The 115,343-nt window shown below is 58.2% G+C and carries 88 protein-coding genes, 4 tRNA genes, 3 pseudogenes and 2 riboswitches (1 of these 97 running past the window's edge); of the genes and pseudogenes, 56 read left to right on the top strand and 39 right to left on the bottom strand.

Annotated elements, in window-relative coordinates; genetic code table 11:
• From VRY85_RS12135 to gcvP, 7 genes are all read left to right on the top strand, one after another.
• A partial coding sequence (locus tag VRY85_RS12135) for a translocation/assembly module TamB domain-containing protein (RefSeq protein WP_414598864.1) occupies positions 1 to 2,036 on the top strand: 2,036 nt, incomplete at its 5' end.
• A 56-nt stretch (positions 2,037 to 2,092) separates the two neighbouring features.
• On the top strand, positions 2,093 to 2,656 hold the full coding sequence (gene dcd, locus VRY85_RS12140; RefSeq protein ID WP_414598865.1) for a dCTP deaminase: 564 nt from the start codon (positions 2,093 to 2,095) through the stop codon (positions 2,654 to 2,656).
• 13 nt (positions 2,657 to 2,669) lie between these two features.
• Positions 2,670 to 4,940, top strand: coding sequence for an Orn/Lys/Arg decarboxylase N-terminal domain-containing protein (locus tag VRY85_RS12145; RefSeq protein ID WP_414598866.1), 2,271 nt, complete (start codon positions 2,670 to 2,672; stop codon positions 4,938 to 4,940).
• Positions 4,941 to 4,990: 50 nt separating this feature from the next.
• Positions 4,991 to 6,253 carry an NAD(P)/FAD-dependent oxidoreductase gene (locus tag VRY85_RS12150; protein ID WP_414598974.1) on the top strand — a complete coding sequence of 421 codons (1,263 nt, stop codon included), beginning with the start codon at positions 4,991 to 4,993 and terminating at the stop codon, positions 6,251 to 6,253.
• Between the two features lie 60 nt (positions 6,254 to 6,313).
• Positions 6,314 to 6,402, top strand: a riboswitch (glycine riboswitch).
• A 15-nt stretch (positions 6,403 to 6,417) separates the two neighbouring features.
• Positions 6,418 to 6,532: riboswitch (glycine riboswitch) on the top strand.
• 59 nt (positions 6,533 to 6,591) lie between these two features.
• Positions 6,592 to 7,686, top strand: a complete 1,095-nt coding sequence (gene gcvT / locus VRY85_RS12155; protein WP_414598867.1) for a glycine cleavage system aminomethyltransferase GcvT — start codon at positions 6,592 to 6,594, stop codon at positions 7,684 to 7,686.
• A 91-nt stretch (positions 7,687 to 7,777) separates the two neighbouring features.
• A complete protein-coding gene (gcvH, locus tag VRY85_RS12160) occupies positions 7,778 to 8,149 on the top strand; it encodes a glycine cleavage system protein GcvH (protein ID WP_414598868.1) in 372 nt (123 codons plus the stop codon).
• 3 nt (positions 8,150 to 8,152) lie between these two features.
• The gene (gcvP, locus tag VRY85_RS12165) at positions 8,153 to 11,020 is read left to right on the top strand and encodes an aminomethyl-transferring glycine dehydrogenase (protein WP_414598869.1); all 2,868 of its coding nucleotides are present in this window, start codon (positions 8,153 to 8,155) and stop codon (positions 11,018 to 11,020) included.
• A 71-nt stretch (positions 11,021 to 11,091) separates the two neighbouring features.
• On the opposite strand, the gene VRY85_RS12170 is transcribed toward gcvP, so the two are convergent.
• Genes VRY85_RS12170 through VRY85_RS12180 form a run of 3 tightly spaced genes read right to left on the bottom strand, consistent with a single transcriptional unit; the run spans position 11,092 to position 12,869 of the window.
• Positions 11,092 to 11,583: a dihydrofolate reductase gene (locus VRY85_RS12170; protein WP_414598870.1), complete on the bottom strand. Its 492-nt coding sequence runs from the start codon at positions 11,581 to 11,583 to the stop codon at positions 11,092 to 11,094.
• A 51-nt stretch (positions 11,584 to 11,634) separates the two neighbouring features.
• Positions 11,635 to 12,429, bottom strand: a complete 795-nt coding sequence (locus VRY85_RS12175) for a thymidylate synthase (protein ID WP_414598871.1) — start codon at positions 12,427 to 12,429, stop codon at positions 11,635 to 11,637.
• 17 nt (positions 12,430 to 12,446) lie between these two features.
• Entirely contained in the window at positions 12,447 to 12,869 is a 423-nt protein-coding gene (locus VRY85_RS12180; protein ID WP_414598872.1) for an OsmC family protein, read from the bottom strand.
• Between the two features lie 147 nt (positions 12,870 to 13,016).
• Between VRY85_RS12180 and coq7 the strand changes: the two genes are divergently transcribed.
• On the top strand, positions 13,017 to 13,709 hold the full coding sequence (coq7, locus tag VRY85_RS12185; RefSeq protein ID WP_414598873.1) for a 2-polyprenyl-3-methyl-6-methoxy-1,4-benzoquinone monooxygenase: 693 nt from the start codon (positions 13,017 to 13,019) through the stop codon (positions 13,707 to 13,709).
• Between the two features lie 510 nt (positions 13,710 to 14,219).
• On the opposite strand, the gene VRY85_RS12190 is transcribed toward coq7, so the two are convergent.
• Positions 14,220 to 16,757 carry an EAL domain-containing protein gene (locus VRY85_RS12190; RefSeq protein WP_414598874.1) on the bottom strand — a complete coding sequence of 846 codons (2,538 nt, stop codon included), beginning with the start codon at positions 16,755 to 16,757 and terminating at the stop codon, positions 14,220 to 14,222.
• A gap of 584 nt (positions 16,758 to 17,341) precedes the next feature.
• Between VRY85_RS12190 and VRY85_RS12195 the strand changes: the two genes are divergently transcribed.
• The 8 genes and pseudogenes from VRY85_RS12195 (at position 17,342) to VRY85_RS12230 (ending at position 27,116) form a co-directional block, all read left to right on the top strand.
• A complete protein-coding gene (locus VRY85_RS12195; RefSeq protein WP_414598975.1) occupies positions 17,342 to 18,439 on the top strand; it encodes an MraY family glycosyltransferase in 1,098 nt (365 codons plus the stop codon).
• Between the two features lie 91 nt (positions 18,440 to 18,530).
• Complete coding sequence (gene tviB / locus VRY85_RS12200; RefSeq protein ID WP_414598875.1) at positions 18,531 to 19,805, top strand: Vi polysaccharide biosynthesis UDP-N-acetylglucosamine C-6 dehydrogenase TviB; 1,275 nt, start codon at positions 18,531 to 18,533, stop codon at positions 19,803 to 19,805.
• A gap of 23 nt (positions 19,806 to 19,828) precedes the next feature.
• Positions 19,829 to 20,866 (top strand): SDR family oxidoreductase, encoded by a 1,038-nt coding sequence (locus tag VRY85_RS12205; RefSeq protein WP_414598876.1) that lies wholly within the window; start codon positions 19,829 to 19,831, stop codon positions 20,864 to 20,866.
• A 9-nt stretch (positions 20,867 to 20,875) separates the two neighbouring features.
• Complete coding sequence (gene murJ, locus VRY85_RS12210; protein WP_414598877.1) at positions 20,876 to 22,225, top strand: murein biosynthesis integral membrane protein MurJ; 1,350 nt, start codon at positions 20,876 to 20,878, stop codon at positions 22,223 to 22,225.
• Positions 22,226 to 22,238: 13 nt separating this feature from the next.
• A complete protein-coding gene (locus VRY85_RS12215) occupies positions 22,239 to 23,369 on the top strand; it encodes a glycosyltransferase family 4 protein (protein WP_414598878.1) in 1,131 nt (376 codons plus the stop codon).
• A gap of 28 nt (positions 23,370 to 23,397) precedes the next feature.
• A complete protein-coding gene (locus VRY85_RS12220) occupies positions 23,398 to 24,510 on the top strand; it encodes a glycosyltransferase family 4 protein (protein ID WP_414598879.1) in 1,113 nt (370 codons plus the stop codon).
• Positions 24,511 to 24,545: 35 nt separating this feature from the next.
• A pseudogene (locus tag VRY85_RS12225) lies at positions 24,546 to 25,541 on the top strand (glycosyltransferase family 4 protein); the annotation flags it as partial.
• Between the two features lie 432 nt (positions 25,542 to 25,973).
• A complete protein-coding gene (locus VRY85_RS12230; RefSeq protein WP_414598976.1) occupies positions 25,974 to 27,116 on the top strand; it encodes a glycosyltransferase family 4 protein in 1,143 nt (380 codons plus the stop codon).
• Between the two features lie 72 nt (positions 27,117 to 27,188).
• On the opposite strand, the gene VRY85_RS12235 is transcribed toward VRY85_RS12230, so the two are convergent.
• Complete coding sequence (locus VRY85_RS12235) at positions 27,189 to 28,580, bottom strand: phosphomannomutase/phosphoglucomutase (protein ID WP_414598880.1); 1,392 nt, start codon at positions 28,578 to 28,580, stop codon at positions 27,189 to 27,191.
• Positions 28,581 to 28,806: 226 nt separating this feature from the next.
• On the opposite strand from VRY85_RS12235, the gene VRY85_RS12240 reads away from it, so the two are divergent.
• Entirely contained in the window at positions 28,807 to 30,216 is a 1,410-nt protein-coding gene (locus VRY85_RS12240) for an FAD-binding oxidoreductase (RefSeq protein ID WP_414598881.1), read from the top strand.
• A gap of 55 nt (positions 30,217 to 30,271) precedes the next feature.
• Here VRY85_RS12240 and mutM read toward each other — a convergent pair whose 3' ends face one another.
• Positions 30,272 to 31,099: a bifunctional DNA-formamidopyrimidine glycosylase/DNA-(apurinic or apyrimidinic site) lyase gene (gene mutM / locus VRY85_RS12245; protein ID WP_414598882.1), complete on the bottom strand. Its 828-nt coding sequence runs from the start codon at positions 31,097 to 31,099 to the stop codon at positions 30,272 to 30,274.
• 85 nt (positions 31,100 to 31,184) lie between these two features.
• On the opposite strand from mutM, the gene VRY85_RS12250 reads away from it, so the two are divergent.
• From VRY85_RS12250 to VRY85_RS12285, 8 genes are all read left to right on the top strand, one after another.
• A complete protein-coding gene (locus VRY85_RS12250; RefSeq protein ID WP_414598883.1) occupies positions 31,185 to 32,975 on the top strand; it encodes a tetratricopeptide repeat protein in 1,791 nt (596 codons plus the stop codon).
• A gap of 14 nt (positions 32,976 to 32,989) precedes the next feature.
• Complete coding sequence (locus VRY85_RS12255; RefSeq protein WP_414598884.1) at positions 32,990 to 33,670, top strand: outer membrane lipoprotein LolB; 681 nt, start codon at positions 32,990 to 32,992, stop codon at positions 33,668 to 33,670.
• A gap of 8 nt (positions 33,671 to 33,678) precedes the next feature.
• The gene (ispE, locus tag VRY85_RS12260) at positions 33,679 to 34,671 is read left to right on the top strand and encodes a 4-(cytidine 5'-diphospho)-2-C-methyl-D-erythritol kinase (RefSeq protein WP_414598885.1); all 993 of its coding nucleotides are present in this window, start codon (positions 33,679 to 33,681) and stop codon (positions 34,669 to 34,671) included.
• A 10-nt stretch (positions 34,672 to 34,681) separates the two neighbouring features.
• Positions 34,682 to 34,758, top strand: a tRNA-Gln gene (locus VRY85_RS12265).
• A 108-nt stretch (positions 34,759 to 34,866) separates the two neighbouring features.
• A complete protein-coding gene (locus VRY85_RS12270) occupies positions 34,867 to 35,817 on the top strand; it encodes a ribose-phosphate pyrophosphokinase (RefSeq protein WP_414598886.1) in 951 nt (316 codons plus the stop codon).
• A 106-nt stretch (positions 35,818 to 35,923) separates the two neighbouring features.
• Positions 35,924 to 36,544, top strand: coding sequence for a 50S ribosomal protein L25/general stress protein Ctc (locus VRY85_RS12275; RefSeq protein ID WP_414598887.1), 621 nt, complete (start codon positions 35,924 to 35,926; stop codon positions 36,542 to 36,544).
• A gap of 123 nt (positions 36,545 to 36,667) precedes the next feature.
• Positions 36,668 to 37,270, top strand: coding sequence for an aminoacyl-tRNA hydrolase (gene pth / locus VRY85_RS12280; protein WP_414598888.1), 603 nt, complete (start codon positions 36,668 to 36,670; stop codon positions 37,268 to 37,270).
• Positions 37,263 to 38,021: a type II CAAX prenyl endopeptidase Rce1 family protein gene (locus VRY85_RS12285; protein WP_414598889.1), complete on the top strand. Its 759-nt coding sequence runs from the start codon at positions 37,263 to 37,265 to the stop codon at positions 38,019 to 38,021. Before pth ends, VRY85_RS12285 begins: the two co-directional genes overlap by 8 nt.
• Positions 38,022 to 38,028: 7 nt before the next feature.
• Here the strand turns inward: VRY85_RS12285 and VRY85_RS12290 are convergent, their stop codons facing one another.
• Both VRY85_RS12290 and VRY85_RS12295 read right to left on the bottom strand, forming a co-directional pair.
• Positions 38,029 to 39,390 (bottom strand): amidase, encoded by a 1,362-nt coding sequence (locus tag VRY85_RS12290; RefSeq protein WP_414598890.1) that lies wholly within the window; start codon positions 39,388 to 39,390, stop codon positions 38,029 to 38,031.
• Between the two features lie 109 nt (positions 39,391 to 39,499).
• Positions 39,500 to 40,342 carry a polysaccharide deacetylase family protein gene (locus VRY85_RS12295; RefSeq protein WP_414598891.1) on the bottom strand — a complete coding sequence of 281 codons (843 nt, stop codon included), beginning with the start codon at positions 40,340 to 40,342 and terminating at the stop codon, positions 39,500 to 39,502.
• Positions 40,343 to 40,546: 204 nt separating this feature from the next.
• On the opposite strand from VRY85_RS12295, the gene ychF reads away from it, so the two are divergent.
• The 19 genes and pseudogenes from ychF (at position 40,547) to VRY85_RS12390 (ending at position 69,885) form a co-directional block, all read left to right on the top strand.
• Complete coding sequence (gene ychF, locus VRY85_RS12300) at positions 40,547 to 41,638, top strand: redox-regulated ATPase YchF (protein ID WP_414598892.1); 1,092 nt, start codon at positions 40,547 to 40,549, stop codon at positions 41,636 to 41,638.
• A 23-nt stretch (positions 41,639 to 41,661) separates the two neighbouring features.
• A pseudogene (locus VRY85_RS12305) lies at positions 41,662 to 42,192 on the top strand (tyrosine-type recombinase/integrase); the annotation flags it as partial.
• A 320-nt stretch (positions 42,193 to 42,512) separates the two neighbouring features.
• Positions 42,513 to 42,701 (top strand): hypothetical protein, encoded by a 189-nt coding sequence (locus tag VRY85_RS12310; RefSeq protein WP_414598893.1) that lies wholly within the window; start codon positions 42,513 to 42,515, stop codon positions 42,699 to 42,701.
• A 153-nt stretch (positions 42,702 to 42,854) separates the two neighbouring features.
• Positions 42,855 to 43,955: a Fic family protein gene (locus tag VRY85_RS12315; protein WP_414598894.1), complete on the top strand. Its 1,101-nt coding sequence runs from the start codon at positions 42,855 to 42,857 to the stop codon at positions 43,953 to 43,955.
• 9 nt (positions 43,956 to 43,964) lie between these two features.
• A complete protein-coding gene (locus tag VRY85_RS12320) occupies positions 43,965 to 49,241 on the top strand; it encodes a DEAD/DEAH box helicase (RefSeq protein ID WP_414598895.1) in 5,277 nt (1,758 codons plus the stop codon).
• 6 nt (positions 49,242 to 49,247) lie between these two features.
• Entirely contained in the window at positions 49,248 to 52,034 is a 2,787-nt protein-coding gene (locus tag VRY85_RS12325; RefSeq protein ID WP_414598896.1) for a helicase-related protein, read from the top strand.
• Positions 52,034 to 52,720 carry an RNA-binding domain-containing protein gene (locus VRY85_RS12330; RefSeq protein WP_414598897.1) on the top strand — a complete coding sequence of 229 codons (687 nt, stop codon included), beginning with the start codon at positions 52,034 to 52,036 and terminating at the stop codon, positions 52,718 to 52,720. The genes VRY85_RS12325 and VRY85_RS12330 overlap by 1 nt, the downstream gene beginning before the upstream one ends.
• Position 52,721: 1 nt before the next feature.
• On the top strand, positions 52,722 to 56,786 hold the full coding sequence (locus VRY85_RS12335; protein ID WP_414598898.1) for an Eco57I restriction-modification methylase domain-containing protein: 4,065 nt from the start codon (positions 52,722 to 52,724) through the stop codon (positions 56,784 to 56,786).
• A 5-nt stretch (positions 56,787 to 56,791) separates the two neighbouring features.
• On the top strand, positions 56,792 to 57,799 hold the full coding sequence (locus VRY85_RS12340; protein ID WP_414598899.1) for a nucleoid-associated protein: 1,008 nt from the start codon (positions 56,792 to 56,794) through the stop codon (positions 57,797 to 57,799).
• Positions 57,792 to 58,709 carry a hypothetical protein gene (locus tag VRY85_RS12345; protein ID WP_414598900.1) on the top strand — a complete coding sequence of 306 codons (918 nt, stop codon included), beginning with the start codon at positions 57,792 to 57,794 and terminating at the stop codon, positions 58,707 to 58,709. The genes VRY85_RS12340 and VRY85_RS12345 overlap by 8 nt, the downstream gene beginning before the upstream one ends.
• 1 nt (position 58,710) lies before the next feature.
• The gene (locus VRY85_RS12350) at positions 58,711 to 59,832 is read left to right on the top strand and encodes a hypothetical protein (RefSeq protein ID WP_414598901.1); all 1,122 of its coding nucleotides are present in this window, start codon (positions 58,711 to 58,713) and stop codon (positions 59,830 to 59,832) included.
• A 60-nt stretch (positions 59,833 to 59,892) separates the two neighbouring features.
• Positions 59,893 to 60,660, top strand: coding sequence for an HNH endonuclease (locus tag VRY85_RS12355; RefSeq protein ID WP_414598902.1), 768 nt, complete (start codon positions 59,893 to 59,895; stop codon positions 60,658 to 60,660).
• A gap of 13 nt (positions 60,661 to 60,673) precedes the next feature.
• On the top strand, positions 60,674 to 62,389 hold the full coding sequence (locus VRY85_RS12360) for a DUF262 domain-containing protein (RefSeq protein WP_414598903.1): 1,716 nt from the start codon (positions 60,674 to 60,676) through the stop codon (positions 62,387 to 62,389).
• A 95-nt stretch (positions 62,390 to 62,484) separates the two neighbouring features.
• Positions 62,485 to 63,744, top strand: coding sequence for a hypothetical protein (locus VRY85_RS12365; protein ID WP_414598904.1), 1,260 nt, complete (start codon positions 62,485 to 62,487; stop codon positions 63,742 to 63,744).
• Entirely contained in the window at positions 63,741 to 64,355 is a 615-nt protein-coding gene (locus tag VRY85_RS12370; protein WP_414598905.1) for a condensin complex protein MksE, read from the top strand. The genes VRY85_RS12365 and VRY85_RS12370 overlap by 4 nt, the downstream gene beginning before the upstream one ends.
• On the top strand, positions 64,355 to 67,108 hold the full coding sequence (locus tag VRY85_RS12375; protein ID WP_414598906.1) for a hypothetical protein: 2,754 nt from the start codon (positions 64,355 to 64,357) through the stop codon (positions 67,106 to 67,108). The genes VRY85_RS12370 and VRY85_RS12375 overlap by 1 nt, the downstream gene beginning before the upstream one ends.
• A 2-nt stretch (positions 67,109 to 67,110) precedes the next feature.
• Positions 67,111 to 67,974, top strand: a complete 864-nt coding sequence (locus VRY85_RS12380; protein WP_414598907.1) for a hypothetical protein — start codon at positions 67,111 to 67,113, stop codon at positions 67,972 to 67,974.
• A 379-nt stretch (positions 67,975 to 68,353) separates the two neighbouring features.
• Positions 68,354 to 68,665 carry a helix-turn-helix domain-containing protein gene (locus VRY85_RS12385; protein WP_414598908.1) on the top strand — a complete coding sequence of 104 codons (312 nt, stop codon included), beginning with the start codon at positions 68,354 to 68,356 and terminating at the stop codon, positions 68,663 to 68,665.
• Positions 68,662 to 69,885, top strand: a complete 1,224-nt coding sequence (locus VRY85_RS12390) for a type II toxin-antitoxin system HipA family toxin (protein WP_414598909.1) — start codon at positions 68,662 to 68,664, stop codon at positions 69,883 to 69,885. Before VRY85_RS12385 ends, VRY85_RS12390 begins: the two co-directional genes overlap by 4 nt.
• A gap of 238 nt (positions 69,886 to 70,123) precedes the next feature.
• On the opposite strand, the gene VRY85_RS12395 is transcribed toward VRY85_RS12390, so the two are convergent.
• The 4 genes from VRY85_RS12395 to VRY85_RS12410 form a co-directional block, all read right to left on the bottom strand.
• Entirely contained in the window at positions 70,124 to 71,359 is a 1,236-nt protein-coding gene (locus VRY85_RS12395) for an MFS transporter (RefSeq protein WP_414598910.1), read from the bottom strand.
• 69 nt (positions 71,360 to 71,428) lie between these two features.
• The gene (locus tag VRY85_RS12400) at positions 71,429 to 72,169 is read right to left on the bottom strand and encodes an enoyl-CoA hydratase-related protein (protein WP_414598911.1); all 741 of its coding nucleotides are present in this window, start codon (positions 72,167 to 72,169) and stop codon (positions 71,429 to 71,431) included.
• The gene (locus VRY85_RS12405; protein ID WP_414598912.1) at positions 72,169 to 73,155 is read right to left on the bottom strand and encodes an NAD(P)H-dependent flavin oxidoreductase; all 987 of its coding nucleotides are present in this window, start codon (positions 73,153 to 73,155) and stop codon (positions 72,169 to 72,171) included. The genes VRY85_RS12400 and VRY85_RS12405 overlap by 1 nt, the downstream gene beginning before the upstream one ends.
• A gap of 79 nt (positions 73,156 to 73,234) precedes the next feature.
• The gene (locus tag VRY85_RS12410; protein ID WP_414598913.1) at positions 73,235 to 74,497 is read right to left on the bottom strand and encodes an MFS transporter; all 1,263 of its coding nucleotides are present in this window, start codon (positions 74,495 to 74,497) and stop codon (positions 73,235 to 73,237) included.
• A 258-nt stretch (positions 74,498 to 74,755) separates the two neighbouring features.
• Between VRY85_RS12410 and VRY85_RS12415 the strand changes: the two genes are divergently transcribed.
• Complete coding sequence (locus VRY85_RS12415; protein ID WP_414598914.1) at positions 74,756 to 76,210, top strand: NAD-dependent succinate-semialdehyde dehydrogenase; 1,455 nt, start codon at positions 74,756 to 74,758, stop codon at positions 76,208 to 76,210.
• A 73-nt stretch (positions 76,211 to 76,283) separates the two neighbouring features.
• On the opposite strand, the gene VRY85_RS12420 is transcribed toward VRY85_RS12415, so the two are convergent.
• Both VRY85_RS12420 and VRY85_RS12425 read right to left on the bottom strand, forming a co-directional pair.
• Positions 76,284 to 77,534, bottom strand: a complete 1,251-nt coding sequence (locus tag VRY85_RS12420) for a CaiB/BaiF CoA transferase family protein (protein WP_414598915.1) — start codon at positions 77,532 to 77,534, stop codon at positions 76,284 to 76,286.
• 154 nt (positions 77,535 to 77,688) lie between these two features.
• On the bottom strand, positions 77,689 to 78,618 hold the full coding sequence (locus VRY85_RS12425; RefSeq protein WP_414598977.1) for a tripartite tricarboxylate transporter substrate binding protein: 930 nt from the start codon (positions 78,616 to 78,618) through the stop codon (positions 77,689 to 77,691).
• 226 nt (positions 78,619 to 78,844) lie between these two features.
• On the opposite strand from VRY85_RS12425, the gene VRY85_RS12430 reads away from it, so the two are divergent.
• Positions 78,845 to 79,816 (top strand): LysR family transcriptional regulator, encoded by a 972-nt coding sequence (locus VRY85_RS12430; protein ID WP_414598916.1) that lies wholly within the window; start codon positions 78,845 to 78,847, stop codon positions 79,814 to 79,816.
• A 24-nt stretch (positions 79,817 to 79,840) separates the two neighbouring features.
• On the opposite strand, the gene VRY85_RS12435 is transcribed toward VRY85_RS12430, so the two are convergent.
• Genes VRY85_RS12435 through VRY85_RS12445 form a run of 3 tightly spaced genes read right to left on the bottom strand, consistent with a single transcriptional unit; the run spans position 79,841 to position 82,489 of the window.
• The gene (locus tag VRY85_RS12435) at positions 79,841 to 80,530 is read right to left on the bottom strand and encodes an RNA ligase family protein (RefSeq protein WP_414598917.1); all 690 of its coding nucleotides are present in this window, start codon (positions 80,528 to 80,530) and stop codon (positions 79,841 to 79,843) included.
• Positions 80,523 to 81,083 (bottom strand): hypothetical protein, encoded by a 561-nt coding sequence (locus VRY85_RS12440; protein WP_414598918.1) that lies wholly within the window; start codon positions 81,081 to 81,083, stop codon positions 80,523 to 80,525. Before VRY85_RS12440 ends, VRY85_RS12435 begins: the two co-directional genes overlap by 8 nt.
• Positions 81,080 to 82,489 carry a DUF3696 domain-containing protein gene (locus VRY85_RS12445; RefSeq protein ID WP_414598919.1) on the bottom strand — a complete coding sequence of 470 codons (1,410 nt, stop codon included), beginning with the start codon at positions 82,487 to 82,489 and terminating at the stop codon, positions 81,080 to 81,082. Before VRY85_RS12445 ends, VRY85_RS12440 begins: the two co-directional genes overlap by 4 nt.
• Positions 82,490 to 82,697: 208 nt before the next feature.
• Here VRY85_RS12445 and serA point away from each other — a divergent pair, with 208 nt between their 5' ends.
• Entirely contained in the window at positions 82,698 to 83,897 is a 1,200-nt protein-coding gene (serA, locus tag VRY85_RS12450) for a phosphoglycerate dehydrogenase (RefSeq protein ID WP_414598920.1), read from the top strand.
• Here the strand turns inward: serA and VRY85_RS12455 are convergent.
• From VRY85_RS12455 to VRY85_RS12465, 3 genes are all read right to left on the bottom strand, one after another.
• On the bottom strand, positions 83,804 to 84,304 hold the full coding sequence (locus VRY85_RS12455; protein WP_414598921.1) for an RrF2 family transcriptional regulator: 501 nt from the start codon (positions 84,302 to 84,304) through the stop codon (positions 83,804 to 83,806). The genes serA and VRY85_RS12455 overlap by 94 nt on opposite strands.
• Before the next feature lie 76 nt (positions 84,305 to 84,380).
• Positions 84,381 to 85,628 carry an NnrS family protein gene (locus VRY85_RS12460; protein WP_414598922.1) on the bottom strand — a complete coding sequence of 416 codons (1,248 nt, stop codon included), beginning with the start codon at positions 85,626 to 85,628 and terminating at the stop codon, positions 84,381 to 84,383.
• On the bottom strand, positions 85,625 to 86,026 hold the full coding sequence (locus VRY85_RS12465) for a group III truncated hemoglobin (RefSeq protein WP_414598923.1): 402 nt from the start codon (positions 86,024 to 86,026) through the stop codon (positions 85,625 to 85,627). Before VRY85_RS12465 ends, VRY85_RS12460 begins: the two co-directional genes overlap by 4 nt.
• A 178-nt stretch (positions 86,027 to 86,204) precedes the next feature.
• Between VRY85_RS12465 and VRY85_RS12470 the strand changes: the two genes are divergently transcribed.
• A complete protein-coding gene (locus VRY85_RS12470) occupies positions 86,205 to 87,905 on the top strand; it encodes an ArnT family glycosyltransferase (protein ID WP_414598924.1) in 1,701 nt (566 codons plus the stop codon).
• Here the strand turns inward: VRY85_RS12470 and VRY85_RS12475 are convergent, their stop codons facing one another.
• Positions 87,906 to 88,493 carry an N-acetyltransferase family protein gene (locus VRY85_RS12475; RefSeq protein WP_414598925.1) on the bottom strand — a complete coding sequence of 196 codons (588 nt, stop codon included), beginning with the start codon at positions 88,491 to 88,493 and terminating at the stop codon, positions 87,906 to 87,908. It abuts the gene before it with no gap.
• Positions 88,494 to 88,533: 40 nt separating this feature from the next.
• On the opposite strand from VRY85_RS12475, the gene VRY85_RS12480 reads away from it, so the two are divergent.
• From VRY85_RS12480 to VRY85_RS12495, 4 genes and pseudogenes are all read left to right on the top strand, one after another.
• The gene (locus VRY85_RS12480; protein ID WP_414598926.1) at positions 88,534 to 88,875 is read left to right on the top strand and encodes a TIGR01244 family sulfur transferase; all 342 of its coding nucleotides are present in this window, start codon (positions 88,534 to 88,536) and stop codon (positions 88,873 to 88,875) included.
• A gap of 144 nt (positions 88,876 to 89,019) precedes the next feature.
• Entirely contained in the window at positions 89,020 to 89,481 is a 462-nt protein-coding gene (locus tag VRY85_RS12485) for a universal stress protein (protein WP_414598927.1), read from the top strand.
• A gap of 71 nt (positions 89,482 to 89,552) precedes the next feature.
• Positions 89,553 to 90,056 (top strand): peroxiredoxin, encoded by a 504-nt coding sequence (locus tag VRY85_RS12490; RefSeq protein ID WP_414598928.1) that lies wholly within the window; start codon positions 89,553 to 89,555, stop codon positions 90,054 to 90,056.
• A 24-nt stretch (positions 90,057 to 90,080) separates the two neighbouring features.
• Positions 90,081 to 91,430: pseudogene (locus VRY85_RS12495) on the top strand (MFS transporter); the annotation flags it as partial.
• A gap of 458 nt (positions 91,431 to 91,888) precedes the next feature.
• Here VRY85_RS12495 and VRY85_RS12500 read toward each other — a convergent pair.
• The 4 genes from VRY85_RS12500 to VRY85_RS12515 all read right to left on the bottom strand — a co-directional run bounded on the left by VRY85_RS12500 (position 91,889) and on the right by VRY85_RS12515 (position 95,813).
• Positions 91,889 to 92,749 carry an EamA/RhaT family transporter gene (locus VRY85_RS12500; protein WP_414598929.1) on the bottom strand — a complete coding sequence of 287 codons (861 nt, stop codon included), beginning with the start codon at positions 92,747 to 92,749 and terminating at the stop codon, positions 91,889 to 91,891.
• 316 nt (positions 92,750 to 93,065) lie between these two features.
• Positions 93,066 to 94,277, bottom strand: a complete 1,212-nt coding sequence (locus tag VRY85_RS12505) for a CaiB/BaiF CoA transferase family protein (RefSeq protein ID WP_414598930.1) — start codon at positions 94,275 to 94,277, stop codon at positions 93,066 to 93,068.
• A 17-nt stretch (positions 94,278 to 94,294) separates the two neighbouring features.
• Positions 94,295 to 94,756, bottom strand: coding sequence for a MaoC family dehydratase (locus VRY85_RS12510; protein WP_414598931.1), 462 nt, complete (start codon positions 94,754 to 94,756; stop codon positions 94,295 to 94,297).
• Positions 94,757 to 94,844: 88 nt separating this feature from the next.
• A complete protein-coding gene (locus VRY85_RS12515; RefSeq protein ID WP_414598932.1) occupies positions 94,845 to 95,813 on the bottom strand; it encodes a tripartite tricarboxylate transporter substrate binding protein in 969 nt (322 codons plus the stop codon).
• Positions 95,814 to 96,040: 227 nt separating this feature from the next.
• Here VRY85_RS12515 and VRY85_RS12520 point away from each other — a divergent pair, with 227 nt between their 5' ends.
• Positions 96,041 to 97,006, top strand: a complete 966-nt coding sequence (locus tag VRY85_RS12520) for a LysR family transcriptional regulator (RefSeq protein WP_414598933.1) — start codon at positions 96,041 to 96,043, stop codon at positions 97,004 to 97,006.
• Positions 97,007 to 97,056: 50 nt separating this feature from the next.
• Positions 97,057 to 97,377: a zinc-binding dehydrogenase gene (locus VRY85_RS12525; protein ID WP_414598934.1), complete on the top strand. Its 321-nt coding sequence runs from the start codon at positions 97,057 to 97,059 to the stop codon at positions 97,375 to 97,377.
• 43 nt (positions 97,378 to 97,420) lie between these two features.
• On the opposite strand, the gene VRY85_RS12530 is transcribed toward VRY85_RS12525, so the two are convergent.
• The 4 genes from VRY85_RS12530 to VRY85_RS12545 form a co-directional block, all read right to left on the bottom strand.
• Complete coding sequence (locus VRY85_RS12530) at positions 97,421 to 98,335, bottom strand: AEC family transporter (protein WP_414598935.1); 915 nt, start codon at positions 98,333 to 98,335, stop codon at positions 97,421 to 97,423.
• A gap of 251 nt (positions 98,336 to 98,586) precedes the next feature.
• A tRNA-Asp gene (locus VRY85_RS12535) sits at positions 98,587 to 98,663 on the bottom strand.
• A 19-nt stretch (positions 98,664 to 98,682) separates the two neighbouring features.
• Positions 98,683 to 98,758 (bottom strand) — tRNA-Glu (locus tag VRY85_RS12540).
• A 78-nt stretch (positions 98,759 to 98,836) separates the two neighbouring features.
• Positions 98,837 to 98,912, bottom strand: a tRNA-Ala gene (locus VRY85_RS12545).
• A gap of 228 nt (positions 98,913 to 99,140) precedes the next feature.
• Here VRY85_RS12545 and VRY85_RS12550 point away from each other — a divergent pair.
• Entirely contained in the window at positions 99,141 to 102,101 is a 2,961-nt protein-coding gene (locus tag VRY85_RS12550) for an EAL domain-containing protein (RefSeq protein WP_414598936.1), read from the top strand.
• Here the strand turns inward: VRY85_RS12550 and lnt are convergent.
• The 10 genes from lnt to queA all read right to left on the bottom strand — a co-directional run bounded on the left by lnt (position 101,999) and on the right by queA (position 113,536).
• The gene (gene lnt / locus VRY85_RS12555; protein WP_414598937.1) at positions 101,999 to 103,636 is read right to left on the bottom strand and encodes an apolipoprotein N-acyltransferase; all 1,638 of its coding nucleotides are present in this window, start codon (positions 103,634 to 103,636) and stop codon (positions 101,999 to 102,001) included. The genes VRY85_RS12550 and lnt overlap by 103 nt on opposite strands.
• Before the next feature lie 114 nt (positions 103,637 to 103,750).
• The gene (locus VRY85_RS12560; RefSeq protein WP_414598938.1) at positions 103,751 to 104,638 is read right to left on the bottom strand and encodes an HlyC/CorC family transporter; all 888 of its coding nucleotides are present in this window, start codon (positions 104,636 to 104,638) and stop codon (positions 103,751 to 103,753) included.
• A gap of 36 nt (positions 104,639 to 104,674) precedes the next feature.
• Complete coding sequence (gene ybeY, locus VRY85_RS12565) at positions 104,675 to 105,238, bottom strand: rRNA maturation RNase YbeY (protein ID WP_414598939.1); 564 nt, start codon at positions 105,236 to 105,238, stop codon at positions 104,675 to 104,677.
• Positions 105,228 to 106,247, bottom strand: a complete 1,020-nt coding sequence (locus VRY85_RS12570) for a PhoH family protein (RefSeq protein ID WP_414598940.1) — start codon at positions 106,245 to 106,247, stop codon at positions 105,228 to 105,230. The genes ybeY and VRY85_RS12570 overlap by 11 nt, the downstream gene beginning before the upstream one ends.
• Positions 106,244 to 107,821: a tRNA (N6-isopentenyl adenosine(37)-C2)-methylthiotransferase MiaB gene (gene miaB / locus VRY85_RS12575; RefSeq protein ID WP_414598941.1), complete on the bottom strand. Its 1,578-nt coding sequence runs from the start codon at positions 107,819 to 107,821 to the stop codon at positions 106,244 to 106,246. The genes VRY85_RS12570 and miaB overlap by 4 nt, the downstream gene beginning before the upstream one ends.
• 165 nt (positions 107,822 to 107,986) lie before the next feature.
• On the bottom strand, positions 107,987 to 108,922 hold the full coding sequence (gene secF / locus VRY85_RS12580) for a protein translocase subunit SecF (RefSeq protein ID WP_414598942.1): 936 nt from the start codon (positions 108,920 to 108,922) through the stop codon (positions 107,987 to 107,989).
• 50 nt (positions 108,923 to 108,972) lie between these two features.
• Positions 108,973 to 110,844 carry a protein translocase subunit SecD gene (secD, locus tag VRY85_RS12585; RefSeq protein ID WP_414598943.1) on the bottom strand — a complete coding sequence of 624 codons (1,872 nt, stop codon included), beginning with the start codon at positions 110,842 to 110,844 and terminating at the stop codon, positions 108,973 to 108,975.
• Positions 110,845 to 110,912: 68 nt separating this feature from the next.
• Positions 110,913 to 111,254 carry a preprotein translocase subunit YajC gene (yajC, locus tag VRY85_RS12590; protein ID WP_414598944.1) on the bottom strand — a complete coding sequence of 114 codons (342 nt, stop codon included), beginning with the start codon at positions 111,252 to 111,254 and terminating at the stop codon, positions 110,913 to 110,915.
• A 99-nt stretch (positions 111,255 to 111,353) separates the two neighbouring features.
• Positions 111,354 to 112,490, bottom strand: a complete 1,137-nt coding sequence (gene tgt / locus VRY85_RS12595; RefSeq protein ID WP_414598945.1) for a tRNA guanosine(34) transglycosylase Tgt — start codon at positions 112,488 to 112,490, stop codon at positions 111,354 to 111,356.
• Complete coding sequence (queA, locus tag VRY85_RS12600; protein WP_414598946.1) at positions 112,487 to 113,536, bottom strand: tRNA preQ1(34) S-adenosylmethionine ribosyltransferase-isomerase QueA; 1,050 nt, start codon at positions 113,534 to 113,536, stop codon at positions 112,487 to 112,489. The genes tgt and queA overlap by 4 nt, the downstream gene beginning before the upstream one ends.
• Before the next feature lie 330 nt (positions 113,537 to 113,866).
• Here queA and dacB point away from each other — a divergent pair, with 330 nt between their 5' ends.
• Positions 113,867 to 115,343, top strand: partial view of a D-alanyl-D-alanine carboxypeptidase/D-alanyl-D-alanine-endopeptidase gene (dacB, locus tag VRY85_RS12605; RefSeq protein ID WP_414598978.1) — the 5' portion only. The gene runs 23 nt beyond the window's last position; only the first 1,477 of its 1,500 coding nucleotides appear in the window; it begins with the start codon at positions 113,867 to 113,869; its stop codon lies off the right edge, out of view.

A 115,343-nucleotide genomic window follows, 5' to 3' on the forward strand; every position in this document is an offset into this window, starting at 1 on the left:
AGCCCGAAGGCTGGCGGGGGCGGGTTTCCACGTTGGAGGTCGACCATGCGCACCTGAGCGCCCGACTGGGTTCGCCTCTGGAGCTTCGTTTTGCTCCACGAGCGGTGGCCCCCGATTGGCAATGGGTGGCAGGCGCGACTCAACTACAGCTGAGCGTGAACCAACTTCCAATGCTGCGTGTGCAGCACGGGGGCTCAAAGGGCGGGTCTGGGCGCTGGGAGACACAGGGCAATATTGAGCGTTTTATCGTGTCGCCACAGGTGCTCGAACAAATTGGCGTGGATTTTGACATCGCAGCGTTGCAGAAAAACGAGCGTGGCGGCGTCAAAGTGCGTGGAGCCCGCTCGGCCGATGATTGGCAAATGGAGTTGGCCTTGGACTGGAGCCTGGCGTTTGACGGGGCCCATCAAGGAAAAGTGAGTCTGCGAAGGCTGGCAGGCGACCTCATGGTGCCCGGCGACATGCCTTTCCCGCTTGAGCTTGAGAACCTGGCATTGGATCTGGCTCTGGCCCGTACCGCTGTGGCAACCAGTCGGCTGAATGCCGACTTGGCAATCAGCACGCGCAAAATGGGGGAGGTCAATGCTAAGGCGACCACGCTGGTGCATGCCTCGCCTGGTGGCGGCATCACTCTCAATCCCGCCGACGTAAAGAGTGTCACCATTGATGCGGCAGTGTCAGACCTGGGTTGGACCAGCCTGTTGTTAGGCGACGCACTTGAGCTGGGTGGTGCTGTGCAGGCGCAGGTAAAACTAGACAGCAGGCCCGATGGCAGTTGGGCCACTGCGGGAGCCATAAATGGCCGGCAGCTTCGCGTGGTCATGATCGACCAGGGGGTTCGATTGCTGGATGGAACCTTGAACGCCCGCTTGGATAACGACCGTCTGGTGCTGGAACGGCTGGAGTTTCCGGCGCGGTTACGGGCAGAACCCAAGGAATGGCGTACCTCAGAATGGGTGAACACCAACCCGGATGCCAAGGGCGGCTCGTTGGTTGTGACGGGTGAATGGAAGCTGTTTGAATCAGGCGGTGCGGTGGATGTCGAGCTATACCGCTTCCCGATTTTGCAGCGAGCTGACCGCTACGCCATGATGACGGGCAATATTCACTTGGATGTGGCGCTGCCTGACATGGCCATTACCGGCAAGCTCAATGCTGACGCAGGTTGGTTCGACCTGGATATGTTGGGGGGCATTCCCACTGTCGATAGCGATGTGGTGGTCATACGCCCGGGCGAAGAACAGGAAGTCAGCGTGCCCTTGGGCATTACGTTGGATCTCGAAGTCGATCTGGGGCCACGGTTTTATCTCACCGGTTATGGTTTGAACTCCGGTCTGGTGGGCAATATGCGCGTGCTGATGAAGGAAGGCAAGCTGACCGGGATTGGCGCCTTACGAACGCGCGGCGGGGCCATTGAGGCTTATGGCCAGCGCCTGCAATTGCGTCGGGGGGCTATTACGTTTCAAGGCGATATCACTCGCCCCGTGCTTGATATCGAAGCCCTGCGAACCGGGCTGGCTGTGGAGGCCGGCGTGCGCGTGTCGGGCACCGCTCGTAGCCCGCGCATCGGGCTGGTTTCCTACCCCGCCGTCAGTGAGATTGAAAAACTGTCTTGGCTGTTGCTGGGGCATGGGCCTGACGAAAGCGGGGGAGATATGGCGCTGCTATTCTCCGTGGGTACCTCCTTCCTGAGCGATGGTGAACCCTTTTATCGGCGCTTCGGAATCGACGAGGTCAGCTTGCGATCGGGCGAATTGGCTAGCGTGGCCAGCGTGTTGCCGGTGGAAAGCGTGGTCAGCGGTCTGGATACCGGCACCAGTGATATTGAACGTCGTTTCGTCAATATTAGTAAGCGGCTTTCCAATGGCGTGACGCTCATCATCCGGCAGGCGCTGTCGGACACCGGAACCGTGGCGCGAGCCAGTTATCGCCTGCGCAGGGGGCTGACGGCTGAAGCCAGCGTAGGCACAATCAATGGCTTGGCGCTGGTGTACCGTTGGTTTTCACGCGAAAGAAAGCCGGAAACCACAGAATGAAGTAATGCTGCAGCCTCAAGAGGCTAAAATGCATGCCATTTTCAAAGGTTGAGGCCATGAGCATAAAAAGTGATCGCTGGATCCGGCGTGCCGCAGCTGACGGCATGATTGAACCATTCGAGCCCGGCCAGGTGCGTTCCGTTAATGGCGAACGCATCGTTAGCTATGGCACAAGCAGCTACGGTTATGATGTCCGTTGCGCCAATGAGTTCAAGATTTTCACCAACATCAATTCGACCATCGTCGACCCCAAGGCCTTTGACGAAAAATCATTCGTCGATTTCCAGGGCGATGTGTGCATTATTCCCCCGAACTCCTTTGCGTTGGCGCGCACGGTCGAATACTTTCGCATTCCGCGCAGCGTTTTGACTGTCTGCCTGGGCAAGAGCACGTATGCCCGTTGCGGAATCATTGTTAACGTGACCCCTCTGGAACCCGAATGGGAAGGGCATGTCACGCTGGAGTTCTCCAACACCACGCCTCTGCCGGCCAAGATTTACGCCGGCGAAGGGTGTGCCCAGATGCTCTTCTTTGAAAGCGATGAAGTGTGCGAGACTTCCTATCGCGATCGCCAGGGCAAATATCAGGGTCAGCTTGGGGTCACCCTCCCTCGCACCTAGCAGGAGCTACGGAATGAAATTCCGCTTTCCCATCGTCATCATTGACGAAGACTATCGTTCCGAGAACGCATCCGGTTTTGGTATCCGTGCGCTGGCTGCCGCCATTGAGGCGGAAGGCGTAGAAGTGCTGGGCGTGACCAGTTATGGTGACCTGACCTCGTTCGCGCAGCAGCAAAGCCGCGCCAGTGCGTTCATTCTTTCCATCGACGACGAAGAATTCGACGTTGATTCCCCTGAAGATGTCGCCAAGGCCATCAAGAACTTGCGCGCCTTCATTGGTGAACTGCGTTTTCGCAACGATGAAATTCCAATCTACCTGTACGGTGAGACGCGGACATCGCAGCATATCCCTAACGATATCTTGCGGGAACTGCACGGTTTCATTCACATGTTTGAGGACACGCCGGAATTCGTGGCGCGTCACATCATTCGCGAAGCGCGTGCCTACCTCGACAGCCTGGCGCCGCCCTTTTTCCGTGAGCTGCTGAATTATGCAGCCGACGGGTCGTATTCCTGGCATTGCCCAGGGCATTCCGGTGGGGTAGCGTTTTTGAAGAGCCCCGTCGGGCAGATGTTCCACCAGTTCTTCGGTGAAAACATGTTGCGCGCCGACGTCTGCAATGCAGTGGACGAACTGGGCCAGTTGCTGGACCACACCGGCCCGATTGCCGAGTCGGAGCTCAATGCGGCGCGTATTTTCCACGCAGACCATTGCTTTTTCGTGACCAATGGTACATCTACGTCGAACAAAATTGTCTGGCACGCTAATGTGGCCAACGACGACGTAGTGGTGGTGGATCGCAACTGCCACAAGTCCATTTTGCATGCCATCACCATGACGGGGGCGATTCCGGTGTTCCTGCGCCCGACGCGCAACCACTTGGGCATCATCGGGCCCATTCCCCTCGAAGAGTTCGAGCCGGAAAACATCCAGCGCAAGATCGAAGCCAACCCCTTTGCGCGCCATGCCAAGGATAAGCGTCCACGCATCATGACGTTGACGCAAAGCACGTACGATGGCGTGATCTACAACGTAGAAACTATCAAGAGCAAACTGGAAGGCTATATCGATACCCTGCATTTCGATGAAGCCTGGCTGCCGCATGCCGCGTTTCACGAGTTCTATAAAGACATGCATGCCATTGGCGAAGGGCGTCCGCGCAGCAAAGATGCCATGGTGTTTGCGACACACTCGACGCACAAGCTGCTGGCAGGCCTTTCACAGGCCTCGCAGATTACCGTACAGGATTCCCAAACACGTAAGCTGGATCGCAACGTGTTTAACGAAGCCTACTTGATGCACACGTCAACGTCGCCGCAGTACGCCATTATTGCGTCCTGCGACGTTGCAGCCGCCATGATGGAGCCCCCGGGTGGGACGGCCTTGGTGGAAGAAAGCATTTCTGAAGCCATGGATTTCCGTCGTGCCATGCGCAAGGTGGAATCCGAATATGGCCGCAATGACTGGTGGTTCAAGGTGTGGGGGCCAAACCGTCTGCCGGCTGATGACATTGGCCATCGCGAAGACTGGTTACTGGTATCGGGCGACGAATGGCACGGGTTTGGCGATCTAGCCGATGGCTTCAATATGCTCGACCCCATCAAGGCCACGATTGTGACGCCGGGGCTGGATATTTCCGGTACGTTTGCAGACTCCGGAATTCCTGCTGCACTGGTATCCAAGTTTTTGGCTGAGCATGGTGTGGTCATTGAAAAAACCGGCCTATATTCCTTCTTCATCCTGTTCACCATCGGCATTACCAAGGGCCGCTGGAATACGCTGGTCACTGCCTTGCAGCAGTTCAAGGACGACTACGATCGCAACCAGCCTATGTGGCGTATCTTGCCGGACTTCTGCAAACAGCATCCCATATACGAGCGGATGGGCTTGCGTGACCTATGCCAGAAAATTCATCAGGCGTATAAAAAATACGACCTCGCCCGGCTGACGACAGAGGTTTACCTGAGCGATATGATTCCGGCCATGAAGCCGTCTGACGCCTACGCAAAGATGGCGCACCGGGATTCTGAGCGGGTCTCCATTGACGAACTCGAAGGCCGTGTTACCGGGGTATTGCTCACGCCATACCCGCCGGGTATTCCTTTGCTGATTCCCGGTGAACGGTTTAACCAGCGCATCGTGAATTACCTGCAATTCGCGCGCGAATTCAACGCTAATTTCCCGGGTTTTGAAACCTATGTACACGGCTTGGGAACGGATACCGACTCCGACGGTAATCTGCGCTATTACGTGGACTGCATCAAAGAAAGCGCTATCACGTGAGCAGGCGGGCAAGTTTCGATGTCGCCATCATTGGAGCAGGCGCGGCCGGCATGATGGCGGCTGCGGTGGCAGGGCAGCGCGGGCTCAAAGTGGTGCTTATCGACCACGCCCGCAAACTGGCTGAAAAGATCCGTATTTCGGGCGGCGGGCGCTGCAACTTCACCAATATTGGAGCCACACCGGCTCAGTTCGTTTCGCGCAACCCTCACTTTTGCCGCTCAGCGTTGGCCGGCTACGGCCCGCGCGATTTTCTTGATCTGGTCGAGCGCCACGGCATACGCTGGCACGAAAAGCATCGGGGCCAGCTTTTTTGCGATGAATCTTCAGAACAGATCATCGACATGCTGCGTGCCGAATGTGAAGACGCAGGCGTGGTCTGGCGCATGCCCTGCAGTGTGGAAAGTGTCGAGCAGGCTGAGCACGGTTTTCGCTTGCAAACTTCCTCTGGGGGCATAGAAGCGCGGCAATTGGTCTTGGCCACCGGAGGCATGGCGATTCCGCAGCTGGGCGCCACCGATTTTGCCTTGCGTATTGCCCGCCAGTTCGGCTTGAAAGTGGTGGAGCCGCGGCCGGCGCTTGTTCCGCTGGTGTTTGATGCCGCACAGTGGGCCAAGTTCGCCGAATTAAGTGGGGTGGCGTTGGAGGTCGTGGTGCGGAATGCGCCCGGTAGTAGCCATTCACCGTCGCAGGCGTCTGGTCGAACCGCTCAGCCCTCGTCGCCTAAGCGTCCTGGGGGGGGAGGGAAAGGCGTGCGCCAGGGTGGCAAGGGCGGCACACCGGTTGTGCCGTTTTTGGAAGACCTGCTGTTTACCCATAGGGGGTTATCCGGGCCGGCGATTTTGCAAATCTCCACGTTTTGGAATCCGGGTGAGGTCATCGAAATTGATTTGGCGCCAGACACCGACCTTGCCGAAGCCTTGCTTGCCGCCAAGCAAGGCAGCCGACAACAACTCACAACGGCTCTGTCAGGGCTATGGCCCCGTCGATTGGCGGAGCAATGGCTGGCGCAGGCGGGCGGGGGGTTAGCGCAAGCGCGGCTCGCCGATGTGCCGGACCGCCAACTGCAGGCATTAGCCGACGGCATCCACCGCTGGCAATTGACGCCAACTGGCACAGCAGGCTATCGCAAGGCCGAGGCCATGCGTGGTGGTGTGGACACCGATGAACTCGATCAGCGCAGCATGCAGGCCCGCAAAGTCGACGGCCTGTATTTCATTGGCGAGGCAGTGGATGTCACCGGCTGGTTAGGCGGCTATAACTTTCAGTGGGCCTGGTCGTCAGCCGTGGCTTGTGGGCGCGCTTTGCTGGTATGACCTGTAAGATCTGAACTGTACGCTGTCGCGACTATCGGTTATTCTTCAGCCTTGCTGTCATTGCAGAGAGTGGGAGAGAGCTGCTTTAAGCGGCCACCGAAGGCGCAAACGCCCATAATCGCTCAGGTATCCCGTACCACTCCTGCATTGCCCCACGCTGGGCAAGGCGGCGCTCTGGAGAGACTCGCCGGTGGCATTGCGCCCACGCAGCGGGCGCCGAAGGTGAACACTCGTATTGTGTGCGGGTCAACTCTCAGGCAAAAGGACAGAAGGGCGGTTTGGCTGCTTAACAGCCGGGCCGTCCGTTTTTATATGCCTCTTATCCGGAGTTTTCGTCCATGACTGCTGTCTTGAAACAAACCCCCTTGTTCAATGCCCATGTCGCCGCAGGTGCGCGCATGGTGGATTTCGGCGGCTGGAATATGCCGGTCGCCTATGGTTCCCAAATCGAAGAGCATCATGCTGTGCGCCAAGCCGCCGGCATGTTCGATGTCTCCCACATGCTGAATGTGGACATCCGGGGGCCTCATTCCAAAGCATTTTTGCGACGCCTGCTGGCCAACGACGTCGAGCGCCTGTCGGTACCCGGCAAGGCGCTTTATTCTTGCATGCTGAATGAGCGGGGCGGCGTGATCGACGACCTTATCGTTTACTTTTTCAGCCCCGAATCCTGGCGCCTGGTCGTGAATGCGGGCACGGCGGAAACCGACCTCGAATGGATACAAGCCGTTGCTCAGCGTGAAGGCTTCGATGTCAGCATCATCGCTCAGCGTGAACTGTCCATGCTGGCGGTGCAAGGGCCGGAAGCCCGCGAACGCGTCTGGCAGGTCAGGCCGCAATGGCGCGCCTCAACTGAATCCTTGGTTCCCTTTACCGGTGCCCTGCTGGAAGGTGACGTCATGGTGGCTCGTACCGGGTATACCGGTGAAGACGGTTTTGAAATCGTCGTGCCCGCGAGCGCCGTCGAGGCACTCTGGAATGATCTGGTCGCCGCCGGTGTACGGCCTTGCGGCTTGGGTGCCCGCGATACGCTGCGGCTGGAGGCCGGCATGAATCTCTACGGCAACGAAATGAACCAGGACGTCAACCCGCTTATTGCTGCATTGGGCTGGACCGTGTCTTTCAAGGATGCCGAGCGCAACTTTATCGGCCGCGACGCTATCGAAGGCTTCACTCCGCAAGAAGGGATGGTCGGCCTTAAGCTGAATGAGCGTGGCGTAATGCGCACTGGTATGAAAGTGCGTACCGCTCAAGGCGAGGGTGTGGTCACCAGTGGCACCATGTCGCCCACCATGGGCGTGTCCATTGGCATGGCGCGTGTGCCTGTCGGCGCCCAAGCCGGGGAACAGGCCGAAGTTGAAATCCGTGGTAAATGGGTGGCAGCCAGCATTGTTTCCATGCCTTTTGTGCGTCAAGGAAAAGTGCTGGTCTGAGTCGGGTAATTGACTTCCGTTTTACAAACTGTAGTCCAGCTGTTCGTTTAATAACTCAACCGAAATTCAAATTTTTCTCAAGAGGTGTGACATGAGTCTTCCTACCGATCGCAAGTATGCAGCTTCTCATGAATGGGCGCGTCTCGAAGGCGACGTGGTGGTGGTTGGCATTACCGATAACGCACAAGAGCAACTGGGCGACCTGGTATTCGTGGGCGACGTCAATGTCGGCGCTGCACTGCAAGCCGGAGAGGTAGCCGGAGTCGTGGAGTCCGTTAAGGCTGCTTCCGATATTTACGCACCGGTTGCCGGCGAAGTGGTGGCGTTCAATGAAGCACTGAACGACCAGCCCGACCTGATCAACCAGGCGGCGCACGACACCTGGATTTTCAAGCTTAAGCCCGAAAACCCTGCCGATCTCGATAACCTGCTCGATGCCGCTGGCTACGAGGCAACGCTCTGAACCATGTATTCCAATCTCGATCCCAATACTGAGTTCCAGGGCCGTCATATCGGCCCGGTCGCAGACGAACGGGCGCGCATGCTTGAAACCATCGGCGCGTCTTCGCTGTCTGAACTGATTCACGACATCGTTCCGGCCAGCATTCTTGATGAATCCCCTCTTGAGGTCCCCGGCCCGTTTTCAGAGCATGATGCACTGGCACGGCTGAAGGAGATTGCGGGGCGCAACGAAATCTACCGCAACTATATCGGCCAGGGGTACTACGGCACGCACGTGCCCAACGTGATTCTGCGTAACATTCTGGAGAATCCTGCCTGGTACACCGCCTACACGCCCTATCAGCCGGAAATCTCGCAAGGCCGGTTGGAAGCGCTGTTGAACTTCCAGACCATGGTGGCCGACCTCACCGGGCTTGATATCGCCAACGCGTCATTGCTGGACGAAGGAACGGCGGCCGCTGAAGCCATGACGCTTGCGCGGCGGGGTTCGCGCTCCAAGTCCAATGTGTTTTTCGCGTCTGAGCACTGCCATCCACAAACACTGGAAGTGTTGCGCACCCGAGCCGAGCCCATGGGCCTGGAGCTGGTCATTGGTGATGAGTCGCAAGGCTTGCCCGAATGCTTTGGTGTGCTGCTGCAATACCCGCAAACGCTGGGTTCTGTCCAGGATTACCGTGCGTTGGTTGAAGCCGCTCATGCTCAAGGCGCTTTGGTTGCGGTCGCAACCGATCTACTCGCCTTGTCTGTGCTGACGCCTCCGGGTGAGTGGGGCGCTGATATCGCCGTGGGAACCGCGCAACGCTTTGGCGTGCCGCTAGGGTTTGGCGGCCCGCACGCGGGTTTTATGGCCTGTCGCGATGCGTATAAGCGCAATATGCCGGGGCGCCTTGTTGGCGTGTCGCGCGATGCGCAAGGGGCGCCCGCCCTTCGTTTGGCGTTGCAGACCCGCGAGCAGCATATCCGCCGTGAAAAAGCTACGTCCAATATTTGTACGGCTCAAGTGTTGCTGGCCGTCATGGCAGCCATGTATGCCGTTTGGCATGGGCCGCAAGGCTTGCAGCGCATTGCTCAACGCGTGGCCGGCCACACTGGCCGCTTGAACGCAGCCCTAGGCAGCCTGGGCTTGAAAGTGCGTAATGACAGCTATTTCGATACGCTGTGTATTGAAACGGGCGAGCATACCCAAGCCATTCTGGATGCCGCCCGCGAGGCGCGCATCAACCTGCGCGTGGTGGATGACAGCACGCTGGCGGTATCGCTGGATGAAACCGTGATGCTGAAAGACGTGCATGCGCTGGTGAATGTGTTCGCAAGAGCACTGGGCAAAGAGGCGGTTAGCGCTGAGACCCTTGAAGCCGACGCGGGCGACGGCCTGCCTGCAGCGTTGCTGCGTAGCAGCGAACCCCTGCCGCATCCCATCTTCTCGCGTATCCGTTCTGAAACCGACATGCTGCGCTATCTGCGTGGCTTGGCCGACAAGGATCTCGCCCTCGATCGCACCATGATTCCGTTGGGCTCCTGCACCATGAAGCTCAACGCCACGGCCGAAATGATCCCCATCACCTGGCCTGAATTTACGCAGATCCACCCCTTCGCGCCGGCAGACCAGACGCAGGGTTATAAACAGTTGGTGGAAGAGCTCTCCGCTGCGCTGTGCGCCATCACTGGCTACGACGCTATCAGCCTGCAGCCCAATTCGGGCGCTCAGGGTGAATATGCCGGCTTGCTGGCTATCCGCGCCTATCATCGTGCCAATGGTCAGCATCAGCGGGATATCTGTCTGATTCCGGCTTCGGCTCACGGCACCAACCCCGCTTCGGCGCAAATGGCAGGCATGGAAGTCGTGGTGGTGGCGTCCGATGACAACGGCAACGTCGATGTTGAAGACTTGCAGCGCCGAATCGATGAAGTGGGAGATCGCCTCGCCGCGTTGATGATTACCTACCCGTCCACCCATGGTGTGTTCGAGCTGGCTATCACTGACATCTGCGAACGCGTCCACGCAGCAGGCGGCCAGGTTTACCTGGACGGCGCCAACATGAATGCCATGGTGGGCTTGGCTAAACCCGGCAAGTTCGGCTCCGACGTGTCTCACCTGAACCTGCACAAAACCTTCTGCATTCCCCATGGCGGCGGTGGCCCGGGCGTCGGTCCGGTTGCGGTGCGTTCGCACCTGGCGCCCTACCTGCCTGGTGTGGTGGGTGCGGATGGAAAACTGGCTGCTGATGCTCCGGTGGGGCCGGTATCGGCAGCGCCGTTTGGGTCGGCCAGCATTCTGCCCATTTCCTACATGTATGTGGTCATGATGGGGGCGCAGGGCCTGAAAGATGCGTCAGAAACCGCCATTCTCAGCGCCAACTACATTGCTGCCCGTCTGCGCGACCACTACCCAGTGTTGTACGCAGGGCCTAAGGGCTATGTGGCGCACGAGTGCATTCTGGATATCCGTCCCATCAAAGACGCCTGCGGTATTAGCAACGAAGACATCGCCAAGCGTTTGGTCGATTTCGGCTTCCACGCTCCAACCATGAGCTTCCCTGTGCCAGGTACGCTGATGGTGGAACCCACGGAATCCGAAAGCATCGAAGAACTCGACCGCTTCTGCGATGCCATGATCGCCATCCGCCAGGAAATCGCCGCCATTGAGCGTGGCGAGAAAGACGCGGATGATAACGTGTTGCGTAATGCACCCCATACAGCGCAAATGCTGTTGGTGGACAACTGGCATCACGACTACACCCGTGAAGAGGCCGCCTATCCCGTCGCCAGCCTGCGTACCGCCAAATACTGGCCACCCGTAGCGCGCGTCGACAACGCCTGGGGCGACCGCAACCTAGTGTGCAGCTGCCCGCCAATGGAAGCCTATATGTAAAAAAAGGGTCTGTCCCGGTTTCAGCTGTTTGTCAGCAAAGAAACCGAAAGAAACCGGGACAGACCCCGATTTTATTTGCGGCGCAAGGTGACGTAGTCGTATTCCAAGCCGTTTTCTTCAGGCTGGGGCAGTCGTTCGATTTCTTCCCATTCTTGTGCGAGCAGTTCTGGAAACCAGGTGTCGCCTTCAATGTCGGCGTGGATTTCCGTGGCGATGATTTCGTCCACGACTGGCAGGGCTTCACGAAAGAGTTGTTCACCGCCGATGATGCAAGCGCGTGGCGCGTTAGAGCAAGCGCGCAGGGCGTCTTCCAAGTTGGTGCACAGCGTAGCACCTTCGGCTTGGTAGGCAGGGTTGCGGCTAATGACGACATTCAGCCGGCCGGGTAGGGGGCGCCCCAGCGATTCCCAGGTCTTGCGGCCCATAATGATGGGGCATCCCATTGTGGCCCGCTTGAAGTGGGCCAGATCGCTCGGTAGACGCCACGGTAGGTCGTTATCACGACCTATCACGCGGTTGCGCGCATAGGCTACGACAATCTGTAAGAGAGGGCGGGCGTCCATAGTGAGTGGTTCCTGTTTTCCAATGGGGGCGTCGGCGGGCGCGGTGGTGTTTTAGACGGCTACTGGCGCCTTGATGTGCGGATGGTGCTGATAGTCGAGAATCTCAAAATCCTCAAACTCATATTCGAACAAAGACGCCGGGCGACGCTTGATATTCAGGCGCGGGTAGGGGTAAGGCTCGCGTGACAGTTGCAGCTCCACCTGTTCGAAGTGGTTGCTGTAAATGTGGCAGTCACCGCCCGTCCAGATGAAGTCGCCCACATCGAGGTCGCATTGCTGGGCCACCATGTGGGTCAGCAGCGCGTAGCTGGCGATATTGAAGGGCACGCCTAGGAAGATATCGGCGCTGCGTTGATACAGCTGACACGACAAGCGACCATTGGCGACATAGAACTGAAAAAAGGCATGGCAGGGGGGCAGTGCCATATTTGCAATTTCGCTGACATTCCAGGCGGACACAATTAAGCGCCGTGAGTCAGGATTAGAGCGAATTTGCTCTAGTAGTTGCGAGATCTGGTCGATGTGGCGCCCGTCAGGTGTGGGCCATGAGCGCCACTGTACGCCATAGACAGGCCCTAGCTCGCCCTGGGCGTCCGCCCATTCGTCCCAGATTGAGACGCCCCGTTCCTGCAGCCAGCGAACGTTGGAGTCGCCACGCAGAAACCAGAGCAATTCGATGATGATGGAGCGCAGATGCAGTTTTTTGGTCGTGACCAGCGGAAAACCTTGCTGCAGGTCAAAGCGCATCTGGTGACCAAATACCGAGCGTGTTCCCGTGCCGGTGCGGTCATTCTTGTGATCGCCATGTTCGTACACATGGCGCATCAGGTTTTCGTACTGTTGCATGATGAACCGATAGCCGTTCAGGCTTCTACCATATTGATGGAATAAGTGATTTCTGCCGTACGCCCCAGCATTGCGGAAGCAGAACAGTATTTTTCATGGGAAAGCTGGACGGCGCGCTCTACAGCGGCCTGCGGCAGATTCTTTCCGGTAACGGTGAACGTGAAATGAATGCGAGTGAAGACCTTGGGGTCGGTCTCAGCACGGTCTGCATCCAGCGCTACCTGACAACCCGTGACCTCATGACGCCCGCGCCGCAGGATGAGCACGACATCGTAGGCCGCGCAGCCGCCTGCGCCGGCCAGCAACATTTCCATGGGACGCGGGGCCAGGTTGTTGCCGCCTCCTTCGGGAGCACCGTCCATGGCGGCCACGTGGCCGCTGCCAGTGCGTGCAACGAAGAGCATGCCTTCAGGGCCGCCCCAGTCAATGGTGCATTGCATATCTTTGTTCCTGATAGGTGGACTGAAGGGTAATGATAATACGCGAGTGCTGACCGGGCGGAAAACGCCGGGTCGGGGTGTGGGATCTCCGCTGTTTTCCAGTCTATGGGAAAATACAGGGTCTAAGGATCAACTTCGAGGTGAAAAATGGTCGCAGAGAGCAGCAATCTCAGTCATTCCGGCTTCACTCGCCGTAGCAACCCATTGGAAGACATTCTGACGGAAGTCGGGCGGGCGTTGCAAGTGCTGGATGGTTCCGCGCAGGCGGGTCGCCCCAATCCTGCTGGGCCCAAGCCCTTGAATGCGGTGGAGGAGCAAGACGCTCTGTCTCCTGCTGAGCAACAGCACGCCGCAGGTCTGATGCGTATTAACCACGTGGGCGAGATCTGCGCTCAGGCGCTATACCGGGGCCAAGCCATGTTTTGCCGCGATGCAGCAATTCGTGATGTGCTTTATGAAGCAGCGGCAGAAGAGGTGGACCATTTGGTGTGGTGCAACGAAAGGCTGCAAGAATTGAACAGCCGTCCCAGCATACTGAACCCTTTGTGGTATTTGGGTTCATTCTCACTGGGCGCCGTAGCCAGTCGTGCAGGCATTCCCTACAACCTGGGCTTCATGGCCGAAACCGAGAGGCAAGTCGAGCAGCATCTGGACAGCCATCTGGAACAGCTCCCCCCTCAGGACGAGCGTTCCCGCGCCATTGTGGAGCAAATGCGCATTGATGAAATTGAGCACCGGACCACTGCGGAAACGCATGGCGCCGTGCCGCTGCCAGCGCCGATCAAACTTGGAATGCGCCTGATGTCGAAGGTTATGACCACGATCGCGTATAGGATTTAGGCGGTGAATCAGATGACACTAGCGTTTTCCCTAGGTTGGTGTTAATATTCACTTAACTCAGGGTTATCGCTAGTTGCACTGCTTGCCCTTTGTGCAGAAACACCACATCAGAAACATTTGGAAACAGAAAAATGTGGCACCGCAACAAAAATATCTTGCATTGCACAAAAAACAGCGATAAACTTCAGTTATCGGATGTCGCAACGTGGTTAACCCTAACCACGCGGTCTCGAGCAGAAATGCTCTCGTAGCCCGACATGCCACGGTTGTCTCCTCCACCCTCCTCCTTTGGTGGATTTTGCCCGAGATCTCACGATCTCGGGCTTTTTTTTATCGAAACGCTGCTCTGGTGCTCAGCGTAACAAGGCGAGCTGTATGGCAACGCTGTTTGCTTGGTGCAGTTATGGTGGGCAAATATGGGGGATGATTCAAAAAGAGGCCCGGGTACGCTCTCCCGGCTGCGTTAGCGCTTAGATGTCGCTACATTGCGAAACGCTTCACCAGCACTTTTCAAGATGGCTGGCTGTAGGCCTCCAGCCATTCACTGAATTGGTCGGCGGCGACCGGCCTTGAATATAAATAGCCTTGACCGAAGTCGCAGCCGGCCGCTAGTAGTAGGTCGTGCTGCTCAGGGGTTTCGATTCCTTCAGCGACCACTTTCAGGCCTAATTCGTGAGACATGTTAATGATTGCGTTGCATAAGACCATGTTCTCTGGGCTTTCCGCCAGGTTGCGCACAAAGCTTTGATCGATCTTGATGATATCGATGTCGACGCGGCGTAAATAGGATAGTGATGAGTAGCCGGTGCCAAAGTCATCCAAAGCGATCTGAAAGCCGGCGCGCCTGAGTGTGCGGATTTTTTCGTATATGTCTTCATCGCTTTCCAGCAGCAGCCTTTCCGTGATTTCAAGCGTTATGGCTGAATTCGGCAGGTCGAGGTTCTGAAGGGTTTGTATCCAGGTTTCAGGGTCCAGGCCGCTCTGCTGAAACTGTGCAGGCGAGACGTTGATGCTGACACCCGCCCAATGTTCCATATTGTCACGCCACAGCGCGGCCTGCTTGGCTGCTTGTTGAAAGATGCTGTCGCCTAATGGAATGATCAGGCCGGAATCTTCGGCGAGTGGGATGAAATCCCCGGGAGGGATCAGGCCCAGCGTTGGGTGTTGCCAGCGAATCAGGGCTTCGGCCTTGATGATGTTGCCGGTTTGCAGATCAATAATGGGCTGGTAGTGAAGAATGAACTGTTGTGTATCCAAGCCGGCCTGAAAGTCGCGTAAGAGATCGTGACGTAATTGCACCGAATCGCGCAGAGTCCGGGAGAACAGGCAGTATTGATTCCGACCTCTTTCTTTAGCGGCGTACATGGCAAAATCCACATACTTCAAGAGGTCCGTTGCGTTGTCTGCATCATCAGGGTAGAAGGCCACGCCCATGCTGCAGGAAATGCGAATATCGCTAACCGCCAGGCTGTAGGGCTTGGAGACTGACCCAAGGATTTTCTCGCATATCGGGTGAATGTCGTCGTGCGACTTCAGGTCCTGAATGATCATGACGAATTCGTCGCCGCCCAAGCGGGCGACTTGGTCTGAGCGCCGGCAGCAGTCGCTGATACGCTGGGCGACCTGCTTCAGGAGCGCATCGCCTTCGTCATGGCCAAACGTGTCGTTGACCTCCTTGAAAAGATCCAGATCAAGAAACATCAGGGCGAACGGGAAGCCACTGCGTTTTGACTGCTCAATGCTGGCGTGCAGGTTCTCATGGAACATCAGGCGGTTAGGCAGCTGGGTCAGGTGGTCGAAATGGGCTTGCCGCCAGATCAATGCTTCTTGTGTGCGCTGCTCGGTGACATTGGAAAATAGCCCGATACGGCAATCCACCGTGCCATCATCATTGAAGCAGCTGTTAATCATCAGGTGGCTGATGAATTCTTCGCCCGATTTATGCTTATTCCAGATGTCGCCATGCCACTGTCCCGTTGTGCTCAGACGCTCCCAGAATGAGCGGAAAAATTCCTTGGAGTGACGCCCGGAACTAAGCTTGTTCATCCGGTGACCGACGACTTCCGCTGCGGTGTAGCCGGTAATGGTGCTGAAGGCGGGATTGATATCCTGAATGAAGCCGTCGGCGTCAGTGATGACCACGCCATCGCTGATGTGCTGATACACCAGAACTGCCCGCCGCAGCCCGGCTCTGGCCTTCTTCAAGGTATTTTGCTTCACCTTCAGGTCGCGAAGCAGGTTTTCGATATGAGCCGCGGATTTATTCAACACCCTGCTTAAAGACCCGAACTCGTCACTTGAATTCATGTGCAGGCGCGCATCGTAGTTTCCGGCTGCAAGCTCATTGCCTAGCTGCATCACTTGCTTGATGGGGTTCAGCACCTTGCACACAATGATGGCCCATGCCAGCAGCAGCATCAGGACATTAGCAATGAACAAGCCGTAGACCTGGTTTTTGACGGACGCCTGCATGTTGTCCGACTGTTGAATAAGGCTGTTAATCAGCGCTTCGATATCTTCCAGCAGAACGGTGCTGGTCGCGATAATGGCCAGGGTGGCGGCTTGGTCGTGAGCCACGCTGCCAGCATTTGCTTCAAGCGGGGATCTGTTCGGCTTCATTGCTGCCAGCGTCTGCCTGTATGCGTCCCAGGATACTTCTATTTTTTCGAGGTGTTGCTGTGAGGTCGTGGCGATGGCCGGTATGGCCAGGTCGAAGGCTTTTCCGCCGCCTTTGAGGGCTGTGATCGCAGCCTGGAAATTGGTTTCCAGTTGTTCGTAAAGAGTGTGGGTGTTCCAGTCTTCGCTTGGTGGAAGATTGCGCTCGGCCACGTGCATCAACCCAATACGCTGGCTCAGCATGCGCATCTTTCCTGCAATGTTGATGGTGGCGGCGATGGTGTCGGACTGGCGCAGTAAAGAATGGATGACGACAATATTTCCAACTGCGACCACGCTGGCGATAATGAACCCGATTACAAATTTCCGACGCAGGGTCTTGAGTGAGAATAGCCTTTCCAGCCAGCGCAGAACGAATGTCAGAAAGGGCATAGTGGCAGGTTATAGGACCATAAATGGCGATTTCGCGGGCAGGCAGAGTGTGTGCCGGTTGGGCGCATTCTGCATGTAGAATGCGCATCGCAGCTTTTTATGGTGTATCTATTTGCGCGATACCCGCCTGCCTGCAGGACAGGGAGGCTGCCAACTGTAGGCCGTAAGCCTCGTGCACTTCCTTAACTCATATCAATATTAAATCAATTTGAAATCAATTTGAAATCAATTGTTGTTGTGTGCAAGACCTATTGCGTTCGTTAATTGATTGTGGTAATAGGCGGCGAAAGAGTAGTTGACAGCCCAGCGTGACAGGGGCGGTTGATCTTTTCCCTATGCCCGTTCCCACAGCGTTTCACCGCAAGTTATATTCTTGTTGCACTTGTTTCGTGCCCGCCTGTCGCATTGTTACAAAAACATTGGATAATACCGGGTGAAGCGCTGAACAAGTCATCGGCTTAGGGCATCTACCTAAAGATAGACCTGTTCAGCGTTTTTCATATTTTTATCTGGATGGAGACTTTGTGACTTCGCCTCAATTCTGGGGTTCGTTTACCTGGCTCTACATTTGTGTTGTGGCCTTCATGGTCGGGGGGCTTATCGTTGCCTCCGAGCGCTGGCATGGTGTGTTCACCGGCGACTCCGACATGAAAAAACCGCAGGCTATGCACGCCCGCGCTGCACCACGCGTGGGCGGGTTGGCCGTCGTGGCGGGCAGCCTGGCAGGTTTGCTGGTGCTGGGGCCTAGCAATATGACGCTCACATGGTTGTGGCCGGTTCTCTTTATTGCCGCCATGCCTGTATTCGTAGCGGGCCTGCTTGAAGACATTACTAAGGACGTCGGCTCAGGCAAACGCCTGATGGCGGCCTTTATCTCCGCCGCGATAGCCTGGTGGTTTTTAGGGGGCGTTTCGCGGGTAGGCATTGGCTGGGCTGACTGGATGCTTTCCTATTGGCCGGTTTCTTTAGTGTTTACCATGGTGGCGGTGGGCGGCTGTACGCATGCCCTGAACATTGTCGATGGCATGAATGGACTGGCGGGCATGATAGCCACGCTGATGGCTCTCTCGCTAGCGCTGGTGGCGCTGCAAGTTCAGGATATTCCTATTTTTCTTATTGCCGCTGCGCTGGCTTCGGCTACGCTAGGCTTCCTCGTGTGGAATTTTCCTTTTGGGCGGGTGTTCCTGGGCGACGGCGGGGCCTATTTTCTGGGCTTCATGCTGGCCGAGCTGGCCGTGCAGTTGGTGGTTCGTAACCCCAGTGTTTCGCCCTTCTATGCGTTGGCCGTCCTGTTTTATCCCGTATTTGAAACCATGTTCTCGATCTGGAGACGGCGCTTCAAGCGCGGTGTGCCGGTTGACCAGCCCGATGCTCTGCATTTGCATCAGCTTGTTTTCCGGCGTTTGGTGCGGGTGACATTCACGCGAGATAGCCGTCATGCCGTTCCCGCCTTATGTAATGCGATGACTTCCCCTTATCTGTGGGTGTTGGCGCTGATCGGCTTGGTGCCGGCTACGATCTGGTGGGATAACACCTGGATACTCTGCGGCAGTATCGCGGTGTTCTGCTGGGTGTATATATGGCTGTATTCACGATTGGTATCGTGGCGTCGGCCCACATGGTTGCTGCTGCCCTCGTTGGGGCGGGGAGAGCGCCGTCGCGATGCGAATAAGCAGCGCTGAGCCCAGGCGCGGCATAAGGATGAACATATACGCCCGGGTTCGGGCATGTTTTTTTTAGATTAGATTGCGCTCATATAAAGGGAGAAAAACCGTGCGAATCGAAGACGTAAAACTAGCGGTGGTCGGTCTGGGCTACGTTGGGCTCCCGTTGGCTGTGGAATTCGGCAAGAAGAGGCCGGTGCTGGGTTTCGATATCAATAAGCGCCGCATTGAGGCGCTCAAGAACGGGCACGACCACACGCTTGAGGTTGACGATGACGACTTGGCGGCGGCTAAACATCTTCGCTATTCGGCAGACGCAGAGTCTTTGGCCGAAGCAAATGTGTTTATTGTGACGGTGCCCACGCCGATTGATCAGTACAAGCAGCCCGATCTCACGCCGCTGATCCGCGCCAGCGAGACCATCGGGCGGGTGCTCAAGCGCGGCGACATTGTGATTTATGAATCCACTGTGTATCCCGGGGCAACAGAGGAAGTCTGCGTGCCAGTGTTGGAAAGCGTGTCAGGCCTGCGCTTTAACGAGGATTTCTACGCCGGCTACAGCCCGGAACGTATCAACCCGGGAGATAAACAGCATCGGGTGACGAATATCCTCAAAGTCACGTCGGGTTCTACGCCCGAAATTGCAGATCTCATCGATGACATCTACGCTGACATCATCACCGCAGGTACACATAAAGCACCGTCTATCCGTGTTGCTGAAGCGGCCAAGGTGATCGAGAACACGCAACGCGACGTCAATATCGCTCTCATCAACGAACTGGCTCTGATCTTCAATAAACTGGGCATTGACACCCAGGCCGTACTGGAGGCAGCGGGCACGAAGTGGAACTTCCTGCCCTTCCGGCCCGGCTTGGTGGGGGGGCACTGCATTGGCGTGGATCCTTATTACCTGACGCACAAGGCGCAAAGCATCGGCTACCACCCAGAAATCATCCTGGCCGGTCGGCGCCTGAACGACAGCATGGGCGGTTATGTGGTCTCGCAACTGATCAAGGCCATGACCAAGCGGCGTATTCAGGTGCAAGGCTCGCGTGTGTTGGTCATGGGGTTGGCATTCAAGGAAAACTGCCCTGACTTACGCAACACCCGCATTGTCGATATTGTGAAAGAACTGGGCGAATACAACATCGAGGTCGATGTTTACGATCCTTGGGTCGACAAGGAAGAGGCCATGCATGAATATGGCATACAGCCTATTGCCGAACTGCAAGAGGGCGCTTACGACGGCATTGTGCTGGCCGTGGCGCACCAGCAGTTCGTAGAAATGGGTGCCGAAAAAATCCGGGCGCTGGGCAAGCCCGAGCATGTGCTTTACGACCTGAAGTATGTGTTGACGGCCGATGCCGCTGATCTGCGCCTGTAAACCAAAGAAGGAACCGTTTCATCATGACCCCATCTGCAAGCGTCGCGTTTAACGATGTCATGGCGCAACTGCGAGAGCAGCCGCGCCGCTGGCTGGTGACAGGGTGTGCCGGCTTCATCGGCTCCAATTTGCTGGAGGCCTTGCTGGCGGCTGGTCAGGACGTCGTCGGCTTGGACAACTTCGCAACCGGGCACCAGCACAATCTGGATGAAGTAGCGGCGAATGTCGGCGCTCAAGCGTGGGCGCGCTTTCGCTTCATCGAAGGCGATATCCGCGACATGGATACCTGCCGCGCAGCGACCGAAGGCGTGGATCACGTGTTGCATCAGGCGGCGCTGGGTTCCGTGCCGCGCTCGCTGGAAGACCCTGTCACGACTAACGAAGTGAATATCGGCGGCTTCCTCAAGATGCTGGTAGCAGCGCGGGATGCCCGCGTGCGTTCGTTCGTGTACGCCGCTTCAAGCTCGACCTATGGCGACCACCCAGGCCTGCCCAAGGTTGAGGATCGCATCGGCAAGCCGCTGTCTCCTTATGCAGTGACAAAGTACGTTGATGAACTCTACGCCGATGTTTTCACCCGGGCGTATGGCATGCCCAGCGTCGGTCTGCGCTACTTCAATGTGTTCGGCCGCCGCCAGGATCCGGAAGGGGCGTATGCAGCGGTGATTCCGCGTTGGATTGCCGCCATGATTCGCAATCAGGAAGTCATCATCAACGGTGATGGTGAAACCAGCCGCGATTTCTGCTACATCGACAATGTTATCCAGGCCAACTTGCTGGCTGCGCTGGCGGGGCCGGAGGGCATGAATCAGGTCTATAACGTGGCCTATGGCGGGCGCACCACCCTGAACCAGCTGTTCGCGTATCTGTCTCAATTCCTTAACGAATTGGGCATCGTCTACGAACGTTCTCCTCGTCACGGTGATTTTCGTGCCGGCGATGTGCGACATTCCCAAGCTGATATCGGCAAGGCGGAATCGCTGTTGGGTTATGCGCCGCAATACGACGTACAGCAAGGGCTGAAAGAAGCCATGCCCTGGTACGCACAGTTTCTGCGTTGAGCACCGCCATTGAAACACCTTAAAGCTCGTTACGCGGGCCTGCATTCGGATCACCGCCGCATCTTCTCAGGCGCCTTCCGGGTTGCGGTTTTCCTGCTATTGGGCAAGGCCGCCGGCGCTTTCAAAGAAATGGCCGTCGCCTACCGCTACGGTGTTAGCGAAGTCGTAGACGCTTATCAGTTCACCATGACTCTGGCGAATTGGCTGCCGGTTACCCTGGTGGGTGCGCTGTCTGTGGTGCTGATCCCTGTTCTGGTGCGCTCCCGCGATGATGATGCGGCAACGCGCCGGCGCTTTCTGGCTGAGTTGCACGGCTGGGTTGTGCTGTTGGGAGTGGGGCTGGCCGGCCTTATTTACATCGCATGGCCCTGGGTGCTGGAATGGGCCGGAGCCGGGCTGGATGCCGAAACGCGACGCATGAGTTCACAACTGACTCTGGCTTTCGCACCAGCTGCGCTGCTTACCCTGATCTCCGGCCTGAGCGCTGCGCGGTTGCGTGCCCGGGAACGCTACATCAACACCTTGCTGGACAGCGTCCCCGCCGTCGTCATTCTGATATGGGTGCTGCTGGCAGTGACCGCACCGGATGTTGGCCCGCTGCTATGGGGCACGTTGGTTGGCTATGCCATACAGTCGGTCTGGCTTTTGCGGCTGGCCAATCGGGCAGACGGAGGCTGGGGGCGTCTACGGCTGGGTTTCAACGCCCACTATTGGCCTGACTTGGTAAAAGCGGCAGGAGTCATGTTGGTCGGTCAGATTGCCATGAGTTTTGTCGGCCCGATTGACCAATACACTGCTGCCAATTTGGGGGCCAATGCCAACGCCACGCTCGGCTATGCCGCGCGGTTGCTGTCTTTGTTGCTGGGGCTGGGTGCTGCCTCGGTCGGTCGGGCCGCGCTGCCGGTTCTGGCGGATGTCCAGCGTCGCGGCGACGCCTCGCGGGCGCGCCAACTGGCATTGAAATGGTCGGTGCTGATGGCCTTGGCGGGTGCGGTTGTGATGGCGGTTGGCTGGCTGCTTGCACCCTGGATGGTCAGCCTGTTATTTGAGCGAGGGGCATTTTCTGCGCAGGACACCCAGAGGGTGGCAGAAGTGATGCGCTGGGGGCTGCTGCAGCTGCCTTTCTATTTCGGCGTACTGGTGCTGGTGCAACTGCTGGCGAGCCAGAACCGTTATCGCATCATGGCGGCTATCGCCATCGCCAACTTTCTGTTGAAGGCGGCAATGAATTATGTGCTGGCGCCTGTCATGGGGGTCAGCGGCATCATGCTGGCTACCAGCTTGATGTATGCCTTGTCTTATCTCTGTTACGCAGCCGCGGCCTTGCGTCGCCCGGCCATAACAGCCGTCCCGGCATGATTGCTTTGCAGGTATGAAATTGAATTACCCGGTTAAACAAGCTCATTTGATGATTGTGATTCACTCCCTTGCAGGTGGGGGGGCAGAACGCGTAGCGGTAGAAATGTGCGATTACTGGCTGAGTCAAGGTTGTCGCGTCACATTGGTGACGCAAAGCAGCGCTGATACGGATGCTTATCCGGTTCCCGAAGGTGTAGACAGACGGGCCCTGGGGTTGGCGGGAGATAGTTCTGGCTCCGTGGTCGCCCTGTGGGCCAACATGCGTCGAGTGGCGGCGTTGCGCCGTCTGATCGTTAAGTTGAAACCGCAAGTGGTGTTGGGAATGATGACTAGGGGGTCAGTACTTGCCGTGCTGGCCGCGCAGCGCCTGCCTTGCCGGGTGATAGCCAGCGAGCACACGCACCCACCCGTGCAGCGTTTGCCTTCTATCTGGCAGAAGTTGCGCCGCTGGGCCTACCCCCGCGCACACGCCGTCGTGGCACTGACATCCGGCACAGCGGCATGGTTGGAAGAGCATGTGCCCGGCTCCAAAGTCACGGTCATCCCCAATTCGGTGCGCTGGCCTTTGGAAAGCAGCGAACCGGTGGTGGCGCCGCCTGAGCGAGCCGGCCGCTTCCGCCTCCTGGCGGTGGGCCGCTTGCATCGGCTCAAGGGGTTCGATGTTCTACTGCGAGCCTTTTCCCAACTGACTGAATACTTTCCGAACTGGGATCTCGTTATTCTTGGAGAGGGCGCCGAACGTGAAGTCTTGCAACAGCAAATTGAAGAACTTAATCTGGCGGGTCGGGTGAGTATGCCGGGCCGGGTGGGTAATCTGGCAGATTGGTACCGGGAATCGGATCTCTATGTGCTTAGTTCACGGGCGGAGGGGCTGTCTAACACGCTGATTGAAGCCATGGCAAGCGGTTTGCCTGTTGTAGCCTTCGATTGCGACACTGGGCCGCGCGAAATTATCCGCCCCGACATCGATGGCGTCCTGGTCAGGCAAGTGGAAGACGCCGACGCTCTGGCAGCGCATTTGGCTCATCTCATGACCAGGCCGGAAGAGCGCGAAGCCTTGGCCCGGCGGGCAATTGATGTGCGCGATCGTTTCTGCGTTGCGCGCGTGATGACGCTGTGGAACCAGTTGTTCGGGTTTCGTTGATTCGGTTGAAAACCAGAGGGCGGCCGTCATGCACATACTTTTTTTTGTCAGCTCCATGCATGCGGGAGGCGCTGAGCGGGTGGCGGCGACGCTTTGCAAAGGGTGGGTGGAGCAAGGTCATCAGGTGACTCTGGTGCCCACTTACACGGGCAAGGGTACGTTGTTCTACGAGCTTGACCCGCGTGTCCGGCTCGTATGGCTGGCGGATCACCTTGGCCGTGCGCGCCGTACACCGCTGGCGCCTTTGGCAAAATTGCGGGCCTTGCGCAGGTTAGCCAAGGAAGCCCGCCCGGATGTCATTGTGTCGTTTCTGACCAATGTGAATGTTATGACGCTGATGGCGACTTGGGGGCTGGATGTGCCGGTCGTCGTGTGCGAACGTACCAACCCCGCGCTTAGCGTGCGGGCCACACCCGCGCTGCGGCGGCTGCGACGCTGGCTTTACCCCCGTGCCGCCATGGTAACGGTGCAAGCGGATGCCAGCCGGGCGCCGATGCAGCAGCAAGTCCCCGCCATGCGACGCTTGGCAGTGATACCCAACCCCCTACCGCCAGACATACCATCGCCCCGCTCATGGGGGGCAGAAGCGTCCGGGCGACGCCTGCGTCTTGTCGCCATGGGACGTTTCGTGCCATCAAAGCGCTTCGCTGGGCTGATTGCAATATTCGAGCGGCTGGCGGGGCGCTTTCCGGACTGGGAGCTGGTTATCTGGGGTGACGGCCCATTGCGGGCAGAGCTGGCAGCACATGTCGCCCGGGCCGGGCTGGAACAACGTGTGTTGCTGCCAGGGCGCACGTCCACCCCCTGGCAGGAATTGCTGGCTTCCGACCTGTTTGTGCTGACGTCGGAAGTAGAGGGGTTTCCCAATGCTTTACTTGAAGCCATGGCATTGGGTTTGCCTTGCGTAAGCGTCGACTGCCCCAGCGGCCCCAAGGAAATCACTCGCGGCGGGCAGGACGCGCGTCTCGTGCCACTGTACGACGACGCTGCCCTGGAAGCTGCTTTGGCTGACCTGATGAACGACCCTCAAGAAAGAGAGCGCTTGGGGCTGGCCGCCTCACAAAGCGTGCGCCGGCGCTACGGGCTGGAACAGGTGCTTGAGCATTGGGATTCCCTGTTCAAAGAAGTAATGGATACATAAAGGATAGTCGTATATTGGCTGCTGAGAAAACCACCATGCATGTTGTTCATATTATTTCCGGGCTGGGTCAGGGCGGCGCTGAAACCGTGCTGTACCGACTGGTGACTGCTCCGGGCCAGCAGGCGAACCATACTGTCATTTCCCTGGGCGATGAAGGCGTGTTCGGTCAACGCTTGCGCGATCGGGGCATTGAGGTTCACGCGCTCGGGATGAAGGGTTCGCCTCTTGCTGCGCCACAGGCCTTGTGGCGTTTGTTTCGCTTGCTCAAGCAACTGAATCCCGATGTGGTGCAGACATGGATGTACCACGCCGACCTGTTGGGCGGCCTGGTGGCACGTGCAGCGGGTGTACGTGCTTTGGCCTGGGGTATCCGCAATTCAGGTGCGGATCTGAATCACGGCAGCCGCAGCGCCCGTGCCGTGGCCTGGTTGTGCGCCCGCTTGTCACACTGGGTGCCAGGCGTCATTGTTGCCTGCGCGGAAGAAGCGGCAAAACGCCACAAGCAATGGGGCTACGATGCCGACCGCATGCTGGTGATTCCCAATGGTTATGACATGGCGGCCTGGCAGCCCGACGCACAGGCCAGGGCTGAGCTGCGGAAGGAATGGGGCTTGAATGCAACGACCCCTCTCATAGGCAGTGTGGCTCGTTGGAATCCGCTTAAAGACCACGCCAACTTGCTGGAGGCATTTTCTCTCAGCTTGCAACGCCAGCCGGCCTTGCGCTGTGTCTTGGCGGGGCCGGGTATGGAAGTGAGTAACGCAGGGTTAATGGCCCTGTTGCGCCAGCATGGCGTCGAGGACAAGGTGTTGCTGTTAGGCCCCCGCGACGACGTACCGCGCGTTCTCGCTGCGCTGGATATTTACGTGCTGTCCAGTCGCGCAGAAGGTTTTCCCAATGTGGTGGTGGAAGCCATGGCCACCGGCTTGCCGTGCGTGGTGACGGACGTCGGCGACGCCGCGCGCATTGTGGGCAACTGCGGCTGGGTGGTGCCCGCACGCAATGCCGTGGCGCTAGCAGGGGTTATTAACGGGGCGATTGCTCTGTGGGCTTCAAGCGAAGGGAGCGTTGAATATCAGTCGCGTTCCCGTCAGGGGCGGCAGCGGGTTGAACAGGCTTTTGGTCTGGAAGTCATGCGCAAGCGTTACCAGGCCGTGTGGTCAAGATTGGCGACGGATTATCCGTCGCGTGGCCATCGCCGTCATGGCTCAGCGGCACCGCAAGGACGCAGGGCGGCGGCGCCTCAGGCCGACGGCGTGACAACCGCCCGACCGCGTTCGGAAGGCTATATTCCCGCATCGGCCATGGGGGGTGAACCTCTGGAAGCGTCAGCAGGCCGGGCGGCAGAGGGCTCAGGCTTGTCTCCCGGCTCAACGCGGACTTCTTCGCAGATGCCAGGGCACAGCAGCGCTTACGCCGGATCACAGCAAGCGCAGGCAACTTCCGTTCCTCCCGTTTCGCGTCTGCTTTTTTTGGTGAACAACCCGGCGTTTTTCCTATCCCACCGTTTGCCTATCGCGCAAGCGGCGCGGGACGCGGGTTACGAGGTTCACGTGGCCACCATGGATGGCCCGTCTGTGCCGCTGATTCTGGAACAGGGTTTTATCCATCATGTGGTGCCCATGTCGCGCAGTGGTAGCAAGCCCTTGGAAGAGCTAGGCAGTTTGGTGGCTTTCTGGCGTTTGTTCCGCCGCCTCAGGCCCGACTTGATTCACGCGGTGACGATCAAGCCTGTGCTGTATGGCGGCATTGCCGCGCGTCTGGCGGGAGTACCGGCTTATGTAGCAGCCGTGTCGGGGCTGGGCTTTATCTTCACGAGGCGGGAGGGAGGCTTCGACCCCTTGCGGCTGGCTGCAACCTTGCTTTACAAGCTGGCGCTTGGCCATCGCAACAGCCGGGTGATCTTCCAGAATGTCAGTGACCGCCAAGAGTTGCGGAATGCCGGGGCGGTGCAGCCCGGCCAAGCCGTCATTGTTAGAGGCTCAGGCGTGGATCTGGCGGTGTATGCACCAAAGCGGGAACCCGAAGGCGCGCCCATTGCCATCATGGCGGCTCGTTTATTGACGGATAAAGGTGTGCGCGAATTTGTGGAAGCCGCCCGTATTACCGCAGGGCATGCAAGTGGACTGCGCTGGGTACTGGTGGGGGCGCCCGACTTAGGCAATCCGGCCAGCATCACGGAGGCTGAGTTCCAGCAATGGCAAGAAGAAGGGGCCGTGATCTGCATGGGCGAACGCGACGACATCGCCGAGCTTTACCAGAACGCGCATATTGTGGTGCTGCCTTCCTACCGTGAGGGTTTGCCGCGCTCCCTGGTGGAAGCCGCCGCCTGCGGTCGGGCTGTGGTGACCACCGATGTGCCGGGCTGCCGTGACGCTATTCAGCCCGATGTCACAGGCCTGCTGGTGCCGGTGCGCGATGCGCGGGCCCTGGCTGATGCCGTGGTGCAGCTGGCCGTTGATGCGCCGCGCCGCCAAGCCATGGGCGCCGCCGGTCGCAAATTAGCTGAAGACGCGTTCGATATTGAAAGGGTGGTGGAAGCGCATTTGCGGATTTATGCGCAATTGCTGGATGATGCACCCCATGCAGAGTCTATAACGGGCTGAGCCGCTAAGGTCCGCTGAATGGCAGGACAGCCGTTCAGCGGCTTCAATGCTGGTGGAGCCGCTCGTTCGAGCTCAGAACGGCAGTGTGATATCCGGCTTCAGCGCTGTCAGCGCTTGGCGGAATTCGTTCTTGATACGCTCCAGCGCGGCGTCGGTTTCCGCTTCAAAGCGCAGCACAACAACCGGTGTGGTGTTGGAGGGCCGCGCCAGACCAAAGCCGTCGGCGTATTCGGCGCGTACACCGTCGATGGTGATGAGCTCTGACGCGCTGGGGAAACGGCCTTGTTTTTGCAGGGTGGCGATCAGGGCGTGCGGCTCACCTTCCTGCATTTCGATTTTGAGTTCAGGCGTGGAAATATCCTGCGGCAGCGCTTCCAGCACTGCGCCCGGGTCGTCATGCGCCGACAGAATCTCCAGCAGGCGCGCACCGGTATAAAGGCCGTCGTCAAACCCGAACCAGCGTTCCTTGAAAAAGATGTGGCCGCTCATCTCTCCCGCCAGCGGTGCGCCGGTTTCGGCCAGTTGGGCTTTGATCAGCGAATGCCCCGTCTGCCCCATAAGAGGCTTGCCGCCGGCGGCTTTTACCGCCCGGGCCACGTGGCGGCTGCATTTGACGTCGAAAATGATGGTGGCGCCCGGCTGGCGAGCCAGCACGTCTTGCGCATACAGAATCAACTGGCGATCCGGCCAGATGATTTCGCCGGACTTGGTTACAACGCCTACGCGGTCGGCATCGCCGTCGAAGGCCAGGCCCAGCTCGCAATCAGTGGATTGCACGTGGCGGATGAGGTCCTGCAGGTTGGCCGGGTCGGCCGGGTCCGGGTGGTGGTTGGGGAAATGGCCATCCACATCGCAATACAAAGTATCGACCTTGCAGCCGATTGCGGTGAATAGTTGTTCGGCCAGCACGCCACCCACCCCATTGCCGCAGTCCACCGCGATATGCATGGGCCGCTTCAGTTTGAGATCGCCCACAATGCGTTCGATGTACTCGGGTTTGACATCCTTTGCGTGGCGCACACCCGGCGTAGCGGCAGCAGGTGCAGTCTCCTGGAGTTGCTGCATGAGTGCCTGCAAAGCCTGGATATCCTGCCCATACAGGGTGCGGCCTGCCAGCATCATTTTGAAGCCGTTGTAATCAGGCGGGTTGTGGCTGCCGGTAATCGCCACGCCGGAGCCGCTGCCGTAGACATGAGCGGCGAAGTACACCAGCGGCGTAGGCACCATGCCGATATCCATCGTGTCAACGCCTTCTGAGTTGGCGCCCTCGTGCAATGCATCAGCAAGGTCGGGACTGCTCAGCCGACCGTCATAGCCAATTACGAGGTGGCTCACGCCCTGTTCGCGGGCTTGGATGGCCAGGGCGCGACCGAGCAGGCGAGCAAAGTCGGGGTTGAGTTGTGCAGGCACTATGCCGCGAATATCGTAGGCTTTGAAAGCGGCGGAAGGCAAAGAAGATGTCACGATAGGAATCCTGTTCAATCGGGGCGTTAATGCGGCATGTAGCGTAGGTCTGCGCAGCGCGAGGCGCGCAGGCGGCGCGGCCATAATATCGTGATGGTGAAAACGATACCAGTGTCTGCTGGGCGGAAGCGCTTGTCAGAACACGGGTGGCGCTTGAGCATCGGCCCTGAGGCAAGGGCTAGAATCATGGAAGCTGAACCCTTTTCACTATAAGCAGGAAACCTATATGAATCGCCTTGAAGAGTTGGCCCGGTTGCTGGGTGCGCAACATGTGTTGACCGGAGATGATGCAGCACCTTATTTGGTTGACTGGCGAGGGCGCTACAGTGGCAATGCCTTTGGCGTGGTCAAACCAGGCTCAACCCAAGAGCTTGCTGCAGTAGTGAAATGGTGTGTGGCAAACCAGGTTCCCATGGTGCCGCAGGGTGGCAATACCGGCTTGTGCGGCGGTGCGACGCCAGACACTTCCGGTGAGGCTTTGCTCGTTTCCATGGCTCGCATGAATGCAGTGCGTCAGATTGATACCGACAACGACACCATGGTGGTGGAGGCGGGCTGCATTTTGCAGCAAGTGCAGCAAGCGGCGCAGGATGCCGGTCGCCTGTTTCCCTTAAGCCTGGCAGCCGAAGGCAGCTGCACGATTGGCGGCAACCTGGCTACCAATGCGGGCGGCACCCAAGTCTTACGTTATGGCAATGCCCGCGATCTCGTACTGGGCCTGGAAGTGGTGACGGCGGATGGCGAAATCTGGGATGGTTTGCGCGGCTTGCGCAAGGACAACACGGGCTACGACCTGCGTAATTTGTACATTGGTAGCGAGGGGACGCTGGGTTTTATTACCGCAGCCAGTCTCAAGCTTTACCCCTTGCCCGTAGCGCAATGTACGGCGCTGCTGGCGTTGGAATCTATACACAATGCCGTGGCTGTGTTGTCCGTGGCCCGTAAGGGCTTTGCTGCGGCGCTTACAGGTTTTGAACTAATCGCCGCCAACTGCCTGCAGGGCGTAGTGCGTTGCTTCCCGGAGCAGCGTCTGCCGTTTGAGGGAGCCTCCGCTGGCGCGCCATGGTTTGCCTTGCTTGAGCTTTCTGATAGCGAAAGCGAAGCGCATGCTCGGGAACGATTTGAAGCTGTGGTGGGCGATTGCCTGGAACAGGGTTTGATTATCGACGCCGTTATTGCCGAGAACGTGGCACAAAGTCAGGCGTTGTGGCATCTGCGTGAAAGCATTCCCTTGGCGGAAAAAGCATTCGGCAAGAGTGTGAAGCACGATGTTTCGGTGCCTGTCTCAAACATAGCGGAGTTTGTGGAAACCACTAATGCCATTCTTCAGGTTAACTTCCCAGGCGTAGAACATGTCATCTTTGGCCATCTCGGCGATGGCAATCTGCATTACAACGTGGCGCCCGGCACTGCATTTACGGAAGAAGCACTGTTGGAGCGACAGAGCGATATCCATGCGTTGGTGCACGATCGTGTGCACGCGTATCATGGGTCGATCAGTGCTGAGCACGGGGTCGGTCAACTTAAGCGTGATTATTTGCCTCGCTACAAAAGCGATGTCGAAATGAGCTTGATGCGGCGCATTAAGGCGGCACTCGACCCTGCCGGCCTTATGAACCCAGGCAAGCTGCTTTAACGCGAACCTACGACCATCGCTTGCGTCGTGTCTGCGCGGCGTAAAGCCGAGAGCCTTACCGGCGCTGACAGCGCGGGCAAAAATACGTGGCGCGCTGCCCTTGCACGATGCGCTTTATGGGCGTGGAACATTGCCCGCATGGCTGGCCGCCTTTTTCGTATACCGCTGCGTGCAGGGTGAAGTATGCGCCAGGCTCTCCTGTTGCGTTCACGTAGTCGCGCAATGTGCTGCCGCCCGAATCAAGTGCTTGGCTCAAGGTTTCCTTGATCGCCTCGGCCAACATCGCGCAGCGTTTACGCGACAACTTTCCTGCAGGCAGGCGCGGGTTGATGCCGGCCTTGAACAAGGCTTCCGAGGCATAAATATTGCCTACTCCCACCACAGCATTACCAGCCAGTAAAGCCTGTTTGACAGCCAGTTGGCGACCCGCAAAGGCTTGCGACAGTACATTGCCGTCGAAAGCGGGGTCTAAAGGTTCGACGCCCAGCTTAGCCAACAATGGGTGGGATATGACCGGGCCGTCCTCAGCGGGATGCCAGAGGATGGCGCCAAAGCGGCGTGGGTCGTGCAGTAGAAAACGAGCGTCGGAAAACAGCCATTCAGCATGATCATGTTTGCGGCGGGGTTCGTCCAGCGGCACCCGGCGCAGCGAACCCGACATGCCCAGATGAATGAGCTGGGTGCCGTGGTCAAAATGGATCAGCAAGTACTTGCCGCGCCGCCCGCAGCTGCGAATCACCCGCCCGCTGATTGTCGCGGGCAAGTCGGCAGGTACCGGCCAGCGCATGCGACTATCGTGAATGGTGAACGATTCGAGCTTGCGGTCTGTCATAATAGGCGCAATGCCTCGACGCGTGGTTTCAACTTCGGGCAGTTCAGGCATGATGGAGCACTTAGATGTTTACAATGACCATGCGATTTTGCCATTCGAGGGCCACGTCCAGATGCAAAAGCCTGGGGCGTATTTGATGAAACAGATTTTTATCGTGTTGTTCGCAGCGGTGGTTGGCATGTCTGCGCAGCCAGCATGGTCGCAAGCAAGGGCCCAGCTCCTGATAGGAGATGCTCCCGAACTCGACTCTAACGAGCAGATTCAGTTGCGTCCAGGCGAGCTGCCAAGTGTCAGGCTTACGGCCGATATTCTCTATCGTATCTTGGTGGCGGAGTTTTCCGCGCAGCGGGCCTCGTTCGGCCAGGCCTCTGAGCTGATGTATGGCCTAGCTCGCGAGACCTCCGACCCCCGCATGGCTAAACGAGCATTTCAGTTCGCCATGGCCGCGCGCGATCTCCCCGCCGCATTGCGTGCGGCAAAACAGTGGGTGTTGGTTTCACCGAACGACCCTGATGCCGTCGCGTCTTCGCTGGCACTGTCTGCTTCGAGCGGGCAGACTATCGGGCTGGCAGGCAATCTGCGTCAACGTATTGAGGACGCTGACAACAAAGAGCGCGCCGTTGCGGAAGCTGCCTCCATCATTTCCAAAATGAATGACAAGCGGGTGGCCTACGATGTGCTTCAACAGGCCTTGCCCGAATCTGTGTTGCATATCCCTCTGGCGCAACTTGCCCTGGCTGATGCCGCCTGGGATGCCGAGGAGTTCTCGCAGGCCCTGGAGGCCGCCAAGGCGGCGCTCGAGCTAGCGCCTGATTCGGAAATGGCGGCCCAGCGCGTGCTGGAATATGGTCTAAAAGTTGATCCGCGTGCGGCTATACGCGAAACCCAGGTGTACGTTGAACAACACCCCGACATGCGGCGTTTGCGCCTGCTGTTAATCAACCGTCTGGTGCTGCGCCATGAGTTTGACGATGCCCTGGATCAGGTTCGGGCTATGCGCAGTCGCGCCCCGGAGGACTTCGATCTGCTTTACACCGAGGCCGAGGTGAATATCCGGGCAACGCGCTATGAAGATGCCAAAGCGCTGCTGAATGAATACATTGCGGTGCAGGAACAACGCGCCAGTGCGCTGCCAGACAAAGCCACCACCGCCAGTGGTGACGAATCCGACGCGCGACTGTTGTTGGTGCAAATTGCTGAAAAACAGGGCGATATGGCCGAGGCGATCCGCCAGTTGGATCTCATCGACGAGCCATCTGTTTACTTTCAGGCGCAGATACACAAGGCGGTGCTGGTTTCCCGCCAGGGCGATATCGAAGGTGCGCGGCGCGTCTTGCAGGGCCTGGAGCCACAAGATGATAACGAACGCAGCGTGCAGGCGCTGACTCTGGCCTCCATCTACCGCGACTCCGGCCGCAGCACGCAAGCCATTGAGCTGTTGGAGCAAGCCGACGCCGATTTGCCCGACACGCCTGAAATCAAATACGACCTGGCCATGTTGTACGAACGCCAGGGGCGGTATGACGACTTCGAGCGGCTGATGCGGCGCATCATCGAGCTGACCCCGCATAACGCCAATGCATACAACTCTCTGGGCTATACCTTTGTCGACCGCAACGTCAATCTCGACGAAGCAGAAGAGCTGTTGGAGCAGGCGCTGGAGCTGGAGCCGGACAATCCTTACATTCTCGATAGCGTGGGCTGGCTGTTGTATCGCACTGGCGACTACGAAGGCGCGGTGGAATACCTGCGCCGCTCATGGCACCAACTGCCTTCTGGCGAAGTCGCTGCGCATCTGGGCGAAGTCCTGTGGGTGTTGCAACGCAAGGACGAGGCCCGCGATGTCTGGAAAGAAGGGTTGGAACAAGAGCCAGATAATGAAGTGCTGCAAGACACCCTCAAGCGTTTCGGCGTTCAACTCGATTAATTCATCTGTACCGTATGGCCATTTTTTCAACGCCTGTTTTGAGTGGGGCCGGTGTCCATCCGGGCCGACGTCGTGTGTTAGGTCTGATTACGGCCGGTGTGGTCGGGGTTGTGCTGGTGGGTTGCGCCGGGCCTGCCCGCATTCCCGGGGATGGCCAGGCGTTTGAGCGTACCGGGCGTTTCGCCGTCAATGTTACAGAACCAGGAGTCGCTCCCGAGGCCGTTCAAGGCGGTTTTGCCTGGCGTGATGGTGGTCGAGTCCTACGGCTTGATCTCACCAACCCACTGGGCAGCACGCTGGCGCGCATTACCGTCCAGCCGTCCGGCGCCGTTCTGGAACACTCTGACGGCAGTATTGAAACAGCCGCCGATGCAGATGCCTTGCTGTCGCAAGTCGTAGGCGTTGCCATGCCTGTAGCTAATTTGCGGCACTGGCTGCAAGGGCGTACTGGTGCGGGGAAGGTTGAGGCGCTGCAGCAAGATTCGCAAGGCCGGCCCGAGTCATTCACCCAAGAAGGCTGGCGGCTGCGGCTGTCACGCTACGACGCTCTGGGCCCCGGTTTGCTGCGGCTCGACCGTCGCGATGGCGGCCGACAGATTTCCGTGCGTCTGGCGATAGACCACGAGCCTGCACCTAAGCTTGGCGCAGAAACTTCGGCCGATACGCCCGGAGCTCTTCCTCAACAGGCTGACTGAGGCGCTACATGGCTTTATACGATGTGCCGGCGCCCGCCAAATTGAATCTATTCCTGCATGTCACAGGGCGACGTTCCGATGGCTATCATGAATTGCAAACGGTGTTTCGCTTCATTGATCTTTGCGACACGCTGGATTTTGATTTGCGCCGTGATGGTGAAATAAGACGGGAAGGCGAATCTCTGCCGGGCTTGTTACCTGAACAGGATCTCGTGATCCGAGCGGCGCGTGCTTTACAGCAGGCAACAGGCACTAAGCTGGGCGCACAGGTGCGTTACACCAAACGGATTCCTTCCGGCGCGGGGTTGGGAGGGGGCTCCAGCGATGCGGCCACAACACTGATTGCCCTGAACCGACTTTGGAAGACCGGCCTGGATCGTGAGGCTTTGCTTCAGTTGGCGCGCCCTCTGGGCGCGGATGTGCCGGTTTTCGTGTTCGGCCGGGCCGCTTTTGCAGAAGGTACAGGCGATATTCTTACGGAAGTGGCGGTGCCCGAGCGCGCATACTTGATCGTGCAGCCAGAAGGCGCAGTGCCGACTGCGCGGGTTTTTTCCTCGCCCGATTTGACAAGAGATACAGAGCCTGTAATAATTTCGTTCTTTGCTGATTGGCAAACAAATCAAACGCAAGAAAAACACCAGGGTTCGGGTGGCTTACTGGAAAGCGAGCTTTCAGGAAACCTGTTTTTTGGGCGAAACGATTTGCAGCCGGTCGTTCTTAAGCAATATGAAGCCATTCGGCAGTTGGCCGAAGCCTTGCAAAAACAAGGGTTTCATGCAAGAATGACGGGTTCGGGAAGTTGTTTTTTTGTTGAGTTTAATACGCAAGAACAAGCCTTCCGAGCACAGCAAAAAATTTCCAGTATAATGCTGGGCGGTAAAAGCGAAATGCAAGCAAGTGGTCAGTACGACGCTTCTGCAATTCACCAAAGCCCGCGAGCGGTTGTGAAAGATTCCTGGGTTTGCTCAGGGTTGTCCGATCATCCACTCAGATACTGGTAGTCACGAATATTGGGGAATAGCCAAGCTGGTTAAGGCACCGGATTTTGATTCCGGCATGCGAAGGTTCGAATCCTTCTTCCCCAGCCACTTTTTCAGCCCTTAGGCTGTCGAAGCGCACAAGCTGTTGAGTCGGCCCCACTGGGGAGCTGGTCAACAGCTTTGTCGTTTGGGCCAACGCGAAACGCAGCTTCCATCATGGCACAAGAAAAGTTCATGATCTTTACCGGCACAGCCAATACCAGGCTGGCCGTAGATGTAGCCAATCACCTCGATATGTCGCTAGGCAAAATGTCTGTCGGGCGATTCTCGGACGGCGAGGTCATGGTGGAAATCAACGAGAACGTACGAGGTAAAGACGTTTTCGTGCTCCAACCGACCTGCGCTCCCACCAACGATAACCTGATGGAAATCATGGTGATGGTGGATGCCCTGCGCCGTGCGTCGGCCGGTCGCATCACTGCAGCCATTCCCTATTTTGGTTATGCCCGGCAAGACCGCCGGCCACGTTCCGCACGCGTTGCGATTTCGGCCAAGGTCGTTGCCAACATGTTGCAGGTGGTAGGCGTAGAGCGCGTCATGACCATGGACCTGCACGCCGACCAGATCCAAGGTTTCTTCGATATTCCCGTCGATAACATCTACGCAGGCCCGATTCTGCTGGGTGATATCTGGCGCCGTAATTACAAAGATCTCGTCGTGGTGTCGCCTGACATCGGCGGCGTGGTTCGAGCCCGTGCCCTGGCCAAGCAGTTGGAGGCCGACCTGGCTATTATCGACAAACGTCGTCCGCGCGCCAATGTGTCGGAAGTGATGAATATCATCGGCGAAGTCGACGGCCGCAACTGCATCATCATGGATGACATGGTCGATACCGCCGGCACCTTGTGCAAGGCCGCCGAGGCGCTCAAGGAACAAGGCGCAGGCAGCGTGTATGCCTATTGCACTCACCCCGTGTTGTCAGGCGGAGCGGTGCAGCGTATTGCAGAATCTTCTTTAGACGAGCTGGTGGTTACCGACACCATCCCTCTGTCTGAGGAAGCACGCGACTGCCCGAAGATTCGTCAGCTCTCCTGTGCACCGCTGCTGGGGGAAACCATATTGCGTATTTCTAACGCCGAATCCGTCAGCTCGCTGTTTGCTGACTAAATCAGTTTTTAACCTGCAGACTGCTGGTCGCGGCAGCCTGCAGGGTGCGGTTTCTGCCGCATTCAACCATGGGCAACCAGCCCATAACCATGTTTTGGAGCATTCCATGAAATTCAACGCCACTTCGCGCAGCAATAAGGGTACGAGTGCGAGCCGCCGCCTGCGCCGCGAAGGCCGTGTGCCCGCCATCGTCTATGGCGGCACAGCCGAGCCGCTGAACATCGAGCTGGACCACAACGAGGTCTACCACTCCGTGCGCAAGGAAGAGTATCACTCCTCCATTCTCAACCTCATCGTCGACGGCAAATCCGCTGGTGCGGTTCTGCTGCGTGCCGTGCAATGGCACCCATACAAGCAGCAAGTACTACACGTTGACTTCCAGCGCGTGGCCAAGAACGAGCCCATCACCACCAAGGTGCCGCTGAACTTCATCAACGCCGATATCTCGCCTGCTGTGAAGCTGGCTTCGGCTGTGATCACTCACCCCGTCACCGATATCGAGATCACTTGCTTGCCGGCTGATCTGCCGCAGAATATTGAAGTCGATCTGTCTGAGCTGGAAGGCGGCGCTGTCCTGCACATCGCGGACGTCAAACTGCCCGAAGGTGTGACCCTGGTTACGCAAAGCGATCTGGTTATCGCCAATGCCCAGGTTCGCGGTGGCGGTGCAGCGGCTGAGGAAGATGAAGCGCAAGAAGAGGGTGGCGAAGCCTCTTCTGAGGAGTAAGCCCTCAAGCCATCAGGGGGCCGGGCATCGGAGTGATTCCAAGCCTGGCCTATACTGTCGGCACTCTTGCTACCCTTGCCGGGCGGAAGCTGGGCAAGGGTTTTTTTCATTCTGAAATCGTTCATGAGCGCTGCAACTTCTATTCGTCTTATTGTAGGGCTGGGTAACCCCGGGCCTCAGTACGAAGCCACCCGCCACAACGCGGGGTTTTGGCTTGCCGACCACCTGGCCGATGACCTTGGCGCATCTTTCACCCTGGAAAAAAACTTCTCAGCCTGGGTGGCCAAGGGGCGTCACCGGGGGGAAGCCGTCATCATTGCCAAGCCCACCACCTTCATGAATCGTTCCGGCCAGGCGGCGGGGGCCTTGATGCGCTTTTACAAGCTGGTGCCCGAACAGGTGCTGGTTCTGCATGATGAGCTGGATCTTTTGCCTGGTCAGGTCAAGCTTAAACAGGGCGGCGGCCACGCAGGGCATAACGGCCTGCGCGATATCCAAGCCGTCTTCTCCAGCCCTGCTTTTTGGCGCTTGCGTTTGGGAATCGGGCATCCGCGCAGCTTCGGTCTGGCTCAACAGGTTGCGGCCTTCGTGCTGAATCCGCCGCGGCGTGAAGAGCTGACCGGCATAGAAGACAGCATTAACCGTTGCCGAGTGGTGCTGCCATTGCTGCTGGACGGCGAGTTCCAACAAGCCATGAGCTGTTTGCACGAGGGTAATCGTGGCTGACAGGCCTACGTTCCGCGCCGAGCTTGGGGATTTCTTTGGCTTTATTCGCTCGCCGGCTCTTGGCCCGCGTCTGGCAGGCCATGCCACCGGGGATGGTTTCTGGCGCGATTGGTTTCCGGCCTTAAGCATTAAGCGGCTGCTGCAATGGGCACTGCTCATGTGGGCGATCAACCTGCTGTTTTTAGGCCCCATTGCAGTCATGGCGGCCGGTATGGGCGGCGCCACCCACCGCCTGAATATCGATGCCATTCCATGGCTTACCGCTTTGCTGTGGGCGCCTGTGGCCGAAGAGCTGGTATTCCGCTATAGCTTGCGGCGGCTTAAGCATATATGGGTGCTGCTGCCCTTGGCTCTGGCGGCCATGCTCAATGGCCCGGGGTGGGCGGGGGGCTTGTTCCTGGCCGTATTTCTATTCCTTTGCTGGGGGGCTTATTACTCCGCTTGGCCCCCAGCGCGCCGCCCCTTGCCTTGGCCCTGGCGGCGCACTTATCGCTACCATTTCCCCTGGGTGTTCCACCTCGCTGCACTGATGTTTTCAGGCGTGCACTTGTATAACTTCAACCTGGGGCAGACGCCTTTGTGGCTGCTGCCCCTGTTGGTGCTGCCGCAGTGGGTAACCGGCATGGTGTTGGGGTGGCTGCGAGTCAGGCAGGGGATAGGCGCCTCCATCCTATTACATGCCATCTTTAATGGCGGGCCTTTACTGCTGGTTTGGCTGGCGCTGCAAGCAGCGCCGGAAATGGCGCTTTAGCGTTCTTTCAGGTGGCGAGAGCCGTTTCTATGCTGCGGCCAACTGTCAGCAGGCGATCATCGCTGTAGGCAGGCGCCGCCACCATCAGCCCCACGGGTGCTTCATTTGTCTTGTGGCAAGGCAGGCTGAGCGCGCAGCCGTCCAGGAAGTTGATAAGGGTGGGGTTACGCAGAATCAGGCCGTTGGCCGCGAAATAGGCATCTTCTGATGCCTGCAGTGACTCAATGGTTGGCGCCACAATGGGTACGGTGGGCAACAGCAGGGCGTCATAGTTTTGCAGGCGGGCTTCGACCGCCGCTATCCAGCGGTGGCGCTTGGCATGCAGCTCGATATAGTCGGCACAGTCAATATCTTTGCCACGCAGAATGCGGGAGGCCACAAGGGGGTCGTACTCAGCCTTCCGAAGTTTGAGCTCGTGGCGGTGTACCGCATAGGCTTCGGCACACACCAAGCCGCCTTTGCTATTGATATCGGCCAGCTCCAGAAACTCCGGGATCTCAATTTCGTCGATCTGCGCGCCGTGTTCACGTAATGTGTCGAGCGTGCGCTGAAAAGTGGTTAGCACATGCGCATCGGCGCCATCCAGCACCAGGGTTTTAGTGGTGGCCAGTCGCAAGCTTTGCAAGGGCAGTGCTTCGGGCAGGGGGCGATCTTCTCCCGAGAGAATTGCATCGATAACGGCACAGCACTCGACCGATGCGGCGAGCGGGCCGGAGGAATCCAGGCTGCTGGCCAGGGGAAAGGCGCCTTCAGCAGGTATGCGCGCCGCTGTTGGCTTGAAACCTGTCAGCCCACAAAAAGCAGATGGGATGCGAATCGAGCCCCCTGTGTCCGTGCCCAGAGCGGCCACCGCCATGCCGTCGGCCACAGATACCCCGGCTCCCGATGACGAGCCGCCTGGGATCCGGCGGTTGGCACGGTCCCAAGGGCTGGTGGGCGTACCGTAATGCGGGTTCAGCCCCAAGCCCGAGAACGCGAATTCCGTCATGTTGGTGTGGCCAATGAGAACAGCGCCGGCTAGAACCAGGCGCTCTACCGCAGCAGCATGCCGTTCGGCGGGAGGCGCGTTGCGGCGCAGGGCCGAACCGGCTTTGGTGACCTTGCCCGCCACATCGAATAAGTCCTTGATGGAAACCGGCAAACCTTCTAGTGCAGAACGGCACAACCCCGCCGCGCGCAGCGTGTCGGAGGCGTGGGCGGCGGCTCGAGCCTGATCCGCCCACACAGCGGTGAAGGTGCGCTCGCCTTCACCCGCAGGGTCTTCGATACGGGCCAGTGCCTGTTCAACCAGCTCCACCGAAGTGGTTTCACCGGCATCCAGCCGGCGCTGGAGTTCGAGAATTGTGGGCAGGGAGTTGGCAGCAGGCATAGTGTGACTTCCTTGATACTGATGAGTGGGTTGATAGGGCTGAGAGCCCTGCTGTGTCGGCGTTCTTTTGTGCTTGTGGCACCTCTGTGGAGCCCGCCCTATGGAGTGTTCAGGCGGGGCGGCGCTTCCAGTTGTTGTACAGCGGCCCGAAGGTAGGGTGGGACGCCAGCCATGTGCGGCGACGCAACCAACCATCCGACCGGTTACGTACCGCAAAACGGTAAATATGACTGATGTTTTGGCCCGGTTTGTTCTGGCCGTACGCATCGGTGGTGTAAAGGTGATCAAAGCCCAGCGTATTCGCCACACGCTGGTAGTCAGCGTCGAAATAGCCTTGTGGCCAGCACAAGTGGCCGGAAGCCCGGCCTAGCCGCCTGTTAAGCGTGTCGCGTGAGGCAAGCAGGTCGTCATGAAGGCGTTGCGTTTTTTCTTCAACAGATGAACAAAGCGTATCCCAGCGTTTATGGGTATGTGTGTGGCTGTGAATCTCAAAGGTGCCGGCCTTGAGCATTTCATGGATTTCTTCCCAGCGCAGCATGACGGAATCGGGCTCGGGGCCGAACATGCGCTGCTTGCTTTCTTTATGAGAATAAAGCGCCGGCAATGCCTTGCCCTGGCCCGCATGCGGCCTGACCGGGCCGTCACCGATGAGGCCGGTAATGGTGAACAGGACCGCTTTAAAACCGTAGCGCTGCAATACCGGGTGCGCATACACCCAGTTGTCCAGATAGCCGTCATCAAAGGTGATGAGCACCGATTTTTTAGGCATGGGTTCGCCCCGCATAAAGGCGGCGAAATCCTCGGCCCCCAGTGAGGTATAGCCATCGCTGGCCAGGCCGCGTATTTGTTGCTCGAACCGCCGGGCAGTGACCGATAGGGAATCGGGTTGATCCGATATGTGGTGGTACATGTATACGGCGATGTTGTCAGCAGTATGGTGGCTTGTTTTCATTTTTCCGTCTCAAACGGGCATACGCTTCGGATTGCGGGAATGACGAAGGGGTTATATCTAGCAGGCTCAAGATGCCAAGAGGCAAGGAGCGGGCACAAGGTATTGCGCCTGGGTTGTACAATGGCGGCTTTTGTCAGCTACGAGACTGATAGATTTGCGTCGGTTCGGTTAGCTTATCGACTCCTCCCAAGGATACACGAATACATGGCTCTGCAATGCGGCATCGTTGGCTTGCCCAACGTTGGTAAATCGACTCTTTTCAACGCTTTGACCAAGGCTGGCATTGCCGCCGAAAACTATCCCTTCTGCACAATCGAACCCAACGTGGGCGTGGTGGAAGTGCCTGATACGCGTTTGGCTGCATTGGCGGAAATCGTCAAGCCCGAACGCGTGCTGCCCGCTGTAGTGGAATTTGTGGATATTGCGGGTTTGGTGGCGGGCGCCTCCAAGGGCGAAGGCTTGGGCAACCAGTTTTTGGCCAATATCCGCGAAACCGATGCCATCGTGCATGTGGTGCGCTGCTTCGAAGACGACAACGTGGTGCACGTGGCCGGGCGCGTTGATCCCATTTCCGACATCGAAGTCATCAACACTGAACTCGCTCTGGCGGATATGGCTACAGCCGACAAAGCTTTGCAGCGCAACCTGAAGCTGGCCCGGTCCGGCGACAAGGAAGGCATTAAGCTAGTGGCGGTTCTGGAAAAGGTGATGTCGGTCGTGAACGAGGGTAAGGCTGTCCGTTCCCTCGACCTGAGCGACGACGAGCAGGCGCTGATCAAGCCTTACTGCTTCATTACGGCCAAGCGCTGCATGTATGTGGCCAATGTGCGGGAAGACGGCTTTGAGAATAATCCCCACTTAGACGCCGTGCGCGAATACGCTTCTGCAGAGAATGCGCCGGTCGTGGCTGTATGCGCGTCGGTGGAGGCTGAAATTGCCGAGCTCGACGACGAAGACAAAGACGTATTCCTCGCTGACATGGGTATGGAAGAGCCCGGCTTGAATCGCGTGATTCGCGCGGCATACAGCTTGTTGGGTCTGCAGACCTATTTCACGGCGGGTGTGAAGGAAGTCCGAGCCTGGACGATTCGAATCGGCGACACGGCCCCCAAGGCCGCTGGTGTCATTCACACCGATTTTGAGCGTGGCTTCATCCGCGCGCAAACCATTTCCTACGACGACTTCATCGCCTACAAGGGTGAGCAGGGCGCCAAGGAAGCCGGCAAAATGCGTGCAGAAGGCAAAGAGTATGTCGTGCAAGACGGCGACGTGCTGAACTTCCTGTTCAACGTCTAACGCCAACCCATGTCCTGGACATCCTGCAGAAAACAGCAAAGCGTGGCGCGCCCACGGTCGCAGCCGAGGCGCGGCGCACCATGTCCGCCGTATTCGAGTTCGCCGTCGCCACCTTGCGAGCCGACAGCGACCCGGTTTGGCCGGTGCGCAAGGCGCTACCGGCAAACAAGACCCAGCACAAGCCGGCACTGAGTAAAGAGCAGATCGGCAAACTGCTGAGCGACTTCGCAAACCACCGCAGCAGCTTTCAGGTAAGTCATTGCATGCAACTGATGTGGTGGACCCTGGCGCGACCGACCGAAGTGGCCGAGGCGGCCTGGGATGAGTTTGACCTTGAGAAGGCTGTGTGGCGTATCCCGGCGCAGCGCATGAAAGCGCGCAAGGAGCACGTCGTGCCTCTGCCACGACAGGCAGTGGAGATGCTCAAAGGACTGCATGCCATTACCGGCAACCGCAAGCACTTGTTTCCTGGCCGAGATGATCGCAACGCCCCTATGTCCGCCGCATCGCTTCGCCAGGCACTCAAGGTTTTGGGGTGGAGTGGCGCCTATAGCCCACACGCCACGCGGACCAGCGGCAGTACCCGCCTTAACGAGATGGGCTACCGTCCCGATGCTCCCGCACTAACTGCACGGCACGCTCACGGACTTCAGGCGAAAATTTGTTGTTCTTGCTCATGGCTGCATTCTCTCAAGAAATGCAGCCTCCTCAAAACCCGGTTCGATTCAAGGCTGAGCGCCCTGTAAAGCCGGCTACCGCCAAGGTGCCGCGCCATCGAGCAGCCCCAAGCACGGAATCTACGCCCTGAAGAGAATCATGGCGAGGTGGGGCAAAATGCAGTACATTTGCGTGACATCACTGATGAGACGCTGCCATGTCACGCCTGAAGGACGAAACCCTATCCATCCGCACCTCCGCTGAGATCAAGCAGCTTTTGCGCTTGGCGGCTGAGCGCGAGCGCCGCTCGGTGGCCTCAATGATCGAAATTCTGGTGTTGGAGTACGCTCGTACGCATGGCTTGAAACCAGATCCTCAAGGCCTGTCAGTAAAGGAAAATATATGAGGGTGGTGAATGCCGAGGAGGTGCAAGCGCACGTCAAAATCAAGAAGCTGAGGAAATGGAGTAGTCAGAGACTGATAACAGGGTATTTGTAGAGACAATACCCCATTTAATGGCTATGATTACCCCATTTAGACAGCCTGGGCTTACATTTCCATGCACTCGCTCACACCCGAGTACCTTGCCGCGCTTCGCTTCGATGGCACCCAGGCCGCCACGTTGCGCACACTGGGCGAGTATCAGGGCAAGCAGCAACTCTATGCCGCGCAGTCGCCCGAAGCCCTCAAGGGTCTGTGCCAGATCGCGGTGTTGGAGTCCACCGAGTCATCTAACCGGCTGGAAGGCGTTGTCGTCGCACCCTCGCGGTTGAAGTCGCTGGTCATCCGCAACGCAACGCCAAAGAGCCGTTCCGAACAGGAGATCGCCGGCTACCGCGATGCCCTGGCGCTGATCCACGAGTCTGCCGCGCACATGCCCTTCAGCGAGGGTGTTGTGCTGCAACTCCACACCCTGCTGTACCGTTACATGCCACAGGCGGGCGGGCGCTGGAAGGCTACCAATAACGACATCATCGAGCGTCACCCGGACGGCACGTCACGTCTACGCTTCCAGCCGGTCGCTGCGCACCTCACACCCATGGCTATGGCCGATCTGGCCGGGCGCTACGCCACCGCGCTGGATCAACGCCTGGCCGACCCCCTCGTACTGGTGCCGCTGGCGATGCTCGATTTTCTGTGCATTCACCCCTTCCCGGACGGCAACGGTCGCATGTCCCGCTTGCTGACCCTGCTGCTGCTCTACCACTTCGACTATGCCGTGGGCCGCTACATCAGTTTGGAACGCATCTTCGAGGAAACCAAGGAAGGCTCACGAAACACTTTTGAAGCCAGCTCGCAGGGCTGGCACCAGGGGCAGCACGACGCAAAGCCCTGGCTCGACTACTTCTGGGGTGCCTTGCTGCGGGCATACCGCGAGTTCGAGGAGCGTGTCGGCACCATCGAACGTGGCCGTGGCAGTAAAGGCGACCGGGTGCGAGCGGAAGTGCTGGGGCGCTGCCTGCCGTTTTCGATTTCCGAAATCGAAGAGGCCTGCCCGGGCGTGAGCCGGGACATGGTGCGGCTGGTGCTGCGGGCGATGAAGTCAGAGGGATTGATCGAATCGACTGGCAAGGGAAGAGGGGCAAAGTGGAAGCGCGTCACAGCGGGCACCTCGGATAGAGCAGCGGTTCTGGCGATTGACCGCAAGATGGATCAGTGAGGACTCTACATGGATAACGTTTTCCAGTTCCGCGACCAGCTCATCGAGCGATATGGCAGCTTTTCCCGCAGTTTCGTTCGTATCGCCGCGCCTGATATCCAAGCCGAGGTCGAACATCAGTATGCGCAGGGCCGCTATTGGCCTGAGCCGTTGGTACAGATCAACCCGAATTACCAACGCCAAGGCACGGTGCAGAAGCTGGTGGCAGAGGGGGTCTTGCATCCTGCCTGCGCAGAAATCTTCCAGGTTGGAAAGACTGAAGGCAAGCCAGAACCCCTGCATCTTTACAAGCACCAAATGGAAGCTCTGGCCAAAGGTCAGGAACGCCAGAGCTACGTTGTCACTACCGGAACGGGGTCGGGTAAGTCCCTGTCCTTTTTCATCCCAGTCATTGACCGCATTCTCAAGGCCAAGGACTCCGATGGCAAAGCACGTACCAGAGCCATTGTGATTTATCCAATGAACGCTCTGGCCAACAGCCAGCTGGAAGAGCTCGATAAGTTTCTGCATGGCTATGCGCCAGAGCACCGACCCTTCACCGTCAAGCGCTACACCGGCCAAGAAAGCCAGACAGAACGCCGCGCCATCGCGGATGACCCGCCCGATATCCTGCTGACTAACTTCATGATGCTGGAGTACATCCTCACGCGCTTCGACGAAGTGGATCGGCGAGTGGTGGAGCACTGTGAGGGGCTTGAGTTCCTGGTGCTGGATGAATTGCATACCTATCGTGGCCGTCAAGGGGCAGACGTTGCCTTGCTGGTGCGTCGCTTACGCGAGCGCTTGAAGGCCGAGCAACTGGTCTGCATCGGCACATCAGCCACCATGTCCAGCGCAGGCAGCCAAGCCGATCGCAATCGCGTTGTCGCTGATGTGGCCAGCAAACTGTTTGGCACCCGGATCAGCGAGCATGACGTCATCGGCGAGACACTGGAGCGCGTCACTAACCCGCTCAAGGACGTCAACGCCATCCGCGCAGAACTGCCGGAAGCCGTTGCGCGAAAGCAGGATATCTGGGCTGATTTCGACGCTTTTCGCGATGATCCGTTGGCTATCTGGGTGGAATTGAACCTGGGTATCGAGCTACCTGCGGACGAGCCTCCAAGGCGCGCGAAACCCATGACGCTGGAAGAGGCCAGCTACCGTCTTGCCGAAGATGCGGGCTGCCAGCCTGAAGCCGCTCGCGCCGCCCTGCAGCGCTTTCTGGTGGCTGCCCATGATGTGCGCACGCCCCAGGGCAGGCCGCCTTTCGCGTTCAAGCTGCACCAGTTCATCAGTGGACCGGGCAAGGTGCTCACCACGTTGGAAGAGCGAGGCAAGCGCCATGTCACGCTCGATGCCCAGCGTTTCGCACCGGGACGGCAGCAAGAGAATGTGCTGCTTTACCCCACGCATTTCTGCCGCGATTGCGGCCAGGAGTACCTGCCTGTCTGGCACGCACAGCAACCGGTCAGCTTCAGCCCGCGTGAAATCGACGATATCGCAGCAGGAGACGACACCGCCAGCTATGGCTTCCTGTGCCCACTGGTGCCCGGGCAGCAATACGGTGGCCTGCTTGAAGACCTGCCGGAAACCTGGATCGACCTCAGCCGAAGCGAGCCCAAAGTCAAGTCAGCCTACAAGAATGCCGTTCCCTATATGGTCACGGTCGATGCCAAAGGACAAACAGGCTCCGGGACGGAGTTCTGGTTCATTCCCGGAAAGTTCCGCTTCTGCCTGAACTGCGGCACGACACACGAAGCCCACGGCAAAGATGCCAACCGCCTCGCCAGTTTGTCCGGGGAAGGCCGTTCTTCGGCCACTACCATGATTGCCCTGGCGGCCTTACAGCAACTGTTTGCACTTCCCGAGCCGGCTCCAGGCCAACCTGATCCGCGTAAATTGCTTGGGTTTACCGACAACCGCCAGGATGCCGCGCTGCAGGCGGGTCACTTCAACGATTTCATTTTCCTGTTGACGCTGCGTGCCGGCTTGATCGGCGCACTACAGGCAAGTGGCGGCCAGCTTGATGAAGAAAACCTGGCCGAAAGCGTATTCAAGGCCCTCGGCTTTCAAGGGGTCGATGAAGCCACCTTGGTGGAATATCTGCGCACTCCCAAGCTCATGGGGCTGGCACGGCAGGAAGCGCAACGCACCTTGCGATTCATTATTGCCTACCGGCTGCTGCGCGATCTACGGCGTGGCTGGCGCTTCAATAATCCGAATCTGGATCAGCTTGGCCTGTTGCAGATTCGGTACCGAGACCTGGCCACCTTTAGCGCTGACACCAGCATCTTTGCCGCAAACAGCACCTTGAACAAACTGACGGCGGTGCAGCGAGCAATTCTGTACGAATTGCTGTTCGACACCTTGCGCCGCCATCTGTGCCTGGAAAGCCGTTACCTCGACCCGGTTGAGCAGGACAAGGCACGTACCAGCGCCCACACCTACCTGAATGAACGTTGGGCCTTCGCTCCCGACGAAAAACTCGATACCGGCCGTTATCTCATCCTCGGCAAGCGCCCGGAATACAAAAAGGGAGGATCGGAGCATCTGGTGACTGGCGGTCCGCGATCCCGTCTATTGCGGCAAATCAAGATAAACAAGCTTTGGAGTGATAGCGCTTGCGCTGGCGAGGTCAAGAAATGGAAAGACGCCGAATGGACTGAGCTGATCGAAGACATGCTCAAGGCAGCCAGCAACTATGGTTATGTGCAAAAACATGCCATTGATTCGCAACTCGCCGGCTGGCGCCTGAACGCAGCCGCCCTGGACTGGTGCCTGATTGCCGATCAGCCGCAAACCGATAGCAATCGCATCAACCAGTATTTCCGCACCCTGTATCTCGGCATTGCCGACCTGCTGCGTCAGCCTTCACATCCGCTGTTCGATTTCGAGGCCCAGGAACACACCGCCCAGGTGGATGCGCCACGCCGGCAACTGCTGGAGCAGCGCTTCCGCTACACCGAAAAAGACAGGCAGGACTGGGCGCAGAACCCGGCCCACGAAGCGCCGCTGGAGCGCCTGCCGGTGATGTTCTGCTCCCCCACTATGGAGCTGGGTGTGGATATCTCCGCGCTCAACACCGTGTACCTGCGCAACGTGCCGCCGACCCCCGCCAACTACGCCCAGCGCAGCGGCCGTGCGGGTCGTTCGGGCCAGCAGGCGCTGGTCATCACCTACTGCGCGGCACTCAGTCCGCACGACCAGTGGTTCTTCCACAATGCCAACGAGATGGTGCATGGCGTGGTACGCGCACCCACACTCGATCTGGCCAACCGCGACCTGATCGACAGCCATCTGCAAGCGGTCTGGCTGGCCAGCACCCAGGTGCCGCTGGACGACAGCATTGCGCCCATGCTGGATCTTGAGCGGCCCGGCAAACCACTGAAACAGCCCTTGCAGGAAGCGCTACAAGCGCAGACCGTCCAGCAGCGTGCCCTGGCCAGTGCCTGCCGGGTCATCGATCAGCTCAAGGAAGAGCTGGCAAGCAGCGCCTGGTTCACGCCTGACTACGTACACCAGGTCATCGCCAATGCACCCAAGGCGTTCTCCGAAGCGCTGGAACGCTGGCGCGTGTTGTTCGATGCAACGCGTCAGCAGATGGACATGGCTGATCGCATCGTCAAGAGCCATACCGCTTCGCACACCGAGCGCCAGAATGCCCAGCGCCGTTACGGCGATGCCGCGCGCCAGTACGCCGTGTTGCTCAAATCCGGTAATGGCCAGAACAACGACTTCTACACCTATCGCTACCTGGCCAGCCAGGGCTTCCTGCCCGGCTACAACTTCCCGCGCCTGCCGCTGATGGCCTGGATTCCCGCTCGTGGCGGTCAGACCGTTAATGGCAAGGACGACGAAGGCAGCATGGTCAGCCGCCCGCGTTTCCTGGCTCTGTCAGAGTTCGGTCCTCGCAGCCTCATCTATCACCAGGGCCGCATGTACCGCGTGGTGCGAGCCAAACTCAACGTCGGCAATACAGACCACATTTCCGGTAGCAGCCAGTTGGCCACCATTGCCTCTCTGGTGTGCAGTCAGTGCGGCTACGGGCATCTCGGTGACCCGGGCGGCGAACAGCCGCTGGTCAATCGCTGCGAAAACTGTGATGCCTTGCTCACCGAGCACGATTGGGTGCGCGAGCTCTATCGCATCGAAACCGTGGAGACGGTAGCCACCGAGCGCATCTCCATCAACGACGAGGAGCGCCAGCGTCAGGGCTTCGAGTTGCAGACCACCTACCGTTTCCTGCCCGGGCCCGATGGCCAGATTCAGAAGCAGAAAGCCGAAGTCCGGCTGGGCGAAGAATTGTTGGGCGAACTCACTTATGCGCCTGCTGCGCAAATCTGGCGTATCAACCGCGGCTGGCGCAGGCGTAAGAACAAAGAGCAACTGGGCTTCTACATCAATCCCATTACCGGCACCTGGAGCAAGCAGGACGCACCGGATGCGGAAGACGACAACGGCAACGACGATGCCTTGCTGGAAAAGGTGCCCAACCAACGCATCGTTCCTTTTGTGGAAGATCATCGCAACCTGCTGATCTTCGCACCTTTACATACCCTGTCGCTGGAGGCCATGGCTACCTTGCAGGCTGCCCTCAAGCGTGGCATCGAAATGACCTTCCAGATCGAGGAATCCGAGCTGGTGGTCGAGCCACTGCCCAAGGCAGATGAGCGCCGTGCCTTGCTGTTCTACGAAGCGGCCGAAGGCGGTGCAGGCGTGCTCACTCGTCTGGCAAATCATCGCGACGACCTTGCACTCGTCGCCAGCAATGCCCTGCAACTGATTCACTACCGCGCACCGCAGAGCGGCGTTTGGACGCTGGACGATCTGCCGTCACTGGAGCAGACCGATGAACTGGGCAATCATCAATGCGAGGCCGGCTGTTACCAATGCCTGCTCTCCTACTTCAATCAGCCGGATCACGAGCACATCAACCGCCGTAACGCGGATGCACTCAAGCTGCTGGTCGCGCTTGCCAATGCCCAGGTGCAGCCCGTAGCGAACAGCCCGGCCACCGTTGCCGCAACGACTTCAGAAGACGAGCTGCTCGACGTCTGGCTGTCTGCACTCCGCCAGGCCGGGGCTAGACAACCTGATGCGGTCAATGTACCCGTCAACAATGGCGCGGCCATCGCCGCAGCCCAGTACAAGGCATCTCGTGCGTTGGTGTTTCTGTCCACAGTGGATGAGCAGACCGCCAGCGTATTGCAGGACAAAGGCTGGCAGGTGCTCGATTTTTCGGACGCTTCACACTGGCCACAACAGTTCGCCGCACACGCCGATGTGTTCGGCCCCAAGGAATAAAGGCACATGACAACCCTTGAACACGACTTTCTGCCCGGCAGCCTGGTACGTGCCCGAGGCCGCGAATGGGTGGTGCAAAACGACTCCCGCCGCGACTGGCTGCGCCTGCGTCCATTGAGCGGCGCCGAGGACGAAAGCATCGCCCTGATCCCAGAGTTGGAACTCCATCCCGTCGAACCAGCCTCCTTCGAATGGCCCGATCCCGCGCACGCCGGCAACCACGCCGCCGCGCTGTTGCTGCGCGATGCCTTGCGGATGACACTGCGTGCCGGTGCCGGCCCGTTCCGCTCCTTTGGCAATATCGCCGTGGAGCCGCGCGGCTACCAGCTTGTGCCGCTGCTGATGGCATTGCGACTGTCTACCGTGCGCCTACTGATCGCTGATGACGTCGGCATCGGCAAGACCATCGAAGCCGGCCTAATCGCACGTGAGCTCATGGACCGTGGCGAAATCGCCCGCTTGGCCATCCTATGTCCGCCACATCTGGTCGAGCAATGGCAAAGTGAGCTGGAAACCCGTTTCAACCTGCACGCGATCGCGCTGACCTCGGCATCCGCATCGCGCATCGAACGCGAACTGCCGCATGGCGTGCGCCTGTTCGACCATCATCCCGTGGTGGTCGTCAGCCTGGACTACATCAAGAGCGAACGCCACCGCGAACAGTTTCTTGCCGCTGCCCCCGAATGCATCATCGTTGACGAAGCCCACACGTGCGCCAGCAGCGGCACCGGCAAGCAATTGCGCTTCGAGTTGCTGCAACGCCTTGCCCGTGACGCGCAGCGACACCTGATCCTGCTAACCGCCACCCCGCACTCCGGTGACGAAACCGCCTTCTACAACCTGCTGTCGCTGCTCGATCCCCGCTTTGCAGCGCTGCAAGGGCGCATGACGGCCTCCGATCCGCTGCGTCAGGAACTCGCCCGCCATTTTGTGCAACGCCGCCGCAAGGACATCGCCGAGTGGCAGGCCGAAACCCAAGATGGGCGGGGGTTCCCCCGCCGCATGAAAACCGAGCTCACCTACCAGCTCAGCGGCGAATGGGGTGCGTTTTTTGATGCCGTGCAGGACTACTGCCGGGAAATGGCGGAAGCCATTGAGCAGCAAGACACGCAGCAAGGTGGCGCCCGCCTCATCTGGTACGCCACCCTGGCCTTGCTGCGCTGCGTGGCATCATCGCCTGCGGCTGCCGTCAAGGCCCTGACCACGCGGCTGGAAGGCACCATGGCGGATGACGACTTGCTCAGTGACGAGCGCCTGCACGATGGCGAAGCCGACGACCTGATGGGCAGTGACCTGGAGCCCCCCGCCCAATTGCAGGACGCCAGCCGCCTGCACGACCTCATTGCCGAAGCACAGCGCCTGTCCGGCAAGAAGGGCGATCCCAAGCTGGCCGCGCTCATCCGGCACATCGGTTCCTTGCTTGAAGATGGCTATCACCCCGTGGTGTTCTGCCGCTATGTCGCCACCGCCCATTACGTGGCCGAGCACCTCAAGGCCGCCTTTCCCAAGGCCACCGTCGATGCCGTCACCGGCGAGCTCACCCCGGAAGAACGTCGTGAGCGCGTGGAAGGCCTGGAAGATGCCGGGCAACGCATCCTTGTCGCCACCGACTGCCTTTCCGAAGGTATCAACCTGCAGCATCTGTTCACCGCCGTCGTCCATTACGACCTGGCCTGGAACCCCACACGCCACGAACAACGCGAAGGCCGCGTCGATCGTTTCGGCCAGCAGGCCGACGAAGTCCGTTGCACCATGCTTTACGGGCAGGACAACCCGGTCGATGGTTTCGTGCTCAACGTCATCCTGCGCAAGGGCGAAACCATCCAGAAGGAACTGGGCGTGCTGGTGCCCCTGCCCGAGGACGAAGCCCGCATCAGCCAGGCCCTGGTCAAGGCGGCTCTCATGCGGCGCAGCGACAGTAGCATGGCCCCGCGGCAAGCCCGTTTTGATTTCGGCGAATCCGAGCAACTGCTGGCGCCATTGCAGGCCCAGTGGCAGGACGCCCTGGAAAAAGCCAAGGCCAACCGCACCGTCTTTGCCCAACGCCGCATCAAGCCCGACGAGGTGCTGCCGGAATGGCACAAACAGCAACAAGCCCTGGGTACCCAGGCCGATGTGCAGCGTTTCCTGCAAAGCGCCTGCGTTCGCCTCGGCTCCCCCCTGGAAATGGGCCGCAAGCAGTCCCGCTTCCTGCCGCAGCACTTGCCCGAAGCACTGCGCCAGCGCCTGTCCGATGAAGGCATCGACAAACCGCTCAACATCGACTTCGCCGAGCTGCACCGCAGCCACCCGCTGGTCGGCCTGCTGGCTCAGCACCTGCTGGAAGATGCACTCAGCAGCGAACGACCGCTGGCAGCCCGCTGTGCGGCCACGCTGACCGACGACGTCGATGTCGCCACCACGATCTATTTGCTGCGCTTGCGGCATCAGCTCAGCTACGTGCGCCGTCGTGAGCCTTTCCAGATGATGGCCGAGGAGACCGTGGCCTTGGCCGTGCGCGGCCGAACCAATCCGCAATGGCTGGCCGATGACAGCGTGAACTGCCTGCTCGAATGTACGCCCAGTGGCAACCTGCCCGCAGAAGCCGTGCAACGCGAAGTGCGCGCCGCGCTCGATTTTCTCGCTGCGCATCCCCAGCCACTGCAAGCCCTGGCAGAGCAACGCGCCCAAGCCCTGTTGGCCGACCACGAGCGCGTACGCGCCGCCGCCCGCGACGTGGGCCACCACAGCGTCAGCCCTTGTCTGCTGGTCGACGTCATGGGCGTTTACGTCCTGCTGCCGGATGCGCTCTGATGGACCAGGTACTCACCATGACGGAAACCGAAACCGTCGAGCTGAAAAAATCCCTGGCTGAGCTGAAGCAGGGCCTGATCTCGTTGGCCGCCATGCTCAACAAACACGGCCAGGCCGAGCTGTGGTTCGGCATTGCACCCAACGGCAAAGCCGTAGGCCTGGAGATCAACGAAAAGACCCTGCGTGATGTCTCCCAGGCCATTACCGCGCATATCGAACCGGCCATCTATCCACACATCACCCAACAGCGCATCGACGGCAAGCATTGTCTGCACATCAAGGCCGAAGGCTGGCAGCAGCCTTATCTCGCTCTGGAAAATGCCCCAAGCACCAGCTTTGACGAAATTGGCGGTCTGTTCATCACCCGTTTCAACCGGCCATCCGCGCTGGATGCCTCGCAAGATGCACCCGCGATCAGACCGGAAACCAGCCTGAAAACTACCCAGGAACTACCGCAGGCTACCCAAGAAACTACCCAAGAACTACCAAGGACTACCCAAGAAATCCTGCTGCAACACCTGCGCAGCCAGCCAGGCATCACGACCGTCGAGCTGGCGCGGGTAACGGGGCTCAGCCCCGACGGTGTCAAGTACCACCTCAACCAGCTCAAACGCACCGGCAAGCTACGCCGCCATGGCCCCACCAAGGGCGGCTATTGGGAAGTTGTTACAAAGGCCGACGAATAACATGAAACGCATCCGCAAGACCCAGGCCACGCTGGATTTGCCCACCCTCAAGCTTGAAGGTGGCCTGTTCCTGCCCGACCAACTGGAAAAAGCCGCCCAGGGCCGCGCCAGCGCCCAGAGCGAGGCCGATTACGGCACGCCCAAGGGCGTCAAGCTCAAGGACGAATACAGCCGCGCCTTCCAGATCGCCTGCGCCCAGTGGCAGCACTTCGCCGCGCAGATGGAGCGCGCCGACGTCGATGCCGCCCAGCTCACCACCGCTTTCGTGCACGAACTGCTGCGCGATGCCTTCGGCTACGCCACCCTGCAAGCCACTTCGGCACAGTCGGTGGGGGAACTGCGCTACCCCGTCAGCCTGACGAACGGCAGCCTGCCCGTACTCGTTGCCCCGTATTCCCTGGGGCTGGACGAGGCCGACGCGCACTTTGCCGTGCAGGGCGGCGGCAGTCGCAGGAAGGCCCCCTTCCAGGCCATGCAGGAGCTGCTCAACGCCAGCCCTGATCACCTCTGGGGCATCGTCAGCAACGGCAGGCAACTGCGCCTGTTGCGCGATGCCGCCAGCCTCACCCGCCCCAGCTTTCTCGAAGTCGATCTGGCCGACCTGCTGGGCGGCCAGCGCTACGCCGAATTCGCCAACGTCTGGCGCCTGCTGCATGCCAGTCGTGCGCCCAGCCACCACGATCAAGGTGGCGCAACCTGCATCTGGGAACGATGGCGCAGCGAAGGCCAGCAGGAAGGCACCCGCGTACGCGACGGCCTGCGCGACGGCGTCGAGCAGGCCTTGCTGACCTTTGGTCAGGGCTTCCTGCAACACCCCGACAACCACGCCCTGCGCACCGCCCTGCATGACGGCACACTCAGCAAGGACGCCTTTTTCCAACAACTGCTGCGCCTGGTCTACCGGCTCATCTTCGTCTTCACCGTGGAAGAGCGCGGCCTGCTGCATCCGCAGGACGATAGCGCCGAAGCACAAACCGCCCGCCGCGCCTATGCCGAAGGCTATGCCCTGGCCCGCCTGCGCGAGCTGTGCCTCAAACGCCGTGCCCGCACTCGGCACAACGACCAGTGGCAGGCCATCCGCATCGTCTTCCGTGGCCTGGCACAAGGCGAGCCGCGTCTGGCCTTGCCCGCCCTGGGCGGCCTGTTCGCTCCCGCGCAATGCCCCGATCTGGATGCCGCCAGCCTGGACAACGCCCACCTGCTGGCGGCCCTGCAACATCTGCGCTGGGCCAAGCCGGCCGGCGCGCAAAGCCTGGTGCCGGTGGACTATCGCAACATGGGCCCGGAAGAACTGGGCAGTGTCTACGAAAGCCTGCTGGAACTGGTGCCCGCCATCGACCTGCCCGCCCGCACCTTCGGCTTCGTCGGCCGCACCGAGGAAGGCAGCACCGCCGGCAACGCCCGCAAGCTCACCGGCAGCTACTACACCCCCGACAGCCTGGTGCAGGAGCTGATCAGGAGCGCGCTTGACCCCGTCATCGAACAGCGCCTGGCCGCCAACCCGGCCAACCCCACCGAGGCGCTGCTGGCCATCCGCGTCATCGACCCGGCCTGCGGCAGCGGCCACTTCCTGCTCGCCGCTGCCCGCCGTCTGGCCGAAAAACTGGCCCAGTTGCGCAGCCTGGAAGGCGGGCAGGAGGGCGCCATCCAGCCGCAGGACTACCGCCACGCCCTGCGCGAAGTGGTGGCCCGCTGCATCTTTGGAGTGGACCGCAACCCCATGGCCATCGAACTGGCGCGCATGGCGCTGTGGCTCGAAGGCTACGAGGAAGGCCGCCCGCTGGGCTTTCTTGACCATCACCTGCAAGTGGGCGACGCCTTGCTGGGCCTGGCCGACCTGAACGTGCTCGAGCAAGGTATCGCCAAGGATGCCTTCAAGCCCTTGAGCGGCGACGACAAGGACGTCTGCAAGGCACTGGCCAAGGCCAACGCCGCCGGTCTCAAGCAGATCGCCAAAGACCTGCAAGGCAAGCAGATGCTGCTGGGCGTGGACAACCGCAGCGGCCTCGATGCCCTGCGCGCCATCGAAACCCTGCTCGCTGACACCCCCGAGCAGGTGGCCGCCAAGGAACAGGCCTGGCGCCGCTTTCTGGAAGACTCCGCCCACAGCCCGCTGGCCCACGCCGCCGATGTGCTAGTGGGCGCCTACCTGCTGCCCAAGACGGAGGGCACGGCAGAAACCGTGCCCACCAGCATCACCCTGCATGCGCTGCTGACCGACCCGCAACGCGCCCAGACCGAGCACACCGCGCCCATCGCCGCCGCACGCGCGGCCTGCGAACAGGCCCGCGTTTTCCACTGGCCGCTGGCCTTCCCGCAGGTGTTTGCGCAGGGCGGCTTCGACTGTGTGCTGGGCAATCCGCCGTGGGAGCGCATCAAGCTGCAAGAGGAAGAATTCTTCGCCACCCGCCATCGCGATGTGGCGCAAGCCCGCAACAAGGCCGAACGCGCTCAGCGCATTCAGTGGCTCAGCGAGGGCATGCTGGCACGCCACCTGTCCCCCGACCTGGCCCACGAAGCACACGAGGACGAGGCCGAAAAACGCCTCTACCGCGAATTCGTCACCGCCCGCCGTACGGCGGAAGCCGCCAGCGTGTTTGCCCATGTGAAAGGCGCCGACGGCGGCCGCTACCCGCTGACCGGCGTGGGCGATGTGAACACCTACGCGTTGTTTGCTGAAACCATCCTGCAAATCCATGCCGACAGCGGCCGTGCCGGATTCATCGTGCCCACCGGCATCGCTACCGATGCATCCACAAAAGCCTATTTCGCCAACCTCACTCAAGCGAGCAGACTAGTTAGTCTTTATGACTTTGATAACTCCGACCGTATATTTCCCGCAGTCGCAACATTGGTTAGATTCTCTCTTGTAACGATAGGTGAATCCAAAACAGCCAAGTTCGCCTTCCTCCTTAAGAGAGTTGAAGATATTAATGACAACAGGAGGCGTTTTACTCTATCCCCAGAAGACTTCCGCCTTATCAACCCCAATACGCTCACTTGCCCGGTATTCCGCAGCGAGCGCGACGCGGAGCTGACCAAGAAGCTCTACCGTGCTGCGCCGGTGCTGATACGCGATGCCGTCACCGCTGGCGAGGGCAAACAGGCCAAAGTCGTGGAACCCGCGCAAAACCCGTGGGGCATTTCGTTCATGACCATGTTCCACATGTCGAACGATAGCCACCTTTTTCTGACGACCGAAGACATACAAAAAGAAGAAAAAGTGCCAATCGGCAATGCAGAACTTGACGGATACCTCCCTCTCTACGAAGCAAAAATGATGACTCTATATGATCATCGGTTTGGTAGTTACCCTTTGGGGGCGACTGATGATACACGGGCGCTTCCCCGGCTCTCTATTGAGCAATACGCAGACCCTTTCTTTGAAGTGAATCCGAGATTCTATGTGAACTCCAATGAAGTGAAAAAACGGCTTGGGTCCTACGAAGACAATTGGTTCTTGTGCTTTCGCTCAATGAGCAACCATTCCAACGTTAGAAGATTCATATCCAGCGTATTGCCATTTTCCGCCATGGGGAATAGCTTGATTCTTGTGAGGCTACCCCCTTCTCTTTCCAGAAAAAAGGTGGCATGCCTTATCGCAAATTTTGGATCAATAATAATTGACGTGATTGCACGATGGAAAGTGAGCGGAACAAACTTAAACTTATTTTTTGTTCAGCAATTTCCTGTTTTGCCACCGGACTCCTATTCGGAAGTGGATGAAGAATTCATTGCAAGCAGAGTTATTGAGCTCACGTATACCACTCATAGCTTAAAAAAATTTGCGGAGGACATGGGTTTTCAAGGCGCTCCATTTTCCTGGAACCCATCGCGCAGGCTTCAATTTCGCGCAGAGCTAGACGCCTATTACGCTCGACTCTATGGCCTTACCCGCGAAGAGCTCTGCTATATCCTTGATCCTTCTGACATAGCGGGCGATGACTATCCCTCCGAAACATTACGTGTACTGAAAGAGAGGGAGATCACCGAGTTCGGAGAATACCGTACACGAAGACTAGTATTGGAAGCGTGGGATAAATTAGAGGCCGGAGAATTGGTATGAGACCAATGGAGATTGGTGAATCGATTGTTGAGGACATCATCCTGCATCAGGTTGGAAATCGCCTGCGAGAAGAGCCGCTGACCTTGGCAAATCAATGCTTCGACATTACGGAAAGCATCGCAAATTTAATACTTGGCGGCTATCTGCGAGGCATCGTCAGCGATAAGAATCAGTACATACTCACCCATGAAAGCGACATGACACTGAATGACGTGGCTCACCATGTGTCTGCTTTCTTTTCCAAGAAAATCTCTTTTGTAGAGCTTTCTAGGAACTTGGCTACACACTTGTACGCTTCGGCACATCACCCCAACATTGCATCAGGAGATTTGTTTGTCATTTTGTTTGACAAGCTGAAACTGCATGGGCAGTACAAGTCTGCTATCGGAGTTTACAAGGCGGAATCAAAGCAGCAGTACATTTCCACCGGTACCGATGGAGAAAGCAGGCGGCTCGAAGTGTCAAGCGGCATCAATCCGGATCTGATTGACAAAGGCGCACTCATCGTTGATGGCTCTGAAATCATTTATGCCATCGACCGCCTGAGCAGCCGCACAAAATACTGGATTGAAGATTTTCTCAAAGCGAAGCAGGTTCCCAATGAAAACACAAAAACAGCCGTCGCTGCCGGGCTGATAGAGAAGGTACGGGACAACATCGAAAGCCCCGTGGCAAGGCAGGATTTTTGCCGCGAGGTCATTGCTTTGTGTGCAGACCGGGACGAAGTGCCGGGCGATGAGATCAGGACGGTCTCAGAGAAATACGTCTCATCCGATGTGTGGAGCACCGAGCTGGCCAGAATCACCGAACGCAAGGGACTGGTGGATGCCGACGAAATCAATGTGCCGACCAGAAATCTTCAGGCCAAGCTGAAAAAAATGTTTAACCGCATTAATCTGGGTCAGGATATTGGATTGATACTGCCGGAAAATCTTTCATTCAATGATGTAAGCTTCAAGGATGACGGGCAAGCCATCCAGATAAGCATAACACTGGGGAAGAAGCATGGGTGAGTCATCGAAGACATCAGGTGAGAATGGCGAGAAGATCACGGAAGAACTCCTGAAGCTGATTGGGTGGAGCAACCTCCTGAAGGGCGTCAGCATTCCATGCAATAGAGCGGCACACGACAAGCAAACGCATGGCAATGATTTTGTGTTCATCTATGACAACCCGCTCCATGACAGCCGAACCGATGTTGTTTATATCTCCTCGAAAAATGCCAAAAATGGTTACCCAAAAGGAGAGCAAGGTGTCAGAACGACGTTCAAAGGCCATCTGTCAGAGCTTGATGAAATAGTCTCCTGCTCAAAAATCAGCTCAGAAATCAATCAAGCAATACAAACCTTCGGAGGGCGCAAGCAGAAGAAGCACATAGGCCTACTCGTATGGACGCATGGAGACGGGGAAACACTGGATAAAGACATCAAGCCCGCCTTGAGTCGTATCCAGTTGGATTTATCGTCAAACTGTCCCCTATATCTCGTGGATATGGCTCGGGCCTCCTTCATCAAAGAGGCGATCAGTCACTTCAGGGCCATCAAGCAAGGGCAGCAATACCATTTTTATTACCCCAAGCTTGGAAATGTCATCGCAAACGCAGATGAGCGATACGGCGATCTGCTGCCAATTGAGCTTTTGGCTTCAGACCTTATCCCCTTCCGGTTCATGCTGGGAGAAAAGCCATCTCTCTGCCTGTATGCCAAGCAGGCATTCTCAGAAGAATCCCTGAAGAAACTTTGCAGCTTGGCCTTCGACTTTGCCGATGGCTGGGTGCAGGATATTTTCATCGGCTTGGAAAGCTACCACCCGGCAGACGACAAGCAAGTGAAAGATGCTGTCCTGATGGCCTTTCGGGAAAGGAAGGCAAGCATCAAGGTGTTTTGCTACAAAGAGTCCGTTCTCGATCTTTTGGAGTGCTGATATGGATAAGCCGGCCAAGCAATTTGATTATGAGCGGGCCATGCTCTGGGGGGATCGTTTGAGAGTGCTGCTCAACAGCGATCACATCAGCAATGGCGAGATCACTGAAACCCTGAAGGAAAAGGGCATATTTATCGGCAGTAGTGAAAAGTCCGATACCGTGCCACTGTTGAGTGCCTGCCTTCTCACGCCGAATGAGTTCACGAATCTTGTCGAAAAATCATTCGTTCGCGAGTCTGGAAAGAAGTACTCCTCCAGCAAATTCAAGTTGACATCATCAAATGCCGATTGGAAAACGGAGATACAGAACAATTTTGACTCGGTGGTTGAGGGTATCAAGCTGGGGGATGATCGGGTGTTTGCTTCTGAACCATCCCTCTCGATTGACCCTGATGGAAACGTACGGATCACATATTCCGTGCGCGTCCTCGACTTCAGCAAGGACTGGATAAACCAAGAGATCACTTATCCGGGTGAAATTCTTCTTAAGCAATCCGGCAATGGCTTGGAAATTGAAGTCAACAAATCCAGAACATCACAAGACACCAATAAACTCAATGATGCCATCACGGGCGCCATCGGAAAATTCTGCAAGTCGAAAGGTATCACCACGGACGAAAAGCCAGAGTCCATTCTCTTTGATGATTTCACGAACAATGAGCGCATTCGCTTCTTTCTGCAATTGACATCTGTTAATACACCCGAACTCTCCTTCAAGGAGATTGGGAATTTCGAGATCATTCGAGATCAAGAGGCAGGGGCGCTACCGAAAGAGGAACGAATTGAGTGGATGGAGGGGCATGTCAACAAGATACAGATAAAAGGAAGTGATCTTGGAAAAATCTTTCTTCTTAAGGAAGAAAGCTATTATCAGTATTACTACCTGATTAAAATGACGTCTACATATGCATTCAAGTTCGGTGCAAACGCTGGCGACTGCGGCATTGAATTTGCCTTCTCTGGGAAAACATCAAGAGACGATAGTTACTCTGGCACTGTTTTTGACTTCAGCATTGAGCGACTTCCGCGCCTGGAGGAAGGAAGCAAGAATCGGGTCAGAAAGGACATTATCCAAAGAGTTCAAGCGGCAATAGATGCGGCCTTCAAACATGTCAAGCCGTAGTTGTCGAAACGCCAAGAGCAAGCGCACCATCGAGTGGAACCGGGTGGATTGGACGCAGTCATGAATCCCCTGCAACGCACCCTCATCGAAAAAGCCGGCCACGACAATGGCTTCGAGCACGTGTTATCGCCGGCTGGCGATGCGGTAACACTGGCTTCGGCCCGTCATCGCAGTCAGGCAGTGGTGACAGCATTGGCCGAAGGCTTTGAGGTGTGCTTTCAGCCGGCCACATCCGCGTTATTGCCGGAATTGCTGCGCAGCTTTCAGCCCTGGGCCGGCGCTGCTGGAGTATTTTGGGTGTCCACCCTGGCCGATCTGGCCGCCCTGCTGCGCCGTGCAGCCAGTCTGTCGCAGGCCTTGCCGAACCAGGCGGTGCGCGACTACCACGCTGCCGTTGCGCGTGCGGTGGAAGCGATGCCTGCCGAAGCCCGGGGCACGGAAGTCGAACGCCTGGTGCGTCAGCGTGTGGGACAGGCGCGTTACCGCGATGCCTTGCTCACATATTGGGGTGGCGCCTGTGCGGTAACCGGCATCAGCGTGGTCGAGGTGCTGCGGGCCAGCCATGCCAAGCCCTGGGCCGAATGCGCCAACGATGCCGAGCGGCTGGATGTCTTCAATGGCTTTCTGCTGGTGGCCAATCTGGATGCGTTGTTTGATCGCTTTCTGATCAGTTTCGACGATACCGGACAGCTGCTGACCAGCGCTCGCCTGCCCGCAGGCGATCTGCAGGGGCTTGGCATTCAGCCGGGCATGAGGCTGCGCTGGCTGGCCAGCGAGCACCTGCATTATCTGCAATGGCACCGCGAGCGCTTCCTGCTCGCTACCTGATCGAGGAAATAACATGGCCAAGGCCGAAGCGACCGTTGAAGAGTTGGTCTCCATGATCGAGCGCGGCGAGCTGCGCTTGCCGGAAATGCAGCGCCAGTATGTGTGGCGTTCTACGCGGGTGCGCGATTTGCTGGATTCGCTGTATCGCGGCTACCCATCGGGCGCCATCCTGCTTTGGGAAACGGATGAAGCCGTGCCGCTGCAGGATTTCGCGGTCAGCCAGAGCACGAACCCCTACCAGAGCACGCGGCTTCTGCTGGATGGTCAGCAGCGTCTGACATCGCTCTCGGCCGTCATTCGCGGCGAGCCGGTGTCGGTGCGCGGCCGTCGTCGGCCCATTGACCTGTTGTTCAACTTGGAGCATCCCGACCAGTTGGCGGTCGTGACCGAAGTGGAAGAGAACGGCGACGACGAGGACGATGCCGACGACGATGGCGAACTGATTGGCGACGAGATGGACTCGACCGAGGACGAACTGCTCAAGCGCTTCAACAAGATGACCTTTGTGGTGGCAACCCGCAAGCTGGAGCAGTTGCCGCAGTGGGTGAAAGTGTCGAGCGTGTTCAAGACCGACAACGATGCACCGTTCCTCAAACGTGCCGGCGTCAGCGGTTTTGACGATCCGCGTTACGAGAAGTACAGCCAGCGCCTGGCCCGGCTGCGAGGCATCCGCAAGTACGTTTACCGGATGGATGTACTGGAGCGCACGCTTTCATATGACGAGGTCACGGAAATCTTCGTTCGCGTGAATTCATTGGGCGCCAAGCTGCGCAGTTCCGACCTGGCGCTGGCGCAGATCACCGCCAAGTGGCGGCACTCGCTGCAGACATTCCAGGATTTTCAGAAAGCCTGCGCAGACACGGGCTTTGACCTGGATCTCGGCTTGCACTTGAAGAACCTGATGGCGTTTGCCACCGGTCAATCGCGGTTCCAGATCGTCGCCAGCCTTAGTGTGGAGAAGCTGCAGAAGGCATGGCAAGAAGCCTGCGAGGGAATGGAATTCGCGCTCAACTTCGCCCGGCGCAACCTGGGCATCGATAGCCCGGCGCTGCTGTCGTCGCCCTTCCTGTTGGTCGTTCTGGCGTACTTCGGGCACAGCCGCAACTATGCGCTTGGCAATGACGAGGCGCGACAGTTGCGTTATTGGGCCCTGGCCGCCAATGCCAAAGGCCGTTTCTCGCGGGGTTCCAGTGAGACCATTCTGGATCAGGATTTGGCGACCATCCGCAATGGCGGCGGCGTCAATGAACTGATCGACCGGCTGCGCCTGCAGTTCGGCCGCCTTGACATCACGCCGGAAGAGCTGGAAGGGCGCAACCAGCGCAGTGCGCTGTTCAAGACCATGTTCCTGGCGTTTCGTGCGGCAGGCGCCAAGGATTGGCGCAGCCACTTGGCTATTGCCCTGGATCACTCCGGCAGTCAGCACCGCTTGCAGTTTCATCACATTTTCCCCAAGGCATTGCTGCGAGGCAGTTATACCCCCCGTGAGGCTGACGACATCGCCAACCTGGCTTTCATCGGCGGCAAAACCAATCGCGCGATCAGCGACAAAGCGCCTGTGGCCTACCTGTTACCGCTGGTGGCGCAGCACGGTGCGGCACCATTCGCGGCACAGTGCATCCCGGTGGAGGAGGAACTGTTGGTACTGGATCACTACAAGGCGTTCTTGCAGGAGCGCCGTAAACGCATCGCGGCGGCACTGAATGCTTTCATCCATGCGGCCGCTTGAGCTGGTAATACCGTGTTGTTGCCGCCCTGTGCGGCTGGCGGGTGAGAGCATGCCGCACAGGGCATGCCTGCTCGGTGGTGGGAGACTGAACTGACATGGCCAACCCTCGCTCGCTGGTCTACGCGCTTTACACTCATTGGGACACCGTGGAGCTTTTGGTGCGGCTGTCGCGCGAGTTTGCCGTGCTGACCAGCGATCAGGTATTGAACGGCATTGCCAAGGTATCCGGGCAACGGGATGCCGAAACGCAGGGCGCGGTACTGCGTGCCCTGGTCAATGCGGACATCCTGCAAACCTTGCCGCGCAGCAGCGATCTGCAGCTCAATGCCTATGTGCTGGAGTTCGTGCGCGGCCTCACCCGTGAACATGAGCTGGGCCTGGCTGCCGTACTGCAGGCTCGTGTTGCTGCGATCCGTGAAGCCACCGAAGCACTCAATGAAGGGATGCTCGGGGCCGACATGGATCGCGTGCGCGGGGCCGCCAACAAGCTGGCAGAACTCTTCCGCCAGATCAGCCTGCAGCTCGATCAGGACCGGCACGCGCTCTTTGAGCTGGCGGAAAACGCCAAAAGCGCCGACAGCAGCATGCCGATCAGCCAGCGCTACCGCGAGGTGCTGGAAGCCTACGATCATTATGTGGAGCCGATGAACCAGATGATGGACAGCGGCTCGCAGGGTACCTTTTATCCCTATCTGGAAGAAGCGGAGCGTGCGCTCGACTTGAGCCTAGAGCAATTGTCGGTACAGGGTGCGCTCTACTCGCATCGCTTGCAGTTACGTCAGGTGGCGCACCAGGCCAAGGAGCTGCGGCGCTTTGGCCGGCTGGTTGCGCAACAGTGCGCCGATACACTGCTGCCCCTGCGCGAAGAGCTGCGTCAGCACAACGCACTGACCAGTGCCATCAGCTTGCTGTTGGGGCAGGTGCGCAAACGCGGCCTGCGTCGCGCACTGTCGCGCCCGGCGGATGAGACCGCACTCCCCGTCTGGCGCAATGAGCGCGGTTTCAAATTGCAATTGGGCGATGAGGTACGGGCGGTCATGGCTGCCGCGCACCAATACCAGCCGCAGGCGGTGGCCTTTCCGAAGGATGAGCCTGGCGATGACGCTCCCTTGCTGGAGCAGGTGGACGAAGCCGCTATTCGTGCGCATCTGGCCCGCAGCTTGCCGGTGGAAAATGTGCTCGATTGGCTGCACCGCCATTACGCCCACCTGCAGGATGCCACCTTGCTGCGCCTATTCCATGACCTGCAACATGAGCCCGGCTGGCAGTTCGAGGCAGCCAGCCAGCCTGAAAAAACCACGCTGCAGACGATTCGCGTCCTGCATCACCCTCACCGCGTGAGTATCCCGCAATGACGATCCCACACGCTCTGGCAGCCGCCCTGTCGCAAATGCCGGCATTGGCCGAGCTGTTCCGCTTGTTTCTCTCCGGCAAACACCTGAATCGAATGGCCGAGCCCGCGCTGTGGGCGGAGCTGGAACAGCACGAGGCCAGCTATGTCGGCTTGTTTGCCGCGCTGGGGTTCGAACTGCGCCTGGATGCCAGGGGCTTTGCCTGGTTTCACAACAGCGAGGCCAACAGCAACATCGGCAAAATCAGCCGCCAGCTGGCCTTGCTGTTCATGGTGATCTTCGATGCCCAGGCCAACGCCGGCAAGGCCCTGCAGCGCTTTACCGATTGGCTGATCGACAGCGCCTGGCTGGCCGAGGTTTACAAGCAACAGCAAGACCTGCTGGATGCCGAGGGCCTCAACCCCGACGCCCTGGTGGAGCTGATGGGCCGCGCCTGCAACTTGGGCTTTGCCGTGGCCGAGCCAGCGGGCTGGCGACTGCTGCCCGCTGTATGCCGCTACCTCGACCATTTCGAAAGCCTGGCATTGACGGCCAAGACCGATGGCGACGAAGAGAGCACGCCTGCAGCGGAAGACTGGACTGCGGATGCACCAGACGACGAGGAGAACACCTGATGCAGTACGGGTTCCAACGTCTGGTCCTGCTGGGCAGCGCCGGCTACTCGCGTGCCGAGCTGCCGCTCGATGGTGCGGTCTCTCTGGTAGCGCCCAACAATACCGGCAAAACCAGCCTGATCAATGCCCTGCAGTTTCTGCTGATCATCGACCGCCGCCGTATGGATTTTGGTGCCCACGATGTGGACAAGAGCCGGCGCTTCTATTTCCCCAACAACAGCGCCTATGTGCTGCTGGAGGTGTCGCTGCCGGAGTCCGGCACCGTCGTGCTGGGTTGCGTGGGCAAAGGGGTGAGCTTCGAGTACGAGTATTTCGCCTATGCCGGGCCGCTGAAGGTCGAGGAGTTCTGCCTGCCGGATGGCACCTTGGTGGCACAACCGCAACTGGCCAGCCATCTGGCGAGCCACGAACGCAGGGTGTTCAGCTACAGCAGCAGCGAATTCGCCGACATGATCTATGGCGGACGCAGCCGCAAGCTCGCCAGCCAGCAGAATTTCTGCGTTTTCCGGCTGGAGCACGCCAGTGATGCCAGCGTTTTTCAGAGGGTGCTGACCCGCACGCTGCGCCTGGACAAACTGCGCTCCAGCGAGGTAAAGGACTATCTGCTGCAGATTTTCCGGCGCGATCTGCCGGATGCCAGCATCGACTTCAAGGCGGAATGGGACAAGGCGTTTGCCGACCTCAACGCCGAACGTAGCCAGTACCTGGCCGCTGTGCGGCTGCAAGCCACTCTGGGCGAACTGGAACAGAAGCAGGAGGCCCGCTTGGTGTTGCGCGGCAAATTGCTGTGCTGGCGCCCCTTGATCGACACGGCACTGGGTCAGTGGCAACAGCATTACGAGACCCGCCAGCAAACCTTGCAGCATGAGTTGGCGCAGTGCGATGTCGAGCTGCAGCGCCTGCGCGAACAGGATATGCAGTCGGCTGGCGAGAAGAAAGAGTGCGAGTTGGAACAAAAGCAGCTCGGCCAACAAAGCGAACAGTTGCGCGCCTTGCAGCAGCGTTTTGCCTTGATCCCCGACCGCGCCCTGCTGGAGGCGCGCCGCCACGAGTTGCTGGCGCAACGGGATGCGCTGGTGGTGAGGATCGGCCAGGCCCAGAGCCGCACGCCAGCGGCCATCGAGCGCGAGCTGGCACGGATCGAACGGGAATCCGCGCAGCTGGCGCAGGAGTTGCGCACCCAGGGGCAGAACCTCTATCAGCAACTGGCCAGTGTCGTATCTTCGGAACAACTCAACGCGCTGAACAAGGTGCTGGCCAAGCCGGTACTGACCCTGGGCAACGAAGATTTCCGCCTTGATGGCAAGGCCCTGCTTGCGGCCTTGGTCGATGCGAATGCCGGGCAATTCAATTTGCCTGGCCTGCAACTGCGGCTGGAAGCCCTGCCGGCACAGTATCAGCAACGGACCCTGGCGGAACTGAGCGAATTGCAGCAGGAGTTGCAGCAACAGCAGACTCAGCTGCAAGAACAATTGGCCACCGCCCTGGCTCTGGAAAACGTCAAACAGCAACGCCAAGCGCTGGAGCAGCAACTAGCCGAACTGGATGCCGAGTTGCGGGACTACGCGCACATGCAGGACTTGCGGCAAAGTGAGGCCGAGCGCGAGGAGCGGCTGCAGACACTGGCGAAAAAGCTCGCCGAACTCGGCGCCAGTCTGGCGCAGTCGGCAGAGCGGCACCGCGCATTGGATCAGCAGCGGCAGCAGCGGCAACAGGATTTGGCGGCCTTGCAGCAGCAACACCGGCAGATCGAGCAACGCCGTCATCAGCGAGTCGACCACGAAGGCCCCTTCACCTGGCTGGCCGACCTGCCGCACAGCCCTTGGTTGGCCCAGCCCGAGTTCGCGCTGGAGCAACTGGCTGAGCGACTGCAGACCTATCAGGTCGACTGCCGCCAGTTGCTGGAGCTGGATGAGCAGATCCGCCATCTGCTGGGTGAAATCCATAGCGGCGGATTGACCAAGTATCAGTTTGTCGGCGAACCGGAAAGCGAGATTGTTCGTCTCGTTGAATTCGCCCATCACCTGCCGCAGGAAGCCGAAGCCCTGGAAAAGAAAGTGCGCTCGGCGGTGGTGAATGTGGCCGCCTGCCTGCGCGAACTGCGCGACGGCCTGTTTGCTTTCAAGCGCCGGATGCGCGAGTTCAACCGCAAGATCAGCGGCCGGCAACTTTCCGATCTGGCCGTGTTCAAGATCGAACCCGAAGACGAAACCATTCTGGTCGAGGCCATCGAACTGCTGATCAGTACCGCCGCCACTGTGGACAGTGGCGAAACCTTCGAGCTGTTCAACCAGCAGAGCGTACTCGACGATGATCAACTCAATCGCGCCAAGACCCTGCTGATCGAAGAGGGTAACGCCCGCCATGGCCTGCGGGTGGCCGACCTGTTTCGCCTGCGTTTCTGGGTCGGCAAGGCAGATCGCGAGCCGGAAGCCTTCGATGACCTCGACAGTGCCGCCTCCAATGGCACCGTGCTGATGGCCAAATTGGTGACGGGGCTGGCGATGCTGCATCTGATGCAGGATCAGCGTCGCCCCATCCAGGGCATCTGCTATCTGGACGAGGCACTGGCCCTGGACGCCCGCAATCAGCGCAGCCTGATCGACACGGCGGCGGAGTTCGGCTTCTCGTTGATTTTTGCCTCGCCCGCGCCGCTGACGACCGTGCGCTACTGCGTGCCGATTCACACGCGCAACGGCAGCAACCAGATCAGCCGCCATAGCTGGCAGATCATCGAACCGCTGGATGGCTGAGCATGGATCGAACCTTGCGCGCAGCCTTGCTCAAGCTGCATGGCCAACAAACCCTGCCGGCCAGCCATTTCACCGCCGCTCAGCGCAGCGCTCTGGATCGCTTTGCCCGGCAGACAGGAGCGGTAATCTGCCAGCGTCAGGGGCGCGGGGATGTTTACCGTGTCAGCGATCCGCGACTATTTGATATCCATCTGAGCGCACTCTCCCCCCAAGTCGGGATGCTGGCCACGGACGACCTGCCGCTGCGGGCGCAACACATCGCCCACGCGCGCGACAGCAAAGCGCGCAATCATCAGCATGAGTGCTACTACCCCTTGCTCAAGGCCGTTGGCGAAAAGGTTCTCTGGCGGCAAGGCGAACACGGGAGCGAACTGCCACTCAGCCAGCTCACGCACCACTTCGGGGCTGCCAGCCTGCGCATTGAAACTGGCGACACCTGGCAAAGCGGGCAGCCGCTCTGGCTGGTGGAGAACCAGGCGCTGTTTGACCGCACGGATTGGCTGCCAGTAGGAACGCAAGCCACCCTGCTGTACTACGGCGGACAGCTTGATGGCCGGCTTCTCGCCTGGCTGGGGCAGCGCCCGCGTGCAAGCCGTGTCGTACTGTTCCCGGACTATGACGGCGTGGGGCTGGCCAATTTCGCGCGACTCTTTGCGCAGCTTGGTGACACTTGCGAATGCTGGCTGATGCCCGACTGGCAAAGCAAACTGGCACGCTATGGTAGCCAGCGGCTATGGCAGGATACGCTTCGGGAGTTCACCAGTGCTGTTCTGCAGTTGCCTGATTATCTGGGCCCGTTAACCGAACAAATGCGCCAATCCGGACTGGCGCTCGAACAGGAAGCGGTCTGGCTATCTGTTCTGTAGGTGCCCTTTGAGTAAGCTCGCAATGTCACCTGGGGCCAGGCCAGCCTCTAGGGACCGCCTCAGCGCCTGCTCCAGTTGTTGCCAGCCCTGCGCTGAAGTGACATTACTGCCTAATGTTTCGGTCAGACGGAACATCAGCCCTTCCAGCAGCTCTTCGTCACCCACGTCCGATGCTGTCTGCTCCGCCAGCGCCAAGAGGACGTTGTGTGCTGATGCCAACGAGTCGATTGGCACCCCGGCCAATGCTGCAGGGGGGTAGCGTTACGATGGTCACCGCATGATCGCTCGCGGCAGCTATCGCAGCCATCTGCTTTCAAGAACAAGTAAAGTACATTAAAATGATACTTAAGCAATTTTTTCCGCGTTAAGAGTTATAAAAGTGACTTTTCATCTCTCGACTCCCGCTGAGATCCTGCACGTGCTGGGGGCTCGTCTGCGGGAACAGCGGCTGGCCCAATCGCTGACGCAGCGTGAACTGGCGCAAATGGCCGGACTGTCGCTGGGAGCGGTGCGCAAACTCGAAAGCGACGGTCAGTGCTCGCTGGAAACGCTGGTCCGTGTTGCGCAGGCGCTTGGCTTGCTGGAGGCGCTGGACGATCTCTTTGTGCTGAAACGGCAATCCATCGCCCAGATGCAGCAGGCGGACATTGCCAGCCGCCGCCAGCGTGCGCCGCGTAAGAGAGCATCATGAAGCTGCTGACCGTGCATTATTGCGGCTGGGGTGAGGACTGGCCGTTGGGACGCCTGGCCGATGATGGTCAATCCCTGCTCTTCGAATATTCTCCCGAAGCTCTGTCTCAGGGCTTGGAACTGTCGCCCTTGCACCTCAAGCTGCGTGCGGATGCCTACGGAAGTTTTCCAACCCATTTGCATCGCCTTCCGGGCCTGATCGCCGACAGTCTGCCGGACGGCTGGGGTTTGATGCTGATGGATCGGTTGTTCCGTCAACACGGCTTGCGCCATCCCGGGCCACTGGACCGCCTGGCCTTCATTGGTGAGCGCGCGATGGGCGCGTTGCGCTTCGTTCCGGCAAGCGACGCCGCTGCCCAGGAGCCCGACTGGTCCTTGCTGGCGCTGGCCGAGCAAAGCCGTCTCGCGCTCGCGGGCGAGGCGGGGGCAGCCCTGCGCGAGCTCGCGCTCACCGGCGGCTCACCGCAAGGGGTTCGACCCAAGGCCTTGGTGCAGTACGACGCAACGACCGGGCAAGTCAGCACCCGTCCGGATGCGCCCGGCAGTCCCTGGCTGGTCAAATTCCCGGCGCAGAACGAACACAAGGAGGTTTGCGCCATCGAGCAGCTCTACGCCGAGCTGGCCCGGGATTGCGGACTGGATGTGCCCGAAAGTCGCTGGTTCGACCTTGGCCCCGAACTGGCCGCCTTCGGCGTCGCGCGCTTCGACCGAGAGGGTGGGCAACGCGTCCCGGTGCACAGTCTGGCTGGATTGTTGCAGGTGGATTTTCGCCTGCCCGGTGCCACCGACTACACCGCCTTCCTGCGAGCTACCCGTTTCCTGACGCGCGACGAGCGCGAAGTGGAGAAAGCCTACGCGCGAGCCGTCTTCAATGTGCTCTTCCACAACCGTGACGACCACCCCAAGAATTTCGCGTGGCGTCTCGGGCCTGACCGGCGCTGGCGTCTGGCTCCGGCATTCGACCTGACCTTCAGCGAAGGCCCGATGGGCCAGCATCACCTAGACGTTTGCGGCGAAGGTGCTGCCATCGAACGCCGGCATTTATTGCGTCTGGCGGAGGAAGGTGGCGTCCCAAGGAAACGGGCGGAAGAGGTCATCGAGCGGATGTTGCCGCAGGCAAGCTCATTGGGTGAGCGATTTGAGCGTGTTCCGATCAGGCAGATGTTGGCGCAGCAGATAAAATCCACCATTGATACCTGTCGCAGGCGTCTGGAAAGTTGAATCCGAGCCGCCGCAACGGCGCCAGATCAGGGGTGAACGTACTCACTACTGAGTTTTTTGAGTACAAACATGAGTATATTTTTTAACGGAGCAGCATGGCGAACTGTTTATTCAGTGATTTGCAGTCACAATCGCTGTTCAACGTCTAATTCTGTGCAGTGGCCGCGTCGTTGCGGCCACTGTTTTAATGCAGTGCGGCTCGACCGGTCGACCCCTGAATTGGCCGAGTGCCTGCCGGTTACCGCATCGCCGAAGCAGGTTCTGCTTGCCTGCCTTTCGCCAGCGCTATGGCGGCGGCTGTGTTAGCGATGGCGCCTAACACGAGGGCAAGCTCATAGCTGCCGGAAAGGTCGCGCAGAACACCATACACGGTGGGGCCCATGGCCATGGAAATTTGAACCAGGGTGGCGGCCATGCCGAATACCACGCCGAATGAAGCAGCACCGAATTCGCGTCGGATCACCATAGGTGAAAGTGTGGTGATGTTGCCCACCGTCAAACCGAAACAGATACTCATCGCCATGAGTGCCCATGCGCCGGGCAGCACCGCCATTCCAATCAGCGATGCGGCAGCAAAAAGAAAGATGCCGGCGCCCACTTTGCGAATATCGACTTGGTCGGCATAACGCGCAAGGGCCAGTCGGCCGACGAATGCCGCGACTGCAGCGGAAAATACGGCTGCCGCCGCGCCTTGGGCGCCTAGCGTGGGGACGGCGATGGGCACGTGGTGGCTGAGAAAACCCACCTGCACCATTTGCCCCAGACTGAAGGCTGCGACATGGCTGCGGAACTGCCGGGTCTTCACTGCTTGAGACAAAGTCCATGTGACAGGGGCGGCGGCCGAGGCCTCCTGGTGCTGTGAAGGGGGAGGGGTGCCGTCCGGCAACTGGCCGACTTCTTCTGGGCGCTTTTTCAGAACGAATATCACCAGCGGTAGCACAATCAGAACCGCTGCGACTGCAGCTGCTATAGCGGTAGTCTGAAAACCCCAGGCCGCGATTCCGGCCATCAACAAAGGTGTGCCAATCATGCCGCCAATGCTGGCGCCCAGCATGGCGGTAGAGATGGCCCGCCCTTGCAGGCGGTCAAACCATGGGGCCAGTGTGCTGCCTATTGAGTTGGTGGAGAGGCAGGCGATGCCCAAGCCCAGGGTCAGGAACGCGGCATATACCTGCCAGACATGTTCGCAATACGGCATAACGGCCACTGCCGTTGCCAGAGCTAACACGCCACCAGCAATGACGATATGCGGCCCTCGGCGGGAGATAAAGCGCCCGACGCTGACCATCAGAAGAGCGCTGGTGATATAAGCCAGGGTAACGGCTGTGGAAACGGTGCTGGTGGAAAAGCCGCGCGTTTCTGTCAGAGCGTAGATGTAAACGCCCATGCCGAATGTGCCAAGCGACCAACTGACGGTGGCGAAGGTTAGGCAAGAGGCGACGATTCGCCAACCGTAGAAGGCTTGTTGTGGCATGTGCGCTATTGAATGCAGTGGGCGGGCAGCCCCACAACCCTTGGAGTTAGGGCTGCAGGACTAAGTGCTTTACTTTTTAGAGCGTTCAAAGAAATTTCTGAAGACTTGTTGAGCTTCTTCAGAGTTCAGGCGCTCGCGAAACAACTCTCTTTCGCTATCCAGAACGGCCATGAGTTCGGCACGGCCCGGTTCGCGCAGCATGCGCTTGGTCAGGCGCAACGCCTGAACGGGCTTTTCTGCGAGCTTTGCGGCGGTAGCTCGGGCGTCGGCCATGGTCTGGCCGGGTTCCGATAAGGCGGTCAGAAGCCCGGCCTCGGCGGCTTCGCGGGCGGTGAAACGCTCGCCCAACAACAGCCATTCGCTGGCCTTGCGGCGCCCCGCAATCCGCTCCAGGATCTGGCTGGAACCGCCTTCAGGGCATAGCCCCATCGATACAAAAGGCAGGCTGAAGAAAGCGGAGTCGTCGGCATAGACGAAATCGCAGTGTTGCAGCAAGGTGGCGCCAATACCGATTGCGTAGCCTTCGACTGCGGCAATGACCGGCACATCGATACTGATCAATGTCCGCAGGAACGATAAACCGGCGCTATCGCCGCCTTGGCGGGGTTGCTGGAAATCCTTGAGGTCATTGCCTGCAGTAAACACACCCCCGCTGCCGCGGATAATGACGGAGTGACAGTCGGGGTTGTCGTGCGCCTGTTGCAGCCCGGCTTGCAATTGCCCATACATTTCCACACTCAAGGCATTGCGTTGCTCGGCTCGATCAATGGTCAACACCAGGCCGTGGTTGTGATATTCGGAACGGATCATTACAGCACCGCCTCCTGACGAGCGAAATGATCGCTGTTCATGCGCTGCAGGCTGGCGCGGTATTCGCTTTCCATTTGCGCGACGATGTCGGCCACGGGCTGCACAGAGTCGATATTGCCCACCCCTTGGCCGGCACCCCAGATATCCTTCCAGGCTTTCTTGCGGGATGAACCAAAGTTGGCGGAGCTTTTGTCGACGGTGGGAAGATTCTCTGGGTCCAGCCCGGCAGCAGCGATGCTGGATTTTAGATAGTTGCCGGGAATGCCGGTAAAGAAGGGGGTGTAGAGAATGTCTTTCGAGCTGGAGTCGAGGATGGCCTGCTTGTAGCCTTCCACTGCGTTTGCTTCCTCGCTAGCGATGAAGCGTGTACCGATATACGCGAAATCGGCACCCATCGCCCGGGCTGCGGCGATATCGTCGCCGCGGGAGATCGCGCCCGACAGAATCAGTGGGCCGTCGTAGAAACGGCGGATCTCACCCACCAGCGCCATGGGGTTGGTGGTGCCTGCATGGCCGCCAGCGCCTGCCGTGACCAGAATCAGGCCGTCCACTCCGCCTTCCAGCGCTTTTTCAGCGTGGCGCACGGTTGTGATGTCATGAAAAACCTTGCCTCCCCAGCTATGGGCGGCATCGACGACGCGGTGCGGGGCGCTCAGGCTGGTGATGATGATGGGCACCTTGTGCTCGGCGCAGACTTCCAAGTCGCTGTCTACACGGTCATTAGAAGTATGGATGATGAGATTGATGGCATAGGGAGCGATGATGCGATCGGGCTCGCGTGCACGCAGGTCTGCCAGCGCGGTTTCGATTTTGGTCAACCATGGCGATAACTGTTCCTGCGGTCGGGCGTTCAGCGAAGGCATGGAACCGACTACGCCATTGGCGCATTGAGCAATCACCAGCTCCGGCCCGGACACGATGAACATGGGTGAACAAATAACTGGCAGTCGCAGTTGGCTATAAAGTTCCGAAACGGTTGGATGCATGTGCGGCGTCTCCCTGAAAAGCGTTGACTGATCTGTAAGGCGATAAAGTGTTTGGTCGATAGTTGTTGCTCGGCAGATATCAGGCCGTGCGTGGCTGTGCAGTGAATTCGCCAGGTTTAGGCAGGCGTAACGATACCCAGCCTGCAACGAACAGCAGCACGCCGGTGCTGCCAAACGCTATCCAGTGTGTGCCGAAGGTTTCGTAGGCCCAGCCACCTAACCAGGAGCTGATCATGCCTCCGATTTGATGGCCGAGGTAAGTCCAGCCGTAGAGCACACCGACCAGGCGGATGCCGTATACGTCGGCCAGAATCGCCGACGACAGCGCAATACTACCTGCCCAAACAATACCGCCGATGAGCGCGACGGTGTAGAGCTGCAAGGGGCTGACTACTAGCAACAAGCCGAAGAACCCAAGGCCGCGAATGAAATAAATGGCGGCCAGAAGGTTGCGACGAGGCAGCCGATCGGACATCCTGCCCAGCACGATGGTGCTGAAAATGGCGGCAAACCCGATCAGGCCGATGCCGAAGGAGGCCACCAGTGAGTCATAGCCGTGATCCACCAGCATGGGTACACCGTGCGTGCCCAGCAAGTTCATGCTGTACCCGCAGGCGAACAAGCCCAGCACGACCTGCCAGAAGGGACGACTGCGCACGGCATCGCCCACGCACAGAGACGCCATGGGTGGTGTCGTAGTGGTGGTTGCGGGGGGAGTGGCAGGCGTGGAGCCGGGCAGGGTGTCTGTGCCTTCGGGTGCGTTCTCACGCATGATCCAAAGCGCAAGCGGAATGGTGATGAGGGTCATGACCACGCCATAGCCGATCATGGTTTCGCGCCAGCCCCACTGAGGGATAGAGAAACCCAGTGCGGGCGTTGCCAGCGCAATACCTGCCATAGAGCCTGTAGACAGGAAAAAGAGAGCGGCGCCGCGCTGGCGGGTGAACCAGCGTGCAATGATGGGGGTAAAAGCCACCGGGCTGACAAAGGACAGCCCCAATGAAAGCAAAATGCCGAAAGACAGCATGAAGCTGATGGGGCCGGTCGCCATGGTTGTCCAGATAATGGCAACCATAATCATGACTGTGCCAAGCAGCAGTACGTTGCGGGTCCCCCAGTTGTTCACCATTTGCCCCACAAATGGCATGCCTATGCCATAAAAGAGCATACCTACGGCCACAATACTGGCCAGCAGGCTTCTACTGAAACCCAGGTCTTCAGCGATGGGAAGAAAAAACGGCCCGATGCTCATGCGCAGGCCGACGGTCAGTAAAGTAAGAATGGCAGAAGCTGCGACAATATTCCAACCGAAATACCATCGGCTTGTTGAAGGGGTGTTCACGGGTGAGTCTCCTGTAGGTGCCGCTCCAGGCGACTGCCTGAATTCACTGCTCGTTCATTCTACCCGCAGCATTTTCTCTTGGCACCCAGGCGTGTACACCGAAAGTTGTGGTTGCGGGTAAACACGGGTTTTGAACATTTGAAGAGTCTGTTCGGTAAATCTGATTGGCCTGGGTGCTTGAAGCCACTTATAAAGACTAGGCGGTGCGGTTTTGCCTTCACGGCGAACCCCGTTCATGGTTGTTAATAAGGATGAGACATGTTGAAGAAAACATCTACGGAGCTGCAGTATCCGGTTTTGCAGCTCTACATCAATGGAGAGTGGGTTGGGGCTCAGGCACGCAAAATTGAGCCTGTCATCAGCCCCCTCACAGAGGAAAAAATAGGCGACTTGCCTCATGCTACGCAAGCCGACCTGGAAGCCGCAGTCGTGAGTGCTCGGGCTGCTTTCCAGAGCTGGAGCGACATGTCCGCGCTGGAACGGGGCGCCATTCTGAGACGGGCCGCCGATCTGATCCGTGAACGGGCCGATACCATCGCGGGCATTATGACGCTGGAACAAGGCAAGACCCGAAAAGAAGCACGCATGGAAGTACTGGCTTCGGCGGAAACCTTTGATTGGTATGCCGAAGAAGGCCGTCGCACTTATGGGCGGGTGGTACCAGGCAGGACGCCTCAGCAACGTATTACAGTCATGCATCAGCCAGTGGGCGTTTGCGTGGCTTTCACGCCATGGAACTTTCCTTCCATCACGCCAGCGCGCAAGATGGCAGGCGCCCTGGCGGCAGGCTGCACGCTAGTCATTAAATTGGCTGAGGAAACGCCTGCCACAGGCCTTGAGCTGGTGCGGGCGTTGCACGATGCGGGGCTGCCGCCCGGAGCCATTAACGCCGTCTTTGGCGTTCCGGCGGAAGTGTCATCGTATCTGTTGTCCCACCAGGATGTCGCCAAGTTTTCCTTCACAGGCTCAACCGTTGTCGGCAAGTTGTTGGCGCAACAGGCAGCGAAAGATCTCAAGCGCGCCACCATGGAACTCGGCGGCCATGCTCCGGTAATCGTGTGTGAAGATGCAGACATCGATCAAGCAGTTGCAATGCTGGTGGCCGGCAAGTTCCGCAATGCGGGGCAAGTATGTATCGCTCCTACGCGGTTTTATATTCATCGTGACGTCTACGACGAATTCACTGAGAAGTTCGTGCAACGCGTGCAGGCCCTACGCCTGGGAGATGGTCTGGACGAACAAGTGGATGTCGGGCCGCTGGCCAACCCACGTCGGGTCAAGGCCATGGAGGAGCTCATTCAGGATGCGGTCGAGCACGGAGCAACCATCGCGTGCGGTGGAAAACGGGGTCAGACCCCAGGTTTTTTCTGGCAACCCACGGTGCTTGAGAATGTGCCGGATTCCGCGCGCATCATGAATGAAGAGCCATTCGGCCCGGTGGCATTGCTGCGCAAGGTAGATTCCGTGGATGAGGCCATTGAGCACGCCAACCGCCTGCCGTACGGGCTTGCCAGCTATGCGTTTACCCGCGATAGCCTGACACGCTCCAAGCTGTCCCGTGGTATTCAGGCAGGTATGCTGGGCATCAACAGCCTGCATATTTCCATGCCGGAAGCGCCTTTTGGCGGCATCAAGGAAAGCGGTCTCGGTTCCGAATGCGGTATTGAAGGCTTGCTTGCATACTGCAACGTTAAGCTGGTCAGCGAAGACTAAGCACAAGAAAGCCCCGCTCAGTTCACATTTGCTGGCGGGGCTTGCTTGTTGACTAAAGGGCTGCTGTAAGCAGTCAGGCCGTTTTTGGCGGCAACGTCAGTACACCTTTGTCTTGCAGTGCCTGCAGTTCATCATTGGATAGCTTCAGCAGGTCTTGAAGAACCTCACGCGTGCCTTCGCCCAGCGATGGGGGCGCGTAGCGTATGGGTAAGCGTTGCTTATCAAGGCGATAAGGCGGAGCATATACATTGATGGAACCCGCTACGGCGTGTGGCATGGTTTGCAGCAAGCCGCTTTCGCGGGTGCGCGGGCTGGTCAGCGCTTCGTGCAACCCCGCAACTTTACCGCAAGGGATGCCGCAGGCGGTTAAACGTTCAAGCAGGGTTTCCCGTGGGAAAGCGCGAATAACGTCTGTGATGAGTGGTACCAGTGTCAGACGATTTTTCTTACGCTCAACATTGGTGCAATAGCGCGGGTCTTCCACAATATCCGGGCGCATGATGACTTGCCGACAAAACTTTTCGAACTGCGCGTTGTTGCCAACAGTAATCAACAGCGGGCCATCGGCCGCCTCGAACATGCCGTAGGGCACGATGGAAGGGTGTGCGTTGCCGTAACGTTCCGGGTCCGTGCCCATTAAAAGGGCTTCTAGGCCGTAGTAACTGGTGACCATGATGCCGCAGTCATAAAGCGCCATTTCGATCAGGCGGCCTTTTCCGGTACGTTCTCGGCGGAACAATGCCGCTAGCACAGCTTGCGCGGCATACATGCCGGTCATCATGTCTACGACGGCTACACCGAATTTCAAGGGCGACTGGCCTGCTTCGCCGTTTAAGGCCATCAGCCCGGCTTCGCCCTGTATCAGCAAGTCGTAGCCCGGGCGCTTGGCTTCTGAGCCGCTGCTGTTGTAACCAGAAATGGAGCAATAAATGAGATCGGGTTTGATGGCCTTGAGTTCTTCATAACCCAGCCCCAGCTTGTCGGCACCACCGGTTTTGAAATTCTGTATGACAACGTCGAATTGGGGGAGCAATTCATGAACAATGCGGCGACCTTCGTCGGATTGCAGATCCAGGGTAATGGACCGCTTGTTGCGGTTCATGCTTGAGTAATATGTGGTTTCCGTTCCGCCAATACGCATGCCCCAGTCGCGGGTGTCGTCGCCACGCTGAGGGTGCTCGACCTTTACTACTTCTGCGCCTAGATCACCCAGAACCTGGCCGCATAATGGGCCGGCAAACACGCGGGAGAGATCCAGAACTTTCACGCCATCCAGGGGGAGATCGATGTGACTGGAGGTTTGTCCATCAACCGATTGAGTCATTTTCTTACCTTGCTGTCTGTGGGTAAAGATTGAGATTCATCCAGCACCAGTGTACCTGCCGCAGGGCGGAACGTACTGGTATTCAAGGGTGGGATGCATGCAGTGCAAAAAAATCGGCCTTGCGAATTTGCAAGGCCGATTGCGTCATAGGAAGTTACTGCTGCGCCAGCCCCAAGTGCTCAATGAGCGCCTTGTCTTTGGCGAAGGTTTCTTCCGCCCATTTTTTATAGTCTTCGCTATTACGGTAAACGGGTTCTTGATTCAGTTGCGCCATGATTTCCATGCTGCGCTCGCTGTACAGCGCTTTTTTGAAGGCGTCATGCAGTTTCTTGACCACTGCAGGGTCCATGCCTTTTGGCCCGGCTAAGCCGTAGGGCGAGCTGGACACGACGTTATAGCCAAGCTCCTTGGCCGTGGGTACGTCAGGCCAGCGCTTAGTACGCTCTTCTCCGAACGTAACCAACAGGCGCATGCGCCCCGAGTCTACGAATTGATCCCAGCCTGCAGCGTCGCTTTGTGCCATCACGTGGCCGCCAAGCAGGGCTTGTTGCATATCGGCGTTGCCCTTGAAGGGAACGTGAACCAGTTCTACACCGGCGTTGATGGCGATTTCCTCTAGCAGCAGATGCGGTGAGGAGCCGACTCCGGTCGAACCATAGTCAATGGTGTTGGGTTTTTGCCGGGCAGCTTCAATGTAATCGTCGAAAGTTTTGAACGGCGAATCTTCGCGTACGGTGAAACCGAAGAGGTAGCCCGACAGACCGACGATGAAGGTGAAATCATCAATGGGATGATAAGTGGTTTTCTGCATGTGAGGCATGCGCAGCAGGCCGAGCGGGTATTGACTGATGGTGTAGCCGTCGGGCTTGGCAGACATGGCCATGCTGCTTGGGCCGAGTGTGCCGCCGGCGCCAGGACGATTTTCAACGATGACTGGCTGGCCGAGTTCTTTACTGGCTTCTTGAGCCAGAGCGCGCAAATGGCGGTCTGTCGAGCCGCCTGCAGGCCACGGCACGATAAGGGTAATGGGTTTGGTCGGGAAGTCGATTTCGGCCTGGGCTGCGGGCGCGATGAGGGTGCTCATGGAGCATGCCAGCGCCACGGTAAATAGGTGGCGTTTCCACTTGCTTTGCATAAGAGAGTCTCCTTGTAATTATGTGAGAAACATTAAAAAGTAAGCACCTGGCCGACCGGGTGAGCCATCTGGCAGCGGCTGCAAGCGTGCATGCTTTATTCTTTATCAGTAAGAAAGGTTTGACAATTCCAGAGTCGATTGACAATGAGTCAAATACTATTTGACAATGGCGTATATGGATATGAAATTGTTGACCATTCTGGTGGATATCATCGACGCGGGAAACCTCAGCGAAGCGGCACGACGTCTGAACATGACTCGTGCGAATGTCAGCTATCACCTAGGTCAGCTGGAAAAGTCGGTGGGGGCGCAACTGGTCAGACGCACGACTCGCCGCGTTGAACCCACCGAGTTGGGGCTTATGCTTTATCGGCACGGGATTCGGTTGCGCCAGGAACTGGCCGCCGCGCGCGAATCTGTCGAAAGCCTTAGCCGCTTGCCAAAAGGCAAAGTCAGGTTGAGCGTTCCCAGTGGGTATGGGAAGTTTGTCATGACTCCCTGGCTGCTGGAATTCAAGCGGTCCTACCCGGATATCGTGCTGGAAGTCAGGTTTGAAAATGCAGTTGATGATCTACTGCGTAAGGAAATTGATATCGCCATACGGATTCTGCCTTCGCCGCCGGAAAACCTGGTGGCCCGGCAAATGGGCCGAGTGCGGTATCTGGCTTGCGTCTCAGCGCAATATGCAGAACAAAACGCGCTGCCAGAGCAGCCGGGTGATCTGAGCAGTGCGCCTGTTATCACCGCCGTGGCCACCAGCGCTGATTTGCAGCCGGGCGTATCTCATGGGGGAAATTTCCCGCTCTCGGGTGTGCAGGGAAGAGGGCTGCAGCTCTTCGCCGAGAAGGAAGGGCAGAACGAGGTGGTCCTATTGCACCCTACGGTCATTTCCCGTGATTTCCCGTTTCTGCGCGATGCCACGCTTGATGGCCTGGGGGTGGGCTTGCTTCCCGACTACATGGTGCGCGGTGACATTGCCCACGGCAGGCTGCTCACCGCGTTAGATGCCTGGCAATTGAATATCTATGGGCACAATATGTATATGTTGTATATGCCTGATCGGCATCGCTCCCGCGCCTTGTCCATTCTGACCGCTTTCATCATGGAAAAGGTGCAGGCTGATGGCCTGCTCAACACCGGGAGCTGAACGCCCGCTAATTGCCAGAAATAATCAGTACCCCGTCATTTTCAGGCGGTTCCATTCAATGGCCCGCTTGCGCCAGTGGACATCAATGGCCTGGGTGAAATCGTGGCGGACCAGCTTGGCGCGGCCCAGGCACCAGTCGTCGTTTTCGCTGCGCAGCACCAGCCCTTCTAGGGGGCCGGGGCGGAAGCGGCTGGTGGCGGCCTCTACGTATTGCTTGACTTCATCGACCGTGACTTTTTCAGTGAACAGATGCGGCACGGTGACCAGGCCCGCTTTGGCGGCCAGCGCGTTGCGGCGGCGCGTGCTCCAGAAGCGTTCCGCCTTCCGATCGTAAACGTCGAAAACCATGAACCAGTCAGGTAAAGTGGCGTAATCCAGGGAGTGTCGGGCGGCACACCATTCGCCAAAAATGATGAGGTCCGGGTTGAGCACGGCCTTCAGGCTCTCGCCATGCTGCATCGTCCAAGCAGGTAGACGGCTGAATTGCCCCACATAGGGCTCGATCAGATATTGGCCGCGGTTCTGGGCGCGCAGACTGCCGTCGGGCGCCAGAGAGAAACCCACGTTGGCGCCGTCGAGCTTTTCTTCTGCGACGACTTCATTCTCGAGCAAGGCGGCGATTTCATCATCGGTTAACAGCTTGTCGTCGCGTGGCGCGCCTTCGCCAAGCCAGGCGATATGAGGAGTTTGGGGAAAGCGGAAAAATTCAGTCATGTTCGATGGCGGGAAGTAGGGTAGCAGCAGGCGCTGCCGGAATGGGTTGTTTTGGAAACTTGTTGCGGTAGAAGCCGCGGGCGTCGGCTGGGCATAGGAATTCTACCCGCACACCATATTCAGCCAGCGTAGGCCACCAGTCCAGCCATTTGCAGTCGGCAGCCTGCCATATAGGTGGCTTTTCGGGGTGGGCGTGTGCCGTAGCGGGAAATTTGCGATCAGGCGCGTCAAAACGCTGTTGCAGATCGTCGCAGGGAAACTCCGCAAAATGTTCAGGCTGGGTTTCCGTAATGCTGACCATTTCAACGTGCATGGGGTTACCCACGTTACGCAGCAGCCATTTGAGGAAAACATCACCCACCCCTTTTGGAGGCGAAATACTCGTCTTGTGCTGGTATTCGCCCAGTATGTGATAGGCGTCGTCAATGACGGTGACCCCCTGCGCTTGCATGGCTTGCAGGTGCTCCACGCAGGACTGCACGCATGCTTCGGAGATATCCGCGTGCTGACCGTTGGCGACCAGCAGAACATTGGTGTCAATGACGGCCTTCATGGCTGTTGCCCGTTGCCGGAGTTTTCAGTGGCCCGAGCCTGGCGCCGCTTGGCGATTGCGGCCTGTGTACGGGCGGCGATATCTGCCATTTCGTCACCGAAGAAGTTTTCCGGCCAGTTTTCGATTTCGCCGTATGCGTTCAGCCGTAATGGTTCCAGTTCGGATGCGCTGTTTGATCGGCGGCAGAAGTATACGGCGACATCTTCAGCGGCGATACCGCCTTCGGCAATCCGGCGCTGGATACGGTTCAGCAAATGTTCTGAATGGCTCTCCACGACAATCTGCACCCCCCGAGGCTGCCCATTTTCGTGGGCCTGTACCGCAGCGATCAGCGCATCAGCCAGTTCGGCCTGAACTTGCGAATGCAGGTGAACTTCGGGCTGTTCCATCCAGACCGTGGTGTTGGGCTGACAGTAGAAAGCCTGCACTAACACCGGCAGAATCTGCGAAACACCAAACCCGACATCGGTGATTTTGACTTCATTGGCCTGTGGGTGGGGGCGCACCATGACTTCGTATTCTTTGCGCCCGGCGGCAATCGGCCGCACGGCAAAGCTCGAAATGATGCCCAGGCGCTGCAACCAGTCGGCAATGCAGGCGTCAAAGCGTTGTTCGGGCAGGCCCGGGCCGTAGGCAATCATTCGTTGCTGCTGGGTGGCTGCCAGCAGGGCGGCGATGGTCTGTTCGCCGCGCTGGCCTACGTCCTCGGGAGCATCCCCCGACCATGAATAAAGACGACGTGGAGATTCTCGCAGAGGCCCCAGGTGGTGCAAGCCATGCAGCATGGCCTCGGTCGCCAGCGCGAAGTCGGTTGCGAAGTCGGCGTTCTCATAGCGAGCCCGGGTCTGGTCAGAAAGCCGGTAGAACTTGTCCGGTGACTGCAGAGGGCGGTCATGGTCGGCGTTCTGTTTCAGTGCATAGCCTTTGCTGTGCAGGCTGGCTTGCCCGTTCTGATGCAACTCGTAGGTAAGCTGCATGCGGGGGCTCTTGTTTTCACATAGCGTGTAGGACATCAACCGAACTTCAGGCTGGGCGTGTGTATCGGCCGTCAAGCTGACTTCCAGTTGCAGCTCGTCGCCTTGCACATGTTGCCGCGTAACCGGATCGTGAACGGTTAGCGGGTGGTCGGGGCGCCAGCCGAAACTGAAGTGCAGGGGTTGCGACAGGTCGTTGTTATGCAGGCATTCCTGAAAAGAGCCCAGTTCAACAAGCGAACGGTCGTCGCCCAATTGCAAAGGCCGGCGCCGGTCGCTGGACAGAGCGGTCTGTTTCATAGCCAGAAGCAAATGCCCGAGGCTGCTTTTGCCGCTGCTGTTGGCTCCAAACAGAATGGTGAGTGGGGCGAAATGAGTCTGGCCTGTGTCTTTCCAGGCTTTGAAATTCTGGATACGTAACGAAGTCAGCATGAGTAAGTCGTTCTGGGTAAGGGGGGCGAGCGCGCTAGACGTAATACAAACAAAGTGTAACCGGATGAGGCCGGATGGGATGATTCAATATGTTTGGCGGGCGGGGGGCGAGGTGGCGAAGCATAAAACAGTGTTTTACTAAGGGTTGTCCCTGCAATGAGTACCAAAATAGTTCACAATTAATGATCTCTCAATTGGAGTTGGTTTGATGGCACGTATTGTTTTATTTGAGAACATCCACCCAAGCGCGCGCGAAGTATTTCAGGCTGCCGGCTATGAGGATATTGTTACCCATGCTGCGGCCTTGCCGCCGGAGTCTCTGAGCGAGGCGATCCGGGGCGCACATGTGCTGGGTATTCGTTCCCGCACCCAGATCGACGCCGAGCTTCTGGCTCAGAATCCAGATCTGCGGGCTATCGGTTGTTTTTGCATTGGTACCAACCAGGTAGATCTGGACAGCGCGCTCTCTCATGGCGTAGCGGTCTTCAATGCACCGTTCTCGAATACGCGCTCAGTGGCTGAAATGGTGGTGGCTGAAGCGATTCTGCTGTTACGGCGTATTCCCGAAAAAAATGAAAGGGTGCATCAGGGGTTCTGGGACAAAACCGCAGAAGGGGCCTACGAAACGCGTGGCAAAACCCTGGGTATTGTCGGTTACGGAAATATTGGTTCTCAGGTTGGTACGTTGGCCGAAATGGCCGGCATGAATGTGTTGTTCCACGATGTGGAAGCGCAGTTGCCGAGGGGGAACGCCAAGCCTTGCGTATCTCTCAAGCAATTGCTGACACAGTCTGATGTGGTGACCCTGCACGTGCCGGGCGGAAAACGTACAGAAAACCTCATCAACGAACAGACGATTGCCGCCATGAAGCCGGGCGCTGTTCTCATTAATGCGTCAAGGGGCACAGTGGTTGATATTCATGCCCTGCATTTGGCTTTAAAGAGCGGCCACCTGAGCGGCGCGGCGCTGGATGTCTTCCCCGTGGAACCCAAGAGCCGCGACGAGGCACTGGATAGCCCATTGCGCGGCATGCCCAATGTGATTCTCACGCCTCATATCGGCGGCAGCACGCAGGAATCCCAGGAAAATATTGGTCGGGAAGTGGCAGAAAAGCTTGTGTCCTATTTACAGACGGGGGCGACCAAGGGTTCGGTGAACTTCCCGGAAGTCGCGTACAAGGAACGTACCGGCGACTCGCGTATCTTGCACGTCCACCGCAATGTGCCCGGCGCCATGGGGGCTCTGAGCAGCGTGGTGGCCAATCATGGCTTGAATATCGTCGCCCAACACTTGCAGACGCGCGGCCCTATCGGCTATGTGATTTCGGATGTGGAAGGCGAAGTCAACGACGCAGTGATTTCGGAACTACGTTCCAACCCGGTTACGGTGCGCTGCGAATTGGTCTGATCCGCAACTTTGGCCGGCAGAATGTCGGCCAAAGTATAACGATCAAGGTGGGTGAGAAACTGGTCTAACGCACCTTGCATAATACCGGTCAGCTTGCACTGGCCGACCAGCACGCAGTCGGTTTGCCCGCCCAAACAGGCCACAATGGCCAAATCATTTTCCATGTCGCGTACCACGGCACCAAGCGATATTTGCTCAGGTTCCCGCGCCAGGCGCATGCCGCCATTCTTGCCCCTTATGGTTTCCACCCATCCCGCCTGGGCCAGACGGTGGGTGATCTTCATAAGGTGGGGTTCTGAAATACCGTGCGCTCGAGCGACCTCTGCAATCGTGCACAGCCGTTCCCGGCGGTTGCCTAAATACATAAGCAGGCGCATGGAGTAGTCAGTCATTGCAGTCAGACGCACAGCGCTCTCCTGTTCTGTAAAACGAAAATGGCGCTTCGATTCTTCACTACGGTTGTATGAAGCGCCAAGGGGTGAATCAGCGCCGCGCCACAGTAGGGATGGGGGCGTCGGACGGCCTAACGGTTTTGGGCATTGCATCCGCCCGTGGCGTGATCAGGATGGGAATATAGCGGTATAGATAAAGTGCCATAGCCAGTACCCATGCCGTCGCGGTTGCGTGCAACAGGGGACCGGCAAATGAGGTGGGAAGCAGGGCGGCCAGGCGCAATACTACTGCCACTACCATGAGCCAGTAGCTGGCGAGCATGGTGTTGTCCAGCGCTAACGGGCGCCCTGTATGGCCCAACGCGGTGCGCGTGACCATGCCGATAATCAAAACGGCAAACCCTCCCATTCCGATGATGTGTATATGGGCGGCATCACGCATCAGGAAGAAGCCCCCCATGCCAAGCAAGTGCATGGCGGCGGCCAACAGGCCCAGCGCCAACCCCAGATACCCCAGGTAGAGAATCCACAGCATAGGCTTATGCAGGACGGACAGAGGCTTCCAGCGCCAGACTTGGTACAGGCCGATCAGCCCCGCAATGGCCAAGCCAACTGCCATAACGACATCCAGCTTGAATAGCCCCGCCGCAATGGCCACGCTACCCACTACAAGCTGTACCCGGCCGCTACCCGCCAGCATGGGGATGTCCAGCCCTGGGACCATGCGCCCGGCAAAGAAGGGTATCACCCGTCGTGCAATCAGTATGGTGAGCACTGCCATAAACAGCATGCCGGTGTTAAAGCGTTCGATCACCACCAGGTAATCGCCTTTAAGCGTGGCCAGTAGGAAGAGGATGTTGCTAATACCCAGGCCGAGCACCAGCAGGGGGATGCCGTAGTTGCGCTTGCTCTTGCCTTTGATCATGACTTGCATGAGCCTGCGGGCGCTGTAGCCGAAGAACAAGCTTTCCAGAGCCATACCAATAATGAATGCGGTTTCCCCTCCGGCGAGGTAGGCGATGCGGGCCCCCAGCCACATAAGCGTAATCACTGCCAAGGGCTTGCCTTGCATCGGGTTGAAGCCCGTCCAGGTGGCGCTGGCGGTCAACAGGAAGCCCACCGCTATGGTCGCGATAAAGCCCCACAGCATTTCGTGTGCATGCCAGGCCACTGCAAAGAAGGGGGCAGGAATCAGACTGGGGGTGAAAACCCAGATTGCCACTGAAACTAAAGCCCAGGCGCAACCGCAAATATAAAGGGGGCGAAAAGCCAGGCTGAGGAAAACGGAAAGGTCCGGCGCCGGACGCGTCGCGGCTGCGTCGCGCGGGGGGGTATTCATGATTTAAGCTCCTGCGGCATGCGGTTGGGGTCGCGGTTCAGCTGGTAGCCGAACCAGAGACTGCGTGCGATACGGCGAGCCAGTTCATCCGCCTGGTTGGCCATGTCGCGATTGGGAAGTTCGGAGGTTGTCGTGTGGAAGAGTTCCAGCCAACGATGGAACATTGAAGCGTCCAGGTCAGGTAATGCCACATGCTTGGGCATGGGAGTGCCGCTGTAGGTACCGGAACCGAGCAGAATCGAAGACCAGAAACGCACCATGATGTCCAAGTGCAGGGGCCAGTCGTCGATATGCTGATCAAAGATGGGACCCAGCACGGGATCGGCCTGGATACGCCCATAGAACTGATCAACAAGCTGGCGAATTTCTTCAGAGGTGCAAAGGTCGGGGCGGGCCATGGATGCAAAGTAGAGGTTTAAAGATAACTTTGATAGTTATCTTAATAAATGGTGGGTGTGGCGTCAATGCGATGGGCGGGAAAAGTGACGCTCGTGAGAAATCTTGCAGCAATAATGTAATTTTATGTAATATATAAAGTCGGAGTGTGTGTATCACTTCATTGAGTATGGAGTCACAATGAACGCGAATCGTGCCTCCAGTACGGGCCGCTGCACCGCTGAGAGGTTGCGTTTGGTCCCCAAAAACATCAATTGGGTGATCTGGCCATGCCTTGCCGCAGCGGCTCTATTTTTGTTGACGGCTGGCGCCGGTTCTTACCCTTTCCTTACGTCCGATGAAGCGCGCCATGCGGGCATTGTTCACAACATGTGGGCGTCTCGCCATTACCTCGTGCCGCGAGTGGGCGCTTTTCCCGTCCTAGACGGTGCGCCTTTGCATTATTGGATATCGCTGGGCTTCATCGAGGTATTTGGCGCCAGTGAATGGGCGCTGAGGCTCCCCTCCGCGCTGGCGGCTGTGGCCTTGCTACTTTTTGTCGGCAAGGCTTTCTTGCCCTCCGGGACCTGGCGCTTACCATTAATTCTGACCTGTCTGTTTCTGCTACAGCCTGCCTTGTTGATGGCGGGCCGCTTTGTCGCGCCTGACATGCTGGGCCTTTTGTTGATCACGGTGTCGCTGGGCAGTTTTTGGAGTGCCGCACAGTATCTTGAGCGTGGCGAGTGGTCTACGCCCTGGACGTTCTCTGCCTGGGTGGCTACCGCCTTGTCGGGTCTGGCTGTCGGGCCTCTAGCCATATTATTACCCCTGGTTACGGTGGGCTTATGGCTGGCCTGTAGAAAGCGGTTTGATGTGATCGCGGCCTTGTGCTGGTGGCCCGCCATGGTGGCTGCGGCGGCGCTTTTTGTGCCCTGGTTCTGGTTGGTAGAACACAGTTACCCCGGCATTGTGAGCGCCATGTTGCAAAGGCAGGCCCTGACCCTGGTGGGCGAGGGCCGCCATGAGTGGCTTGAGCTGGGGGCCGGCTCATGCTGGTTACTGGTCGCTGCAGGGGGCCTGCCCTTGCTGGTGTGCTGCATCTGCAGGTATCGGGATCCCGGCCTGCGTGCAGCCTTTCGCACGCCCACGGCAGGGCTGATGGCTGTATGGCTGCTTGTATCTGTGCTGTTCCACCCTTTGATCGCACTCAGCCCGGCGGGCCATGCCATAGCCATGGTTGTCCCTTTGCTGTATTTCAGCGCTTTAGCCATGGCGCCTTCCGAAGACGGAACCCATCGCGTGGGGGGGCTATGCACCTGGGGCGCTATCGGCCTTCTGGCAGTTGTAATTGGCGCAGCAGGCATATATGTCTTTTCTAAACACCCTAGTGCCGCCGCGACGTTGGCCCACACCGTGCGCCAGTCTTACAACCCCTTCACCGACAAAGTCATCATGCTTGATCGCTTTGATTACGATTTCAACTTCCATATGAAGACGCCCAAGCTCGTATATGTAGCCACTGACTGGGCGACTGGAGAAAACCTGGCTTCGCTGAACTGGAAGCGCGAACTGAGCGACTCGGCCCGTTTTGTGCCTGATGTGGCAGAAAGCCTGTTGTTGACGGCGGTGCCTCCCGCACAGGCAGCCGCGCCGGCCTCACTTGGGCCAGGGCATGACAGCGTTGCAGACGGTGTTGTAGAGCGACTGGAGAACAGCCTGTTCAACAGGCTATGCGCACAGCGTTCCATCAACCTTTGGGTGATCGGCTCCAAGGAAGCCGGAGCGCGGTACCCGATTCTGAGCGACTTGCTTCCTGTGGTGATCAGCGGGCAGGCGTACGTTTGGTACCTGGGCGTGGGCACTCGGCCTCTTCGCTGCACGCAAAGAGCGCAGCAGCATTAATCAAGATTCAGGGGGCAGAGAGCCACCCGGCCCGAGTGCGCGCTGCATGAAAACGACATCTATCCACTGGCCGAATTTATAGCCGGTGTCGGGCTGGGTGCCCACGTGGGCAAAGCCTAGCTTTCGATGCAGAGCGATTGAATCCTGATTCTGGGTGCCGGCAATGATGGCAATAATCTGGCGCCAAGGGCCCTTTTCGCAACGTTCGAGTAAGGCAGACAACAGTTGTTGCCCGATACCTTTACCGGCTTCGCCATCGGCCATATAGATGGAATCCTGGATGGTGTAGCGGTAGGCGGTGCGCAGGTGATAGGGCTCGGCATAGCAGTAACCGAGAATGCGGCCGTCTTGTTCTGCTACCAGCCACGGTAAACCGTGTTCCCGCACATGTTCCAGGCGTTGCTGCATGGCTTGTTCGGTTGGCGGAACCTCTTCAAACGTAGTGGTGCTGGATAGCACATGATGCGCGTAGATTTGTTGAATCTGGGAGATATCGTCGAGTGTGGCCTCGCGTATCGTGGGCGCATCGACGGGATCCGGTGAAAGATTGGCTTGCGTGCCTCCCAAGGCGGTCATACTATTTTCCATGATATCCCCAACATTTGACCATTATACGGAGTCATGCAAGATGTCCCTGCCTATCCGAGACCTTACCGACACATTTGCAGTTGCTCCTCAGTTATACCCCGAGGACATGCAGGCGGTGGCTGAGGCCGGTTATAAAAGCGTTATCATCAACCGCCCGGATGGAGAAGCTGGCCCCGATCAGCCGACTTCCGAGGCCGTTATGGCTGCTGCACGCGCGGCGGGTCTGATCGTAGAATACCAACCAGTCATTAGTGGCGCCATGACCGACGAAGATATCATGCGGTTCAGAGAATTGCTGCAAGAGCTCCCTGCTCCTGTGTTAGCGTACTGTCGCAGCGGTACCCGGTGCTTCTATCTGTTCCAGGCCGCGACACAAGCTTGAGCTGAGTCAACACCAGCGTTAATGCGGATTACATCTCACAGTCGTCACCGGGTAAGCTGGGAATAAACATAAAAAGCACAAATTACTACCATACGCTGTCCAGTCCACTGGGCGGGTCTTTACTCACACGATAAGGGCAAGATAATGTTCAAGAAAATTCTCATCCCCACCGACGGTTCCCCGCTGTCCGCGCAAGCAGCTAACAAAGGCGTATGCTTTGCGCGCTCAATCGGCGCTGAAGTTGTGGCTCTGTATGTCACGCAGCCATTTGCCGCTACTGTAGGCTTTGATGGCATGGCTGCTGCTTACGCAATTACCGACGAAGACTACGAAAAAACCGCTAACGAGCAGGCGCAGAAATACATCCAGCAAGTTCTTGATCGTGCAGAAACCGCTGGTGTCGCCGCTACCGGAAAAGTGGTTTCCAATTTCAACGTGGCCGATGGCATTGTTCAGGCCGCCGAAGAAAACGGCTGCGACCTCATCTTCATTGGCAGCCATGGCCGCAGTGGTTTGTCGCGTCTGTTGCTGGGCAGTGTCACAGTTAAGGTTCTCGGCCTGGCTAAAACGGCTACGCTTGTATATCGAGTCAAGGACACAAACTAACGCTTTCTAGGGTGTCCCCCTTCTTTAGCCGTATCATTGAGGTTTTAACCACCTCACCAAAGGGGGACATCATGGCTATTAAAGTCGGCGATCACATTCCTGACGGCACCCTTTACGAATACTACGACGAGCCCAGCGGCGCTTGCGCAGTAGGGCCAAATGCTTTTTCAGTAGCCGATGCGGCGCGCGGTAAGACCATCGCGCTGTTTGCCGTTCCCGGCGCCTTCACCCCCACTTGTTCCGAACAACACCTGCCGGGTTATCTAGAGCTGCGCGATGCATTGCTTGAAAAAGGTGTAGATGAAATCTGGTGCATGGCGGTTAACGATGCGTTTGTCATGGGCGCCTGGGGGCGCGATCTTGGCGTCAATGGCCGCATACGCATGCTTGGCGATGGTGGAGCCCAATGGACTCGCCAGCTTGGGTTGGAAATGGATCTCACCAGCCGTGGCATGGGGGTTCGCAGCCAGCGGTTTTCTGCTTTATTGCGTGATGGCGTTGTTGAACAACTGAATGTCGAGCAACCAGGCAAGTTTGAAGTGTCGGATGCCGCCAGCCTGCTGAAACAGCTGTAACGTTCTCGGCATAGACGACTTTCCATGGTAAAGACGGTAGGCGCGTTTTCTTCGCTGTTCCTGGCCACGTTGCTGCTGCTAGTGGGCTCAGGGCTTTTCAACACCTATCTGGGCTTACGCCTGACAGCGGAATCCACCTCCGAAGTCTGGGTAGGCGCGATTATTGCCGCCTATTACCTGGGCCTGGTGTTTGGCGCGCGGGTAGGGCATAAGCTGATTATCCGCGTGGGGCATATCAGAGCGTATTCCGCTACGGCCGCCCTGGTGACGGTCACGGTGCTGATCCAGGCCTTGGTCGACGTTCTGGCGCTCTGGATTGCTTTGAGGTTTATCGCCGGCGTTGCCATGGTCACCCAGTTTATCGTGCTGGAAAGTTGGCTGAACGAGCAAACAGAAAATCATCTGCGAGGCCGCGTTTTCGCTTTCTACATGGTGTTTTCCAGCCTGGGAACGGTGCTGGGGCAACTGTCGGTGGGAATATTCCCACGGCTGGATGCAGGGCCGCTGATCTTCGTCGCCCTGTGTTCAGCGGCTTGCCTGATACCCGTTGCAGTCACACGGCGGGTGCACCCGGCCATCCAAGTGCCGGTGCCCATCCACTACCAATACTATGTCTCCCGCGTGCCAATGAGCATGACGGTGTTGTTCATGGCGGGCATGATGACGGGGGCGTTTTACGGCTTGGCACCTGTGTATGGGGTGGCGCAAGGCATGACGGCCAGCGAAGTGGCTGTTTTTGTCGCGGCTGCTGTAGCCAGCGGCTTAATATTCCAATGGCCGGTCGGCTGGCTGGCCGATCGAATCAGCCGGGTGGGCCTGATTCGGGTTAATGCCTTGTTGCTGGCTTTTCTTACGCTGCCGCTATGGGGTTGGTGGCCTTTGCCTTACCCGGTGCTCGTCGTCTTTTCCAGCCTTTTTGGCATCATCCTATTTACGCTGTACCCGGTCGCCGCTGCGTTTGCTAACGATAACGTTGACCCCGATCGCCGCGTCGGCCTGAGCGCCATTCTCTACATGGTTTACGGCTTAGGCGCTTGCGTAGGGCCCTTGTTTGTAGGGGTGCTCATGCGCGAGTTGCAGGCGGGGGTGTTTTTCGTCTTTGTTTCCGCCTGCGCCATTTTCTTGGTCATATTTATCCGGCCACAGCGTGTCAGCGGCACCCATCTGAGCGAGGACGCGCCCACCGAATTTGTGCCTATGCCTGAGTCGTCCCAGACCCAGAACGTGGTTCCAGCGCTCGACCCCCGTATCGACCTCGAGACTGATGTTTCTTTCATGCCGCCGCCTGAAGGCGAGCCAGGTGCTGAAACAAACGTTGCAGACATTCCTGATACACAGATGGCCGAGGCTGGTACCCAGCACGAGGCGGCCGCATCAGCCGTCGAGATGATCGGGCCACAGGAAAGTGGTCAAACTCCTACGGAAAGTCTGGGTCCGGCTGCGCTGGCTGCGGTGCATGATCAAGCGGCGACTGCTCCAGAGGGCGTGGCAACGACGTCGGAAGGGGGAGCTGAAGTCGCTGAAGCAGCTGCTGAAGCGCCTGCAGAGGGGCATGCAGCAGCGTCGGTGCAAGGGCAGCAGGCGGCAAGCAGTGATATTTCCTGGCCCTCTGATGCGCCAAGTGGCGTCGGCCCAAGCGATTTGCGCGCGATTGCTGCGGCTGCTGCGGTAGAAGAGGGTGATGAAGAAGGCGAGCCCACCCCTACAGAGAATCCTGACCCCAAACCCCCGCTGCCGATCTGACTCGCGAGGCGCGGGGCCGGGCTCTAATGCTCCGTTCATCTGGTAGGGGGCGGCCGGCCATGCACGCGCCGCTTCATCCCATGCCGCTATCAGCGGGGAAACAGGACGAAAACGGCCAGTATGGCTAACCCTACGCCCAAGCCATTGACCCAATGGATGCGCTCTCGAAAAACCCCTGCGCCGATCACCGTGCCCAGTGAAATCACGCCGATATTCATGGCGGAGAACACTAAGGTGGGGTTGTCTGAATACACTTGGTGGGCGCGAACATAGAAGTAAATGTTGCCGAAGTTCAGCAAGCCTAGCAGTAAGCCCGCCAACGCGCTGCGCGAACTCCAGTTGGTGCGGCGTACCAAGAGGTAGGTAAAACTCAGCAGCCCGGCCAGTATGAATGCACCTAACAGTGTGGTGGGAAATGCCGAGCCGGCCTTGGCCATCTGTTTGAAAAGAATATCGATGGAACCATAGCCCAGCCACACGCCCAACAGCAGGGCCACAGTCATGAGCCCGCCATATGGCGCGGAGGTTTGCGCATTCCGGTTGTCGGGGCGCCATAACAAAGCAGCCAGTGCGCATAGGGCGATGGCAATGCCGGCCAGTTTGCTCTGCGTTGCACTTTCGCCAAATAGAGTGAAGGCGGCGATGAGCGGCAGCAGTAGCGACAGGCGTTGTGCGGCATCACTTAATACAATGCCTGCCTGTTGAACGGCTTTAGCCATAATGAGAAATACGCTGGGTAGCAACAGCCCCAGGGCAAGCAATAAAGGCCATTGAGCAGTGCTTTCCAGCAGGGCGCTGGGTTGCGGGCCCAGCAGCAGCCAGCACAAGCTACCCGCCATGACATAGTTGAACGCAATCGCTTGATCAACCTGAATAGCGCGGCCACGAGCCAGTTTCAGCAAAACTGAAACGGCCACACTACAAGAAATACTCAATATCAGCGTATACATGGATGCTTCCGAATAAATCGGCGCTGATCTTAGAGGCCGTGCACCGCTCAGGCAATGTTTCAGCTAAGCGTCATGCTGGTAGTTCCTTCATTTATTAGGTAATTTCGCCTAAGTTCTTGCATCAAGCTGCCTATTTCTTGTTAAAAGGCAAAAGTAATCAGCCTCCATATTTGTAATTAATTGTGACTTTATGGCTGTCCAGATACCCGGTCCCGTCGGACCGGGGGGCTTTTTTACCCGTTCTTCCTACGGAAAGAACCAAAGCGGTTAATACGGGCGTATCCGACTGTGTAGGCGCTCAGCTTCGTCACCTGGCCTAACGAGGTTCAGGCGCTAGGGTGTGTTGCTCAACAACTCCTGCTGTAATCAGCGCTTCGACTTCCGCAGCGCAGTAGCCTGCTTGTAGCAAGATTTCCCGAGAATGCTGTCCAAGGACAGGCGGAGGGAGTTTGGCTTCGCGCGGCTGGTTGTTCAGGGTGACTGGGTAGGCAATATGGGAAACTTCGCCCAGAGTTGCGTGTTCGCTCTTGACCACAATGTTGCGTGCACAAACCTGTTCGTGTTCCAACGCATCGGCGAGCGTGTGGATGGGTGATACCGGCACTCCTGCGGCCCGTAGCGTCTGGAGCCAGTCAGCGGTGGTGCGCATGCGCATTCTTTCCGCAACCAGGTCACAGGTAGCTTGGAAATTGGCGACGCGCTCAGCATTCGTAGAAAAGCGAGGGTCATTCTCGTATTCCTGCAAGCCAGCGCTTTCACAAAACTTCTTCCAGAGGCGGTCATTACCAACTCCTAGCATGATGGAGCCATCCTGCGTGTCGAATACTTGATAGGGACACAGTGAAGGGTGGGCTGTGCCCATGCGGGCCGGAACCTTGCCGGATGCCCAGTAATTGTGAGCCATATAGCCCATGTAACCCATGGCGGTGTCGAGCAGCGAGACTTCCACGTAAGCGCTCTGGCCGCTAAGCCGTTTTTCCAGTACGGCGGCAAGTATGCCGGACACCGCGTGCATGCCTGTGCCAAGATCTACGGGTGAAAAACTGACACGGGCGGGGTCGCCTCCTGCTTGCCCAATGCTGCTGATCATCCCGCTGAATGCCTGCAGCATGACGTCGTAGCCGGGTTCGGCTCCCAACGGCCCGTCTCGGCCATAACCGGAAATCTCGCAATAGATGATGTCTGGCACCAGCGCCTTGATTGAGTCGTAATCCACTCCCAGTCGTTGGGCAGTGCCGGCTCCAAACCCCTGAATGATGACATCGGCATCGGCAATGATGCGACGAAAAGCCTGCATCCCTTTGGGGCTTTTCAAGTCTAGGGCAATGCTTTTCTTGTTGTGGTTCACCGCCATGAAGCTGGCGGATTCACCACCACGCAATGGCAACCAGGCGCGGGTGTCGTCACCATGAACGGGGGGTTCTATCTTGATGACTTCTGCGCCTAAGTCGCCCAGATACTGAGCGCACAGAGGGCCTGCCAGGACTTTGCTGAGATCAATGACTTTTATCCCTCTCAAGGGGGACATGACTTTTTTTTCCATGACTATTGAGGCCGTTTTAGCAGCAGATATTTTTGCAGGCCGTCCATAACCACTTCACCGCGTTGATTCTTGATTTCAGAGCGCAAAGTGATTACGCCGGTGGTATTGCCAGGCTTCAAGTCCACGACTTCCAGGCTTGGGTAAAGGGTATCCCCCACAAAAACCGGTTTCAGGAAACGGCTGCTTTGTTCGATGAAGGCTTTCAGAGAAAGCTCGACCATGTGTGGAAACAGGCCTGCGCCGGCGGCGCTTTGAATCAGCACTTGGAAGCCATGGGCGAGCATGTGGGGCATGCCATGGGCGCGGCAATACTCTACATCGTAATGAACAGGGTGGTTGTCGCCGCTGGCCATTTGAAAGGCTGCGAACAGGGCGTCTGTCATGGTGCGCGACGGGATATTGAAGCGTTCACCAACTTCAAAATCTTCAAAATATCGTTGTTCACATAACTGGTGCTGAATCATTGCGTATGTCCTATGGATATGGGGTGGAATGAGAATAGCGCATGTGACCACGCGCTATGTCGCGCCTTGTAAGCCTTTCGATGGAAGGTCAGTTGCGCTGCATGTCTGACTGCTTGACCACGTCGCGCCACTTATCAATTTCACGCGCGATGAAAGCGTCTAGAGCGGCCGGGTCGGGCTTGACTTCAAGAAGCAGTCCCATGGTGTTGGCTCGCTCTTGCAGTTGTTTGTCGTGTAAGGCGGCCTCGAGCGAGCTGCGTAGTTTTTCGATGATGTCCGGTGACGTTCCGGCAGGCACCAAGGCTGCGTTCCAAGTGTAGGACTCGTACCCTGGCAATGCTTCAGCAACTGCCGGGGTATCGGGAGTTTGGGGTAAGCGCTCTTTCATCGTGGTGGCGATCAGGCGCACAGTACCCGCTTGCACTTGAGCCAAACCTGTTGGTGCGCTGTCAACCATAAACTCCGCATGGCCGCCGATGACATCTGCCATAGCGGGTGCGCTGCCGCGGTAAGGGATGTGAGTGGCTTCAAAGCCGCCTATGTGGTTCAGTAAAGCGCCACCCAGGTGAGGAGCGCTTCCGAGGCCTGCGGAGGCGTAGTTAACCTTACCTGAGTTCTTCTTTAGGTACTCGAGGAATTCCGGCAGGGTGGTGACAGGTACATCGTTATTCACTACTACGACTAAAGGTGCGCGAGCTGCCAGGCCAACAGAAGCGAAATCATTGATCGGGTCGTAGCTCAGTTGTTCATGCAAGCTTGGGTTGACCGAATGGGCGACGGTGGAAAGCAGAACGGTGTATCCATCGGCCGGTGCCTTGGCAACGGCTTCAGTCCCAATCATGGTGCCGGCGCCTGCTCGGTTCTCAACAATCATGGTGGTGCCGAGTTGCTTACCCCAGACATCAACCAATGCGCGGGCAAAGGTGTCAGTCGGTCCCCCAGCCGCATAAGGCACAACGAGGGTTACGGGCTTTTGCGGGTAGGCAGCGAGTGCGGGGGAAGAAGCCAGTAATGCAATGCTGCATGAAGCCAGGGCAAGCCATCTGCGGGTGGTCATTCTGTAGTCCTTTTAAAAATTGGAATATAAATGCGGTGTTAATACTATAAATTTGCAACTTATGGCGCGTCCAATTGAAAATTTCCTAGTATTAATTAGAATTTTTCGAATAGAATTTTTTGGTATTGCAGATGCCTGGCTTCGAGCGACGGTGAGTAAACACACCAGATAACTGGTTCCCACGAGCCCGAGGGTTTTATTTGCAGATAACGGAGACCCGTATACCCATGCGATACGAATTGACGGATTTACGCATTTTTATGGCGATTGCTAATGCAAAAAGCCTAACGAATGGTGCGGCTGAGATGCATCTGACAGCCCCCACGGCCAGCTACCGGTTGAAAAATCTGGAAGCAGCATTGGGGGCGGCTTTGTTCAATCGCACGCCTAAGGGCATGTCTTTGACCGCTGCGGGCGAAACGGTGTACCGCTACTGCCAGGTTGTGCTGTCCAATATTGATCAGCTCCACGGTGAGATGGAGCGCTATACGGCAGGGGTGATCGGCCAAATACGTGTTTTTGCCAACAGCAGTACGTTGAATCAGCTGCCGATTCCCCTTAGTCGCTATTTGGCCGCATACCCCAACGTCAACATTGATCTTGAGGAGCATCTCAGCGATGAAACCGTGCGCGCGGTACAGGAAAACCGGGCGGATATCGGCCTGGTGGCCAGCGTGGTGCATTTACGGGGGCTGGAGTCCATCGTCTATGGGCATGAAGAACTGGTGCTGATGACGATTCCTGACCATCCGCTCACTCAACTTGAACGGGTAACTGTCGATGTTGCGCTGCAATATGATGTCGTATCGGTGGGGCGAAATAGCAGCAATTTTCTCTATTTGCAGCAGATTGCCAGTAGTCTGGGCTGTCACATGAATGTGCGCGTGCATGTGCCCAACTTCGCGGCCGCTTTACGCTGTGTGCAGCAAGGTGTGGGTATCACTCTGGTGCCGCGTAGTGTGGCCGAAGCAGCCGTAAAGGAGAAGCAGGCGGCTATGGTAAGGCTGGATGAACCGTGGACGCAGCGTCGCCAGATGATTGTGGCCCGCTCCATGTCTGAATTACCCGACTACACCAAGGCATTTATTCAGTATTTGTGTGATTACGCCCAGGAAATCAGCGGAGTCGCCGGAGGCGAGGTAGCCGAAAGCAGCGCTGAGAATGAGCCGAAGCGCCCGGGCACGATTTCCTGAGACGACTTACAGGATATCCGGATGCACGTTATCTGATTGATATCGGCGATATGTCGCCGGCGCACGCAGCGCCCTATGCGTGTTCGGGCCTGACAACCTACAGCGCTATACGTAAGCTTGACCCTTATACACTTTCCGAAGAGCGTGTCGTGGTGGTCGGTGCAGGAGGCCTGGGCCTGATGTGCGTATCTTTACTTCAGGCAGTGGGCTGTCCCGGTGTTGTGGTAGTGGAAATTGACGCTGGAAGAAGGCAGGCCGCTGTCGATATGGGGGCCGAGGCAGTGATCGACCCTACTGAATCCAATGCCGCTGAACTCGAGGCGGGGCAGGTTACGGGCCGCGTCATATTGCAACCCGACGCCAACCTCTAACGTACCTCTGCACTGAATTTGTAGTGAATCTAGCCCCGGTCAGTTAGGACGGCAGCAAGTGGCTCCAGCTGATCAGCACAGGCGACAAAAACAGAAAAAGCAGGGTGGATACCAGAATAGCGCCAGCAGAGACCTGGCCGTAATTCGTATACCGATCCGTATAGAGGTAGGTGACCACGGCCACCGGCATCAGCATCTGTAGTACGACGACACTGGCAACTTCAGGCGGCAGGTCGATGCTGTAGACGATTGCCAAGCCTGCGATGGCGCCAACACTCAGGCGGATTACTCCAACTATGCCGCCAGTTCGCATGCCCGAGCGCGACACCGTTGCCAGTGCGTAACCCAGGCTGAGCAGCATCAGTGGCACGGTTAACGAGCCGACCAGTTGCGCACTCGATAAAACGGGGGAGGGAACCGAAACATCCAATAGCCGCAAGGCCACGGCTAACAGGCTGGCCAGCGCCACGCCATAGGGCCACTTTCCCTGCCGAGGCGAGGAGCGATTCGCCAGGCCGAGCAACCACACGCCAATGGTGTGCTGCCCCAATGAAAAAATCGCGAAAATCGTCACGGCAACAGCCAGGCCGGTTTCGCCGAACGCGAACAATGCAACCGGCAGCCCCAAGTTACCTGCGTTGGGAAAGAGAGTGGAAGGTAACAAGGCCAAGACCGGCAGTCGCAATACATAGAGCAGAGCTGCACCGCATAGGCAGGCAACCAGCAGGCCTAGCAAGGCTGCGTTTAGAATTTGCAGCAACAAGGCGTTGTTAAGTTCAGTGGTGAGAAGCGTATTAAAGACGAGTGCCGGCGTGGTGATCGAGGTGACCAGTAGAGAGATGAATTCGCCCGGGTAGGCAAGTTTCCTGAAACCCCAGACAGCGCCAATTCCCACGCAGACGAAGACCGGCAACAACAGCGCTAGGATGCTGAGATACTGAGCAAGCCAGCTTGACATCACTACACCTTTAAACCGGCAACTCAGCGGTTTTTAACAGACGAAAAAAGCGCCTACCAGCGTAAGCGTTTTTGGGTTCTTGATTGCAGCCAAACCTGAGGTGTGAGCCACGACCCTTGATTATATCGTAGTGCTTGAAACCAACCGCCTTTGGCAAGGCGGTAAACTCGCGTGCAGCATGACGCCGTTAGACAACGACCAAAACGGAAAAAGCCTGATAACTTTGTGAGCTATCAGGCTTTTGAATTTTTTGGCGGAGCGGACGGGGCTCGAACCCGCGACCCCCGGCGTGACAGGCCGGTATTCTAACCAACTGAACTACCGCTCCGCAGCGGTTGCCAAATTAATGGCGTCCCCTAGGGGATTCGAACCCCTGTACCCACCGTGAAAGGGTGGTGTCCTAGGCCTCTAGACGAAGGGGACTAAGTACAGCAAGAAAATAATTATAGCATCTAATTTTTAACTTGCAACTGCACTTTTCAGTGCAGCCTTCGTTAGTGGTGGTGGAGGTAAGCGGGATCGAACCGCTGACCTCTTGCATGCCATGCAAGCGCTCTCCCAGCTGAGCTATACCCCCGTACCGTACACACTTTCAAGCAGTTTCCAACTTTCGCAAGGGTTTTGTGTTGCCACTTTCTTCCTGCGTGTTGTTCGCTGTTTGTTTGTGTGACTAGCGAAGAAACAGAATTATGCACTGTTTATTTTGTTTGTGCAAGTCCAGGGTATGTCCCGTCTGTGGTTTATATGCCATGTTTGATAAAAATCAAATTTGAAGAGGTGAGAACTGGCTCATTATCATGGGGTCATGAAAAGAAAGCACATTAACTCTCCGCGTCTTCCGGCTGTGTTCAGCCGGAGGCCACGCTTTGGCATTGCGCAGAAGATCGGCGTGGTCTTTATGGCGTTGCTGCTGATTGCCTTGGTGAACATCATGCTGGTGGAGCGCATGATGACCAAATCAGACAACGTCGCGGACACCGTTAACGTAGCCGGCAAGTTGCGTATGCTGGGGCAGCGTATTGCCTTGCAGACAGTCAATTATGGCCATGGGGTGGGAACGGGTGAAACAGAAGTCCGTCAGCTTATGGGCGATTTTGACACTGCGCTCCGGGTGCTAACTGATGGAGGCCATGCATTTGGCTTAAAGATTGAAGGCCTGTCCGATGACCATAACGCCAGGTTAGGCGCTGTGCGTGAGCAATGGGAACTGTACCAGCGGTCGGTGCATGAGTTGCTTAGCGAAATCCAGAGAAATCGTGATCAAACGGACGGCGCGGTTTCGCCTTTTTCTGAGGTGAGTGGCAGCTTGGAACCCTTGCTGGAAAGTGTAGTCGGTCGTTCGGCGGGCTTGTTGGAACGCACCGAAACCCTGATGAACGGCATATTGACCGATGTGGAGGCGGCTCAGGCCGCCACCATGAGCCGAATGTATGCCTTGGTGTTTGTCGATGTGCTGCTCATCCTGCTGGCGTTTTGGGTTGTGCGGCGGCAGATTGTCGTACCCTTGCGCGACCTTTCAACGCACTGCGTAGAGTTGGCTGCCGGCAATTACAACACGCGTTTTGAAGTATCCACTCAGGATGAAATTGGCCATTTGGCCAAGGTATTCAATGAGTCTGCAGGGCGTATTGGTTCCTTGGTCGAGCGAATCGAGCAGGAACGCCATAACCTGGTGCGCGCGGAGGGCATGTTTCGTGGCATCGCTGAAAACTCCATGGTGGGCGTTTACATCACTCAGAAAGGGCGTTTTCTTTATGTCAACGCAAAAATGGCCGAAATGTTCGGCTATGAAGCAGACGAAATGGTGGAGAACGTCTCATCCAATCATGTGTTTCACCAGTGCGAGCCTGTCGCCGACGAGCCGGCGGTCCGCAGGCGTCTTGGAGGTGAGGTCCCTGGCTTGTGGATGGAGAAAAAAGGCAGGCGAAAAGACGGCACGGTCATAGATCTGGAAATCTTTGGTTCGATGATGGCTCTTGACGACGAGCCCGTGACCATAGGCATCGCTTTGGATGTCACACGGCGCAAAGGGGTGGAAGCACAGGCCAGATTGGCCATGTTGGTGTATCGCCATAGTAGCGAAGCCATGGTGGTGACCGAACCCACAGGCCAACTCATTAGCGTAAACCCTGCTTTTACGAAGATCACAGGTTATGAGCCGGAGGAAGTCGTTGGTAAAAAGCTCAATATCCTGAGTTCGGGCCGCCACGATGCCGCCTTCTATCAGAATATGTGGGCGGCGATCAACACGACGGGCTGCTGGGAAGGTGATATCTGGAACCGTCGCAAGAATGGCGAAATTTATGCCGAGCGGCTATCCGTCGACACCTGCTACGACGATGATGGCGTGCCTTTGTATCGTATAGGGCTATTTTCCGACATTACCAAACAGAAAGAGGCAAATGCCTTTATCTGGAAACAGGCGAACTACGATCAGCTCACCGGTTTGCCGAATCGCCAGCTTTTTCAAGAGCGGCTGGAAAAGGAAATAGAGCGCTCCGATGCGACCGACATGCCGATGGCGCTGGTCTACCTTGATATTGACGACTTCAAGGAACTCAACGACACGGTAGGCCACGATTTCGGCGACAAGCTGCTGGTTGCCGCAGCCAAGCGGTTGCAGTCGTGCCTGCGGTCATCTGATACCGTGGCGCGCCTGGGGGGCGATGAATTCATGCTGATATTGGGCAACTTATCCGATCTTGCCAGCGTGGATAGCATCTGCGATAAGGTCATGCAGCGGCTTGCCGAGCCTTTCAAACTAGAGGGCGAGCAAGCCGCAATTTCTATAAGCATGGGTATTACTTTCTACCCCATGGACGGTCGTTCCAGTAAAGATCTCATGCAGAATGCCGATCTGGCGATGTTCGCAGCCAAGGCGCGCGGCAAACAGCAAGTCGCGCGCTTCTTGCCCTCCATGCAGGCGCATATGAATCTGCGTCGGGAAATGGCTAAAGATCTTTCTGTGGCGGTGCATGAGGGCCAGTTCCATCTGGCTTATCAGCCTATTGTCGAACTGAAGTCGGGTCGTATCGACAAGGTCGAATGTCTATTGCGTTGGCAACATCCTGAAAAAGGCCTGATCAGCCCCAATGTTTTCGTACCTTTTGCCGAGGACACCAGGCTCATCAATACTATAGGGAAGTGGGTTTTCAAGAAAGCAGCCAAGCAGATGGCCGAATGGTGCTGGTTGCGCCCTGGTTTGCAGGCTAGTATCAATGTGTCGCCGGTTCAGTTCATGGACCACGAACTATCCTCTGAAGCTTGGCTTGAACACTTGGCCGGCTTAGGGTTGAAGGGTGAGAATCTGGTGGTGGAGATCACTGAGCGCTTGCTGATGGGCGTGGATGGCGATGTGTCCAAGAAGCTCATCGCCTTCCGGGACGCAGGGGTGCAGATTGCCCTGGACGATTTCGGCACCGGCTATTCTTCCATGTCCTACCTGAAGCGTTTCGATATTGACTACATCAAGATCGACCAAAGCTTCATCCGTAACCTGGGGCGTGACTCCGAAGACCTTGTGCTGTGCGAAGCCATGATTGGGATGGCGCACCGGCTAGGGTTGCAGGTGGTGGCCGAAGGGGTGGAAACCCCCTTGCAGCGCGACCTTCTGCTTGAGGCGGGCTGCGACTTCGCTCAGGGGTATCTGTTCTCGCCGCCCGTTCAGGCAGAGCGCTTCGAAGAGTTACTGCGGAATGGCCACATCGCCCCTGCTACCAGCAGCAAGCACCAAATCAAGATGGGTGCGTTTGTCCATGCCACGTAAGGGGTGATACCGGAAGTGCCCTGCACTTCGACATCCAGCACCCCCTTCACATGCGGCTGCAATACGGCTCTTACGGTGCCGTCAGGGGCGATGGCCGCTGTCATGCCGGTATTCGTGGCCCGAAGCATGGGGCGGGCGGTTTCCAGGGCGCGCATGCGCGAAATCTGCAGGTGTTGGCGCAAGGCCGACGATTCTCCAAACCATGCCAGATTGCTGACATTCACCAAAACGCTGGCGCCCCCCTGGCCGACATCGCCTCTAACGCTTTGGGCGATCTCTTCACCGAAAACGTCTTCGTAACAGATGTTCGAAGCCACCATCTGGCCCGCGATAGGCATGGGGGGCTGCTCAGATGAGCCCCGGTGGAAATCCCCCAGAGGAATGCTCATCATATCCACAAACCAGCGAAAGCCCGTGGGAACGAATTCGCCAAACGGCACGAGGTGGACCTTGTCATAGCGTAAGGGCAGTTGGGCACTGACGATGTCCTCAGCCCGAGTGCTACCATCAAACGCTACAGTGCTGTTGGTATAACGGCTGCCACCCTGTTCCCGGTCGTGCAGTGGCAAGCCCATCAGCAAGGTGGTGTTGCGTTCCCGGGCAATGTCGATCCACTTTGACCAGGTCTGGGGCGGTACACGGTCCTGCAGCAGCGGCACTACGGTCTCAGGCAGTACGGTAATCGCGGGTTCTTGCCCCGCTTCCTTAGGTTCCAGCCGCGCCAGCATCATGTAGTCGTTTATGCCCTGTTCGATATGGGCAGGGTCGAATTTCTCTGACTGCGGGACATTGCCTTGCACAAGGCGTATCAGCACGGGTTCGCCATAAGGGCTGGACCAGGAAATATACGAAAGACCCATGCCGGCTAGGCCGGTCGCCAAGCTCAGCGCCAGGGCAGCGGCAGATTGCACGTCGTGGCCGGTTTGGCGACCCAGCATGAACAGAGCGATGGCAGCGGCGGCGAACGCGGCCAGCCATGCCACCCCATACACACCAAACAAGGCGGCCCAGGGCGCCAGCACGCCTTCTACATGTGCATAGCCAATGTTCAGCCAGGGGAAGCCGGTGAAAAGCGTACCGCGCAGCCATTCGCCAAGTGTCCAGCACGACGCCCACACCAGAGCTGCCAGTATGACGGCGAGCGGTTCGGGGCGGATGCGGTCGCGCAGCAGCCTCCAAGAGAGCAAGCACGCCAAGGCGCCAAAGAGGGACAAGGCGGCGGAAAACAGCAGTAAGGCGGCAATGGCGATGGCCAAAGGCATGCCGCCGTATTGGTGCATGCTGATGGTGAGCCAGTAGAGTCCTACGGAAAACTGGCCAAAGCCGAACAGCACGGCATGTAGGGCGGCACTACGCGCGTTTTCGGCCTGCAACGTGTGTCGGGCCAAAAAAGCGAGGCAAGCGATTTGCACATAGGGCAGGGCCCAGGCCGGCAGTGGATAGGGCGCGAACGCTTGAGAATGCAGGGCGCCGACAATCAGCAGCAGTGCATGGCGCAACGCAATCGGGCTGTGGAAGTAAGAACGCGAAATCACGATGGCCTCTCGATGCGGGAAAGGGGCTGAGGTGGCGTACGAGCGGGCGCCGAACTGGGTAGGGGGCTGGGCCGACCGGCGACAAAGCCGCGCCCAAGCCTTATACGGACATCGTTACGGCCCAGTGGGTTCCGGTGCGACGGGTGGCGTTTCTTCCAGCTGGATATGCAGCCACAAGGCGCGACGCGCATCGGCGCCAACGACGGTGATATTCAGGCCGGCATGGCTCAGGCTGTCGCCACGGCGGGGAATGCGGCCGAGCTCTGCTGCCAGCCACCCGCCCACAGTGTCGTAGTCGTCGTCTGGAAGTTCGGTGCCAAACGTTTTGTTAAACACTTCGATTTCCGTAATACCCATGGCACGCCAGCTGTTTGTGCCGGTCTGGAAAATCGTTTTTTCTGCTTCCTCGTCGTATTCATCTTCGATTTCGCCGACGATTTGTTCCAGCACGTCTTCCATCGTAACCAGGCCCGCCGTACCGCCGTGTTCGTCGATGACGATCGCCAGGTGGTTGCGGCTGCTGCGGAATTCGCGCAACAAGACGTTGAGGCGTTTGGTTTCGGGGATGAATACAGCGGGCCGAACCAGGGGGCGCAAATCCAGCTGCGGGTTGCTGATGGAAAGCAGCAGGTCTTTAGCCAGCAGGATGCCCATGATGTTGTCGCGGTCGCCTTCGTAGACAGGGAAGCGCGAATGGCCGGTTTCGATGATCGTGGGCAGCACTTCAGACAGCGGACGACTGATATCCAGCATGTCCATCTTAGAGCGCGGCACCATGATGTCGGCAACGGTTTGGTTGGCGACATCCAGCGCGCCCGAGAGCATGGTATAGGCTTCGCTGTCGAGCACTTTGTTGTCGTGCGCGGCTTCCAGGAAGTCTTTGACGTCGTCGCGGTCTTCGGGCTCGACAGGCCGCATGAAGGTGGTCAGGCGCGCGAACAGGGATTTGTGGCCCGGTTTGGGTTGTCGGGGTTCTGAGTCGGAAGGGTTAGGGTCTGACATTGTCCAGGGGACGTGTTGAAGGGGTTTTAGAATAACTCAAATCTTACCCGCTTGCGCCGCTGTGGTCAGCCTCGGGCTTTCATACGGGTCGGGAATCCCAAAACTGGCAAGAATTCGGGTTTCCAACGCTTCCATATCTTGGGCTTCTTCGTCGTTCTGGTGGTCGTAGCCCAGGGCATGGAGCACGCCATGGATGGTGAGGTGTGCAGCGTGGTTGAGTAGCGGCTTGCCTTGTTCTGCGGCTTCGCGATGTAGAACCGGCACGCAGAGCACTATGTCTCCGCTAATCAGGCCTGCGTCGTCTACCCCATACTCAAACGTGAGTACGTTGGTGGCGTAGTCGCGTTCACGATAACTATGGTTGAGTTGGCGGCCCTCAGCGGCATCTACCAAACGCAGTGTAAGTTCTGCGCGTTGAAAGCGTGGGGTGTCCAGCCACTGGGCCTCTTCGGCCAGAGTGAACGCCACGGCCCGTTGCGCCCAGCGACGCAGGCGCCAGCGCGGCAGTTCAGGGGCATCGGTGGCATATTGCACCGAGAATGCAAACCCCGCCCCTGCGCCAGAGGCGGGCACCGTAGGCGCGGCGGCGTCATGAGACATGGTCGCCGGCTTCCTCGTAAGCCTCGACAATGCGGGCCACCAAGGGGTGGCGCACCACGTCGCGGCTGGTGAAGCGGGTGGTGGCAATGCCTTGCACTTGGGAGAGCACTTCTACGGCATGCGACAAACCGCTGCGCTGCCCTTTGGGCAAGTCGATCTGAGAAGGGTCGCCGTTGATGACGGCCTTACTGCCAAAGCCGATACGAGTGAGGAACATCTTCATCTGTTCCGGCGTCGTGTTCTGCGCCTCATCGAGGATGACGAAGGAATGATTCAATGTGCGCCCCCGCATATAAGCCAGGGGTGCAATTTCAATCGTTTGCTTCTCAAACAACCGTTGTACCTTGTCGAAGCCCATGAGGTCGTACAAGGCGTCGTAGAGCGGCCGCAGATATGGGTCAACCTTTTGAACCAGATCGCCCGGCAGAAAGCCCAGACGTTCGCCGGCTTCGACGGCGGGGCGGGTAAGGATTAAGCGCTGAACGCTTTCGCGCTCCAAGGCGTCGATGGCGCATGCCACGGCCAGCCAAGTTTTGCCGGTGCCAGCAGGCCCGACGCCAAAGGTGATGTCGTGCTTGAGAATGTTGTTGAGGTAGTCGCGCTGCCGGGGTGTGCGCGGGCGCAGGTCGCTGCGACGGGTGCGCAGGCTGAGGCTGCGGTCATCAACGGGGGGCAGGTCTGGCAGGGGTTGCGCTGCCTCGCCGGGTTCGGCATTGCGTTCTTCGGGCAGGCGCCCGGCGCCGAGTTCTACCAAACCCAACTGAATATCGTCGATAGACAACGGGCTTTTCAGGGCACGCTCATGAAACCATTCCAGCGCCTTGCCCGCTGCCGGGGCATTTTCCCCGGTAAGGGTCACGTGGCTGCCTCGGCGGTTGAGCGCCACATTCCAGCCATCGGCAATCTGACGCAAGTTTTCATCAAGCGGGCCACACAGGTTGGCCAGTTGTGTATTGCCGCCTTCTAGTCGTACAACGATGGGTTTGGCGTTGCGTGCTGCTGCGCTCATTCAGTGTCCTTTGGGTTGGAGCCAGTGGCTGATTCGCCCGTCATAACCAAGCGGCCTCGCAGGGAATTTGTCATGGTGTGCGTGATCATGACATCAACCATCTGGCCGACCAGACGCGGGTGACCTACGAAGTTCACCATGCGGTTGTTTTCGGTGCGGCCCGCGAATTCATTGGGGTCTTTACGGGAAGGCCGCTCCACAAGAACGCGTTGCACCGTGCCCACCATGGCCTGGCTGATGGCTGCGGCCTGCTCGTTGACCAAAGCTTGCAGGCGGTACAGGCGATCCAATTTTTGTTCCTGGGGTGTGTCGTCGTGCAGATCGGCAGCCGGCGTGCCCGGCCTGCGTGAATAGACGAACGAGAACGACTGGTCGAAGCCGACAGTGCGAATGAGATCCAGTGTTTTCTGGAAGTCCTCTTCGGTTTCGCCGGGAAAGCCCACAATGAAGTCGGAAGACAGGGTGATGTCAGGGCGGGCCTGCTTGAGGCGACGGGCAATGGACTTGAATTCCAGCGAGGTATAGCCGCGTTTCATGGCGGCTAGTACCCGGTCGCTGCCGGCTTGTACTGGCAGGTGCAGGAAGGGTACCAGTTTGGGCAGCTTGCCGTGCGCTTCGATCAGCCGGGTTGTCATTTCCTTGGGGTGAGACGTGGTGTAACGGATGCGCTCGATGCCTGGAATTTCATGAACGTATTCCAATAGCATGGCGAAGTCGGCAATCTCACCTGCGTCACCGACCGGGCCACGGTACGCGTTGACGTTCTGGCCCAACAGGGTGACTTCTTTCACGCCTTGATCGGCGAGGTCAGCCACTTCGATCAGCACATCCTCAAAGGGGCGGGAAACTTCCGGGCCACGGGTGTAGGGCACGACACAGAAACTGCAATATTTACTGCAGCCTTCCATGATGGAAACAAAAGCGGTCGGGCCGTCCTTGCGGGCAGGCGGCAGTGCGTCAAATTTCTCGATTTCAGGAAAGCTGATATCGACCTGCGAATGGCCCGACTGCTTGCGCTTGGCGATGAGTTCCGGTAAGCGGTGCAGGGTTTGCGGGCCGAAAACGACATCGACATAGGGGGCGCGCGCCACAATGGCTTCGCCTTCCTGGCTGGCCACGCAGCCGCCCACCCCTATGACCAGGCCGGGCTTGGACTGCTTGAGGTGGCGCACACGCCCTAGGTCGGAAAATACTTTTTCCTGCGCTTTCTCGCGCACGGAACAGGTGTTGAAGAGGATGATGTCGGCTTCTTCGGGGGTGCTGACAAGTTCAGCGCCTTCGGCCTGGCGCAGCACGTCGACCATTTTGTCGGAATCGTACTCATTCATCTGGCAGCCAAAGGTGCGAATGAAGATTTTCTTGCCTGCATGGCCGGGTTGTGCGGCAGGGCCTTGGCCTGCGGCTGAACGTGAGCTGTCCGAGGGCTCTGAGTTCTCGTCTTCTGTGGACTCGGAGGAAGGCGTGGAAGTCTCCTCGGGCTCTTCCGGCAGAATTAGCCCGGAAGGCTGGACGGGCTTGGCAGGAGAGGGCGTAGGGGTGCCACGCGTGGGGCGCTTAATGGAGATTTCTTGCATGTCGATAGCCGTAACGGGTGTTTATCCCGGGGGCGGAAATTGAAAAACCTTATTGTACCTTTGGCGACCTGCAGATGGCAGAACGCCGACCTTGAAAACAGGGTCGGCGTTTTGCGAGGCTAGGGCTGTTGTGGTAGCAGCGGCCCTGAACGTGTCTGGAAGGTATCAGGCGATCTCGGCGCTGGGGTCTTCCTTTTTTGGGGCTTTTACGAGGTCTTCACGTTTGACACCCAGCCACATAGCAATGGAAGCCGCCACAAAGATGGAGGAATAAATACCGAACCAGATGCCGATGGTGAGCGCCAGAGAGAAGTTGTGCAAAGTGGGGCCGCCAAAGAAGAACATGGACAGCACCATCATCTGCGTAGAGCCGTGGGTAATCACCGTACGCGACATGGTTTGGGTAATCGCGCTGTTGATGACTTCCTTCACACTGGCCTTGCGTTGCTTGCGGAAGTTCTCGCGAATGCGGTCCATGATGACCACGGATTCGTTCACGGAATACCCGAGCACCGCTAAGACCCCCGCCAGTACAGATAGCGAGAATTCCCATTGGAAAAAGGCGAAGAAGCCCAGAATGATGATGACGTCGTGCAGGTTGGCGATCACCCCGGCGACGGCAAACTTCCATTCAAACCGAAAGCCCAGGTAGACCATGATGCCGATGACTACGAACAGCAGCGCCATCAGGCCGTTTTCCACCAGCTCGCGGCCCACTTGAGGGCCGACGAACTCCACACGGCGCAGTTCGACGTCGGCGGTGGCAGCTTGCAGAGCGCCCAAGACGGCCTCACTCTGCATGGCGGACGTTTCGCCTTCACGCACTGGCAGACGAATCATGACGTCACGCGACGTGCCGAAGTTCTGCACCTGGAAGTCGGTATAACCCAGGTCGGCCACGGCAGCGCGGACTTCATCTAACTGAGCGGCTTCAGGGTAGTTGACCTCCACCACCGTGCCACCGGTGAACTCGATTGACAGATGGAAGCCGCGGGTGGCAATGAAGAAGACAGCTAAGACAAAAATAGTCAGGCTGATCAGGTTCAGCACCAAAGCGTGGCGCATGAACGGGATAGTGCGGCGGATACGGAAAAATTCCATGTTTCGTTCTTACCTTGAGATAGGGCCGCGCCAACTGGCGCAGCCCCGGTTCAATCCTTGGGTTTCCAGACTTGGCCGATGGAGATGCTCTGCAGCTTGCGCCGCGAGCCATACCAAAGGTTGACCATGGCCCTGACGCCGACAATGGAGGAGAACATGGATGTCAGGATGCCGATGACATGAACTACGGCAAAGCCGCGGATGGGCCCGGTACCGAAGGCCAGCAACGCAATACCCACGATAAGGGTGGTGAGGTTGGAGTCGAGAATGGTGCCCCATGCCCGCTCAAAACCCAGGTTAATGGCCTGCTGAGGCGAGTGACCCGTTCGCAGCTCTTCGCGGATGCGCTCGTTAATGAGCACGTTGGCGTCAATGGCCATGCCAAGGGTGAGCGCAATCGCGGCGATACCCGGCAGCGTAAGCGTGGCCTGCAGCATGGAAAGCGCGGCCAGCAGTAAGAGCACGTTGAATGTCAGGCCCAGTGTGGAAAACACGCCGAACAGCCGGTAGTAAAGCACCATGAAGACAGCAATGGCGATGAAACCATATAGGGTGGAGTCAAAGCCCTTCTTGATGTTGTCGGCACCCAGGCTGGGGCCGATGGTGCGCTCTTCGATGATTTCCATAGGGGCGGCCAGCGAACCGGCGCGCAGCAGCAGAGCGATGTCGGCCGCTTCCTGGGCATTCATACTGCCGGAAATCTGCACCTGTCCCCCGGGGATCTCACTGCGGATCACCGGAGCGGTGACCACCTGGCCTTTACCCTGCTCAAACAGAACAATGGCCATGCGACGCCCGATATTGTCGCGAGTGATGTCACGGAAAATGCGTGCGCCTTTTGCGTCAAGGCTGAGGTTGACGGTGGCCTGCTGGGTTTGCTGATCGCGGCCCGGTTGGGCGTCTTGCAGGTTTTCCCCAGTGAGGATGACCTGGCGACGCAGCAGCAGGGGCCGCCCGTCGGTATCTTCAAAGCGTTCCAGGCCGAAAGGCACGGTACCTGCATTTAGCGCTGCGGTAGCCGAAGGCGAATCTTCGACCATGCGGATTTCCAGCGTGGCCGTGCGGCCCAGGATTTCCTTAGCCTTGGCGACATCCTGCACGCCGGGCAACTGCACAATGATGCGATCGGTGCCTTGCTGCTGGATGATGGGTTCGGCCACGCCAAGCTCGTTAATTCGATTGTGCAGCGTGGTGATGTTCTGACGTAGGGCGTTGGTTTGAACAGCGGTGATGGCTTGTTCGCTCAGTTCGCCGCGGATGGTGTACAGGTTGGCCGATTGACCCGTGGCGGAGAAGCTCAGGTCGGGCAAGGAGCGGCGCAGTTCGGAAATGGCGGCGTCGCGGTCGGCTTCGGTGTTGAAGGATGCCACCACGGAGAGGTCGCTGCGTTCAGCGCCGGCCACGGGAATGCGGGCTTCACGTAATACTGAGCGGATTTCGTTGGAGATCGTGTCGTAACGGCCGGTCAGCGCGCCACGCATATCGACTTGCAGCAGGAAGTGCACACCGCCACGCAGATCGAGACCTAGATACATGGGGTTGGCGCCAATGGCAGTCAGCCAGGAGGGCGACGCCGATAGCAAGTTAAGCGCAACCGTGTATGAAGGGTCGTTGGGGTTCGGGTTCAGCGAGCGCTCAATGAGATCTTTCGCGCGCAGCTGGACGTCGGTGGTTTCAAAGCGGGCGCGCACCGTGCCGGTGGGGCCATTCTGTTCGAAAAATGTGCCGGTGGTTTCTATGCCATTGTCACGCAACAGCCCTTCCACCTGGCTCAGCATGGAAATATCCACCTTGACTGTGGATTTCGCCGGCGCGATCTGGACAGCGGGGGCTTCGCCGAAAAAGTTGGGAAGGGTGTAGAGCAGCCCGATAATCAGCGCCACCACTACGGTGAGGTACTTCCAGAGGGGATAACGGTTCATTCTCGGTCAGCAGGCGGAAAGACTTAAGTACCCCGGAGCGGGCGCCCCGGGGCCGGAGGGCGATGAAATTAGAGCGTTTTCATCGTGCCCTTGGGCAGCACGGTTGTGACGGCGTTGCGCTGGACGATGGTTTCTACCTGCTTGTCGGCCACGGCGGAAATATCAACCGTGACGTAGTTGTCGCTCACCTTGGTGATACGGCCAAGCAGCCCACCCTGAGTGATAACTTCATCACCTTTGGCCAGGCCTTCCACCAATTTGCGGTGTTCCTTCTGGCGCTTCATCTGCGGCCTGATCATCAGGAAGTAGAGAATGACGAACATCAAGATGATGGGCAGCATGCCCATCAGTGCATTCCCTTCGCCGGGCGCGGCCTGGGCGATGACAAGTGGCAGGGTATCGGTGAACATCAGGTGCTCCTGTGGTTTTTTTGAACGTAACTCTTAATTGTAGCGAAATTGGGGTCTGACCCCATTTTTTTGTTTAATTGGGGACAGACCCCAATTTGTTTATTCCACGCCGCGAGCGCGATCTTGGTTAAATGCGTCGCGCCAGGCTTGGAAGCGGCCCTCTGCGATGGCCTCGCGCATTTCCTCCATAATCTTCAAGTAGAAGTGAAGATTGTGCAGGGTGTTCAGGCGGGCGCCGGTGATTTCATTGGCGCGTTGCAGGTGGTGCAGGTAGGCGCGTGAAAAGTTCTTGCAGGTGTGGCAGCTACAACTGGGGTCGAGCGGGCGGGTGTCATCGCGGTAGCGAGCATTCCGGATTTTGACATCGCCATAACGCGTGAACAGCCAGCCGTTACGGGCGTTACGGGTGGGCATAACGCAGTCGAACATGTCCACGCCTCGGCTGACGCCTTCCACCAGATCTTCAGGGGTGCCCACGCCCATCAGGTAGCGGGGGGCTTGTTCCGGCAGTTGGGGGGCGGTGTGGGCCAGCACACGCATCATGTCTTCTTTCGGCTCGCCGACCGAAAGACCGCCGATGGCATAGCCTTCAAAGCCGATATCCAGCAGGCCCGCCAGCGATTCGTCGCGCAGGTGCTCATACATGCCGCCTTGCACAATGCCGAACAGGGCGTTGGGGTTTTCCAGCCGTTCGAACTCATCGCGCGAACGCCGCGCCCAGCGCAGCGACATGCGCATGGAGGTGGCGGCTTCTTCCACCGTGGCGGGCCTGCCTTCTATTTCGTAGGGTGTGCATTCGTCAAACACCATGGAAATGTCGGAATTCAAGGCAAGCTGGATGCGCATGGATTCTTCAGGTGTCAGAAACAGGCGGGAACCATCAATGGGCGAGGAAAAGCGCACCCCCTCTTCGGTGATCTTGCGCATATTGTTCAGGCTGAACACTTGAAAGCCGCCGGAGTCCGTGAGGATGGGCTTTTGCCACTGCATGAAACCGTGCAACCCCTGGTGCTTGCGCATGATGTCGGTACCGGGCCGCAGCCACAGGTGGAAGGTGTTGCCCAGCACGATTTGGGCGCCGATATCTTCCAGTTCGTGGGGCAGCATGGCCTTGACGCTGCCATACGTGCCGACCGGCATAAAGATCGGGGTCTGCACCACGCCGTGGTTAAGGGTGATCTCGCCGCGCCGTGCGGCGCCGTCGGTAGCCAGCAGTTTGAATTGAAGACGGGTCATGAATGATTCGGAGATTCGATAAACATGGCATCGCCATAACTGAAGAAGCGATACCTGGATTGAACGGCATGCGCATAGGCACGCCGTATGGTGTCCATGCCTGCCAGCGCCGAAACCAGCATCAACAGCGTAGATTGCGGCAGGTGGAAGTTGGTGAGCAGGGCGTCAACCATTTGAAACTGATAGCCGGGCGTGATGAATAAGCGCGTGTCGCCTTCGGCTGCTAAGTTGCCGGGTTGGTGAGCGAGCTCAGCAGCCGCCGATTCCAGCGCACGCACGCTGGTGGTGCCCACGGCGACGACTCTGCCGCCGTTTTCGCGTGTCCGGCGAAGGGCCTGCAGGGTAGCGGCGCTCACTTGAAAACGCTCCGCATGCATGACGTGCTCGCTGAGGTTTTCCACCCGCACAGGTTGGAAGGTGCCGGCACCGACATGCAGGGTTACGAAGGCAGTGTCCACGCCCATTTCGGCTAAACGCGCAAGCATGTCTTGATCGAAATGCAAGCCAGCGGTGGGCGCCGCGACGGCTCCGGGCTCGCGGGCGTACACGGTCTGATAGCGGGTGTCGTCATCCTCACTGGCCGCATGGGTGATATAGGGCGGCAGCGGTGTACTGCCGTGGGCTTCCAGCAGGTTGAGAACGTTATCCGGGAACTCCACAATAAAAAGCGCGTCTTCGCGGCCGGTCACCGTCACATAAAAGGCGTCGGCCAGCCACAGGCGCGTTCCGGGGCGCGGCGACTTGCTGGCTTTGATGTGGGCCAGAGCGGTATGGGTAGCCGTAATCCGTTCCACCAGTACTTCGACCCGACCGCCACTTTCCTTGTTGCCGAGCAGCCGGGCTTTGATGACGCGGGTGTCATTGAAGACCAACAAGTCACCGTTACGCAGCAGCGAAGGCAGGTCAGTGAACTGGCGGTCGTGCAGGCGGCTGTCGGAGTCGATATGCAGCAGGCGGCTACCGCTGCGTTGCGTGGCTGGCGTTTGGGCAATAAGTTCGGGAGGCAGCTCGTAGTCGAACTGGGAAAGCTGGAGATTAGAGTTCACGTGCTGGCAGCTTGCCCCCATAGGGCGTGGGGAGGATGACAAAACACCTATTTTACCGGCAGTGTGATTCCCGGCCCCTCTGGGCAAGCAGCGGCATCGCATGCATGAGCGATACGGGTGGCTGCTACGCCCTGGTTTTCGTGCCTCTGACGGCCCAATAGAGGGGTGCCGACGCTGCCGTATTCGAGCCGTGCTGTTTGTCCTTGCGCTGACAGGATAGGGTTCTCGCACAGATGAATGATCCATGGTTTTGCCGGTTCCAGAGACACGGGTAAATCGCTTATGCTGGGGCCTTTCGTCGACGTTTTTCTATCGCCTACCTTTGCATCCATGCCATTCAAGCTTCTATTCCCCGTTGTGAAAACCTGGCGCCGTGCGCGGCAGTGGGCGGCAGTCCCCTTGTTAGCAGCCGGGCTGGCGGGTGTTTTGCAGGTGTCACAGGCTGAAGCTCAAACTTTGCCCGTGGCTCAGTCGATTCAGGCTCTTCCCACTGAAGTGCAACAGGCTTGGGCGGCAACCAAGCTGCCAGATTCCACCTTGTCGCTGGTGGTGCATGAGCTGGGAGGGCAACGTCTGGCATCTCTCAACGCCATGGTGCCGCGCAACCCGGCCTCAGTGATGAAAATGGTGACGACGTGGGCGGCGCTTTCGGAATTGGGGCCTGAATACAGCTGGCGTACGGCTTTTTATACCCGGGCGGATGCACAGATTGATGCGGAAGGCACACTGACCGGGCCGCTGTACCTGAAAGCGGGTGGGGATCCTTTTCTGACTATGCAGGAGCTCTGGTCGTTGCTCAGGGAACTGCGCTTGCGTGGTGTGAAGAATATTACCGAGGTGGTGGTGGACCGCAGCCGTTTCGGCGATGTGGCGCTCGACCCCGCAGCATTCGACGGTGCGGGGGATCGCCCCTATAACGCCAGCCCGGACGTCATGATGGTGGGGCTGGGCACGGTCAGGCTGATTTTCATACCCGATACCCAAGCCAATAAATGGGTGCCGGTGATCGACCCGCCGGTGCGCGGCTTGCGGGTTCAGGGCAATGTCGAGTGGAGCAATGCGCGTTGTCCGGGTTCGCCTCAAGTCAGCACCCAGGTACAGCGCTTGGGCACTGAAACGCTGATACAAGTGAATGGCACGGTGGCCGGCTCTTGTGGCGAATTTTCTCTGTACCGGCTGGCTTTGCCGCAACAACAACATTTTGAGGCCATGTTCCGCATGTTGTGGACGGAGCTTGGCGGCACGCTGGGGCGTGGCTTTAACACAGGCTCCCTGCCGTCGAATGCGCGCTTGCTGGCCTGGCACGATTCTGAAACCTTGGCGGACACCATTCGCCTGATCAACAAACAGAGCAATAATGTTATGGCTCGCATGTTGTTGTTGGCGTTGGGGGCAGAGCAGCGCGCGTCCGGAGCGACTGCGCACAGCGGCGCTCAGGCGGCCTTTCAGGTATTACGCAGCCAAGGGGTGGATACCCAAGGTTGGGTGCTGGAAAATGGCTCAGGCCTGTCGCGCCAGGAGCGGCTGACCGCCGACGGTTTGGCGTCCATGCTGGATGTTGCGTGGCGCTCGCCGCTTATGCCGGAATTTATTTCTTCGCTGGCAATTTCCGGCGTGGACGGCACGTTGCGGCGACGGTTGCGCGCCGACGAAACGCGCGGGTTAGCGCATCTCAAAACCGGCACCTTGCGCGATTCCCGTGCCTTGGCAGGTTATGTACTGGGTGCCAGCGGCCGCCGTTACGCCTTGGTGCTCATCATCAACCACGAACGGGCGGGCAATACCGGTAAATTCCTGGACAGCGTGG

The organism is Achromobacter sp. F4_2707 (assembly GCF_047501535.1).
Classification (GTDB): Bacteria; Pseudomonadota; Gammaproteobacteria; order Burkholderiales; family Burkholderiaceae_B; genus Yanghanlia.

Bases quoted from the DNA above. Each gene is read 5' to 3' on its own strand.
- VRY85_RS12490 (WP_414598928.1), top strand. From the start codon at position 89,553: ATGGCTATTAAAGTCGGCGATCACATTCCTGACGGCACCCTTTACGAA.
- VRY85_RS12400 (WP_414598911.1), bottom strand. From the start codon at position 72,169: ATGATCCGTTCCGAATATCACAACCACGGCCTGGTGTTGACCATTGAT.
- VRY85_RS12465 (WP_414598923.1), bottom strand. From the start codon at position 86,026: ATGGCCCGCCCCGACCTTTGCACCTCTGAAGAAATTCGCCAGCTTGTT.
- VRY85_RS12310 (WP_414598893.1), top strand. From the start codon at position 42,513: ATGTCACGCCTGAAGGACGAAACCCTATCCATCCGCACCTCCGCTGAG.
- VRY85_RS12485 (WP_414598927.1), top strand. From the start codon at position 89,020: ATGTTCAAGAAAATTCTCATCCCCACCGACGGTTCCCCGCTGTCCGCG.
- coq7 (WP_414598873.1), top strand. From the start codon at position 13,017: ATGGTCGCAGAGAGCAGCAATCTCAGTCATTCCGGCTTCACTCGCCGT.
- VRY85_RS12525 (WP_414598934.1), top strand. From the start codon at position 97,057: ATGTCGCCGGCGCACGCAGCGCCCTATGCGTGTTCGGGCCTGACAACC.
- VRY85_RS12570 (WP_414598940.1), bottom strand. From the start codon at position 106,247: ATGAGCGCAGCAGCACGCAACGCCAAACCCATCGTTGTACGACTAGAA.
- VRY85_RS12205 (WP_414598876.1), top strand. From the start codon at position 19,829: ATGACCCCATCTGCAAGCGTCGCGTTTAACGATGTCATGGCGCAACTG.
- VRY85_RS12420 (WP_414598915.1), bottom strand. From the start codon at position 77,534: ATGACTCAATCGGTTGATGGACAAACCTCCAGTCACATCGATCTCCCC.
- VRY85_RS12340 (WP_414598899.1), top strand. From the start codon at position 56,792: ATGGAGATTGGTGAATCGATTGTTGAGGACATCATCCTGCATCAGGTT.
- pth (WP_414598888.1), top strand. From the start codon at position 36,668: ATGAGCGCTGCAACTTCTATTCGTCTTATTGTAGGGCTGGGTAACCCC.
- VRY85_RS12470 (WP_414598924.1), top strand. From the start codon at position 86,205: ATGAACGCGAATCGTGCCTCCAGTACGGGCCGCTGCACCGCTGAGAGG.
- VRY85_RS12335 (WP_414598898.1), top strand. From the start codon at position 52,722: ATGAAACGCATCCGCAAGACCCAGGCCACGCTGGATTTGCCCACCCTC.
- VRY85_RS12475 (WP_414598925.1), bottom strand. From the start codon at position 88,493: ATGGAAAATAGTATGACCGCCTTGGGAGGCACGCAAGCCAATCTTTCA.
- VRY85_RS12275 (WP_414598887.1), top strand. From the start codon at position 35,924: ATGAAATTCAACGCCACTTCGCGCAGCAATAAGGGTACGAGTGCGAGC.
- VRY85_RS12320 (WP_414598895.1), top strand. From the start codon at position 43,965: ATGGATAACGTTTTCCAGTTCCGCGACCAGCTCATCGAGCGATATGGC.
- VRY85_RS12515 (WP_414598932.1), bottom strand. From the start codon at position 95,813: ATGACCACCCGCAGATGGCTTGCCCTGGCTTCATGCAGCATTGCATTA.
- VRY85_RS12355 (WP_414598902.1), top strand. From the start codon at position 59,893: ATGAATCCCCTGCAACGCACCCTCATCGAAAAAGCCGGCCACGACAAT.
- VRY85_RS12295 (WP_414598891.1), bottom strand. From the start codon at position 40,342: ATGAAAACAAGCCACCATACTGCTGACAACATCGCCGTATACATGTAC.
- VRY85_RS12180 (WP_414598872.1), bottom strand. From the start codon at position 12,869: ATGCAATGCACCATTGACTGGGGCGGCCCTGAAGGCATGCTCTTCGTT.
- VRY85_RS12220 (WP_414598879.1), top strand. From the start codon at position 23,398: ATGCACATACTTTTTTTTGTCAGCTCCATGCATGCGGGAGGCGCTGAG.
- VRY85_RS12270 (WP_414598886.1), top strand. From the start codon at position 34,867: ATGGCACAAGAAAAGTTCATGATCTTTACCGGCACAGCCAATACCAGG.
- VRY85_RS12255 (WP_414598884.1), top strand. From the start codon at position 32,990: ATGGCCATTTTTTCAACGCCTGTTTTGAGTGGGGCCGGTGTCCATCCG.
- VRY85_RS12150 (WP_414598974.1), top strand. From the start codon at position 4,991: ATGATGGCGGCTGCGGTGGCAGGGCAGCGCGGGCTCAAAGTGGTGCTT.
- VRY85_RS12240 (WP_414598881.1), top strand. From the start codon at position 28,807: ATGAATCGCCTTGAAGAGTTGGCCCGGTTGCTGGGTGCGCAACATGTG.
- VRY85_RS12390 (WP_414598909.1), top strand. From the start codon at position 68,662: ATGAAGCTGCTGACCGTGCATTATTGCGGCTGGGGTGAGGACTGGCCG.
- VRY85_RS12345 (WP_414598900.1), top strand. From the start codon at position 57,792: ATGGGTGAGTCATCGAAGACATCAGGTGAGAATGGCGAGAAGATCACG.
- gcvP (WP_414598869.1), top strand. From the start codon at position 8,153: ATGTATTCCAATCTCGATCCCAATACTGAGTTCCAGGGCCGTCATATC.
- dcd (WP_414598865.1), top strand. From the start codon at position 2,093: ATGAGCATAAAAAGTGATCGCTGGATCCGGCGTGCCGCAGCTGACGGC.
- VRY85_RS12250 (WP_414598883.1), top strand. From the start codon at position 31,185: ATGAAACAGATTTTTATCGTGTTGTTCGCAGCGGTGGTTGGCATGTCT.
- VRY85_RS12145 (WP_414598866.1), top strand. From the start codon at position 2,670: ATGAAATTCCGCTTTCCCATCGTCATCATTGACGAAGACTATCGTTCC.
- VRY85_RS12405 (WP_414598912.1), bottom strand. From the start codon at position 73,155: ATGCATCCAACCGTTTCGGAACTTTATAGCCAACTGCGACTGCCAGTT.
- gcvH (WP_414598868.1), top strand. From the start codon at position 7,778: ATGAGTCTTCCTACCGATCGCAAGTATGCAGCTTCTCATGAATGGGCG.
- VRY85_RS12520 (WP_414598933.1), top strand. From the start codon at position 96,041: ATGCGATACGAATTGACGGATTTACGCATTTTTATGGCGATTGCTAAT.
- mutM (WP_414598882.1), bottom strand. From the start codon at position 31,099: ATGCCTGAACTGCCCGAAGTTGAAACCACGCGTCGAGGCATTGCGCCT.
- VRY85_RS12370 (WP_414598905.1), top strand. From the start codon at position 63,741: ATGACGATCCCACACGCTCTGGCAGCCGCCCTGTCGCAAATGCCGGCA.
- VRY85_RS12415 (WP_414598914.1), top strand. From the start codon at position 74,756: ATGTTGAAGAAAACATCTACGGAGCTGCAGTATCCGGTTTTGCAGCTC.
- VRY85_RS12550 (WP_414598936.1), top strand. From the start codon at position 99,141: ATGAAAAGAAAGCACATTAACTCTCCGCGTCTTCCGGCTGTGTTCAGC.
- secD (WP_414598943.1), bottom strand. From the start codon at position 110,844: ATGAACCGTTATCCCCTCTGGAAGTACCTCACCGTAGTGGTGGCGCTG.
- VRY85_RS12175 (WP_414598871.1), bottom strand. From the start codon at position 12,429: ATGCAACAGTACGAAAACCTGATGCGCCATGTGTACGAACATGGCGAT.
- gcvT (WP_414598867.1), top strand. From the start codon at position 6,592: ATGACTGCTGTCTTGAAACAAACCCCCTTGTTCAATGCCCATGTCGCC.
- VRY85_RS12440 (WP_414598918.1), bottom strand. From the start codon at position 81,083: ATGAAGGCCGTCATTGACACCAATGTTCTGCTGGTCGCCAACGGTCAG.
- ybeY (WP_414598939.1), bottom strand. From the start codon at position 105,238: ATGTCTCATGACGCCGCCGCGCCTACGGTGCCCGCCTCTGGCGCAGGG.
- VRY85_RS12325 (WP_414598896.1), top strand. From the start codon at position 49,248: ATGACAACCCTTGAACACGACTTTCTGCCCGGCAGCCTGGTACGTGCC.
- ychF (WP_414598892.1), top strand. From the start codon at position 40,547: ATGGCTCTGCAATGCGGCATCGTTGGCTTGCCCAACGTTGGTAAATCG.
- VRY85_RS12505 (WP_414598930.1), bottom strand. From the start codon at position 94,277: ATGTCCCCCTTGAGAGGGATAAAAGTCATTGATCTCAGCAAAGTCCTG.
- yajC (WP_414598944.1), bottom strand. From the start codon at position 111,254: ATGTTCACCGATACCCTGCCACTTGTCATCGCCCAGGCCGCGCCCGGC.
- VRY85_RS12170 (WP_414598870.1), bottom strand. From the start codon at position 11,583: ATGGACGCCCGCCCTCTCTTACAGATTGTCGTAGCCTATGCGCGCAAC.
- VRY85_RS12445 (WP_414598919.1), bottom strand. From the start codon at position 82,489: ATGCTGACTTCGTTACGTATCCAGAATTTCAAAGCCTGGAAAGACACA.
- VRY85_RS12460 (WP_414598922.1), bottom strand. From the start codon at position 85,628: ATGAATACCCCCCCGCGCGACGCAGCCGCGACGCGTCCGGCGCCGGAC.
- VRY85_RS12510 (WP_414598931.1), bottom strand. From the start codon at position 94,756: ATGATTCAGCACCAGTTATGTGAACAACGATATTTTGAAGATTTTGAA.
- VRY85_RS12395 (WP_414598910.1), bottom strand. From the start codon at position 71,359: ATGCCACAACAAGCCTTCTACGGTTGGCGAATCGTCGCCTCTTGCCTA.
- VRY85_RS12330 (WP_414598897.1), top strand. From the start codon at position 52,034: ATGGACCAGGTACTCACCATGACGGAAACCGAAACCGTCGAGCTGAAA.
- secF (WP_414598942.1), bottom strand. From the start codon at position 108,922: ATGGAATTTTTCCGTATCCGCCGCACTATCCCGTTCATGCGCCACGCT.
- VRY85_RS12375 (WP_414598906.1), top strand. From the start codon at position 64,355: ATGCAGTACGGGTTCCAACGTCTGGTCCTGCTGGGCAGCGCCGGCTAC.
- VRY85_RS12430 (WP_414598916.1), top strand. From the start codon at position 78,845: ATGGATATGAAATTGTTGACCATTCTGGTGGATATCATCGACGCGGGA.
- ispE (WP_414598885.1), top strand. From the start codon at position 33,679: ATGGCTTTATACGATGTGCCGGCGCCCGCCAAATTGAATCTATTCCTG.
- VRY85_RS12315 (WP_414598894.1), top strand. From the start codon at position 42,855: ATGCACTCGCTCACACCCGAGTACCTTGCCGCGCTTCGCTTCGATGGC.
- VRY85_RS12560 (WP_414598938.1), bottom strand. From the start codon at position 104,638: ATGTCAGACCCTAACCCTTCCGACTCAGAACCCCGACAACCCAAACCG.
- VRY85_RS12190 (WP_414598874.1), bottom strand. From the start codon at position 16,757: ATGCCCTTTCTGACATTCGTTCTGCGCTGGCTGGAAAGGCTATTCTCA.
- VRY85_RS12435 (WP_414598917.1), bottom strand. From the start codon at position 80,530: ATGACTGAATTTTTCCGCTTTCCCCAAACTCCTCATATCGCCTGGCTT.
- VRY85_RS12350 (WP_414598901.1), top strand. From the start codon at position 58,711: ATGGATAAGCCGGCCAAGCAATTTGATTATGAGCGGGCCATGCTCTGG.
- VRY85_RS12530 (WP_414598935.1), bottom strand. From the start codon at position 98,335: ATGTCAAGCTGGCTTGCTCAGTATCTCAGCATCCTAGCGCTGTTGTTG.
- serA (WP_414598920.1), top strand. From the start codon at position 82,698: ATGGCACGTATTGTTTTATTTGAGAACATCCACCCAAGCGCGCGCGAA.
- VRY85_RS12290 (WP_414598890.1), bottom strand. From the start codon at position 39,390: ATGCCTGCTGCCAACTCCCTGCCCACAATTCTCGAACTCCAGCGCCGG.
- VRY85_RS12360 (WP_414598903.1), top strand. From the start codon at position 60,674: ATGGCCAAGGCCGAAGCGACCGTTGAAGAGTTGGTCTCCATGATCGAG.
- VRY85_RS12215 (WP_414598878.1), top strand. From the start codon at position 22,239: ATGAAATTGAATTACCCGGTTAAACAAGCTCATTTGATGATTGTGATT.
- VRY85_RS12195 (WP_414598975.1), top strand. From the start codon at position 17,342: ATGGTCGGGGGGCTTATCGTTGCCTCCGAGCGCTGGCATGGTGTGTTC.
- VRY85_RS12380 (WP_414598907.1), top strand. From the start codon at position 67,111: ATGGATCGAACCTTGCGCGCAGCCTTGCTCAAGCTGCATGGCCAACAA.
- VRY85_RS12500 (WP_414598929.1), bottom strand. From the start codon at position 92,749: ATGTATACGCTGATATTGAGTATTTCTTGTAGTGTGGCCGTTTCAGTT.
- miaB (WP_414598941.1), bottom strand. From the start codon at position 107,821: ATGCAAGAAATCTCCATTAAGCGCCCCACGCGTGGCACCCCTACGCCC.
- VRY85_RS12425 (WP_414598977.1), bottom strand. From the start codon at position 78,618: ATGAGCACCCTCATCGCGCCCGCAGCCCAGGCCGAAATCGACTTCCCG.
- VRY85_RS12365 (WP_414598904.1), top strand. From the start codon at position 62,485: ATGGCCAACCCTCGCTCGCTGGTCTACGCGCTTTACACTCATTGGGAC.
- VRY85_RS12480 (WP_414598926.1), top strand. From the start codon at position 88,534: ATGTCCCTGCCTATCCGAGACCTTACCGACACATTTGCAGTTGCTCCT.
- tgt (WP_414598945.1), bottom strand. From the start codon at position 112,490: ATGACCCGTCTTCAATTCAAACTGCTGGCTACCGACGGCGCCGCACGG.